Source organism: Bifidobacterium sp. ESL0827, assembly GCF_052606685.1.
This window is the reverse complement of record NZ_CP199597.1, coordinates 2,076,173-2,191,404: the sequence shown is the minus strand read 5'-3', so window position 1 is coordinate 2,191,404 and position 115,232 is coordinate 2,076,173. Positions and strand designations below refer to the sequence as shown.

The 115,232-nt window shown below is 60.1% G+C and carries 81 protein-coding genes, 2 tRNA genes and 2 pseudogenes (1 of these 85 cut by a window edge); 37 read left to right on the top strand and 48 right to left on the bottom strand.

All coding sequences use genetic code 11. The features are described from left to right. Positions 1–448 precede the first annotated feature (448 nt). From ACUIAI_RS08765 to ACUIAI_RS08740, 6 genes are all read left to right on the top strand, one after another. Complete coding sequence (locus ACUIAI_RS08765; RefSeq protein ID WP_445342207.1) at positions 449–1,204, top strand: Sir2 family NAD-dependent protein deacetylase; 756 nt, start codon at positions 449–451, stop codon at positions 1,202–1,204. 852 nt (positions 1,205–2,056) lie between these two features. Continuing rightward, a complete protein-coding gene (locus ACUIAI_RS08760; protein WP_445342206.1) occupies positions 2,057–2,710 on the top strand; it encodes a DUF1648 domain-containing protein in 654 nt (217 codons plus the stop codon). A gap of 47 nt (positions 2,711–2,757) precedes the next feature. Continuing rightward, on the top strand, positions 2,758–3,129 hold the full coding sequence (locus ACUIAI_RS08755) for an SdpI family protein (protein ID WP_445342205.1): 372 nt from the start codon (positions 2,758–2,760) through the stop codon (positions 3,127–3,129). Between the two features lie 569 nt (positions 3,130–3,698). Then, positions 3,699–4,136 carry a hypothetical protein gene (locus ACUIAI_RS08750; protein ID WP_445342204.1) on the top strand — a complete coding sequence of 146 codons (438 nt, stop codon included), beginning with the start codon at positions 3,699–3,701 and terminating at the stop codon, positions 4,134–4,136. A 418-nt stretch (positions 4,137–4,554) separates the two neighbouring features. Further along, positions 4,555–6,582 (top strand): bacteriocin-associated integral membrane family protein, encoded by a 2,028-nt coding sequence (locus ACUIAI_RS08745; RefSeq protein ID WP_445342203.1) that lies wholly within the window; start codon positions 4,555–4,557, stop codon positions 6,580–6,582. Between the two features lie 25 nt (positions 6,583–6,607). Continuing rightward, complete coding sequence (locus ACUIAI_RS08740) at positions 6,608–7,279, top strand: ATP-binding cassette domain-containing protein (RefSeq protein WP_445342202.1); 672 nt, start codon at positions 6,608–6,610, stop codon at positions 7,277–7,279. Between the two features lie 244 nt (positions 7,280–7,523). Here the strand turns inward: ACUIAI_RS08740 and ilvA are convergent, their stop codons facing one another. From ilvA to ACUIAI_RS08710, 6 genes are all read right to left on the bottom strand, one after another. Further along, the gene (gene ilvA, locus ACUIAI_RS08735) at positions 7,524–8,789 is read right to left on the bottom strand and encodes a threonine ammonia-lyase (RefSeq protein WP_445342201.1); all 1,266 of its coding nucleotides are present in this window, start codon (positions 8,787–8,789) and stop codon (positions 7,524–7,526) included. Positions 8,790–9,044: 255 nt separating this feature from the next. Then, complete coding sequence (gene otsB / locus ACUIAI_RS08730; RefSeq protein WP_445342200.1) at positions 9,045–11,510, bottom strand: trehalose-phosphatase; 2,466 nt, start codon at positions 11,508–11,510, stop codon at positions 9,045–9,047. A 162-nt stretch (positions 11,511–11,672) separates the two neighbouring features. Beyond that, positions 11,673–13,583 (bottom strand): glycoside hydrolase family 13 protein, encoded by a 1,911-nt coding sequence (locus ACUIAI_RS08725; protein WP_445342198.1) that lies wholly within the window; start codon positions 13,581–13,583, stop codon positions 11,673–11,675. 87 nt (positions 13,584–13,670) lie between these two features. Further along, a complete protein-coding gene (locus tag ACUIAI_RS08720) occupies positions 13,671–14,570 on the bottom strand; it encodes a carbohydrate ABC transporter permease (RefSeq protein ID WP_445342197.1) in 900 nt (299 codons plus the stop codon). A gap of 1 nt (position 14,571) precedes the next feature. Then, positions 14,572–15,510, bottom strand: coding sequence for a carbohydrate ABC transporter permease (locus ACUIAI_RS08715; protein WP_445342196.1), 939 nt, complete (start codon positions 15,508–15,510; stop codon positions 14,572–14,574). A gap of 20 nt (positions 15,511–15,530) precedes the next feature. Beyond that, the gene (locus tag ACUIAI_RS08710) at positions 15,531–16,829 is read right to left on the bottom strand and encodes an ABC transporter substrate-binding protein (RefSeq protein ID WP_445342195.1); all 1,299 of its coding nucleotides are present in this window, start codon (positions 16,827–16,829) and stop codon (positions 15,531–15,533) included. A gap of 165 nt (positions 16,830–16,994) precedes the next feature. Here ACUIAI_RS08710 and ACUIAI_RS08705 point away from each other — a divergent pair, with 165 nt between their 5' ends. Continuing rightward, a complete protein-coding gene (locus ACUIAI_RS08705; RefSeq protein WP_445342194.1) occupies positions 16,995–18,278 on the top strand; it encodes an ROK family transcriptional regulator in 1,284 nt (427 codons plus the stop codon). 22 nt (positions 18,279–18,300) lie between these two features. On the opposite strand, the pseudogene ACUIAI_RS08700 reads toward ACUIAI_RS08705, so the two are convergent. Together ACUIAI_RS08700 and ACUIAI_RS08695 are read right to left on the bottom strand one after the other, a co-directional pair. Then, positions 18,301–20,501 (bottom strand): annotated as a pseudogene (locus ACUIAI_RS08700) (alpha-galactosidase). Between the two features lie 176 nt (positions 20,502–20,677). Next, complete coding sequence (locus tag ACUIAI_RS08695) at positions 20,678–21,652, bottom strand: ketopantoate reductase family protein (RefSeq protein ID WP_154313705.1); 975 nt, start codon at positions 21,650–21,652, stop codon at positions 20,678–20,680. Positions 21,653–21,874: 222 nt separating this feature from the next. Here ACUIAI_RS08695 and ACUIAI_RS08690 point away from each other — a divergent pair, with 222 nt between their 5' ends. After that, positions 21,875–22,702: a sulfite exporter TauE/SafE family protein gene (locus ACUIAI_RS08690; protein WP_445342193.1), complete on the top strand. Its 828-nt coding sequence runs from the start codon at positions 21,875–21,877 to the stop codon at positions 22,700–22,702. 9 nt (positions 22,703–22,711) lie between these two features. Here the strand turns inward: ACUIAI_RS08690 and ACUIAI_RS08685 are convergent, their stop codons facing one another. Together ACUIAI_RS08685 and ACUIAI_RS08680 are read right to left on the bottom strand one after the other, a co-directional pair. Beyond that, positions 22,712–23,140 (bottom strand): nucleoside deaminase, encoded by a 429-nt coding sequence (locus ACUIAI_RS08685; RefSeq protein WP_445342858.1) that lies wholly within the window; start codon positions 23,138–23,140, stop codon positions 22,712–22,714. A gap of 59 nt (positions 23,141–23,199) precedes the next feature. Beyond that, complete coding sequence (locus tag ACUIAI_RS08680) at positions 23,200–25,986, bottom strand: cation-translocating P-type ATPase (RefSeq protein WP_445342192.1); 2,787 nt, start codon at positions 25,984–25,986, stop codon at positions 23,200–23,202. 522 nt (positions 25,987–26,508) lie between these two features. Between ACUIAI_RS08680 and ACUIAI_RS08675 the strand changes: the two genes are divergently transcribed. Continuing rightward, positions 26,509–28,740 (top strand): cation:proton antiporter domain-containing protein, encoded by a 2,232-nt coding sequence (locus tag ACUIAI_RS08675; RefSeq protein ID WP_445342191.1) that lies wholly within the window; start codon positions 26,509–26,511, stop codon positions 28,738–28,740. A 6-nt stretch (positions 28,741–28,746) separates the two neighbouring features. Here the strand turns inward: ACUIAI_RS08675 and ACUIAI_RS08670 are convergent, their stop codons facing one another. From ACUIAI_RS08670 to ACUIAI_RS08660, 3 genes are all read right to left on the bottom strand, one after another. Then, complete coding sequence (locus ACUIAI_RS08670) at positions 28,747–29,502, bottom strand: alpha/beta hydrolase (protein WP_445342190.1); 756 nt, start codon at positions 29,500–29,502, stop codon at positions 28,747–28,749. Positions 29,503–29,533: 31 nt separating this feature from the next. After that, positions 29,534–30,343, bottom strand: coding sequence for a hypothetical protein (locus tag ACUIAI_RS08665; protein WP_254478193.1), 810 nt, complete (start codon positions 30,341–30,343; stop codon positions 29,534–29,536). 203 nt (positions 30,344–30,546) lie between these two features. After that, positions 30,547–30,780 carry a DUF2188 domain-containing protein gene (locus ACUIAI_RS08660; RefSeq protein ID WP_045934889.1) on the bottom strand — a complete coding sequence of 78 codons (234 nt, stop codon included), beginning with the start codon at positions 30,778–30,780 and terminating at the stop codon, positions 30,547–30,549. A gap of 801 nt (positions 30,781–31,581) precedes the next feature. Between ACUIAI_RS08660 and ACUIAI_RS08655 the strand changes: the two genes are divergently transcribed. Beyond that, entirely contained in the window at positions 31,582–32,019 is a 438-nt protein-coding gene (locus tag ACUIAI_RS08655) for a hypothetical protein (protein ID WP_445342189.1), read from the top strand. Between the two features lie 221 nt (positions 32,020–32,240). On the opposite strand, the gene ACUIAI_RS08650 is transcribed toward ACUIAI_RS08655, so the two are convergent. After that, a tRNA-Gly gene (locus ACUIAI_RS08650) sits at positions 32,241–32,311 on the bottom strand. Positions 32,312–32,434: 123 nt separating this feature from the next. Continuing rightward, positions 32,435–33,553 carry an ROK family transcriptional regulator gene (locus tag ACUIAI_RS08645; RefSeq protein ID WP_445342188.1) on the bottom strand — a complete coding sequence of 373 codons (1,119 nt, stop codon included), beginning with the start codon at positions 33,551–33,553 and terminating at the stop codon, positions 32,435–32,437. Between the two features lie 298 nt (positions 33,554–33,851). Here ACUIAI_RS08645 and ACUIAI_RS08640 point away from each other — a divergent pair, with 298 nt between their 5' ends. Genes ACUIAI_RS08640 through nagA form a run of 4 tightly spaced genes read left to right on the top strand, consistent with a single transcriptional unit; the run spans position 33,852 to position 38,375 of the window. After that, on the top strand, positions 33,852–35,156 hold the full coding sequence (locus ACUIAI_RS08640; protein WP_445342187.1) for an AGE family epimerase/isomerase: 1,305 nt from the start codon (positions 33,852–33,854) through the stop codon (positions 35,154–35,156). 5 nt (positions 35,157–35,161) lie between these two features. Then, positions 35,162–36,268, top strand: a complete 1,107-nt coding sequence (locus tag ACUIAI_RS08635) for an ROK family protein (protein ID WP_445342186.1) — start codon at positions 35,162–35,164, stop codon at positions 36,266–36,268. Then, positions 36,265–37,053 carry a glucosamine-6-phosphate deaminase gene (gene nagB, locus ACUIAI_RS08630; protein ID WP_445342185.1) on the top strand — a complete coding sequence of 263 codons (789 nt, stop codon included), beginning with the start codon at positions 36,265–36,267 and terminating at the stop codon, positions 37,051–37,053. Before ACUIAI_RS08635 ends, nagB begins: the two co-directional genes overlap by 4 nt. A 14-nt stretch (positions 37,054–37,067) precedes the next feature. Next, positions 37,068–38,375, top strand: a complete 1,308-nt coding sequence (gene nagA, locus ACUIAI_RS08625) for an N-acetylglucosamine-6-phosphate deacetylase (RefSeq protein WP_445342184.1) — start codon at positions 37,068–37,070, stop codon at positions 38,373–38,375. A 20-nt stretch (positions 38,376–38,395) separates the two neighbouring features. On the opposite strand, the gene ACUIAI_RS08620 is transcribed toward nagA, so the two are convergent. From ACUIAI_RS08620 to ACUIAI_RS08575, 10 genes are all read right to left on the bottom strand, one after another. Further along, a complete protein-coding gene (locus ACUIAI_RS08620; RefSeq protein WP_445342183.1) occupies positions 38,396–39,238 on the bottom strand; it encodes an ABC transporter ATP-binding protein in 843 nt (280 codons plus the stop codon). A gap of 132 nt (positions 39,239–39,370) precedes the next feature. Then, positions 39,371–41,203 carry a hypothetical protein gene (locus tag ACUIAI_RS08615; RefSeq protein WP_445342182.1) on the bottom strand — a complete coding sequence of 611 codons (1,833 nt, stop codon included), beginning with the start codon at positions 41,201–41,203 and terminating at the stop codon, positions 39,371–39,373. Positions 41,204–41,452: 249 nt separating this feature from the next. After that, on the bottom strand, positions 41,453–42,562 hold the full coding sequence (locus tag ACUIAI_RS08610) for a sensor histidine kinase (protein ID WP_445342181.1): 1,110 nt from the start codon (positions 42,560–42,562) through the stop codon (positions 41,453–41,455). A 63-nt stretch (positions 42,563–42,625) separates the two neighbouring features. Beyond that, positions 42,626–43,285: a response regulator gene (locus tag ACUIAI_RS08605; RefSeq protein WP_181415028.1), complete on the bottom strand. Its 660-nt coding sequence runs from the start codon at positions 43,283–43,285 to the stop codon at positions 42,626–42,628. A 47-nt stretch (positions 43,286–43,332) separates the two neighbouring features. Next, positions 43,333–44,268, bottom strand: a complete 936-nt coding sequence (gene htpX / locus ACUIAI_RS08600; RefSeq protein ID WP_445342180.1) for a zinc metalloprotease HtpX — start codon at positions 44,266–44,268, stop codon at positions 43,333–43,335. An 81-nt stretch (positions 44,269–44,349) separates the two neighbouring features. Then, positions 44,350–44,943, bottom strand: coding sequence for a DUF4411 family protein (locus tag ACUIAI_RS08595; protein WP_445342179.1), 594 nt, complete (start codon positions 44,941–44,943; stop codon positions 44,350–44,352). Further along, positions 44,940–46,121, bottom strand: a complete 1,182-nt coding sequence (locus ACUIAI_RS08590; protein ID WP_445342178.1) for an ImmA/IrrE family metallo-endopeptidase — start codon at positions 46,119–46,121, stop codon at positions 44,940–44,942. The genes ACUIAI_RS08595 and ACUIAI_RS08590 overlap by 4 nt, the downstream gene beginning before the upstream one ends. Before the next feature lie 171 nt (positions 46,122–46,292). Beyond that, a complete protein-coding gene (locus tag ACUIAI_RS08585; RefSeq protein WP_445342857.1) occupies positions 46,293–47,759 on the bottom strand; it encodes an FAD-dependent oxidoreductase in 1,467 nt (488 codons plus the stop codon). A gap of 117 nt (positions 47,760–47,876) precedes the next feature. Then, positions 47,877–49,844 carry a heavy metal translocating P-type ATPase gene (locus ACUIAI_RS08580; RefSeq protein WP_445342177.1) on the bottom strand — a complete coding sequence of 656 codons (1,968 nt, stop codon included), beginning with the start codon at positions 49,842–49,844 and terminating at the stop codon, positions 47,877–47,879. Positions 49,845–50,017: 173 nt separating this feature from the next. Then, positions 50,018–51,904, bottom strand: a complete 1,887-nt coding sequence (locus ACUIAI_RS08575; RefSeq protein ID WP_445342176.1) for a trypsin-like peptidase domain-containing protein — start codon at positions 51,902–51,904, stop codon at positions 50,018–50,020. Positions 51,905–52,136: 232 nt separating this feature from the next. Between ACUIAI_RS08575 and tgt the strand changes: the two genes are divergently transcribed. Both tgt and ACUIAI_RS08565 read left to right on the top strand, forming a co-directional pair. Further along, complete coding sequence (gene tgt / locus ACUIAI_RS08570; protein WP_445342175.1) at positions 52,137–53,435, top strand: tRNA guanosine(34) transglycosylase Tgt; 1,299 nt, start codon at positions 52,137–52,139, stop codon at positions 53,433–53,435. Positions 53,436–53,491: 56 nt separating this feature from the next. Beyond that, positions 53,492–53,574 (top strand) — tRNA-Leu (locus ACUIAI_RS08565). A gap of 190 nt (positions 53,575–53,764) precedes the next feature. On the opposite strand, the gene ACUIAI_RS08560 is transcribed toward ACUIAI_RS08565, so the two are convergent. Then, positions 53,765–55,099: a dicarboxylate/amino acid:cation symporter gene (locus tag ACUIAI_RS08560; RefSeq protein WP_445342174.1), complete on the bottom strand. Its 1,335-nt coding sequence runs from the start codon at positions 55,097–55,099 to the stop codon at positions 53,765–53,767. A gap of 166 nt (positions 55,100–55,265) precedes the next feature. Beyond that, the gene (locus tag ACUIAI_RS08555; RefSeq protein WP_110412288.1) at positions 55,266–55,547 is read right to left on the bottom strand and encodes a metal-sensitive transcriptional regulator; all 282 of its coding nucleotides are present in this window, start codon (positions 55,545–55,547) and stop codon (positions 55,266–55,268) included. Between the two features lie 119 nt (positions 55,548–55,666). Here ACUIAI_RS08555 and ACUIAI_RS08550 point away from each other — a divergent pair, with 119 nt between their 5' ends. The 3 genes from ACUIAI_RS08550 to ACUIAI_RS08540 all read left to right on the top strand — a co-directional run bounded on the left by ACUIAI_RS08550 (position 55,667) and on the right by ACUIAI_RS08540 (position 60,470). Continuing rightward, positions 55,667–58,525 (top strand): heavy metal translocating P-type ATPase, encoded by a 2,859-nt coding sequence (locus ACUIAI_RS08550; RefSeq protein WP_445342173.1) that lies wholly within the window; start codon positions 55,667–55,669, stop codon positions 58,523–58,525. 63 nt (positions 58,526–58,588) lie between these two features. Continuing rightward, positions 58,589–59,857: an AAA family ATPase gene (locus tag ACUIAI_RS08545; RefSeq protein WP_445342856.1), complete on the top strand. Its 1,269-nt coding sequence runs from the start codon at positions 58,589–58,591 to the stop codon at positions 59,855–59,857. Then, positions 59,850–60,470: a hypothetical protein gene (locus ACUIAI_RS08540; protein WP_445342172.1), complete on the top strand. Its 621-nt coding sequence runs from the start codon at positions 59,850–59,852 to the stop codon at positions 60,468–60,470. The genes ACUIAI_RS08545 and ACUIAI_RS08540 overlap by 8 nt, the downstream gene beginning before the upstream one ends. Here ACUIAI_RS08540 and ACUIAI_RS08535 read toward each other — a convergent pair whose 3' ends face one another. The 5 genes from ACUIAI_RS08535 to ACUIAI_RS08515 all read right to left on the bottom strand — a co-directional run bounded on the left by ACUIAI_RS08535 (position 60,471) and on the right by ACUIAI_RS08515 (position 70,613). Then, complete coding sequence (locus ACUIAI_RS08535) at positions 60,471–61,562, bottom strand: alpha/beta fold hydrolase (RefSeq protein ID WP_445342171.1); 1,092 nt, start codon at positions 61,560–61,562, stop codon at positions 60,471–60,473. Between the two features lie 36 nt (positions 61,563–61,598). Next, entirely contained in the window at positions 61,599–63,929 is a 2,331-nt protein-coding gene (locus ACUIAI_RS08530) for a YhgE/Pip family protein (RefSeq protein ID WP_445342170.1), read from the bottom strand. Continuing rightward, positions 63,926–66,562 (bottom strand): YhgE/Pip family protein, encoded by a 2,637-nt coding sequence (locus tag ACUIAI_RS08525; RefSeq protein ID WP_445342169.1) that lies wholly within the window; start codon positions 66,560–66,562, stop codon positions 63,926–63,928. The genes ACUIAI_RS08530 and ACUIAI_RS08525 overlap by 4 nt, the downstream gene beginning before the upstream one ends. Before the next feature lie 277 nt (positions 66,563–66,839). Further along, entirely contained in the window at positions 66,840–68,147 is a 1,308-nt protein-coding gene (locus tag ACUIAI_RS08520; RefSeq protein WP_445342168.1) for a chloride channel protein, read from the bottom strand. Positions 68,148–68,204: 57 nt separating this feature from the next. Continuing rightward, complete coding sequence (locus ACUIAI_RS08515) at positions 68,205–70,613, bottom strand: S9 family peptidase (RefSeq protein WP_254478225.1); 2,409 nt, start codon at positions 70,611–70,613, stop codon at positions 68,205–68,207. Positions 70,614–70,955: 342 nt separating this feature from the next. On the opposite strand from ACUIAI_RS08515, the gene ACUIAI_RS08510 reads away from it, so the two are divergent. The 8 genes and pseudogenes from ACUIAI_RS08510 to pknB all read left to right on the top strand — a co-directional run bounded on the left by ACUIAI_RS08510 (position 70,956) and on the right by pknB (position 80,991). Continuing rightward, a complete protein-coding gene (locus ACUIAI_RS08510; protein ID WP_445342167.1) occupies positions 70,956–71,819 on the top strand; it encodes an InlB B-repeat-containing protein in 864 nt (287 codons plus the stop codon). A 209-nt stretch (positions 71,820–72,028) separates the two neighbouring features. Then, the gene (locus ACUIAI_RS08505; protein ID WP_015021121.1) at positions 72,029–72,733 is read left to right on the top strand and encodes an FhaA domain-containing protein; all 705 of its coding nucleotides are present in this window, start codon (positions 72,029–72,031) and stop codon (positions 72,731–72,733) included. Between the two features lie 33 nt (positions 72,734–72,766). Next, entirely contained in the window at positions 72,767–73,285 is a 519-nt protein-coding gene (locus ACUIAI_RS08500) for an FHA domain-containing protein FhaB/FipA (RefSeq protein WP_445342166.1), read from the top strand. Positions 73,286–73,291: 6 nt separating this feature from the next. After that, a complete protein-coding gene (locus ACUIAI_RS08495) occupies positions 73,292–74,860 on the top strand; it encodes a BofC C-terminal domain-containing protein (RefSeq protein WP_445342165.1) in 1,569 nt (522 codons plus the stop codon). A 2-nt stretch (positions 74,861–74,862) separates the two neighbouring features. Then, positions 74,863–76,386, top strand: coding sequence for an FtsW/RodA/SpoVE family cell cycle protein (locus ACUIAI_RS08490; RefSeq protein WP_445342164.1), 1,524 nt, complete (start codon positions 74,863–74,865; stop codon positions 76,384–76,386). Then, entirely contained in the window at positions 76,383–77,846 is a 1,464-nt protein-coding gene (locus ACUIAI_RS08485; protein ID WP_110412279.1) for a peptidoglycan D,D-transpeptidase FtsI family protein, read from the top strand. Before ACUIAI_RS08490 ends, ACUIAI_RS08485 begins: the two co-directional genes overlap by 4 nt. Further along, positions 77,843–78,673, top strand: a pseudogene (locus tag ACUIAI_RS08480) (serine/threonine-protein kinase); the annotation flags it as partial. The gene ACUIAI_RS08485 and the pseudogene ACUIAI_RS08480, both read left to right, overlap by 4 nt. Positions 78,674–78,831: 158 nt before the next feature. Then, a complete protein-coding gene (gene pknB / locus ACUIAI_RS08475) occupies positions 78,832–80,991 on the top strand; it encodes a Stk1 family PASTA domain-containing Ser/Thr kinase (RefSeq protein ID WP_445342163.1) in 2,160 nt (719 codons plus the stop codon). A 90-nt stretch (positions 80,992–81,081) separates the two neighbouring features. Here pknB and ACUIAI_RS08470 read toward each other — a convergent pair whose 3' ends face one another. The 6 genes from ACUIAI_RS08470 to ACUIAI_RS08445 form a co-directional block, all read right to left on the bottom strand. Further along, positions 81,082–82,284 (bottom strand): MFS transporter, encoded by a 1,203-nt coding sequence (locus tag ACUIAI_RS08470; RefSeq protein WP_445342162.1) that lies wholly within the window; start codon positions 82,282–82,284, stop codon positions 81,082–81,084. Further along, on the bottom strand, positions 82,274–83,293 hold the full coding sequence (locus ACUIAI_RS08465; protein WP_445342161.1) for an ADP-ribosylglycohydrolase family protein: 1,020 nt from the start codon (positions 83,291–83,293) through the stop codon (positions 82,274–82,276). Before ACUIAI_RS08465 ends, ACUIAI_RS08470 begins: the two co-directional genes overlap by 11 nt. A gap of 32 nt (positions 83,294–83,325) precedes the next feature. Beyond that, positions 83,326–84,261, bottom strand: coding sequence for a carbohydrate kinase family protein (locus ACUIAI_RS08460; protein WP_445342160.1), 936 nt, complete (start codon positions 84,259–84,261; stop codon positions 83,326–83,328). Between the two features lie 121 nt (positions 84,262–84,382). Continuing rightward, positions 84,383–85,381 carry a LacI family DNA-binding transcriptional regulator gene (locus ACUIAI_RS08455; RefSeq protein ID WP_445342159.1) on the bottom strand — a complete coding sequence of 333 codons (999 nt, stop codon included), beginning with the start codon at positions 85,379–85,381 and terminating at the stop codon, positions 84,383–84,385. A 336-nt stretch (positions 85,382–85,717) separates the two neighbouring features. Beyond that, the gene (locus ACUIAI_RS08450; protein ID WP_445342158.1) at positions 85,718–86,833 is read right to left on the bottom strand and encodes a class E sortase; all 1,116 of its coding nucleotides are present in this window, start codon (positions 86,831–86,833) and stop codon (positions 85,718–85,720) included. Continuing rightward, positions 86,834–87,589 (bottom strand): DUF881 domain-containing protein, encoded by a 756-nt coding sequence (locus tag ACUIAI_RS08445; protein WP_445342157.1) that lies wholly within the window; start codon positions 87,587–87,589, stop codon positions 86,834–86,836. Between the two features lie 90 nt (positions 87,590–87,679). Here ACUIAI_RS08445 and crgA point away from each other — a divergent pair, with 90 nt between their 5' ends. After that, positions 87,680–88,126 (top strand): cell division protein CrgA, encoded by a 447-nt coding sequence (gene crgA, locus ACUIAI_RS08440; RefSeq protein ID WP_254478233.1) that lies wholly within the window; start codon positions 87,680–87,682, stop codon positions 88,124–88,126. Positions 88,127–88,488: 362 nt separating this feature from the next. On the opposite strand, the gene ACUIAI_RS08435 is transcribed toward crgA, so the two are convergent. Then, the gene (locus tag ACUIAI_RS08435; RefSeq protein WP_445342156.1) at positions 88,489–89,250 is read right to left on the bottom strand and encodes a rhomboid family intramembrane serine protease; all 762 of its coding nucleotides are present in this window, start codon (positions 89,248–89,250) and stop codon (positions 88,489–88,491) included. 154 nt (positions 89,251–89,404) lie between these two features. Between ACUIAI_RS08435 and ACUIAI_RS08430 the strand changes: the two genes are divergently transcribed. Beyond that, on the top strand, positions 89,405–89,635 hold the full coding sequence (locus ACUIAI_RS08430; RefSeq protein WP_046322139.1) for a hypothetical protein: 231 nt from the start codon (positions 89,405–89,407) through the stop codon (positions 89,633–89,635). A 133-nt stretch (positions 89,636–89,768) separates the two neighbouring features. Next, positions 89,769–90,188, top strand: coding sequence for a sterol carrier family protein (locus ACUIAI_RS08425; RefSeq protein ID WP_445342155.1), 420 nt, complete (start codon positions 89,769–89,771; stop codon positions 90,186–90,188). A 27-nt stretch (positions 90,189–90,215) separates the two neighbouring features. Here the strand turns inward: ACUIAI_RS08425 and ACUIAI_RS08420 are convergent, their stop codons facing one another. Continuing rightward, a complete protein-coding gene (locus ACUIAI_RS08420) occupies positions 90,216–90,599 on the bottom strand; it encodes a DUF3073 domain-containing protein (RefSeq protein ID WP_445342154.1) in 384 nt (127 codons plus the stop codon). Positions 90,600–90,752: 153 nt separating this feature from the next. On the opposite strand from ACUIAI_RS08420, the gene trpS reads away from it, so the two are divergent. After that, positions 90,753–91,838, top strand: a complete 1,086-nt coding sequence (trpS, locus tag ACUIAI_RS08415; protein WP_445342153.1) for a tryptophan--tRNA ligase — start codon at positions 90,753–90,755, stop codon at positions 91,836–91,838. Here trpS and ACUIAI_RS08410 read toward each other — a convergent pair. Next, positions 91,835–93,601, bottom strand: coding sequence for a threonine/serine ThrE exporter family protein (locus ACUIAI_RS08410; protein ID WP_445342855.1), 1,767 nt, complete (start codon positions 93,599–93,601; stop codon positions 91,835–91,837). The genes trpS and ACUIAI_RS08410 overlap by 4 nt on opposite strands. Positions 93,602–93,907: 306 nt before the next feature. Between ACUIAI_RS08410 and ACUIAI_RS08405 the strand changes: the two genes are divergently transcribed. Then, the gene (locus ACUIAI_RS08405) at positions 93,908–96,667 is read left to right on the top strand and encodes a phosphoenolpyruvate carboxylase (protein WP_445342152.1); all 2,760 of its coding nucleotides are present in this window, start codon (positions 93,908–93,910) and stop codon (positions 96,665–96,667) included. 278 nt (positions 96,668–96,945) lie between these two features. Beyond that, positions 96,946–100,467 carry an RCC1 domain-containing protein gene (locus ACUIAI_RS08400; RefSeq protein ID WP_445342151.1) on the top strand — a complete coding sequence of 1,174 codons (3,522 nt, stop codon included), beginning with the start codon at positions 96,946–96,948 and terminating at the stop codon, positions 100,465–100,467. Between the two features lie 515 nt (positions 100,468–100,982). Here the strand turns inward: ACUIAI_RS08400 and ACUIAI_RS08395 are convergent. From ACUIAI_RS08395 to ACUIAI_RS08375, 5 genes are read right to left on the bottom strand one after another with little or no spacing between them, the layout of a single operon-like run. After that, positions 100,983–102,620: a glycoside hydrolase family 36 protein gene (locus tag ACUIAI_RS08395; RefSeq protein ID WP_445342150.1), complete on the bottom strand. Its 1,638-nt coding sequence runs from the start codon at positions 102,618–102,620 to the stop codon at positions 100,983–100,985. Positions 102,621–102,665: 45 nt separating this feature from the next. Next, complete coding sequence (locus tag ACUIAI_RS08390; protein WP_445342149.1) at positions 102,666–104,786, bottom strand: alpha-galactosidase; 2,121 nt, start codon at positions 104,784–104,786, stop codon at positions 102,666–102,668. 45 nt (positions 104,787–104,831) lie between these two features. After that, a complete protein-coding gene (locus tag ACUIAI_RS08385; protein WP_110412261.1) occupies positions 104,832–105,695 on the bottom strand; it encodes a carbohydrate ABC transporter permease in 864 nt (287 codons plus the stop codon). 1 nt (position 105,696) lies between these two features. Then, positions 105,697–106,680, bottom strand: a complete 984-nt coding sequence (locus ACUIAI_RS08380; protein ID WP_445342148.1) for a carbohydrate ABC transporter permease — start codon at positions 106,678–106,680, stop codon at positions 105,697–105,699. Between the two features lie 31 nt (positions 106,681–106,711). Next, positions 106,712–107,965, bottom strand: coding sequence for an ABC transporter substrate-binding protein (locus ACUIAI_RS08375; protein WP_445342147.1), 1,254 nt, complete (start codon positions 107,963–107,965; stop codon positions 106,712–106,714). Positions 107,966–108,274: 309 nt separating this feature from the next. On the opposite strand from ACUIAI_RS08375, the gene ACUIAI_RS08370 reads away from it, so the two are divergent. Continuing rightward, entirely contained in the window at positions 108,275–109,288 is a 1,014-nt protein-coding gene (locus ACUIAI_RS08370; protein ID WP_445342146.1) for a LacI family DNA-binding transcriptional regulator, read from the top strand. Between the two features lie 157 nt (positions 109,289–109,445). Here the strand turns inward: ACUIAI_RS08370 and ACUIAI_RS08365 are convergent, their stop codons facing one another. Both ACUIAI_RS08365 and ACUIAI_RS08360 read right to left on the bottom strand, forming a co-directional pair. After that, positions 109,446–111,197: an FAD-dependent oxidoreductase gene (locus ACUIAI_RS08365; protein WP_445342145.1), complete on the bottom strand. Its 1,752-nt coding sequence runs from the start codon at positions 111,195–111,197 to the stop codon at positions 109,446–109,448. Between the two features lie 120 nt (positions 111,198–111,317). Then, on the bottom strand, positions 111,318–111,881 hold the full coding sequence (locus tag ACUIAI_RS08360; protein ID WP_144178619.1) for a redoxin domain-containing protein: 564 nt from the start codon (positions 111,879–111,881) through the stop codon (positions 111,318–111,320). Between the two features lie 157 nt (positions 111,882–112,038). Here ACUIAI_RS08360 and ACUIAI_RS08355 point away from each other — a divergent pair, with 157 nt between their 5' ends. The 3 genes from ACUIAI_RS08355 to ACUIAI_RS08345 all read left to right on the top strand — a co-directional run. After that, positions 112,039–113,409, top strand: coding sequence for a hemolysin family protein (locus ACUIAI_RS08355; protein WP_445342144.1), 1,371 nt, complete (start codon positions 112,039–112,041; stop codon positions 113,407–113,409). 381 nt (positions 113,410–113,790) lie between these two features. Further along, positions 113,791–114,270: a Dps family protein gene (locus tag ACUIAI_RS08350; RefSeq protein WP_015021094.1), complete on the top strand. Its 480-nt coding sequence runs from the start codon at positions 113,791–113,793 to the stop codon at positions 114,268–114,270. Positions 114,271–114,496: 226 nt separating this feature from the next. Continuing rightward, a protein-coding gene (locus ACUIAI_RS08345; protein WP_445342143.1) for a Na+/H+ antiporter NhaA crosses the window boundary here: on the top strand, positions 114,497–115,232 show its start. 788 nt of this gene lie beyond the right edge of the window; 736 of the gene's 1,524 nt are visible here — the first part of the coding sequence; the start codon lies at positions 114,497–114,499; its stop codon lies beyond the right edge, outside the window.

Below are 115,232 nucleotides of genomic sequence, written 5' to 3'. Positions count from 1 at the left end.
AGCGTTCAGCTTCCTCTCGGAAGAAGAACCGCCGTGTTGAGCAGCAAGAGATAAAGTTACCACGAGCCGGCCAAAACGCAACCCGGCACCTCCGAAAAGACCCTCAAAACAAGCTATAACAAGCCCTCAGACGGCGTGTCGTTACATGTCCCTTTTTAACTTTAGACGTCGCGAAGATTGGACTTCAGCGCACTGCCACGGCTTCATGCACACATTTTATTCACAAAGTGACGATCGGGTCCCAGCGCCATTGGCGTGTCGGCATAGTCCCTTCATAGTCCTTTTGAACTCTGCTCATAGTCGGCTGTATCCAATGCGGAGTTCACCTTCCGTTCTCGACCGCCAGTCATCCACAGCCTACGAATATGAACGTTGATATAGATGTATGTTCGCGCACTATGTTGGTCTGCGAGTCATGGATTCTGTTGACGGATGGTAAGACGGGTGTATGAGCACAACAATTGCAGTACTGACCGGGGCGGGAATCTCGACTTCCGCCGGCATACCGGATTTTCGCGGGCCTGACGGGGTTTGGACCAAGCATCCCGATCAGATGAACGTTTATGACTTGGACCTGTTCATGAGTGACCGGAAGCAGCGGGAGTATTCATGGCGGTGGCAGAAGGAGTCACCAGTCTGGAAGGCCCAGCCCGGAGTAGCGCACAAGGCGCTGGCCAGGCTGGAGCAGGCAGGCATGCTGAACCTGCTGGCTACGCAGAACTTCGATGCCCTCCACGAGAAAGCCGGCAACTCCGAGGATGTCATCGTCAACCTTCACGGGACCATCGGCAGCTCCCATTGCATGAAGTGCGGTCAGGCATATCGGACGGCCGACATCATGGCCAAGCTTGATCAGGAACCCGATCCACACTGCCACAAGCCCATGCCCTACCAAGGCAACATGCCATGCAACGGCATCATCAAGACTGATGTGGTCTACTTCGGTCAAGCCCTGCCCGAAGGAGCCATGGAGAAGAGCATGAGGCTGGCCACTCAGGCCGATCAGTTCTGGGTGATTGGCTCCACCTTGGAAGTGTATCCAGCAGCTTCGCTGGTGCCGGTTGCGGCCCAGGCAGGCGTGCCAATCACCATCATGAACATGGGCTCGACCCAATACGATTCCCTGGCAACCCGACTCATCCACGAACCTATCGAAGAGGCACTGCCCAAACTCGTCGACAAAACCATCGCCGGACAAGGATGATTCCCCAACCGCTCCGTGCAATTACTGGAACAGATCTGCGATCTGCAGGTTTCTGATGGGCCCTGCAAGAACCTGCAGGGCCCACTATGGCAATCCTTGAGCCGTTTTCCGTCTCACTACAGACAGACTCCGCCTGTACCGGTCCCTGTCAGCGTCGTTTTGGAACCCCGGCACCCCTATCACGCGGATACTCTGCATCAGAAAGCGAACCTCTGCCCCAGAAGAAGGACAGCGAATCGACTCCGGAAGCCAAAGTCTTCCCGCCCGAGCAAAGTATGATGCCCTGGACATGCCCTTATCAGCACCGGCAGAGCCGATTCTTTGCTCCAAAACACCCATGGCCACGCCACAATGATCAGTGGGTACCCCGCTGGCTTCCAGCCATACATCCCAGCGGAGCCTTTTCATCCCCGATAGCATACTTTTAGTAGAGCCTAAGCCTGAAACGCCTTGTCCCAACAGAGCTCCGACGCTTCCAATATAGAATCTAAATCTCTGATAGTCACCAAGTAGATTAAACGTGTAATAGCCGAGCTGAAACTCGCCTGAAAGACAAGATCACGAGTCCAAATTCATCGGGGAAAGCACCGGCGCCTCTCGCCAGCGGAAAACGACCGATTATCGCTTGACAAGTACTACAATATTTGTCAATCGCATCACATTTTGCGATTGCATTTGATGAACGTATATCGACTAGGGGGTTGTTGATTATGGGTACTGTAACTAAGGAAAACGAAGAGTTAGTGGACGGAGTCTGTACCTTTATTTTGCGTTCCCGAAAGGGTGACGGTGGTTTAACGGTGTTGAATTGTGGACATCCATATTCCCAGTCATTAACGTGGAAGTTATGATATGAAAAAGTTGCTGTCGCCGTCCGTAATGTTTTCGTTCATTCTTGCTTTGGTGATGGCTATCGTACTTGGTAGTAACTATTATGCACTGCCTGATGTAGTGCCAACACACTGGAATGCTCTTGGGAAGGCTGATTCTTGGGGGGAAAAATATACCGTTCCGATTTTCCCTGCAGTCATTGTGTGTGCGGTGCTCATTGTTCTCATTGCTCGATCTGTACTCGTGATTAAACAAAGTGTTGGACGAGCGATTGACTCTATTGATGTTTATCTTCCTGTGGCCACTGCCGTTTCAGGGTGCGCTGCAATGGTGATGCTTAGTAGTTCAATGGAGCATCAATCACCAGCTTTTAGAAATCCAGTGAATCAATTTATTGTTGCTTTTTCGGTGCTTCTTGTACTGTCAGCCATCACAACAGTTCCATCAAAAAGGACCCTTCTGCAAGAACCCGGCAATGGAGATTGCTTTATGAAACTGTCAATTCGGACAGTAAAAATCATATGGGTTTCTGATCTTCTTTTTGTTGGAGTCGCAGGTCTTGTTGTCGCAGCATTGATATCGATGACTGGCTTCATGGCTCTTATGTTTGCCTTGATTGCCATCTTCTTATTGCTTATCGGTGTTGCAGCAGCGTTTGTCATATCCAACAATTAAAAATCGGATCCATTAGCAATAGTTTTCAAAAAAGAAAGCGAAATTCAATGGTAGCAGCACTTTGTGTATTGATGATGGTTTTGGCAATTTACTTTGTGTGGCTGTACCGAAAGGCGAAGCTGGGTAATTTACGCAGAAACGGGCAAGTCGGATTAAGGACTAAAGCCATAATGTCATCTGATGAAACCTGGGGGTATATTCACGCCAAGTATTCTTGGTTGTTCCTATTGGAAGCCGTAATTATGGCATTAATGTCGATAGACTTGGCGTTTAGTTGTATTTTCACTAAGGGTGTCAGCGCATTTGATCCCACTTGTTTGGTCATACTTTGGGTGTTGCTGGCAATAATGCTTGGAGCAACTGCTGTTATTGGAATTTATGCAAACAGTGATGCCAATAATTATAATAAGCGGGGATAGAGTTTCGGATATCTGAACTAGGCTATGTGTCGTAACAAGCAAAATAGTGGATTAATTCTGGCGTTCCGCTACTGATTACGATACGTAGCCTAGTTTATTTCTTATGTATCGTAAACGACCCAAAAACAGCCCACCACATCCATGCAATCACAGCCCACCAAACGTAACCACCCAAGCATCAGACCCACCAGCAATCACGAAACCGCCATCATCAACACACCCCAAGTGCATCAACCAGCGCAGACAGCAATCACGCCCAGACAAGCCACAATCAGGCCAAATCAAGAGAGGGACTTTGAATGCAGCAAAACCCTCTTAACCATACTCGCAGTGAGGCTAATGAGAGGTCCCCCTATATACTTATACAAGAAAACTTGAATTTTTGATTTTGACGGTGGATGACTTCGCTTCGCAGTCATTGGGGAGACGCTCATTGAGAAGCTGCGCGAACAGATTAAGAGCGTGGCCGGAGAACTGCAATCGCTGCCGGACGAAACGAGGAGACATGGACAAGAACCCGAACCAGAGCATCGAGGAGGGCCTGAGCGCGCAACTGCGCGAGACGAGGCATGGTACTCGAGGAGCTCGGGAACTACCAGGGCACGCAAATGCATCTCGCTACTAGCAGCCAGGTGAACCGCAAGGAGCAGTTGGAGGCGATAACCTCCACGACGGAACAGGCCAACCAGATGCTGTTGATCAGCTTGCAGCGATTAGAGGACTCAGGCGACAGGCAGAACGAAGCCTCAAGGAAGGTCATCCTCTCTGACTACAAGGCGTTCGAGGAAAGCGTGGAGCAAACGGCGAGCAGGAACGAAACACAGCTCAGAAAGATGCACGACGAGCAGCGGTACGTGAACGAGCGACTCTTGAGGCTGCAGAGCGAGCAGAAAAGCAGGCTCGACTCGCTCGCCCACGACGTCACACGACACCTAGACGAAGCACTGGTCTCACTCGATAGACAGGCCAGCGAGCGGATCAGACGAATGAGCAACCGGCTCGACTGACATCAGACCCGCAACTGGCTGACCGCCACGATCCCCACCAGTGTCATCACCAGCGACATTCCCTACATAATTCCGCATTACATCCACTAAAACATCCCATGCTCATGGTTTGAGTGTAACCAAGCAAACTGGTCGTGGGAGTGTTGTTCGAACTCCGGCAAGGGTATTGTTCCAGGAGTGGCCAGCGTCATCGTACCGGTTCGGATTCCACATCGGTATCAGTGGCATAAGAACGGTCTCTATATGTGAGAGGCCCGGATGAATCAGCTGTATTTATGGGGTAAAATAACCAGTGATGGAAGATTTTTCGCCATCATATTTGCCTTCAAAGGAGAAGACTATGAGGAAGTTTTGGTGAGGTGATTTGCGAATTCACTGGATTCAACGGTTGACGATTTGGGCTTCCTTGATTCTCACCATGGTGGTGACATTCGAGATGCTTATCACTATCGACCAGGAGCTTCCGGCAGGTACCGGTACCTCTTTCACCGTCGAGAGGGTTGATACCGCGACCAAGGCGGATGCTGTGCGTGCGATTGCCCAAGCTTCAAGAACTTTGGGGATCAATGTCTTCAAGATCCAACCTTCATTTCGTGACTCAATGAAGTCTCGTGTTCTCGTGGCCTTTGTGGGTGACCAAAAGTCTTTTCAACGAAATGGAGGGTACGATTATCCTTCCTTTTCAACGCGTGACCAGTCAACGAAGGTAGTTTCTTTTGAAGAGATTACCACCCAGGACTTGCGCGGAAGCTATGCGACCAATGCGGATAGGTCGCATATGGAACAGCTCGCCAAGGCTTTGTCACGTTCCCGGATAGTGGTTGACGAATCACAAAGCCTCTGGTCACGAGGCTTCTGGATAGCAGCGATGATATACGCGTTAGGGAAGGGTGGCCTTTGGGCGGGAGTCGTTATCATCGCCATCACATTGGTGGTTTCCACCGCGTATTCCCTGTCCAGGAACAGGAAGATACATGCGATCAAGGCGATGCACGGTTATACCAGCGGAAGGATACTCGTCGGCGAGCTGGTATCACTGCTCGCCACACTCGCCGTGGGATTGGTGACAATTACCTTAGTGGGATTACCTTTCCTCTGGTTTATCAATAACTTCCACCAGATTTGGCGACTCCTTCGAGCGCTGTTTGTCGCCGTGGCTGTATTGACAGCATATCTTGTCTTCCTGGCGTTGGCTTTAGGTGGTGCCAGTGCATTCCGCGATCGAATACCCGCCGTTCTCAACGGAGAGGGCAACGAACTCCGTGATGGCATCATCGCGGGTTTTGCCCAGTTCATGGTGGTGGCTGTTCTCTTTGGCACCATCAGCGGTTCTCTGAATAGAATCAGCGCGGTACAGAGCACCAGCCGGTCCTTGGCACAGTGGTCTCGCATCTCGGATCAATATGTCCTGAGGTTTTCAATCAACATCACACAGGAGGATATGCTCCGGGCAGCGCCTCCCCTGATGAAAGTGATCGAGGATCTTGACAGCAGAGGGAAGGCGATGTTGGTCGGGTATAACGGTGACTCCGTTCGTCCCGCTGATGGGAACAATGATCCTTACGAACCGGACGGATCCGATTCGATGATAGTGAGCCCGAACTATCTTGACAAACAACCCATTGCCGGACTTGATGGGAAACCGGTTAGAGTGGCTGGAAAAGAGATCGGGGCTTTCACACTCCTGGTGCCTTCATCATATAAAGGGGACCCCGGAGCCTTGTTGAAGAAATATGCCGAATATTTCAAGACACAGTGCCAACTGGGTGTTACCCAGAAACAGAAACCATATTCCTGCAACCCTCACGGCGTCTTGGTCCGCACACGTTCGGACCAAGACATATCCCTCTTCTCGGGGACCCAGTTCATGCCTGCAGAAGATCAGCAGAGGCTGTCTTTGAAAGATCCAGTGGTAGCCGTCACATCCCCATCGTCAGGGTTGATCAGCCCCATGGTATACCTGTCATACACATCAAGCGATAGTGTATTGTTCTCTGATCCGGAACTCTTGCAAAGCAAGCTGGACCATTATGGAATCTCTGGATACTTCCAGGGTATTGACAACGCCAAAGACTCGGTGGCGTATACGTTGTCATTATCCAGGAACGAGCAACGCGGGGACATTATAGCCATATCGTTCGGTCTGGCCGCTGCCATGATGGCCATCCTTGTGTGCTCGGCCGCGTATTGCGCAAGACGACGCAGGCTCTCCTTCGTCCAATTCATCCATGGATACGGGTTTTTCAGAAGACATGGAGGCTTCCTTATCATGCAGAACACCGGGGTGCTGCTGACCCTCATAGCAGTCGGCATGATCGGCTCGATGAACAAGGTTGCGGATCTGGTGGCTGGAACATTGCTCTTCGCCGGATCCAGCCTCATCATGGCCATTACCGTATCGGCATACGAATCAAGGTTCCGTGCCGACGACATCAAACGCCCGTGAATCCGCGGTGCGGAGGGAGATGCATATGACAGACGCAGGCATGCAGCCGACATTGAAAGTCGAAGGACTTACCAAGAGATTTGCAGAACACACGTTATGGTCGAGACTGTCCTTCGACGCTGGACCTGGTTCCATAATCGCAGCGAGCGGGCCGTCCGGTGCAGGCAAGACGACCCTGCTCAACTGCGTCGGCTTGTTGGAGGACTTCGATGAAGGCTCGGTCACTTACAACGAAGGGACATTCCGTTCCGGTTACTTACACAAGAGCAGGAAGGGACAGCGAGTGTGTCTTCGCGAAAACATAGGATTTCTATTCCAGAACTATGGTCTTGTCGAACAGTGGAACGTATCGCGTAACCTGCAGATTCCCCTCAAAATGAAGAAGCGCGAGCATCGCAAGGAACGGGACGAACGAATCGACAGCGTACTTGACATCGTCGGGATGAATGGCTCACAGAAGAAAAAGATTTACACCCTATCGGGCGGGGAACAACAAAGAATCGCCCTCGCAAGGCTCCTGCTCAAACAGCCGAGTGTCATTCTTGCAGACGAGCCGACATCTGCGCTGGATCAAGACAACGCTAACGTCGTAATACGTATACTGTGCGAACTTGCCCAACAAGGTGCCGCCGTCATCATCTCAACGCACAATGAAGAAATAAAGCAAATCTGTTCGTCGATTATCGAAATAGGCTGATATACCCACGTCCTCCACCCGCAGACCGTGACGACTCCGGGGAAGGGACTCCGCCTGTGATAAGACGCAAGCCAGCACAAGAATCGCCATAGATTGGCCCTTTAAGAACCAGCAAGTCCCATCAGCCAAGCCCAGCAAAGGCGTCGACCATTCTGACCGTTCTCTCGGCGATAATCATCGTCCATCATTGTCCCCGAACATCGGATGCCAGGCACAGGCACCGGATCCAATCGGAACATAGTGCTCAGTAGTTCTGATGGACCTGGAAGCCTCGACTGCGCAAGGTGTCCAGAATTTGGGTGATGTGATCGGGGCCGTTGGTCTCCACAGTTACCTCCAAGAGCACGCCGTTGTCATAGTGGCCAGAGGATTTGAACTGGTCGTGGTTCAGCTCGATCACATTGGCACGCAGGTCAGCCAGGACCGTGGCCACCTTGACCAGCTGGCCGGGAACATCGGGCAACTCCACGCCGAACTGCATGATGCGCCCGCGGGAGATCATCCCCCGTTGGATGACTGCACCCATGGTGACCGTATCGATATTGCCACCCGAGATGATGGGGACGATCACATGCGGACCCGGGGCCGATCGAAAGACATCGGATTGTAGATCCAGCTGACCCAGTGCTGCCAGGGAGACGGCGCCAGCTGCCTCGACCACCAGTTTGTGCTTCTCCAGCATGAATAGGATCATCTCGGAGATGTCGCTTTCAGTCACCTGGACCAGATCATCCATATAGCGGCTGAGCAGAGCATAGTTCAGATCGCCGGGACGTCTGACGGCTACGCCCTCGGCAGCCGTACGCATCTGATCTGCTGCGACCACATGACCAGCTGTCAGAGATTCACGCCAGGCCGGAGATCCGACCGGGGTGGCTCCGATGACTCTGACCTCAGGCTTGAAGGTCTTTACGGCGAGCGCCACGCCGGCGCCCATCCCGCCCCCACCCAGGGGAACCACGATATCGGTGACATCGGGCACGTCCTGAAGAATTTCCATGGCGATGGTCCCCTGACCGCAGACGACCTCGTAGTCATCAAAAGGCGGGACAAAGGTCATGCCGCGATCACGTGCCAGCCCCAGGGCGTAATCAGAGCTTTCATCGAAGACCTCACCCTGCAGGACAACCTCAGCACCATAGGCCCGAGTGGCATCGACCTTGAGCGGCGGCGTGATTCGGGGCATGACGATGGTGGCCTTCGCGCCCCGGCTGCGTGCGGCAAAAGCCACCCCCTGGGCATGATTGCCAGCGGAAGCGGTGACGATGCCGCGGTCCAGCTCGTCCTGATTCAGCGAGGCCACCTTGTTATAAGCTCCGCGAATCTTGAAGGATCCGGTCAGCTGCAGATTCTCCGGCTTGAGCAGAACGCGATGGCCTATCCGAGCACCCAGATCATCGGATTCCTCGATAAGGGTATGACGGGCCACACCTTCCAGACGTTGGGCGGCTTTGCGCAGATCAGCGGCATGATCGGACTCAAGACAGGCAGTGATTGTTGAAGTATCCATGCTCCAAGTATGGTCGGCCGGACCCGACCAATGGGGTCAGCCGTCAACATGGTGGACACCCAAACTTATCGAAAAACAAAAACATGTGGGTAATCAGACGTTTGGGCACCCAAAGACCGGACAAATATGAGAGCAAACCTGAAACAAGCAGACCGATAACCAAGCGAGCCACCAGCCCGCCCGTGAACTTGACGGACTTCACGAACAGTCACCGGTGATGGCTGGGGTCACCGGTGATGGCAGTGGTCGCCTGTCTTACTTGTCGTCAGTGAGCCGGGCATGCGCCTCGTCGACCACGGTATGGTCGTCGCGGAAGTCGTGGGAAGCCACGGGCTCATTGGAGTCACGGGCCACACCGGCGCCCAGGTCGGCCAGCAGCAAGGTGACCGCGGTCGGATCGTTGACCCGCAGCCGGGCCTTGGTCTGGCCGGGCCCGACCTTGATGGTCCAGCCCTTATCGGGCATGACCGCAAACATGGTCTCGTCGGTTTCATCGTCGCCCAGAGCCATCATGAAGTCGTAGTCATCGCTGTTGACGAAGGGCAGGATGGCCTGGCCCTTGCTGGTGGCTACGGGGGTGACCTCGACGACCTTGGAATTCTCCATGATCATCAGTCCTAGGCCGACTACTACGCCGCGCAGACGACGGAGCAGATCCTGACGCTCATGGTCGGCCACCTGGGCATCGCTCATCCGGTAGTGCCAGGCCACCGCATCGGACTTGCTTTCCACAAAGGAGTTGGGGACCCTGGTGGCCGATTCATCCATGATGGGCCGGATCACTTTCTGCCAGGTATCGGAGTCGGGCAGGCCTTTCGCCCGCTGCCACTCGTTCGAGTCGCTGCCGGGCAGGTTGCGGTTCCAGGCGCCATGCTCGGCAATCAGCCCCACCGGCAGGTCACCGAACCAGTCCTGCATGATCTGATGGCTGCGGCCGGAGACCAGCAGGAAGTCCACATCGGGATTGCTTCCCACCTGGGTCAGCAGGCGGCGAAGGGCCTGGGTGGGCTTGGCCCGCTCAGGACGGCGAACCAGCGGGGTCAGTGTCCCGTCATAGTCGCACAGGACCAGACGACGATGAGCGCCGTCCCACTGACGAACGATGGCGTTGTGGTGATCCATACGCAACCTCCTGTCTGTCATACCCGGAGCGGACACCTGCCGCAGGGAGTCGAGGAATGAGGTGCACCAGTTGGCTGCGGTGCGCACCTTGAGCCGGGCCTGCATGCGGATGTTGCGCCGCTTGGACTCCTCGGGGGTGATCTCCAGGGCGTTGTGCAGGGCCTCGCAGACCATGTCGATGTCGTAGGGATTGACGATGAAGGCATCGGTCAGCTCGTCGGCAGCCCCGCACATGTCCGACAGGACCAGGGTGCCGTCGCGTCCGTCATGGCAGGCCAGGTATTCCTTGGCCACCAGGTTCATCCCGTCACGCAGGGGGGTGACCAGGGCTACATCGCCAGCCGTGTAGATGCCGCAGACCGGCTTGATGGACAGGGATCGGGTGATGTAGTGGATGGGGGTCCAGGCCAGCAGGGAGTAGCGGCCATTGATTTCGCCCACCAGCTGGTCCACCTGGGCCTTGAGCCGCTGATAGGACTCGACGACCTCCCGCGAGGGGGTGGCCAGCAGGTAGTAGGTGACATGGCCCACCCACTCAGGGTACTTGTCCAGCATGCGGCCGAAGGCCTGTAGGCGCTCGGGCAGACCCTTGGTGTAGTCCAGACGGTCCACTGAAACAATGACCTTGTTTGACCGGCTACCCACCGAGGAGGCCGCCTGCTTGGCCAGCGTGGACTCGGGAATGTCCTCCTTCATGTAGTGGCTCCACCAGTTGGCGTCCGATGCGGCGGCTTCGTTGGCTGCTACCCCTTCAGCCGTCACCGAGGTGCGGTAGCGATGACGGGGGGACTTGCCGCAGACCTCGTCGATCCCTCGCCGCATGGCCCGAGCCAGGCTGGAGTGGGCGGTACGCCGGTAGAGGTTGTAATCGATGCCGATGGGGAAGGCGTCGATGGCTGCTCTGTGGCCGTCAGGCATCTCGACCACGCCGTCCTGGTTGACCGGCAGTTCGGGCAGCAGCCTGTGCAGCGAAGCCAGGAAGCTGGCGGAGAAGTCCACGGTATGGAAGCCGATCAGGTTGGCGCCCAGGACGCCCTCCAGGATCTCGCGGCTCCAGGGCAGGGAGCGGAAGATCTCGGCGCTGGGGAAGGGCACGTGCAGGAACCAGCCGATGGAGGCATCAGGATAGCGTTCGCGCAGCATCTTGGGCAGGAGCATCAGGTGGTAATCCTGGACCCAGATGGTGTCGCCCTTGCGGATGAGCGGCTCCACCACCTGTGCGAAACGCATGTTGACCTTGCGGTACATCTCCCAGTCCTCCTGGCGGAAGACGGCCTCATGCGAGAAGTCATGGAAGAGCGGCCAGAGGGTGTTGTTGGAGAACCCGGCGTAGTATCCGTTCAGCTCCTCCTTGCTCAGGAATATAGGAATGCACCGGCTCTCTCGGTAGGCCTGACGGATGCGGTCTAGCTCCTTTTCCGAGTACTTCTGAGGATCGATGCCGCTCCAGCCGATCCAGAGGCAGTCCTTATGGGAACGGTGATAGGGGCCGATGGCCGTGGCTAGTCCCCCCACGTTCTGGCGCAAAGTGTAAGAGCCGTCCTCCTGTGCCTGCAAGGACATGGGCAAACGGTTGGAGACGATGATCAGACGAGACATGCAACCCGCTTTCTTTTCCCGTCCGCGCCGGAATCGTCGGGATTGATCACAGCGCGAACCCATCGCCCCGGGACCCGCGGACCCGACCGGTCCGCACAGGCCCATCAGGGCATCGCTGACTTCCACTCTAGCCTGGAAAGCGTGCCGACGGCGGGGTTTTCCTCAGAGTCGGTAGACGAAGCCCTCCCAGGGGGAGAGACGGCCGGTCAGCAGGGAGCTGGCGGTTTGCTCCGGTCTGTAGGTTGATATGAGGATTCGATCGGGGTCCACCGCTCCGAGAGCCATGGAGGTGAATCCGGTTTGGTCCAGGCCCAGAAGTGCGGCGGTTTCAGGCGGCAGTGAGGCCGGGCGGCTGCTCAGATTGACCACAACCAGCAGGCGCTGACAGGGCAGGGCATCCAGCACGCTGGCAGCCTCGGGTCCCGACTTGGGCTCGGGCGCCTGGTCCAGGGAACGGGTGAATGAGTAAATCTGGTCCGCATCCGGATCCAGAAGGGTGAAGTCACCGGCCGCCACGACCGGATTGGTGTGCCGCAGGCGGATCAGCTCCCGGTAGAAGGCCAGGACCGAATCCGGATCACGCTGCTCAGTCTTGGCGTTGACCTTGTCCCTATTGGGGTTGACGGCCAACCAGGGCTCCTTGGGAGCGTATGGAGCCGTGAAGCCGGCGAACTTGGTGGAGTCCCACTGCATGGGGGTGCGGGCGTTGTCGCGGCTCATATAGGCCAGGGCGGCCATCATGGACTCCGGATCCTGCTCGTGCGCCTGATCGACCCGCTGATGGTAGAGGTTGATGGACTCCAGATCCTGGTACTGGTCGAGGCTGGTGAAGCCGGCATTGGTCATGCCCAGCTCCTCGCCCTGATAGATGTAGGGGGTCCCCCGGTGCATGTGCAGGAGGAGCCCCAGGGCCTTGGCCGAACGCGAGCGCAGCTCCTCGCTCGAGGTGTCGCCCCAACGGGAAACGATTCTGGGCTGGTCGTGGTTGTCGAAGTAGAGGCTGGCCCATCCGGCCTTGGCCACAGCCTGTTGCTGCTCGTCCATGGCCGCCTTGAGCCGGGGAACCCGGAAGGGGCGGATGTCCCACTTGCTGTCCCCGGTGTCAACCTCGGTCTGGGTGAAGAGGAAGAGCATGTCCAGCTCGTGGTTGGCCGGGTCGGTGATCTGCCCGCTGCGGGCAGGCGCCAGACTGGGAGCCTCCCCCACGGTCAGGTAACCCTGCCGACCCTGGAAGACCTGGCTGCGCATCTCTTGGAGGAACTCATCCAGCCTGGGGCCGTCCACGCAGAAGGGCACCGAGGACGAGTACCCCTCAGGCCCCACGGGACCATCAGCAATGGCCGATCCGTCCTCGCCGGGCAGGCGGCCCTCGGAGTCGACGGTCTTGGAGATCATGACGATCACATCCATGCGAAATCCGTCGATGCCCCGGTCCATCCACCAGTTCATCATGTCGAAGACGGCCTGCCGGACCTGGGGGTTCTCCCAGTTGAGGTCGGGCTGCTTCTTGGAAAACAGGTGCAGGTAATATTCGCCGCGCTGCGGATCGTACTGCCAGGCGGAGCCTCCAAAGTAGGACCCCCATTTGTTGGGCTCTGCGCCAGGGGTACCGGGTTCGTGGCCGGCCTTGGCGGGCCGCCACCAGTACCAGTCGGCGTGCGGGTCCTCCCTGTTGCGGGAGGCCTGGAACCAGGCGTGCTCATCCGAGGTGTGGTTGACCACCAGGTCCATGACCACCTTGATCCCCCGACGGTGGGCCTGGTCCAGAAGCTCGTCCATATCGTCCATGGTGCCGAAGATGGGGTCGATGTCCTGGTAATCGGCGATGTCGTAGCCGTTGTCGTCCTGGGGGGACTTGTAGACCGGACTGAGCCAGATCACGTCCACGCCCAGGTCGGCCAGGTAGTCCAGCCGTTGGGTGATGCCCGGCAGGTCGCCGTAGCCGTCGCCGTTGGTGTCCTGGAAGGACCGCGGATAGATCTGGTAGACCACCGCGTTGGCCCACCAGGGATTGGGGGTGGCTCCGTTGGTCCGTACCCGATCGGGCAGCTGCATGCGTTCTTCCTGGGTCATGGTCCTCCTCACGAAGATTGGGTTCCTGGGACTTCCTTGTTCTGTGACCTCCACTATAGGCTGACCTGACCGCCTGTCATGGCGGGGCTACTTGACAGCTCCTCTCATGACGCCGCTGATGACCCACTTCTGTGCGAACAGGTAGACGATCAGGATGGGCGCCAGGGCCATCAGGTAGCTGGAGAAGGCCATCGGGTAGTTGGTGGCGAACTGGGAGCTGAAGACATACTGCGCCAGAGGGATGGTCTGGCTGGTCTGATCCGTCAAAACGATCAGCGGCATGAGGAAATCGTTCCAGGCCCAGAGGGCCGTGGTGATGGCGATGGTCGCATTGATCGGACCCATCAGGGGGAAGATGATGGTCCAGAATATCCTCCAGGTGCCTGCGCCATCCAGGCGGGCGGCCTCCTCAAGAGCTGTGGGGATGGATCGGATGAACCCTGTGGCGATAAAGAGGTTGGTGCCCAGGCCCAACACCACGTAGAGCAGGATCAGGCCGGGCACGTTGTCCAAGTGCCAGCTGCCGAACTGCTTGGCGATGGGAAGCATGACCACGGGGAAGGGGACGAACATGGCCGCGATGAAGAAGTAGTAGAGGAAGCGGAAGAAGCGCTTGTCCATATTCCTGGCCACGGCATAGGCCACGAAGGTGTTGGTCAGCAGGGTGAGTGCCACTGCGCAGACCGTGACGATGGCCGAATTCAGCGCAGCCTTGGGATAGTTGACCTTGTTCCAGGCATCGGCGAAATTGTGCCACTGCCAGGAAGAGGGCAGGCTGAAGGTTCCGGCCTCCGCAGGGGTCTTCAGAGCCGTGACCACGGTGAAGTAGAGCGGCACAAGAATCGTCAGGGAGAGGACAGCCACGGTGGCCGTCAGCCACCAGTTGACCCTCTTGAGGCGCGACCCCGGGAATCCCAAATGCCGCCTTCCCCCTCTTTCTGATGATTGTGCCGGTGTCTGCGGGTGCATAAGCGCTGTCTGTGCCATCTCAGATCTTCTCCCCTCTTCTGGAAATGCCCAGCTGAATGAACGCGATCACAGCTAGGACGATGAAGAACATGACCGCATTGGCTGTCTGGTAGGCGTACTCGCCCCCGGTAAGGCCGCCCTTGTAGATGAGGTAGGTGACTGTTTCGGTCTTGGAATCTGGTCCTCCTGCGGTCAGAGCCACCACCTGATCGAAGGTGTTGAAGGCATTCTTCAGGGTCAGCACCAGATTGATGGTGAAGAATGGGCCGATCAAGGGGAAGGTGATCCTCCAGAATTTCTGCCACTCGTTGGCGCCATCGATGGATGCGGCCTCATAGACCTCCGAGTCGATGGTCTGCAGACCCGCCAGATAGATCAGGGTTGAATAAGCCACCGCCTGCCAGACCGAGAGGAAGACGATGGGGATCCATGCATAGTGCTCGCTGGTCAGCAGGGACTGGGAGAGCCAACCGATGCCCAGGGCCTTGCCCAGAGCCGGCAGGGGTGTCATGAAGATGTACTTGAAGACATAGCCGATGACCAGAACCGAGAGCGTGTAGGGAATGAAATAGATGACCCGGAACCCGTTCTTGAAGGCGATCCTTCCATTCAGCGCCACCGAGATGAACAGGGCGATGAAGTTGACCAGCAGGGTGATCAGGATAGCAATCAGCAGAGTGAACAGGTAAGCGTGGCCCACACGGCTGTCACGGAAAAGGGCGCCGTAATTCTTGAAGCCGATCCATGAATAGCGCCCGTATCCCTGGGAATTCGTGAAGGAGTAGGCCACACCTTGGAGGAAGGGCACATAGAGGAAGAGCGCGAAAATCAGGGAGGCCGGGACCGCCATCCAGTAGAAGGCGCGGTCCACCTTGCGATTGGAGAACCTTGAAGGCCGCTTTCTGGCCTTGGCTGTTGCGTCAGCAGTACGGATGCCGACGACCTTGGATTGTGCCATGTCTGAGTCCTGACCTTTCATCATTGGAAGTTCCTTGCTTGGACCTTGTCCCATTCGTTCTGCATGGAACCGATGAAGCCATCCACGTCCCCCTTGGTGACCATGGTCTGCAGATAGCCGCCGATATTGATGGAAGAGGGGATGTAATGGTCGCAGAAGTCGGCCAGTCGGTTCTGCTGGAAGAAGGGAAGAACCCCGTTCAGGGCCGGATCGCCTGCCTCCACCTTTCTGGTCGGTGTGAAGGCCGTCTGGGCCTTTGCATACGTGCGCAGCTGCTCGGGCTGCATCAGATAGCGGATCAGCCGCATGGCCTCCTTGGGATGCCTGGTGGTGGCGCCCATGGTCAGCATGACATCGTCGCCAGCCGTCAGTATCTGCCGGGAGGGGGAATCATTCGCCGGCATCTGGGCGAAGCCGAGGTCCACATCCGGATTGATCATCCTGATTTGCGGTATGGCGTAAGTTCCCAGGGGAAGAATCGCCACCTTGCCCTTGGCCATGTTCTGGGTGCCCTGCTGGTAAGTAACGCCCTTGTCGCCAGTGGAATGGCTGAAGAGCTCGACCTCGCGCCGAGCCGGCTGTGTCCACAGGGTCTTGAAATCGGTTTTCCCAGCCAGAAGATCCCTGTACTTGCTCTCAGGAACCAGGGTCCCCGCCAGCGATGCCAAGGGGGCCTGGGCGGTCCAGGAATCGGAGAGGGTGCCCTGCACAGGTTCGATGCCCTGGTCCTTGAACTTGTCCATGACGGCTGTGAACTCCGACCAGGTACGCGGCGGATTGTCAGGATCGACCCCTGCTTTTCGCCAAAGTGTCTTATTGTATATGTATCCGCTGGCGTTGCCGGCAAAGGGCAGGCCATACAGGCGCTTGGCCGAAGGATCCTTGGTCTGGACCAGATTCCTGGCTATCGACACCATGCCCGGATTGAGCTCCTTGACCAGGGGATCATCAGTGAAATCATGGAAGACCCCGGATGCCGCAAACATGCCGAAGCTGATATCACCGTTGAAGGTGATGACATCAGGCACCCGGTTTTTGACCAGACGGGTGCGCAAATCCGTCTGGGCGTCGGCCGAATTGTTGATGTTCACCCTGATATCGGGATTCTCCTTCTCGAATTGTGCCACCATGGCCTTGAACTGGTCGGCGGCCTCGAACTTGAACTGGAAGAAGTCCAGAGTGACCAGGCCTGAATCCGCGGAACCGCAGCCCGCCATAGCCACGACGGTCAACAGAGCCAGAAGTGAGGCGACTCCGCTGCGGACCCAGGCCGATACTCGGCCAAGCCCGGATCCTTCCCAACTGCCGATATTCTTCATATTTGGCTCCTTTACCATCCGCACGGGCAACAGTGACCTAGATGATTCTGCGGACCAGCATAGGGGACCGGGATATTTCATTCCCAGCCCCGGCGAGTTCCTTTCGTTAAGAAAGTAATTAGGATAGGCTGTTCAGTGTATGGGGTTTGTCCGTGAGGAGGCGCCGTGGCCGACAGAGACAACATGAGATCAAACCAACACGGGGATGATGACCGCTTAGGGGAAGCACGGCCATTCCCGGCCTGGTTCACGGCCTCCAAATACACCCACCGCATCGCCGTTGAGATCCTCCAGCACGGTCCGATCTCCAGAGTGGCTCTGGCGCGTCGATTCAACCTGACCCAGGGCGCAGTATCACGCATTACCAACGATCTGACCCACCGCGGGGTCATCAAAGAAGCAGGCACACTGCTGCAGACAGACAAGGACCCAGGAAGACAGGATGGCCGCAAGCATAGTTCCAGTAGCGTAGGCAGACCGCAGCAGGCCCTGGTCATCCGCCGGGAAGCCAAGACCTTCATTGGCATCAATCTTCACGGTGGCACTGCGCTGGCCACGGCGACGGACCTGACCTGCCGACCAGTCGGCCGGTCCCACAGTCATCACATTCGACAACGAGACCCGGACCAGGTCGTAAGGATGCTGTCAAACCTTACGCAGGATTGCATGTGCGAGATCAACCAGGCCGGACTGCCCAGCCCCTCCGGCCTGGCCATCTCCCTGGGTGGACGAGCGGAGGGAGACAGGGTCGTCACCTATGCCCCCTTCTTGCATTGGAGCGAACCCGTTAATCTTGCAAGCGAGATGGAGAACACATGTGATCTGCCTTGTCTGGTCTTCAATGATCTCGATGCCCTGGCCCTGTACGAAGGATGGTTTGGCGAGGGCATCGGGCTGGACCGGTTCGCTCTGATCACCATGGGATCCGGCATTGGCTATGCCTTAAGCGAGCGCGGCATGCCCGTTTCCTCGCCGGATGAGGGTTTTGGGCTGATCGGCCATCAGCTGGTGGATCCGGATGGGCCGGTCTGCTATCTGGGCCATCGTGGCTGCGCCCAGTGCCTGACTACAGGTTCCCTGGCTGAACAGTACTCGCATGCCATCGGGCAAGCCGCCGGCTTTGACAAGTTGGTCAAAGACCTGGAGGAGGACATGCCGCAGGCGGAGACCCTTCTCAATCTGACCGGTTATCGGCTAGGGGTGTTGATCGCCCTGGTGGCCAACGTGGCCCTGCCCGACAAGGTTCTGGTGGGTGGAGAGACCTCCTATCTGATGAAGAGATGCATCGAATCCGTACGCAAGGGCACGGCCTCATTCCGTCATAGCCAGATGGTCGAGGTCCCCGTGAAGATCATCGACGGCGACTGGCTCCGTTGGGCCCAAGCCCCCGCAGCCAGAGCAATCGCCCGGTATCTGCAGGGTCCCGAAGAGGCCGATAAGCCCGAATGAATCGGGAAACGGCTCGACGGATTCAGATACGGCTCGCCTCAAAGATCACTGCCTCCGCCGGGTGAATGACCGGCGGCCGGATTCCTTGAGCGCCCAAGGCCGCACCCGGGAGGACCGCCCCTTGGGGACGCCACCAGGCCAGAGGGCTTTGTCCGTTGCCAATCCGATCCAGGTCACGGCAGACATCCAAGGGCCTGATCCGGTAATCAGCACTGGGGTCCAGGCCGGGAAGCGCCAGGGGCTGCGGGGGGTAATTGGCCGAAGAAGTCAACTGGGTGAAGCGGTAGAGCGCCTGCGAGCCGTCGGCAGAGACCACCCCGTCCAAGCGGACTGCCGGGTCGGGTACGTCGCCATGTACCACATGACCGGTGTGCAGCATATGCCTCCACTGCTTATAAAGATTGATCCATTGCCTCAACTCATCCAGCTGATCCTGAGGCACGGCAAGCAAGTTCCATTCCACGCCCATATGGCCGAAGAAAGCCATGGCCGCACGCAGACCGAGCGAGGTGGTACGGCCGGTGGAGTGGGCCGGGGAATCACCCACATGTTCACCCATCATCTCCGGCGGCAGCAGCAGGGATGTGTACCGCTGGATGTCGGCCCGCTCGACCGGATCCACGCAGTCCGAGACCCAGACCCTGTCGGCATATTCCAATACGCCCAGATCGATACGGGCGCCCCCTGAAGCGCAGGACTCAATCTCCAAACCGGGATGCCTGGTTTTCAGGCCGCGCATGATTCCATAGACCGCCTCGGTCTGCGCATGCACGGCAGGACGTCCCGACCGGGGAGAGCAGGCCTCGGTCACATAGCGATTGTGATCCCACTTGATGTAGTCGATGCCCATAAGCGCAATGAGTGAGTCCATTGCCTCGAACACATAGGCATAGGCATCGGGGTTGGTCAGATCCATGACCTGCTGGTTGCGGCCCGCTACAGGCAACCGGGAAGCCCCGGGCGAAAGACATTTGAGTCCGGACAGATCATTTCGGGTTCGAACCAGAGGCCGAATTCCATTCCCAACTGATGCACCCTTGCGGCCAGGGCTTCCAGGCTCTTAGGCCCTTCAGGCCATACCTGCCGGTCGATGGACCAGTCCCCCAGCCCGGACTCATCCGAACGCCTGCCCTGGAACCATCCATCATCAACGACAAAGCGCTCCACACCTATACGGGCGGCCTGGTCGGCCAGGGCAGCCAGCTTGTCATAGGACTGGTCGAAGTAGACCGCCTCCCAGGTGTTCAGCGTTACGGGCCTGGGACGTGAGGCCAAGCCAGGATGCAGGGACCGCAGGAAAGCATGGTACCTGTGGGCCGCCTGGTCCAGACCTTTGCCCCGGGAACCATAGAGCCAGGGCGTCGAATATGCCTGCCGGCCGGAATGACCGTCAGCAGGAGGAAGCGTAACCTCCCCGGCCATCAGAATCTCGCCGCCGCCCAGCAATGCGGGAGCTGAAGGAATCCGCTCGGCGCTGAGCAGACCATTACCGCTCCAGCCCAGGTGGACCGCGTATACCTCATCATGCTCGAATCCGAACCCGGGTCGGCCCGCACACATGACTAGGGAGGAATCAAAATCCGGCCGGCCCACCAGGCTTGGACGCTCCAGAAGGCCTACGGTCAAGGGCTGGCGTTGCGGGCTGCGCTCGCGCAGGTGATGACCGGTGGTGGTCAGGATCTCGGTTGCCTCAGTCGGCAAGGGAAAAGCCAGCTCCAAGCCATTGACATCCAGATCTCTGGCCGTATCCAGGTTGAGCAGGTCTGCACGCTGTCTGACGAGACCGGACGAGAGCACTTGGCAATGCCAAGTCAGCCCCACGCCCTGGTCCCGGTCGCAGGCCTGAACCTTCAGCGTCGGAACAGCGGAGTCGTCAGGCCGAATCGGTTCTGTACCCAGATCGACCGATTCCACCTGGAAGCAGCAAAAGACCTCAACACCGCCGCGGCTGATGCGCAGTCGGTGTTGTCCGGTCCACGCCTCGGACTGGGTCGGAAGGATGCTGGGCCAGGCCGTCAGGTCCAGTCCTCCTGAGACCCGCTGCGGGGCCAGAGCGTCGTAGGTTCCCAGAAGGGCCTGAGGATCGGCCACCGGATCGCCCCAGTGAACTATTCGTGGCAGACCCTTCCCCGGCAAAAGGACAGCAAGGGACAGCCCGGACTGCTCCATGTAAACCAACCTGAGAGAGATCCCCAGATTCGATTTGCCTTGATAAGACCCCATCCTTGGGCCACCGCGATGATCCTCCATGACACCTCCGCCATAAGCCCGACGATGCCAGTCGCCGACACTGGATAATTAGGCTCCATGCTAGGGACCCACGGCTAACTTGTCTGGAGGGGCGTGTTTTTCTTACTTGGGAAAGTAATTCATGGAAATCAGCTCAGCGGCCTCTCGCATCACCCCTGATCGGCCTGCTCTTCGTGGTGGACACGGAAGGCCAGCTCGGCCAGATGGACGCCGTGGGTCAGGAACTCCTGGGTCCGGCAGACATAGTCATGCTCGCGGCCCAGGCGCGCCAGATAGCCGTTGATGTAATCCACCTCGGTCGGACGGCCCTTGGACATGTCCTGGTACATGGAGGGGTAGTGGAGCGGGTTGCCCACGCGGCTGACGTAATCCACCTCGTCCAGGGTCTCCTGACGTGTCTGAATCAGCTGCTTGCCGGCCCGCTCGCAGGCGTCATAAGCCTCGTCGATCAGCTGGCGGGACATATCCTTGGCGCCCGGGTAGGAGATGAACTGGCCCATGGTGATCTGATACATGGTGCAGATGGTGTTGACCACCGAGTTGAAGATGATCTTGGCCAGGCAGGTGCCCTCGAAGTTCTCGGTCAGGATGGGGTTGAGGTTGGCGGCCTTGAAGTCCTCGGCCATCCGGCGCTCCAGGTCGGTGGTCTGCTCGGTCATGGCGCACAGGTGCATGGAACCGGCCCCGGACTTACCGATGAAGTCCACGTCGCCCGGCCCGTTGAGGACAGTGCCGATCATGGCCGTGCCGCCGTAGATGCGCTCCTTGGGGAAGTACTTGAGCAGCTTGTCGAAGTGCCCCCAGCCGTTCATGGCCGAGAAGACCACCTGATGGTCGCGGAAGAGCGGTGCGCAACGCTCCAGGACAGCCTCCAGCTGCATCTGCTTGAGCATGACGATCCAGACATCGGGGTCGCCCTTGTAGTCCTCGGGGGTGTAAATGTTGACGGGCACCAAATGCCGATTCTCATGATCGCGGGAAACATAGACGCCCCCCTGGTCATGAACCTTGTCGATATTGGGCATCCAGGTATCCACGAAATCCACCTGCAGGCCGGCCTGCTCCTGTAGCAGCACGCCCAGACGATAGCCCATGGCTCCGGCACCGATGACCGTATAACGCATCGAAACACACCCTCTTTGTTCTCTTGATCAGACGACGCACCTCCGGGGACCGGCCCGGGGGATACCAAGCAGTATGCCGAGACGGCAGAAGGGAACCGAGGCAACGGTCGCATGGTGGACATAAGGACTGGAATACGCCCGGATCTCTGCACCTTGGAGGACTTGGCCGCATACGCGGACATCCTGCCATCCCGATGAAGACGTCGACCTAGGCTGGAACCCATGCAGAAAGAGCAGAGCGGAGCCGGAGGGATGGACCGGCGGACCCTGGCCATCCTGGTCCTGGTGGGCGTGATCAGCGGATTCCTGTCGGGGATGTTCGGCATCGGCGGCGGATCGATCATCGTGCCCGCCCTGGTGTGGACCGGACTGCAGCAACGGCAGGCCTCGGCCACCTCGCTGGCCTCCATGATCCCGATGTCGCTGGCCGGCGTGGCCTCCTACGCCCTGGGCGGGCATGTGGACTGGCTGGCCGCCCTGCTGCTGGCCGTGGGCACGGTCATTGGGGCGCAGATCGGCACCTGGCTGCTGGACCGGCTTCCTGAGGTGATACTCAGGTGGCTCTACGTGGGCTTCCTGATGGCCGTCATTGCCCAACAGTTGCTGTCCACACCCTCCAGGGAGAGCAGCATCCGGCTGAGCCCGGCGGTGGCCTTGATCATTCTGCTGGTCGGCATCCTGATCGGAACCCTGTCAGGGTTGCTGGGCGTTGGGGGCGGAGCCATTGCAGTACCGGCCCTGGCCCTGCTGGGCGCCAGCGATCTAATCGCCAGGGGAACCTCCCTGCTGGCCATCCTGCCCAGTTCATTGTCAGGGACGTTCACCAACCTGCGCCACCACCTGGTCCACGCCGGTCAGGGGCTGCTTCTGGGGATCGTGGCCGCTCTGACCACGCCGGTGGGCACCTGGGCGGCCTCAGGGGTCAGCGCACGGGTGGGCGCCAATCTGTTCGCCGCCTACCTCTGTCTGATTGTTTTGCGCTGCATCTGGGCGGCCCTCCAGGTCACCCCGGCCTTCCAGCGGTACAGGGCCAATCACAACCACAGCTGAAAACGGGACTCAGTCCTGGCGGTGCCGGGCGAAGAAGCCGGCAAGGATCCCGGCGCATGCCTGTTCGCACACACCGCCCAGCACCTCGACCTTCGTCCCGGTGTGCGGGTCACGGGGCAGATCCCAGACCGACCCGCAGGCTCCCATCTTGGGGTCCCAGGCGCCGAAGACCACCCTGCTGAAGTGGCAGGCCATCAGGGCTCCTGCACACATGGGGCAGGGCTCCAGGGTGACGACCATGGTGCACCCAGCCAAATCCCAGCCCGCGTCGGATTTCCCGATGGCCTCCATCTCGGCGTGGGCCAGGGGACGGCCCAGGGCCTGCCGCTGGTTAAAGCCCCGGCCGATGACCCGGTCCGAGGCATCCAAGACCAGGGCGCCCACGGGCACATCCCCCCGGTCTCCGGCTATGCCGGCCAGCCGCAGGGCCTCCTCCATGGGCGCCTTCCACCGTTCTTGCACGGGTTCAGTCTGACAGTCCAGCCCGACAGGTCGGTTCAGTTGATCATGCCCGCGATGCGGCGACGCACATGGCGCAGATGGCCCTTGGGCCGCCCCGACGTGTCGATGCCACGCTTGGCCAGGAAGGCACGGACCATCTTGTCGCCCTCGCTGAAGATCAGAACCGTCAGCCCGATCACCAGGCAGATGAGCCACTGGCTTGCGCTCAAGGGGGCCATGCCCAGTACGCCTGCAACCGGAGCCAGATACATGGCCCCCGCATGGATGCCCAGGGCCACGAACGAGGCCACCAGAAGGAAGGTGTTGTCCAAGGGGTTGAGCTGGAAGATCAGCCTGTTCTCGGACCGGGCCGACATGGCGACGAAGAAGTTGAAGAGGACCAGCAGGGTCAGGGCGATGGTCCGGGCGTGGGCCAGATCCATTCCCGCGTTGATGTTGAGGCGGAAGAGGACCAGGATGCAGGTGGCCATCCAGAGCCCGCAGACGGCCAGTCGCGCCCAGAGCACCCGCGAGAGCAGGCCCTCTCCGGACGAACGTGGGGGCGACTCCAGTTCATCTCCGTTGCCTGGTTCGAATCCCAGGGCGATGTCCTGGACACCGTTGGTCACGAAGTTGATCCAGAGCATCTGCAGGGGCAGGAAGAGCAGGGGCTCCTCGGAGATCACATTGACCCCGACGGCGATCATGGCGGCTGCAGCCGTGGACAGGAGGAAGTAGGCGGATCCGCGGATGGCCTTGAAGATAACCCTCCCCTGGCGCACGGCCTGGGTGATGGTGACGAAGTTGTCGTCGGTCAGGACCACATCGCTTGCCTCCCGGGCCACGTCGGTGCCGGAACGACCCATGGCGATGCCCACCGAGGCGGCCTTCAGGGCCGGGGCGTCGTTGACGCCGTCGCCGGTCACAGCCACCACATGGCCCTCATCCTGCAGGGCCTCCACAATGCGCAGCTTGTCCTGGGGGGAGACGCGGGCGGCGATGGAGGTCTCGCGCAGACGGGCCCGGAGGACCTCGTCGCTCATCTCCAGCATCTCGCTGCCGGTCAGCGCCTGGTCGGTATTCTCAAGGCCCAGTCGGCGGCCTATGGCGGCTGCGGTCACCGGGTGGTCGCCGGTGATCATGACCACACGGATGCCGGCCCCGGCGCAGTCGGCGATGGCCTCGCGCACGCCGGGTCGAGGCGGGTCGAGCATGCCCTCAAGCCCCAGGAATGTCAGATCGTCTGGCCGACGGCGGGAAGCGGGATCCTGGTCAGGGGAAAGGACCCTGCTGGCCACGCCTATGACGCGCAGCCCCTGGGAGCCCATGGCTTCGTAGGACTTGTGGACGGCCTGGGTGTCCAGGGGAACAACCTGGCCATCCGGGTCCAGCATGGTTCGGCTCATGGCCATGACCGCGTCCGGGGCGCCCTTGACGTATTGGGTCAGGGTGCCGTCAGGGCTGCGGCGGATGGTCATGGAGTGGAGCAGCTCCGGCTCGTAGGGGGTCTCCATGACGATAGGAGCCTCCAGGTCTTCGGTGGTCACGGCCCCGGTCTGGTCGGCCAGGCGGGCCATGGCCATATCGACCGCGTCGCCGCTGTATTCGATGCCGCCTTGTTCATTCGGCTGCCGGTGGGCCTCATTGGTCAGAGCCCCGGCCCGGGCAAGTGCGGCCAGACCACGCATACGGTCGTCGTCGGATACAGCCGCTTTGCCCAGGTCCAGGCCCTCGACCGGGACGGGCTGGCCGCCGCCCAGGGTGAACTGTTCCACGGTCATACTGTTCTGGGTCAGTGTGCCGGTCTTGTCCGAGCCGATGACGGTGATGGAACCCAGGGTTTCAACGGCCGGCAGAGAGCGGACGATGGCATGGTATTCGGCCATCCTCGAGACACCCAAGGCCATGGCCACGGTCAGCACGATGGGCAGGGCCTCTGGCATGGAGGCCACCACCAGGGAGACTGCAGACAGGAAGGCCCCGGTGGCGTCGCCATTGAGGATGGCTCCGCCGATGAAGACGAAGATGGCCACCAGGATGACGGCGACGGCGATGCCCACCTCGGTACGGTGGATGATCCGCTGCAGGGGCGTGCGGCCCTTGGCCACTTGGACCAGATCGTTGATTTCGCCCAGCTCGGTGTCCGAGCCGGTGGCCACCACCAGCCCCCGTCCACGGCCGCTGGTGACCATGGTGCCTGAGAAGGCCATGCAGTGCCTGTCGCCCAGGGCTGCATCGCGGTCCACGGGGTCCGTATTCTTCTTGGCATCCTCGCTCTCGCCCGTCAGCATGGCCTCGTCGATGCGCAGGTGGAGGGCTTCGATCAGCCTCAGGTCGGCGGGGATGCGGTCGCCGCTCTCCAGGAGGACCAGATCGCCCGGCACCAGCTGGTCGGCGTCAATCTGCTCCATCCGGCCCTGGCGCACCACCCGCGTGGTGGGGGTGGACAGGGTGGTCAGGGCCTCCACGGCCTTGTCGGCCTTGGACTCCTGCACATAGCCGATGATGGCATTGAGAAAAAGGACCAGGAATATGGCCGCAGCATCCACATAGTGCTGCAGAAAAATGGTGATGATGCCGCAAACCATCAGGACGGCGATCAGGGGGCCGGCGAACTGCTCCAGGAAGAGCTTCCAACGGGGTTTGGCCTGGGCCTCGGCCAGGCTGTTGGGCCCGAAGAGCTCCAGTCGACGTGCGCTCTCCTGCGTATCCAAACCCTGGTCCCCGGTGCGCAGGGTCTCCAGCACAGCCGAGGTCTCCAGGCTATGCCAATCGGTGTCGTCGAAACGCATGTCAGCCCCTGCCGCCGCAGCGTTCTGATTCTTAATGTTTGTAGATGTCATGGATGATGTCATCGGTCAACCTGGCCTTTCCAAACCGGATCGGTCATTTGTCCCCGCATGCGACCCTCTGCAGTCGTTCTTGCAATCTTCCTTCCGGACCGGGGGATGTCCAAAAGCATCGGGGAAACAATAGCGTGCACGCAAGTCCCCGGGGTCAAGAGATGGGGCTCCATGATCAACCGCCGCAAGCGGTGCACCTCTGGGAGGTTCGGAGCCTTCCCGGTTTTCACGAGTATACCGATTGAGCCGGCCTTTTATGCGCTTACGAGGGGTCCTCGGGCCGGATTTTCACAAATGTTCGCCTATCGCGAGCGCAGTCTGTCCACCGTTTTGGCTTGAGGTGTCAACTTAGCGCACATTGTCCATTAATGCTGTTCCTGGATATCCCCATTCCGTATACTGGACTGTGCGACGTCGATCCTCATGCGACCCTGCACTCGGAGATTCCTTCATTGGTCGAACGAACCCTGCTAGTCGGGCCTGCGGCAGCCCGCCCGGGATTGCGTGGCGGAAAGGAAGCCCGTGGAAACATTCATCCTCATTCTGTGCATACTTGCTGCCGTCCTCGTCTCTTCCTTCATCTCCAGGTTCATTCCCCGGATTTCCACCCCCCTGGTCCAGATCGTCCTGGGCGCAGTAATGGCCCTGCTGCCCATTTTCCCGCGGATGCGGCTGGATCCTGAGCTGTTCATGGTCCTGTTCATCGCGCCCCTGCTCTACTACGAGGCCCACACCATCAACAAGGTGGAGCTGCTCAAGGGACTACGATCCTCTCTTTCCCTGGCCATCGGACTGGCCGCCCTGACCATGATCATGGTGGGGGTTATCCTGCATGCCGCCTGGCCCATGTTCCCACTGGCCGCGGCCATGGCCCTGGGCGCCGCCCTGGGGCCCACCGATGCCGTGGCCGTCTCCTCACTAGGGGAGAGCGCCGACCTCACGCCAGACGAACATTCAATCCTTGCCGGCGAATCGCTCTTCAACGACGCCACCGGTGTCATCGGCTTCCAGTTCGCCATCCTGGCTACCGTGACCGGCTCCTTCTCCCTGCCCAAGGCCCTGGGCGAGTTCCTCCTCGAGTTCGTGGGTGGCATCGGCTTCGGCCTGATCATGGGCTTTGTGGTCAACTGGCTCTTTGAGTCGGCCCGCCGCCTGGGCTGGGAAACCACCACTACCCGGATCCTGCTGGAGCTCTTCCTGCCTTTCCTGATTTACATGGTCGGACAGGACATCCTGCATGTGTCCGGAGTCCTGGCCGTGGTCTCCACCGGACTGCTGATCCGCTTCGACCACACCGGAGTAGGACCCAATACCTCCAAGGCCAACATCGTCTCGTCCAGCGTCTGGAAGGTGCTCTCCTTCAGCCTCAACGGTGCGGTCTTCGTCCTTCTGGGCATGCTGCTGCCGGCGGCCATGGGCACCAGCTGGCGAGACCGGCGGGTCAGCAACTGGATGCTGGTAGCCACCATCATCGTGGTCTGCCTGACCGTGATCGTGCTGCGCTTCCTCTGGACAGCCAGCGTCCTGATCTTCACCAAGGATCGTGGAACCGGCAGCAGGCCACGGATCACATCCAAGCTCCTGAGATCGGCAGCCGTCATGACCTTCGGCGGCCCCAAGGGAACCATCACCCTCTCCCTGGCCCTGACCATCCCCTATATGACCGATGACGGTTCTGCCTTCCCCATGCGCAGCGAGCTGATCTTCGTGGCCGCCGGGGTCATCATCGTCACCCTGGTGCTTGCCAACTTCGCCCTGCCCCTGCTGGCTCCCTCACAGAGCAGCGAGGTGCCGGCCCAACAGGTCGAAAAATCCATCAAGGTGCTCAGGGGCACGGTCCGTGAGCTCTCCAGCAGGATTACAGACGAGAACCGGCTGGCCATCCAGCAGGTGATCAAGCAGTACAACCACCGCATCGCCAAGCTCAAGTCGCAGATCGGCCAGTACTCCCCCAAGGACTTCCAGGACCTGCAGGTGCAGACCATGGAGTGGGAGCAGGACTACATGGAGGAGCGGCTCAGCCGGATCGAAGAGGCCCAGGATCAGCTGGAGGAGCGGCTCAGGAACGAGGACGCGGGCATAGAACAGGCACCTGCATCAACGCAGTCTGCCACCGGGGACGAGACCGAGGCCGGGACCAGCACCGAGGCCGAGACCGTAGCCGACAGGGATGCCGACGCCCAGCTGATCGACCGGCGCAGCGAGCGCGGAGACGACCAGGACGAATTGCTGAATCTGCGCAGCCAGGAACAGGCCGCCCGCAGGATCCTGTCCACCATATCCGGGTCCCTCTTCCACCTGGACAGGGGCGGTGAGCTCCGCTGGAGGGCCTACACGGCTCGCAGACGACTCAGGGGCCTGCTGCACAGCCAGTTCCACCGACTGAAGCACCTGGCCCAGCCGATCGACAAGGACCGGGTCTACGTGGCAGGACGCCATCTGCAGGCGGAGATGAACCACTTCCTGATCGAAAAGCTCTACTCCGAGCTGGGCAAGGGCCGTTTCAAGACCGAGGACCTGCTGAACACCATCATCAACCACCAGATGATTGAATCCTCGGCGGAGGGAAAGGCCGAATACGCGGGGATACCTGCCGTCAGGGATCAGGTGGAGGAGGCCAAGCGCGAGGGCTACGCCATCGAGCTGAGCCAGATCCAGGACATGGTCGAATCCGGGGAGATCTCACGCACGACGGCCAGGAAGATGCGCCGCAACGTCTACGTCATGCAGGTCGACTCCGACTCGGCCCTCTGAGCCGATCTACATAAGGCCCGAGGTCACATCGATCTCGCCCAGCCACTGACGAAGGTCGTTCATCTCGCGCATGTCGACGGCATGTTCCAGGTGATCGTACTCGGTGGTGTGTAGCCATACGTGCTCATCCAGCCAGGCGGCCAGGGCGCGGAATTCGTACTTGGGCACCGTGGTGTCATCCGAACCGAAGCCCAGAAAGACCGGCTTGTTCAAGCCCGCCAGGCGTTCATCCGCAGGAGCGGTGCCGGGCACCAGGCCCGGGGCCAGGAACCCGGACAGGCATATGGAGGCCCGGTAGCGCTCTGGGTTGACCCGAAGCAGATGAACAGCCAGCATGGCCCCCTGGGAGAAGCCCATGGCCACCACAGGTCGGTCCTCGGGGATGTTGGCTGAAACCCATGCGTCCACAGCCCGGGCCGCTGCATAGCCATCCCGATCCAGGTCCTCCTGCTCGGGACGCATATCGTGAAACCAGGTGTAGCCGGGGCCGAACATGCCGCGCTCGCTGCCTGGCACCACCATGGGCGCCCGCAGGGATGCGTAGTCGTTGTAGGGGGCCACGTAACGCATCAGGTCGGCCATGTCCTCCTCGTTGGAGCCCCAGCCGTGCATGAGTACAAAAATGGGCCGCGAGGGATTGCCCGTGCCCTGCTTGCGGGACCAACGGACCTGCTCGACTTTGAGCTCCTGCCCAAAGCGTCCGGGCACCACCGGAGAGGGCCGACCCACCAATCCGCCGTTATCCTTTTGTGCTTGATTCATATCTGCCACGATAGTCGACCGGCCCGGCCATTCAATGCTGACTTATGAGTGGCTCGGCCTGGCCACCCCACTGGCTCTGCAGTCCGGTCACCTGGGCCTTGCTGCCCACCACCATCCAACGCTTGCCGGTCAGCAACCATAGATCCTGGGGCTGCAACCCGCCTCCATAGCGGGAGATCAGGTCAGGCACGCGAGCGCGGATAGGCCCTTTGGCCAAGGAGGCCGCTGAATCGTTGTCAAAGACCACGTAGGCCATGGTCGTATCCGTGCAATACCGGGCTTGGGAGATGCCCACATACCCGTCCAAGCCGATGTCATGCCAACCTGAAGCGCACTGGCCAGCAGCCTTATCAATACCGTTGGTCATGGCCTGAGGCGAGCTGATGGGCGCTTCGTCACGCGCAGGAGCCTTGATGATGCCCTTGGGGGAAGAATTGGCAATAAGCAGGCCTGCCACTGTCAAGAGCATTCCGCAAATCAAAAGAATAATGCCCGCCGAGCCTACCGATGGCCGGTTCGGGACTGGTCCGGAGTGACGGGCTATGACGACCAGGATTATGGTCAACAGTGCAAAGGCGACAGAGACACCCACCCAGGCCGAAATGCCCACCTGACCTATGACCCCCAGCCTGGAGGGGGCTATGGCATGGGCCAACAAGGCCGCGCCCGCAAGAGCTGAGACCAGTCCTGTGACTGCCGCAAACCGACTCCAGATGTTGGCATGGGCTATCTGAATAGGACGCTCGTCCATACCGGGGTGGGGAGGGTAGGAGGCTGGCAGACCCTCGTCATACCCGCTGTCCGCCAGCCGCTGATCCAGCTGGTTGAATCCATCGGCCATCGACTTCGCCACCTTTCACGGTTGGTTTCAGTCTATGGGGGCGGACACATACAGACCAGCGACGGCGACCAATGCTTCACCATCCCAACATCCTGCCGGGATGATAGATGGGCATATTGGAAGCACATCGTTGCTTATCACCGCGACATTCGGCACGTGCACGGGCCCGATTACGGTGAAAGGTCACAGAGCCCAGTTGGAGCTCAGCCCTTGATGTCTCGAGGATCCTTCTTGCCTATAGTGCGCTTGTCGCGGATTTTGTTGCCGCCCTTGTTATGGATGTTGACCTCGCCGCCGCCGGACCGGTCCGCAAAGACCTTGGCCTGCTTGGTGGCCTCCGCCTTGGTGGCGAAGGTGCGGGAGACGCGTGAGGCCCCGGCCCGCTTGACTGTCCAAAGATCGCGATCCCCGTCGTATTGCACGTGATAATCAGCCATGATGGCCGTCCTTTCCATACTTCCCTGTACCCCCTCATCTTCCACTGCCCGATCTAAGGCACCGTGCTTCGACACTCCAGAATTTCCAGGAATATTGTTCATCAATGATGGCGCTAAGAGAGGCTTTCCGCACTGTTGCCGGGCTTGCAACTTTTAGATCAGGTATTGAAGATTCGATTATGGGCAAGAGAATAAAAATGACCAGAGCAAATTACTACGAGGTGATTTAAGTGGAACGAAACTACTGATGTTGAGTTACCTACTTGGATACAGGATCTGGGTTGGATGCATATTCAGGCAAGGTGGACACATCTCCATTAACCTTGAGATTCTAGAGGTTTGAGCAGAGTCCTGTTTGCAACGATAGGCGCGATTGGTTCGCCGATGCGGAAAGCAGCGTGCCCAGGAGCCACCAAGTGTTGGTAATAGCTTCGAGGAAGCGCTCCATCAGCTGGTCAGTAGGCGTCACGTCGGCATAGTCGCGGATTGAGTTGACTGGCACCACGTCCTTAATCTCATGTCAACAAGCCAAGCTGCGATATAACTTCCTCACATTGGATGTGGCGAGCAAAAGCCCGCGCATACGCCTCAATCAGACGTGGAAACACAAACAAGGCCACGCCATGATTCGTGCCGTCTTTTGCTATAGTCGCCCACCTTGCAGATCGCACGGTTAAACCTTTCACAGATGAGAAACTCTTCAGTGAAAACTGGTGGTCAAGCGGAACAGGATTAACAGGGAATGTGAGGAAGCGTCCGCAAGTGGCTCTTCATACCTACAGATGCTGTAGCCTTGCCGCTATGGCATGCAGGGGGCGGAAAGCGGATACAACAGGCGAGGATACGGAGAAGACCGACCTTCGCCGCACGGTCCACGTACCCGCTCATGCCGACCTTGTCCTATGGTTTCTAGGCCTGGTTCTGTTGCTGCCAATGAGCTGGGGCTGGTATAGCAAAATTCCCATTCAGTTCTTTATGGCATTCCCGTATGCCGTTGATTTTGCCTCGGACACTTGGGTGAACAGGATAATTGCGACCACCATTGTGGGGCTTGTCTGCTGGCTGATAAGCGGCATTGTCCATATAGTTGCCTTGTATAAACGGAAGTCGCGCAAAGCCCGGAAATGGTGGAATGTCGTCACAAAAATCCTGCTTGTCTTAGTGACGTTGATCGTCTTGCTGCATAGTCTGGCTGGGGTACTGTTCCTCTCGATAGACGTCAGCGATATTCCCCTGTGAGTAAACGCTGATGCTGACGCTCGCTCACCGCCTATAGGCCGACCAGTTTCATTTAACGATATGGATGCGCAAAGAACGCGGCATATGCTCAGTTGGGGTATCTGCTTTATCCTCGTTAAGCTGCTAGTCAGTACCAGATGCGCACAAGAGTTTATCCTCGCCAAAGCTGATATCTTCCCAAACCCAGATGTCAGTGCCATTAGCGATTTTCTGAGAAGGAGAGCGGGCGACGGGAATCGGACCCGCCTCTGAAGCTTGGGAAGCTTCCATTCTACCAATGAACTACGCCCGCAAATGCGACTACCGGACTCAGACCTCGGCCAACCGCATGCGAGTCACCATGGTAGCAGGTCTCGGCGATGTGCGCGAATCACCAGCTCTGGGCACAGTTGCGAGATAGGTATTCAATCCACTTTCAGACAGTGCCGTCGGGCTCGATCAGATCGGCCACCACTGTGGAGCAGGCTCCAAGCAAGGCTGCATCCTCACCCAGGGCCGAACGGTCAACTACCAAAGGCCGACGGAAATCAGTGGCCAGGGCATCGTTCATGGTCTTCTCCATGGCGCTCAGGAAGATGCGGTTGACCACTCTGGAGTCGCCCAAGACAGCCACGCGAGGAATGTCCATAAGGCCGGCAGGCATGGTCAGAACACGACCAAGCAGTTCGCCAGCACGGCGCAAAATGCTGGCCAGATTGTCGGGATCCCGGTCCATCGCAGCAGTCAGCTTGGGAACGCTAATCAGCGATTCCAGGCAACCGCGCTTACCGCAACGGCACTGAGGACCGGTGGGATCCACCACCACATGGCCGATCTCGCCGGCCGCACGATTGCAGCCGGTCACAAGCTCGCCGGAAACCAGCAACCCTGCCCCAACTCCGTCGCCCAGATGGACCAGCAATAGGTCGGACTGGCCTGAGCCAAACTGCTGCTCGGCCAGTACCTCGTTGTTGGCGTCGTTGTTGACCGTCACCTCCAGGCCTGTCTTCTCATGCAGATAGCCGCGAAGGTCGGTCTGAACCCAGCCCAGGTTGGTGGCATCATCCACCACGCCTTCGGCACTGACGATGCCGGGACTGGATACGCCGATACCCATGATGGGATGGGCTGCACGTTGCATCAATGAATCGGTCAGCTCTCCCACCAGGTCCAGGGGGATCTTGCCGTCAGCAGTCAGCGGGATCTCCTCACGCCCCACCACCTGCCCGGTCAGGTTGAGCACCGCTCCCCTGAAAACGTAGGGCGTGGAAAGGTCCAGGGCCAAGATACTGCGCCCGTCAGGATTGATGCGCAGCAGCCGTCCCCGCTTGCCCGGCCCAGTGGATTTGCTATAACCCACCTCCATGATCAGATGCTCGCCCAGCAGCTCGGCCACGATGTCTGATATGGCGACCCTGGTCAACCCTGAGGCGCGGGCCAGATCAGCTCTGGTCATACTGACATCGGGGTAGAGCAGCCTGAGCAGGACGGCTCGGTTGTGATGCCGCACCGACTTGGGCAGCGCCTTGGACAGGTTGCCGGTATTGCTGGTCATGATTCGCCTGACGATAGATAATGCGGGAACGGGGACCCGCCATGGGGATTGGGCCTTGAACCCCGTAATCATGCCCATCCATACTTGCTCCTTGTATTGTAAACTTCCTTGCTCGGTCAGGTCCAGACCTCGTCATTGCGGCACCAAAGTCGTTTGATTTCATGATTGAGCACTAGCATCGCGAACAAGACCATTGGGGCAACCAGTAAAAAGTTCAGTTTCCTAACAATTACGTGTTAGGCTATGAACAGATACCAGAAACAGCTGCATCCCCTCGCTGAGCAAAGGAGCGATCGCCATGACCACGACACCGAACCATTCGGGAGTATCATCGTCCGCCATAAATCCCCGATACCTGCTGGGCAACGAAGCTAACCGTATCTTCATGGCCTCACAAACTTATGGCTTCCTGGACTTCGGGCGCGGGTTCCCCACCGAGCAGGGCGGCGCCGGCTGGCTCAATGACGACGGCAGCATCGATCCCGAGCAGGGAATCCAGACCTGGATCACCTGCCGGATGACCCACGTCTACGCCATCGGCAGCCTCCTGGGCTACCCGGGAGCATCGGAGCTGGTCCACCGCGGCGTCCAGGCCCTTCAAGGCAACCTGCACGATAACGAACACGGCGGCTGGTACCCCTCGGTCTCCTGGCAGGGCCAGCCCGAGAGCGGCAAGACCTGCTACACCCACGCCTTCGTGGTCCTGGCTGCCTCCTCGGCCATGCTGGCCGGCGACTCCGATGGACAAGCCCTGCTGGATCAGGCGCTGGAGATCTTCAACCGCTACTTCTGGGATGACGATAAGGGCCTGGCCGTCGACACATGGGACAGCGGCTTCACCCGGTTGGACCCCTACCGGGGGCTCAACGCCAACATGCACAGCACCGAGGCCTTCCTGGCTGTGGCCGATGCCACTGGTAAAGAGAACTACCGCGAACGCGCCGGCCGCATCATCGACCAGGTCATCGGCTGGGCAAAGAACAACCAGTGGCGTATACCTGAGCATTTCAACAGCGACTGGCAGGCCGACCTGGACTACAACCAGGACAACAAGGCCGACCAGTTCAAGCCTTACGGGGCAACGCCGGGCCATGGAATCGAATGGTCCAGGCTGATCACTCAGTACGCCCTAAGCAGGTTCGATCAGGAGGCCGACCGTCGCCCCTACATCGAGGCAGCCGAGCACCTGTTCGCCAGGGCTGTGGAAGATGGCTGGGCCGCTGACGGGGCCGAGGGCCTGGTTTACACCACGGACTGGCAAGGCCGCCCGGTAGTCCACGACCGCATGCACTGGACCCTGGCCGAGGCCCTGAACACCTCGTCCACCCTCTACGCAGCCACCGGCAAGGCCACCTACGCTGACTGGTACGCCACCTTCTGCAGCTACGTAGACCACTACCTGATTGACCACAAGGGCGGATCCTGGTGGCATCAGCTGGATGCCGACAACCATGTCATCGGCACGGTCTGGCCCGGCAAGTCCGACCTCTATCACGCCTTCCAATCCACTCTGATTCCCTACAACGACCCGGCGGTCTCCATCACTACGGCCATCAAGAAGGCCTGCGGACAGGGACGGGCGGACCAGGACCAGGCCCGCTGAAATCCATGACAGCATCGACCCCGCATCCCGAGGCGGATACAGATAGCGCCCAGGCCGGTCCGATCAGCCTAGGAATTGACATCGGCGGCACCAAGATCGAGGGCGTGGCCATGGACGGCGGCAAGCACCTGCTGGCCTGCCATCGAATCCCTACGCGCGAGGGCAACCAAGCGGTTCATGACGACACGGTGACACTTATCCGGCACCTGCTGGATCGAGTGGGCCCGAACCAGGGTCCGGCCACCATAGGTCTGGGCATCCCGGGGCGGGTGGATGCCAACCGGGGAATAGTGGATGACGCAGTCAACCTGGGCATCCGCCACATGGCTCTGGGCCCTGCCGTTGCCAAGACGACCGGCCTGCCCGTCCGCGTCGAGAACGATGTCAACATCGCTGCCCTGGGGGCCGCCTCGCAGGATGGCGACACCCTGGTGGCCCCTGGGACCACACCCCACTCCGTGGCCGCCCGGAACCAGGCACGACGCCCTGCATCAGAGCCTGGGCGTGACGGACCCAGGGCCCTGCCCGACCAGGACGACCACGTAGTGGCCTTCATCAACCTAGGCACTGGTCTGGCTGCGGGCATCATCCGTGAGGGTCGGATCGAACATGGAGCCAGCGGGGCAATCGGCGAAATTGGCCACATCGCAGTGGATGCCCACCAGTTCCCCTGCAAGTGCGGCCAGTGTGGCTGTCTGGAGACCGTGGCCTCAGGTTCGGCAGTGGAAGCCCTTTGGCCGGGAATCGCCCACCCCCTGCCTGACCTGATTGCCCAGGCAAGCAAGGGGAACCAGCACGCCCAGGAAGTCCAGGACATCATCGGCCATGGCATTGCCTTGGCTGTCCAGATCGTGGCGCTGACTATCGATCCCGCTGTCATCATCTTGGGCGGCGGCATGAGCAAAACCGGCCAGCCCCTGCTGGATCTGGTCACCGAGCATCTGAATAAAAGCGCGGCTTGCAGCCACTTCATCGCCTCGCTGAGTCTGCCTGACCGGCTGCGTCTGGCCCCAACCGACCTGCCCATCGCAGCCATCGGCGCCGCCCTGGCAGGACGCATGGCCGCTGGTAGTCACTCATCTGACTTTATAGGAAAGGAAATCGCATCATGACCGAAATCATCATCGTCAAGTCTCAAGAGGAAGCCGGCGAAATCTATGCCCGCTGCACAGCCGACCTGATCCGGCGCAAGCCTGACTGCGTGCTGGGTCTGGCCACGGGGTCCAGCCCTCTGGCAGCATACAAGGCGCTAGCCGATCTGGTCCACAAGGAGGGGATCGACGTCTCACAGGTGCGTGGCTTCGCCCTGGATGAGTACGCGGGGCTGGATCCGGCCCACCCCCAGTCCTACCGTTCCACCATCGACCGGACCGTGGTCGAGCCTCTGGGCCTGGACCCCGCCAAGGTGAGAGTGCCCAATGGGAACCTGGACACCATCAAGGACGCTGGCCGCGTGTACGACCAGGCAATCAAGGATGCCGGCGGCGTCGACCTGCAGATCCTGGGCATCGGCACCGACGGACACATCGGCTTCAACGAGCCTGGATCCTCCCTGGCTTCGGGCACCCGCATCAAGACACTGACCGAGCAGACCCGCATCGACAATGCCCGATTCTTCGATAATGACATGGATCAGGTGCCCACCCACTGCATCACCCAGGGCATCGGGACCATCCTCAAAGCACGCCAGCTGGTCCTCCTGGCCTTCGGTGCCGGTAAGGCAGAAGCCGTGGCCGAGAGCGTAGAGGGCGGCATATCGTCCTTCTGCCCGGCCTCCGCCCTCCAGATGCACCCCCACGCCACTGTGATCGTGGACGAGGCCGCCGCCTCCCGCCTGCGCAACCGCGACTACTACAAGTGGGCATACGCCAACAAGCCTGACTGGCAGTCCATCTAGAAGGCAAACCAAACATGTCCAAGGAAGCATACGAGTCGGCGGGGCTCGCGGTCGAGTCATCCCTCCATGGGCCGGCCCATCCCCTTGTTCTGACCGGCGCAAGGCTGATAGATGCCCGAGGAATCAGGGAAGACAGCTGGATTTTGACCTTAGAGGGCAGGATTGAGCAGGTCGGGCAAGGCAGGAAGAGCTTGGAATCCGCTCTGAGGGCCGCTGGTCTGTCCAGCCTGCCCCCCTCCTTCCAGCCTGGATCCGATAGCCATGACGTGAATGCAAACGACGTGGAGTTCATCGATGCAACCGGCTTCATCCTCACCCCCGGATTCATCGACATCCACTCCCACGGGGGCTGGGTTCACTCATTTGACGACGGGGATGAGGCCATTCGCACTGCCAGAGCCTGCCATATGGTCCATGGAACCACCAGGCAGGTGCTCAGCCTGATCACCAACCCGGTCGACACGATGTGCACCAACCTACGTTCGGTCAGACGTGTCATGGACTCCAGACCCGACGTACTGGGCGCCCACTTGGAGGGGCCCTTCATCGCCCTCTCCCGTAAGGGGGCGCACGATCCCAAGTGCCTGCGCGACCCCGAACCGGCGGTTCTCGACAGCCTCCTGGAGGCCGCCGACGGTTGCATACGCCAAGTGACTCTGGCCCCCGAGCGCGACCATGGCTACGAGGCCATATCCCGCCTGGCCGAGTCCGGTGTGATGCCTGCGGTCGGCCATTGCGATGCCGACTATGACCATACTCGCCGCGCGTTCGATGCCGGCGCGCGCATACTCACTCATGTTTTCAACGCCATGAACGGCATTCACCACCGTCAGCCAGGACCTATTCCGGCCGCTGTGGAGGACCCCCGGGTCACGGCTGAGATGATCAATGACGGTTTCCATGTGCAGGACCCCTGCGTCGACCTGGCCTTCAGGCTCTTCCCCCATCGAATAGCCCTGGTCACCGATGCTATGGAGGCTACCGGCTGCGAGGACGGCGCCTACAAGCTGGGTTCCCTGGACGTAACAGTGAAGGGCGGCCACGCCCGCTTGACCTCCAACGGGGCCATCGCCGGCTCAACCCTGACCCTGGATGTGGCAGTCGGCAGAGCTATCCAGGCCATCGGCCTGCCAGCCCCCCAGGCCGTGGAAGCCGCCACGCTGACACCTGCCCGGGCCCTGGGACTGGACCGCTCCAACCCGATCACCGGTGCTCCGCTGGGTCTGCTGGCACCCGGCTATGCGGCCGACCTCCTCCTCCTGAACCCGGCTGACTGGTCCGTCAAAACCGTGGTCTGTAACGGGCACAGAATTCAGCTTTGAATCGACCTCAGCGGCTCCTCCTACTCCGACCCGGACAGAAGGAGCCGCTCTATATCCTCTTGATCCATATGGGGATAGGAACCGCAAATCCTCCCATCCTGCATATACAGAATTCTGTCGGCCCTGGAAGCCACCCTGGCATCATGGGTGACCAGAAGGCTGGCCTTGAGTCCCGCACTCATGGCTGCTTGGATGGCATCAAGGGTGTCCTCACGGGCTCTGGGATCCAGATTGCCGGTGGGCTCATCCGCGAAGAGAACCTGCGCATCCATGATCATGGCCCGAGCGATGGCCACCCGCTGCTGTTGACCTCCTGACAGCTCGCCCACCTTTCGCCTCATTACACCGGTCGGCAGGTCCACACAGGCCAGAGCCCGACGTACAGCACCATCATCGGTGGCTGAACCATTCAAGGACCGCGGCAGGATGATATTCTCGGCGACCGTCAAAGAATCGACCAGCATGTAATCCTGAAAAATGAAGGCGAATTCGGTCCTGCGAAGCCTTGCCCGGCGAAAATCCGGCTGCCGAGCAATATCCCGATGCTCATACCAGATCTGACCTCGCAAGGGGGTCAGGATGCCGGCAAGCAGCTTGAGCACAGTGGACTTCCCGCATCCCGAGGGTCCAATCAGGGCCGTAATACAGCCATCTTGCAGTTCTATATTGACTGGCCCGATTTGAGATGCCGGCCCATTCCTGTCATACGACTTTCCCAGCAGACGATGCCTGCGTCGTCCATTTTCCGAGTAGTCGTAGCAAACGGACCTGGCCCGCAAGACCGTACCGCCACCATCCGGGCCCACACCCTGGGCAGTTACCTGAGATTTTCTTGCATCCCATCCATCATGTCCTGTTTCCATACATCCCTCCTTCTCACGCCCAGCCTTCTTACACGCAATTTTCAAAACATCCGCTCACAACCGCCGAATGTAAGACTCCGTCTCATTTCATGGCGCTCTCACTTATTTCCAGTCCACCACAGGCTGCTTTGCTCATCCCTGACAGACCAGACGAACATAGGAAATCATGTGGGCGACCAGGGCCACCAGCCCCATCGCCAGGACCACCGCCAGAAGCAGACCCAGCTGCCCAGCGGGACAGTAAAAGGAGATACCTCCATAGAGTTCGACTGACTGCGGGTGAGAGCAGAGGTTGACAACCAGGAGCGAACCGGCGCAGGCCAGCAGGAAGGCCGGCAAGACTTCGCTCAGGTACCTTAACGTCCCACTGCATCCGTACCGCCAGACTCCCAAATCAAGAAGGACGGCCACGGCCCTGGTCCTACGCCTCTCCTCAACCATGGTGAAGATCAGCGACAGGACGCCCACGGCACATATGACCAAGACCGGGTAGACGATGACGGCCATTTCCTTCATCCCCTCCCCTCCGGTCTGTGCATAGATCTTGCCAGTCGGCAGATTCGCCACCCATGCTTCAGCCGTCTGGTCAACGACCCCTGTCGGCACCTCCCGGCCACCCACCTGTGACGAAACCAGAGCCAGGGGAGTGCGCCCGCCCCAACGTTCATATCCGGTCTTCCATGCATTTCGGGAGGTAGAAGTAGATAGATGCGAGGGGATGAAGTACTGACCCATTCCACCCGGCAGGTCAGCTATAGCCGCAATCCGACTCCGTCGAGCTGGTCCGTTCCCATCATCAATACAGACCGGCGCGCCGAGGGACAGACCCGCACCCACCTCCGGACTGGAAGCCACCACCCCATCGAGCCCGTCCAATCCTGTACTATCCCGCGCAGGATGCAGGGCTGCCGACGGAAAAATCCGACTCAAATCGCCATCTATTTGAAGGCGTGAGGCACCACGATAGTAGGAGGCGGCCCGGCGTATTTGCCGGTCGCATCCCGCACCGTCCTTTGCCATAGGCACTACGGTGGCAGGAGCCAGAATAAGAGGATCAGTATCGCGCGACCGAACATAGGCAGCCCAATGATCCAGGGCCCCTCGGTCACTGCCGACCGGGCTGATCACAGACCCTCCTGCCAGAGCCGTGGTCAGAGAGGCGCGCGCATTGGCATCGCTGTATCCCAAGAAGCCGAAAAGTCCGCAGGCAACTGCGGTGGCGACGACCACCATCGTGAAGAGCGAGGCCGCCCTAGTGGTCTCCTGATTGCGCAAAGCCAAGGTGACCACAGGACCTTTTGGGTAACCCGCCATGATGACCCCCGCTGCTCGGTTCAATAGGGGTCTGCCCACTCTTATCAAGGCCCATGCCAAGAGAGGAATCAAAAAGATGCCCATACCGCCGGCGGCCGCTCCAGTCCCCTTTAGGTAGATCATCATGCAAGTCGCAAGGACCACCAGGAGCATGGCAGCAGTAGACAGGGCGCGGTACCGTCTCCCGGAAGAGCGGGGCATGGACTGCAAATCGGGCCGAGCTCGGATGACCCTCACTGCAGCCAATATGGCGCCCAGACATTGGCACAAAACGGAAAGCAGGACCGTCATAAGAATGGAGGAGAGGTTTGGCAGGATGCCATGCTCCGGCAAAAGCATGTCCAGCCGTGCCATGGCAGGCCTTGCCAGAGGCTTCATCAGCTCGCCCAGAGCCACGCCAATGAGGCCTGAGAAGGCAGCCATGAGACCTTGGACGGCCAGTATCGAGCCCAGGAGCCGACAGGGGGAGGCGCCCAGCAGACGGATGCGCATGAGCCTGTCCCATTGAGCAGTGAAGGCATGGTCGCTGATGGTCTTGGAAACGGAAGCTGAAGACGTCAGAAAGATGGCTACCATGACTACCGGAGTGGTCGAATCGGCACCCTCTCCTCCCCGGACCATAGCCTCAAGAACCAGGAGAATCAAGGCCATGGGACAGGCTCCAGCCAGAATGTTCAGGATTTGCAGGCCGCGGTTTCCCCTCCACAAGGAATTCACCAGGCGGATGTACCCGATCCTAATACTCCGCCCCTCAGCCCCTTCCGTTCCGGGTCCTTTCCTTTCACCGCCTATTGCTGCCCATTGCATAGGGCCAAGCTATATCGACGGATAGTGGAGATGCTACCGACAGATGTCACCATCAGGAGGACAAATGTCACTGCGTCCGCTGCACTGCAGAAGTTACCTGCAAGAATCCGCGGTCAATGGAAGGGAGAGTATTACCCGGGTACCTCGGGAAGACTCCGCTGTCTCTGCCGGTCCTACCTGCAAGAAGCCGCCCAGGTCCTTTACCCTCTGCTCAAGGGAGGACAGGCCGAAGCCCGGCACAAACCGACCAGACCCTTTGCCAGGACCCACCCCGTCGTCCGTCACACACAGGCGAAGGGTTCTCGGTGCCAGATCAATAACAATTGAGGCGGAGGAGGCATGGGCGTGACGGACCACGTTGGTCAAAGTCTCCTGCAAGGCCCGGTAGATAAGGACCTTATTCTGCGATGACAGGCCCTCCAGGCTCCCATTCACCGTAGCGGTCACATGCAGACCTGTGGATTCAAAGGAGTCTGCCAGACCGACAATCGACTCCTTGGTCAGCTCCCCGCCAAAGGCAGCCGGGTTCAAAGCCCTGGCCTGCTGACGTACCTGAGCCAGTGCCTTCTTATCGATGTCTTCGGCCTTGATCACATGGGTGAGGGCCCGGTCGATGGATGAACCCTTGTGCAGGGTCCTTTGCGCCGCCTCAAGCTCCATGTGCATGGCCGATAGGTACTGACCAATCGAATCATGCATCTGCGAGGCCATCTCTGCCCGCTCCTTAGCTAGGGCCAGGCTCTCTATTGTGAGCGACTGCCTGGCGAGCTGCCGGTTCTTTTCAATGAGCAGACGGCTGGCCCGTGCGTAAAAGAGGAAAGCCACCGCGAAGAAGACGATCAGAGCCAGGTTCAGGACCGTATCGCCCCAGGAGTCCCGTCGCCATTCTCCCCTCCATGCCATATGCAGAATGTAGACCCCTATTTCCCCTCCTACTGCAACCCAGGTCCAGATCTCCGGAAAGGCGAAGAGAACATCCACGGTCACGATGGTGGTGAGAAACATCTGCGGCGGATTGTCGAAGAGAGTGGCTGCCAGACAAACCGCGATGAGAAGGCCCCCACAAATGAGGGCAGGAATACGTCGCCGAATCAGCCTATAACCCAGCCAGGCCGACACCATGACCGTCTGGAAGAGGAAGAAGTTGAGAGGATTGCCATATTTTGACCACAGGAAGGAGCAGCAGAACGAAGCGACCTCCACCAGGCCCACGTATGGGAAGGGACCCTGGTTTCCGCTCCTGAGACGACTCAGTTTCTGACGGGCTCATGACCGCCTTGAGGTCATGGCCAACTCGGTGCGATTGCGCACGCCGGTTTTGTCGAAAATGCTACTGACGCGGTTTCTGACCGTGCCCAGGGATAGGCAGAGATGATCGGCAATCTCCCTGTTGGTTAAACCAGCCACAATCATGTCGATGATCTGACGGTCAGTCCGATCGAAGTCGTCGGCTACGTCGACTCCTCCCGCTGCTTTGACAGGCTGCGACGGTTCGCCTTCCCTGCTGATGAGGTCCATCAGCCTACCCGACTCTGCAGTCCCGAGGACGCGTTCACCCCTATAGACCCTATGCACGGTGCCGATGATCTCCTCTGCATCGGCGTCTTTGAGCAGGTGCCCATATGCTCCAGCCTTGATGCTTCCCACAAGGTTCTCATCCTCGTCGAATGCCGTCAGTGCGATGCATCGGGCTTTCAGTCCTCTCTTACGCAAGATGTCGATGAGGCGAATCCCGTCAATGTCAGGCATACGGCAGTCAACCAGGGCCACATCGACATCTCTCAGGCGAGGGTGCTCCAGAAGCTCCCGGGCACTGGCTGCATCCGCGACAATGTTGATATCGTCCTCATCAGCCAGTATCGAGACCAGTCCTGCTCTGACCAGCTCCTGATCGTCGACGATGGCCAGATTGATGGTCTCCGTCATCCCAGGCATCATCTCCTATCGACAGGGACGCAAAACTGCTCGACCTCTCAGTACCCCACCTGAGCTCCATGCCCGGAATTCACCTGGGTCTGCCCCATCTCCTGACTCATCTGCATCAGGCGGGCGATGCGCTCATCGGTGGGCGGATGAGTGGAGAAGAGCCTGCTGAATCCTTTGACCGAGAAGGGGTTCTCGATCATCATGGCGGCGGCGCTCTGGGTACCGGCGGTCTGCGGCATAGGCGCAGCCTGAGACCCATAGGATATTTTATTCAGCGCCGACGCCAGAGCCGCCGGATCCCCAGTCAGCCGGCTGCCGTCCTCGTCGGCGTCATACTCACGGGTGCGCGAAATGGCCATCTGGATCAGGGAAGCACCCAGAGGGGCCAGAATCGAGCTGATCAGCACGCCCAGGAGGCCGAAGACGCCGGAATCACTATCCCTGTCCCGGCTGTCACCGCCGAAATACATGAGGGAGTAACCCAGGTAGGTGATGACCGTAGCCATGGCCGAAGCCACAGCAGAGGTCAGGATGTCATGGTTGTAGACGTGCATGAGCTCGTGGCCCAGCACCCCGCGAATCTCCCGCTCGTTGAGGATACGCAGAATCCCCTGGGTGCAGCAGACGGCGGCATGGCGCTCGTTACGGCCTGTGGCAAAAGCGTTGGGAGAGTCAGTGGGGGCGATGTAGATGCGGGGCATGGGCTTGCCGGCCCTCCCCGACAGTTCCCGGACGATCCGGTAGAGGTCGGGGGCCTCCTGCTCGCTGACCGGCCGGGCATGCATGGAGGCGATCGCCACCTTGTTGGAGAACCAGTAGGACCCGAAAGTGGTGGCCAGGCCTATGAGGATATAGATGCCCAGCGTCCCCTGGCGACCGCCAGTCAGCCACCAGATGAGCATAATAACGGCCCACATAAGGGCGAACAAAAGCGTCGTTTTAAGGCCGTTGAAATGTCCGTGAACCTTCAGCTTGCCATTCATGGGTTCCATGGTAGACAATGCCGCTGAATTTTTGCTGAACGACCGCTGAAAAGATGAAGCTGCCAATGCCCCCCTCTTTATTCAGAACAATACGATTGGATCTCCGCTCTTCTTGTCACGAGGTTTAGGAACATATTGGGCCTTCTTCAACCTCCCGTTGGCATCGAAGAACCGGCGAAGATTCATGGTCTTCACCCCAAACTGGTCTGCGATGTTAGGAATCCTGGGCTCTTTCTTCATGTGCTGTCCCTGTTGTAGCGGAACCCGGGCCTCATCCGTCACAATGACCGCCCCCTCGACCTTGGCCACGGCAATCAGCCAGGGATCCGCCTTGCCCTCTGACTCCCAGTATTGGCGCGAGCCTTCCGTATACTGCCCGCAGGTGACCAGATAATCCTGGATTTTCGCATATACCTGCGCATACCTGTCGTCCTTGTGGCTTATTTGGCGGCCTTTGAACACTGCACGCACCCAAAGATCCAACATATCGGGATCGGCAGCCTGCTCGTTGACCAGCTCGTCGTAGACGACATCCACCATGGCAATCGACCTGTCCTCAGCCAGTTTTTCCATCCATCGCCAGAAGGGGTGGAACTCCTTGTAGTCGAAAGGATGGTTGAGCCGGTAGGAGGCGATGAAGATGTTGGAATCAGGCAGGTAGAGAGTAGCAGTCATATCAGCTTCTTTTCACGAATCAAACCCTGATAAGACTGCGGAGAACGCACACCCACCAGGTCGAAGCCCTCAGTCGGAGCCAGTCTGCCCCCGTCCATGGCGGCATTGACCAAGCGGACGAAACCGGTATCAACCCTGGAGGCATTGGTCCTGTTGCCATTACCATGGGTTTCCTGCTCCTGATGATGAGCGGCCTTGCCCTGAAGATACCGATCCATTCGTGCCCGCAGTTCCTCGAGTGTATCCTCGTCAGTCAAGCCGAACTGATGGGCCTGTATCCCCATGGCCGAGGCACTCAGATGGAAGTCGTCAGCTATAGACTCCGCAGCGTCGGCCGGCACCTTGCCCGCGTCCAACTTCTCCTGCCAGAGCCGCCGGAAGCGCTCATCGTCAATCACGGCCTTTACCACTGCGCGATTTATCGCGCGCTCCGTGGCCTTGCGGTCCCCTTGTCCGCCAATACCGTCGAAGAGCTCCTGAGTGCCCAGCAGTACGTGTCCCACCTCGTGAATCAAGGTGAAGATCATGCCGTCAAAAGAATCGTTTCTGTTGATGAACACCAGCGGGGCCATGTCGTCGATCAACACGAATCCCCGGAACTCCTGAAGATCCAGCTTGCGGGATCTGGTAGACCCCACCTGGGAGTTGAGCATGATCATGATGCCCGCATCAGAGGCGCGTTCCTTGAGCTGACGGAAGCGATCGCTGGAATTGCCGCCCTCCCAAGCAGAGCGCCCATCCAACCCAAGGGTGGAGCGGAGCGCATCAGCCAGGGCATCGTCATGCTCGGCATCGCGCACCGAACCGACCAGTGGGTTGGCATCCAGGCCAGACTCAAGCAATTCATCCCTGGCCCACTCCTGCCTGAATCGCATCTGGTCTATGGTGTCCTGCAGGTTTTTGCTGGGCTGCACAGACGTATTGCCTACGGTCCGGTACTGGACCAGAGGCTCAGAACGACGCTGGGGCACAACCGACCTGACCAAGGCACCGAAGGGCACATGCAGGGCCCTGCTGAGCTGCTCTACCTTGTTGAAGGATACAGACACGGGTTCCTTGGATTCCAGCCAATCCGGTAACTGGCCAAGCCCTCGGCGCTGAGACAGGGCCACTGGATCGGCATCACCCTCCTCAACGGCCCACTGGAGGGTGGCCGGATAGAGAGTCAGATTAGCCATGTCACGCTCCTTCGATTCCGTGATGGGCTCTAATGACAATGATAGCTACGCGAGGCCCATCCGTCTGCAGTAAGCACCCAGTATTGAATACTAAGAAAATAGGACCCGGGTGAGGATTCATGAGCCTCATCCAAGTCCTGTCACTGTCAACACAGGCCTAAGAGCGATCGCCTACTCGCCGTGCGCTAGCTGGCGGAGCTGGTCGGGGTCGATGACCTTGATATGCTCGCGGCCGGCCTTGGCGCCCTCGGCACGCTCGTAGGCATCCACCCGCTTCCAGCCGGCGAAGTCGATGGGCTGGATGCCCTTGTCTGCCAAGAAACGGTCAATCGAATCGTCGTCGCGGTCCTTGGCGAAGCGGCCACGAGTCGGGCTGGCGGCCAGGTCATCCAGCATGTTGCCGATGGTCTCCAGGGCATCGGATTTGGTGGATCCGATCAGACCTACAGGTCCCCTCTTGGCCCAACCAGTGGCGTAGAGACGGTCGATGGGTCGGCCGTCCTGCCCCTCGGGAGCAGTGGTCACACGACCGTGGACGTTGGAGAGCGTATAGCCGGCGAAATCGTAGGGAATGCCGGGAACTTCGGCAGGCTTGTAGCCGATGGCATGGTAGACGGCCTGAACCGGGTACTCCTCGTACTGGCTGGTCTCCTCCATGGTGCCCTCGGGCGTGACCTTGGTCTTCTCCACGCGAATGCCGGTCACCTTGCCGTCCTGGCCGATGATTGCGGCAGGCATCCGGTAGAAGTGCATATAGAAATGGCGGTCGGCAGGATTGCCTTCGAAGTCGACGCCGCCGTCCTCAGCCATGTCCTCGGCCATCTCCCTGATGGTGTAAAGCTCCTCCAGCATCTGCCGGGTCAGCTTGTCGGCACCGGCTCGATCAATGGTCTCCTGATCCAGGTCGAAGTCCTCCTCGTCAATGACGATTTGCACTCCAGGCAACTTCTCCAGCTCACGCAGCTCCTGGACCGAGAACTTGGCCTGGGCCGGGCCACGACGGATGAACATGTGCAGCTCGCGGGCCTGGTTGCCCTGAATCCCCTGGTAGACGTTATCGGGAATGTCGGTGCCCAGCAGGTCGTCGGCCCGCCGCATCAGGATTCTGGAGACATCCATGGCCACGTTCCCGCCTCCGATGACGGCCACCTGCTTGGCATCCAGGGGCCAGTCCTGGTCAGCGTCGGGATAGCCGTCATACCATTCGACGAAGTGGGCGGCCCCGTGAACGCCATCAAGCTCGTGGCCGGCGATCTCCAAGGGGCGGTCGTCCACGGCACCGGTGGCGAAGAGCACCACATCGTAGCGCTGAAGCAGATCATCCAAGTTGACGTCCTTGCCGAACTCCACATCCGCATAGAGATGGATCTCGGGGTTGTCCAGGGTCTTCTCCAAGGCGCCGGCGATGTACTTGATGCTGGGATGATCCGGGGCCACGCCGTAACGGACCAGACCGAAGGGAACGGGCAGCTTCTCGAACAAATCGATCCGGGCCCGGTCGCCCAGACCCAGGTCTGCTCCCTTTTCCCGAAGCTGGCGCAGCAGGATGTCAGAGGCGTAGACCCCTGCAGGCCCCGCGCCTATGACGGCCACGCGCAGGGGTGAGTCGGCTTCCTCGCCGCGGGCCGGTGCGGGCATGGTGGAATCATTAACATTAATATCGCTCATGCTTGTCAGCCTAACGCAAAGCGACGGTCGGAAACAGAGCTAGTCGGGCTCCATCCCCGGGACTTTCACCAAGCGTCGTGAATGGCCTCAGTCCCGGTCTATCAGTGCAGTCAGGGCCCAGAGAATGGAAACCACATCGATGGCCTCCTGCGTAAAGGCGCCGACAACCACCGGAATCAGGTCGAAGGCGGCACAGAGCATGCCCACTGTGGCCAGGGTCAGCCCCAGCATGACCGCCTGGAGCATGACCCTCTTGGTCCTGCGGGCGATGGCGATCGACCTGGGCAGACAGGCGATGTCGTCATTCATGATTACGGCCTGGGCGGACTCGGAGGCGGCCGTGGTGGTTCCGTCGGTGATGGCCATGCCCACGTCGGCAGCGGCCAGGACCGGAGCATCGTTGACCCCGTCCCCCACCATCAGGGTGATGGATTTGGTCACTGACTCACCAAGGAATTTGGACAGCCAGATGTCCCAGAATGGCTGCCGATTGGGCTCCTCCCTGGAAGCCTTGGCGATCAGATTGGCCTTGTCCTCGGGGAAGAGGCCGGCATGCACGTCGGTGATGCCCACCTGGTCGGCGATGATCCGGGCCGAGTCCTCCTTGTCGCCGGTGACCATGGAAAGACGGGTAATGCCCAACTCCCGTAGCTGGGTGATGGTCTGAGCGGCATCCGACCTGGGCACGTCCTTCATGACGACCCTGGCGGCCAAGACCCCATCAATAGAGACGTAGGAGGCCATCTCGTCAGGAGCCAGGGGGCCGAATAAATCACTTGAATGCCCGTCTGCCACGAACTGGGCCCTGCCCACCTTGACCTGGTGGCCGTCGACCTGGCCCTGTACCCCATTGCCGGAGTCCTCCTGAACCTCCCGCGCATGCAGATGGGCCTCTCCCTTGCCCTGTGCCCGCAGTCGCTCCTGGGCGGCGGCCCCGGCCTCGGCTATTCCATTGGCCAGGATGTGGACCGAGTAGGACTCCACAGCACCCGCCATGGCCAGAATCCGGTCCGTATCCACCTTCTGCTTCCCACCGTCTGGCAGGTCAATCTTGGACACCTGGGGACGTTTTACGGTCAACGTGCCGGTTTTGTCGAAAAAGATGTGCGAGACCCGGCCCAGATTCTCGATCACATCCTGGGTCTTGATCAGCAGCCCCGCCTTGGCCAGCCTTCCCGTCCCGGCCATGTAGGCCACAGGGGCGGCAATCAGCAGAGGGCAGGGGGTTGCCAGGACCAGAACCTGGGCGAACCGGGTCGGCACGCCGGAGATGATCCAGGCCACGCAGGCGATGATGAAGGCCACCACGGTGAAGGGGACCGCCATCAGGTCGGCTGTTCTGACGACTGCAGCCCGGGAGTTCTGGGCGGAGCGCACCAGGCTGAGGATTCGCTGGTACTGGGAGTCCCGCGCCAGCTGCCGGGCACGCATCAGGAAGGTGCCCGAACCGTTGACCGCTCCGGACATGACCTGGGCGTCCTGGTAGAGCCTGCGGGGCATGGGCTCGCCGTTGATGGTGGACATGTCCAGGGTGGCGGTCGGGCTGATCAGCTCACCATCAACGGGCACGGTCTCGCCGGGCTTGACCACCAGGAGGTCGTTCAGACGGACCTTATCGACATCCACCGTGCTCCAGTCGCTCTCCTTGGGAAGGACATGCTCCCCCTCCGGCAGCTCTGCCTGAACCACATGGGCCACCTGAGGGGCGGCCTGGACCAGGACGGTCAGGTTGTTCTGCGCCTTGTTCCCGGCGTACTGCTCGATGGCGTCTCCCGAGTAGAGCATGAGGACCACAGCCCAGCTGGCCCAGTACTGCTGGACGGCGAGGGTGGAGAGGATGGCGACCACGGCCAGGATGTCCACGCCCACGTGGCCCTGGCGCACGTCATCGATCATCCCCTTGAGGGTGTCCACCAATGAGACGGCCACCAGGACGGCGACCAGCCATTGGGCAGCCTGGCGATAGGGGTGCCAGAGCAGACCCATGACCAGCCCGCAGACCAGAACCACCCAAAGCATGGGGACTTTCTTGGCGAAACTCAGGACTTTTGACATGACCACTTCCCCGCTCCGGACTTGTCTACCTGACAGCCGTAGCCGGATCACGGCTCTCTTCTGCTCTTGACATTTCAAGCCTATACCGCGCCAGGACCAGCGATGGCCGGCGAGTATGACAAGGGGCCGCACCCGCCAAACTGACGGATGCGGCCCCTGGGTTCAGTCCTGGATCACTGCCCGAAGAAGAAGCGGAAGGGATCCATGGAATCATCGTCGTCGCCCGAACCGCCCTGGTCGGAGTCGCCGTCCTGGCCACTGCCGCCCGAGTTCTTCCTGTTGGTCCTGGGCTTGCCCTGAACGTTCTGCTCCTCGCTATCCAAGGTGGCGTTCACCTCGGCGGTCTTGCCGTCGCGTACCACGGTGATCTTGACCGAGTCGCCGAAGGCTGCAGCCCGGACGAAGCCCAGCAGGGAGTAGTTGTTGTTGACAGCATGGCCATTGAAGGCCACGATGGTGTCCCCAACCTTGATGCCAGCCTTGTCAGCCGGGGAGCCCGAAACCACATTGGTGACCTTGGCGCCGCCGCGGGTGACCCCGTCGGCCTGGGCCGTGCTGCTCTGGATGGTGACGCCCAGGGAGACGTGCTTGGCCTTGCCGTCCTTGATGATCTCATCGGCGATCCGCTTGACCAGGTTGGATGGGATGGCGAATCCGATGCCGATGGACCCCGCCTCCGACTTGGAGGATGCCATGGAGGCGATGGAGGAGTTGATTCCGATGACCTCGCCAGCCGCATTGAAGGTGGGGCCGCCCGAGTTGCCGGGGTTGATGGCCGCATCCAGCTGGACCGCGTTGGTCACGATGGGGTTGTTGTTGCTCTCGTCCATGACCGAGACCGGGCGGTTCAGAGCCGAGACGATGCCGGTGGTGGCCGTGTTCTCGTAGCCCAAGGGGTTGCCGATGGCCATGACGTTCTCGCCCACGGCCAGCTTTTCGGAGTCGGCGAATTTCACAGGCTTCAGGTCGGAGGGTGCCTGATCCAGGCTGAGGATGGCCAGATCGGCTGTGGTGTCGGTGCCGACCACCTTGGCCGTGTACATCTGTCCGTTGGAGAGGGTGACGTGGATCTCCTGGGCGCCATCGACCACGTGGTTGTTGGTGACCACATGGCCCTGGGTGTCGAAGACCGCGCCTGATCCGGCACCCACCCCGCTCTTGGTCTGCACCTGGATGGAGACCACGGACTCGGAGACCTGCTTGCTGATGCCCTGCCAGTCAGGAGCCTGTCCGCCCTCGACCTTGGCTGTGCCCTGGCCCGAGGAGTTGGAGGAGACTCCGCTCAGCGAGGAGGACGAGGGCAAGGTGATCCATCCGTTGGACAGAGCCGCCCAGCCCAGGCCCAGCATGAGAGCCGCAGCCACCAGGGCAGCCACCACGGCGGTGAAGACGTACTTGCCCGTGCCGCTCATGTTGCTGCTGGCGTTGTGGGCGGGACCAGGCCGACCGTTGAGGCCGCCGGATCCGAAAGGCACATAGGGGCCCTGGCCGGAAGGCTGGCCGCCCTGGGGGTTCTGGCCGGCGTTCTGACGTGGCTGGCCGTTCTGACCGAACTGGCCTGGCTGTCCGTATTGCCCGAAGAAGCCCTGCTGAGGACCTGAGCCATATCCCTGGTTAGGCTGCTGGTTGGGCTGCTGATTGGGTTGTTGCTGACCCTGATTGTTGGCAGGCGGACGCGAGCCTGCTGGCGCGTATGCTCCATACTCAGGCGCAGGCCGATAATAAGGCTGCTGCTGCGTCGGCGCATCCTGCCCCGCGGCCGAGCCACTGGAGGCGGAGGCTGAAGCCCCGGTGCCGCTATCGCCATTCGACCCGTTTTCCGTAGTCGCGGGTCGTGCATCACCGCCAGGCATGGCAATAGGGGTCGTGGGCCTCTGGTCCCAAGCCTGAGTCTGCTGATCCCCTTCTTCTGGCGCGGGGACTTGAGCAGAGTCGGTCTGGTCCGCAGAAGCTCCCGCCTCTTGCTCTTGACTGGTGGCCCCGCGCTCGATGTGGCTTGGCTGCCAGGACTGATCGTCATCGCCGCCCCTCCAAGGGTCGGCCTTGTGCTCTTCAGCCATTTCTGCTCCTTTGGATCGATGCCGCTGCCTGCTATTCGGTCACGCTTGTCAATCTACCCCGTCGCCCGCGCTTTTTGCTGTTTCCGGCTGACAGGCGAAGCGGGTCCTTGCATGCATTGCTTCCAAGTCTAGAGCCGAGATACTGAATGTTGTCTGGACATTGTATGAAAGTCACATCGACTGTACACAGGGCAGCAGGGGGACGGTTGGATGTCTTGGATACAGTGGAGCCATGAGCCTGATCACCAACCCGCTGGGAGCCACGCCGGGCCGCCCCGGCGACCGCACCGTATTCTCCTTCGAGACCCTGAACCGCCTGCCTGACAGCCCGGAAGGCCTGGGACGCGGTGGCCGCCGCTATGGCCGCACCGGCATCATCCACACTCCTCACGGAGACATCCGCACCCCCGCTTTCATCCCCGTGGCCACCCAGGCGGCCATGAAGGCCGTCCTGCCCGAGCAGATGCGGCAGCTGGGCGCCCAGGTCCTTCTGGCCAACGCCTTCCACCTGTTCGAACGCCCCGGCCCCGAAATTCTGGACCAAGCCGGAGGTCTGGCCAGGTTCATGAACTGGGACGGTCCCACCTACACCGATTCGGGCGGCTTCCAGGTGCTCTCGCTGGGTGCTGGTTTCAAGAAGACACTGGCCATGGACGTGACCGGCATGAAGTCGGACCAGGTGATCGCCGAAGGCAAGGAGCGCCTGGCCTTCGTGGACGAGGACGGGGTCACCTTCAAGTCCCCGCTCAACGGCGACCGGCACCGCTTCTCGGCTGAAATCTCCATGGGCATCCAGCACCGCATCGGCGCCGACATCATGTTCTCCTTTGACGAGCTGACCACCCTGATGAACACCCGCACCTACCAGGAGCAGTCAGTGGAGCGCACCTTCCGTTGGGCCAAACGCTGCGTGGATGAGCATCAGAGGCTGACCCAGGCACGGACCGGCAAGCCCTACCAGGCCCTGTTCGGCGTGGTGCAGGGGGCCAACTATGAGGATCTGCGCCGACGTGCCGCCCGCCAGATCGCATCCCTGGACTTCGACGGCGTGGGCATCGGGGGCGCCATAGAGAAACGGCTGCTGGGGCAGACCTGCGCCTGGATCTGCGACGAAATGCCCGAATCTCGGCCCAGACACGTGCTGGGCATCGCCGCTGTGGACGACATCTTTGCTGGCGTGGAGAACGGCGGAGACACCTTCGACTGCGTATCCCCCGCCCGTTGCGGCCGCAACGGAGCCGTCTTCACCCGTGACGGTCGCTGGAACATCAAGCGCGCCCAGTTCAAGACTGATTTCAGACCCATCGAAGAAGACTGCGACTGCTACACCTGCACCCACTACTCCCGGGCCTACATCGACCATCTGCTTCGCGCTCATGAGCTCAACGGCTACACCCTGGCCACCATCCACAACGAACGCTTCTTCGTCAGGCTGCTGGACGAAATCCGCCAGTCCATCGACGGCGGCTACTTTGACGAGTACAAGAAGGAGACGCTGGCCAGGTTCTACGCTCACGGATCCAAGGGCTGAACCAACACGCCATTATTGCGCTGCATAGACAAACGTGCTAGCCTTTCCAGTTGTCTGCGAACGTGGCGGAATGGTAGACGCGCTGTCTTCAGGTGGCAGTGAGCTGATGCTCGTGAGGGTTCAACTCCCTCCGTTCGCACGAAGAAATGAAAATGTCTTCGGCTGACTGATGTCGGTCGAAGACATTTTTTATTGGTCCGATGGCAACCGTGGCTGTTCGGACTACTCGATATCCCGACAGCTACAGGTCGGGACAGGATGGTTCATCCTCTTGCCGCCTGCCGCCCGACCATACGGCTTGCAATGTTATAGAGACCAGTCATTCGATGTCATTCAATATCCTGGTCGTCGAAGACCTCGCGACCCTTGTAGAGGTCAAGGTCCAGTTCATTCTCGGTCCTGGCCACAATGACAGCCGTATTAGCTGCACCAGCCACGTTCACCAATGTGCGGCCCATATCCACAATCTGAGAAATAGGCTGCATGATAGCGATGAAGGGTACGGGCAGGCCAGCCGCCGTGAAGAGGGAGGTGGCGGTGATCGTGGCTGTGCCTGGCACACCCACCGTTCCCACGGAAACCACCAGAGCAAAGACGATCAGGAGGGCAAAACGCAGGGGGGAGTAAGGAATTCCCTGAGCATTGATGGCGAAGACCGCCAAGAGAACAGGCCAGAGTCCGGCGCATCCGGGCATGCCTAGATTGGCTCCCAGACTGGCCACGAAGGAAGCCGTCTCTTCGGGAACGCCGGCAGAGCGCAGCTGACGGACCGTAACAGGAATGGTGCCGATGCTGCTCTCGGAGGTGAAGGCCACCACGCCCGCCGGCCAAAGGGAGCGGAAGAAGGGCAGAGGATTGACCCGGCCGACCAAGGCCAGGATCAGGGGTTGAACCAGGAAGAGCTGAATGGCCAGACCCAGGTAGGCCACCAAGAGAACCGCCAACAAGGGCAGAAGGCTCTTCAGGTTGCTACGACCGATGGCGGCGGCGATCAGGGACAGGACCGCATAGGGGGTGAAGCCGACCACGATTTGGGTGGCCTTGGACAGGACCACATTGCCGGCTTCCACGAAAGTCTTGAAGGGGGCCACGCTCTGTTCGCCACGCGGTGTCGAGGCGGCCTTGTTCAGAGAGACTGCCAGGAGGATGGCGAAGATAACGACAGGAATGACCTGGTTCTGGGCCCAGTTTTCCGCCAGATTCGAAGGGAAGAGGCCGATCAGGGTATCGAGCACTCCCGGCACCTCGTGAGGCTTGGCCCCCTTGGGCAGGGCCTGGTTGAATCCCTTGCCGACCTGGAAGAGCAGCCCCAGAACCAGGGCGATCACGGCGGCTGTGAAGGTGTTGACCATGAGCAGAACGATGGTCTTCACACTGATGTTCTTCAACCGACCTGACCCGCCGATGCGGCTGATGCTGGCGATGATGCTGAAGAGCAGGAGGGGCACCACGAGGGCCGATATGACCTCGGACCAGACGTTACCGAATGCCCCCACATAGGTCGTGTGACCTGAGAAGCCCACACCCACCAGGATTCCCAGCACTGTCGCTATGATGACCCGCCAACTGAAATTGACCTTGGTCCTCCTGCTCAGCAGGGCCAGCCCTGCAAAGAGAATGACGACCACTATCAGGGCCGCCCAATCCCAACCTGTTTCCGACATTGCCTCTCCCTCATCGAGCTCTCCTCCCCAGGGCCAAACGGCCTAGGGTTGGGGTTCAATCTAACAGGAGAAAAGCAGAAATCCAGCGATTCCCGAAAAAATGCCTATACCCGTTGCTTATGGACTGCTATTCCCGGGCGGATTAGGCCTGGCTGACGGGGGGGGGCTAGGAACGAACCAGGCGGGCAATGGCATCGGAAGCCTCCTGCATCTTCTCGTCGGCCTCCTCGCCTCCCTTTTCGGCAGCCTCACGGACGCAGTGGTTCATGTGGTCGTCCAACAGGGTCAGAGCCACCGACTTCAGGGCGCTGGTCGAGGCTGCGATCTGGGTGAGGATGTCGATGCAGTAGGTGTCCGACTCGACCATCTGCTCAATGGCCCTGACCTGGCCCTCGACACGCCGGAGTCTGGTGATGGTCCGCTTTTTGTCCTTGGCATATCCGGGCAAGGTTTACTCCATTCCTGTTCGCTCCATGGCCTTCATGGCGGAGCCGGGACCGACCCGTTCCCATGAAACCCATCTCGAAATTCACTATCAGTATACCCCTGGGGGGTATAGTGAGGCACATGAGCAGCATCCTGGTCCTCATCGCAGCCCTGGCCATCACGGCGGGCATCATCTGGTACTTCTTCGCGCCCAGAAAGGCCACCCAAGCCAAGGACGAGGGCGGCGTCCAAACCGTCCACATCACAGTCAAGGGCGGATACAGCCCTCAGCTGATCCAGGTCCAGGCCGGACGACCGGTCAAACTGGTCTTCGACCGCCAGGAGAGCGGGGAATGCTCCTCGCACGTGGTCTTCAACGACTTCAATATTGACAAGACCCTGCCCGCCTTCCAGACCTCGACCGTCCAGCTGACCCCGCCCAAGGCCGGCGACTACCCCTTCGCCTGCGGGATGAACATGCTCCACGGAATGCTCCGGGCCACCGATGGACCTACGACCGGCAGCGCACAGGCACAATCCAAACAGGCACAGGGCAACCAGCCACAAAGCAAGCGCACACAAGCCGAACCCACCGAATCCGCCAAACCCACTCAGACCACTGGCGGCAGCGACCAGGACGAGGCGGATCAGGAGCGCACGGCAGAAATCCGTGACCTGACCAGGCGATTCATCGTGGCCCTGGTCTTCACGCTCCCGGTCTTCATCCCGGCCATGTTCGGCATGTTCCTGTCCATGCCCCACATTCTGATGAACCCCTGGGTCCAGCTGGTCCTGATCCTGCCGGTGATGTTCTACTCTGGCTGGCCCATCCACCGCACCGGATGGCTGGCTCTGGCACACCGGGCACCGGAGATGAACTCCTTGGTCGCCCTGGGCACTGCCACGGCCTTCCTCTATTCACTGGTGGTCACCGTGGCCCCGCAACTCCTGCCTGAAGGAAGCCGTGAACCCTACTATGAGGCCGTGGGGACCATCATCACCCTGATGATTCTCGGCCAGATCCTGGAGGCACGGGCCCGGCGCGGCACCGGCGATGCCATCCGCGCCCTTATCGGACTGAGGCCCAAGACTGCCACCGTAGTGAGGACCGGCCAGGACGGCAGGGAGGCCACCCAGGAGATCGCCGTCGACGATGTGGCTGTTGGAGACGTGATTCAGGTCCATCCAGGCGAGAAGTTGCCGGTGGACGGTCAGGTTATCTCCGGTTCATCCTCAGTGGACGAATCCATGGTGACCGGCGAGCCTATACCCGTCCTCAAGCAGGAGGGTGATTCCCTGGTCGGAGCCACCGTCAATGGCACAGGCTCCCTGCGCTACAGGGCCACCCAGGTAGGGCAGGACACGGTTCTGGCCCAGATCATCCGCCTGGTCAAGACGGCCCAGACATCCAAAGCACCCATCCAGAAACTGGCCGACCGGATATCGTCAATCTTCATCCCCGGAGTCATCCTGGTAGCGCTTTGGACCTTCGTAGCCTGGTGGGTGTTCGGCCCCATGCCCCGCGGAGTATACGGAATCGTGGCGGCGGTCTCCGTCCTGGTCATCGCCTGCCCCTGCGCTTTGGGCCTGGCCACCCCCCTGTCCGTGACGATTGGCACCGGACGCGGCGCCCGTGCCGGCGTACTCTACCGGTCGGCGGAGGCCCTACAGGGAGCACATGACGTCGACACCATCGTCCTTGACAAGACCGGCACCATCACTCAGGGCCGGCCTGAACTAGCCGATGCCCTGAGCGTGCAGGGAATGGATGAGGACCTGCTTATAAGAGCGGCCGCGAGCGCCGAGAACAATTCCGAGCACCCCCTGGCCCAGGCCATCGTCCAGGCCGCCAAGGACCGCAATCTGGAGCTGGTCCCAGCCAAAGACTTCGACTCGGTCACCGGCGCCGGTATCGATGCGACCTTCCCCTCTGGATCTTTCAAAGGAAGCAAGGGCACTTCGCATGTCCTTGTCGGCAACCGCAGACTACTCGAGGGCAAGGGAATCGAACTGGAGAACGAAACAGCGAACCAGGCAGGTGCGCAATCCCTCTTCGACACCGTCCGCAGCTGGGAGGATCAGGGCCGCACGACCATCTTCGTAGCCATCGACGGCAGGCTTGCCGGGGTCCTGGCCGTGACCGACCAGGTCAAGTCCGGGTCCAAGCAGGCCATCCACGACATGAACGAACGCGGCATCCAGACCATCATGCTGACCGGTGACAACCAAGGCACCGCCGAGCAGGTCGGCAGCCAGGTCGGAGTCACCCGGGTGGTGGCACAGATCCATCCCGAGGACAAGGCGAGCATCGTCAAGGCCCTCCAGGCCCAGGGGCACAAGGTGGCCATGATCGGCGACGGCATCAACGACGCCCCGGCCCTGGCCCAGGCCGACCTGGGCATGGCCATCGGCACCGGAACGGACGTGGCCATCGAGTCCGCCGACGTGACCCTGGTCTCAGGTGATCTGAACGCGGCCGTCAAGGCCATCGACCTGTCTGCCGCAACCATGCGCAACATCCACCAGAATCTCTGGTTCGCCTTCGGGTACAACGGCCTGGGCATCCCCATCGCCGCCGGCGTGCTCTACCCCTTCATCGGCCTCCTGCTCAACCCCATGATCGCCGGCGCAGCCATGGCCTTCTCCTCCCTGTCTGTGGTGCTCAATGCCAACCGGCTGCGGCACACGCCCCTGAAGGCCAGGCCGATCAAGGAGGCCAGGCCAATCGACATGGATGCCCTGACCAGGGACCTCAGTATTTCCACCCACCAAGAACACAACCAAGAGAAAGGAAACGAGATGGGACTCTTCCATCATCATGACGACATGCAGCAGGATCAGGCAACAACGGGCAAGGTCACCGACCCGGTCTGCGGCATGACCATCGACCCCAACACAGCCGCAGCCAAGCGCGACTACCAGGGCAAGACCTACTACTTCTGCTCGCAGAACTGCGTCGATACCTTCGACGCTGATCCTCAAAAGGTGCTCAACAAGTAGGATTGCAGGCGTATCATATTCCTGTAGACACTTTTTATGTCTACAGGAATATTGGTGACTATCATGCGTCTGCTCAGAATGGTCGTCGAGGGCCTTGAACCCTTTGAAAACCAGACCCTGGCCCTGGATCTTTACGCCCGCGACCAGGTCCGCTCGAAAACCCCTGGCAACGGACTGACTTATCTGGAGAACAGTCCAGGCAGTCACATTTACGCGCAGAACGTGCTGTGCCTTACAGGCATCAATGCATCTGGCAAAACCACGGCACTCAACGCCCTGGCTCTGGCTGTCAGCATTCTGAGCAGGGATGCCAGCCCTATGCTGTCCTCCGTCAGGTCCCTCAGCGCTTTCGGGCCCAGCCTGCAGATCTCTTTGATATTCGAGTCCAATCAGCAGTTCTATCTGCTCAAATCACAGCTGGATGCGGTCCGGAACGACAACGCCGATGAAAGCACGGACCCGCTAGTAGATAGCACTTATCAGTTTTCTCAGGAACAGCTTTGGAAGTATCCACGCAAGTCCCTGCCCAAGTCCGTGCTTCGCAATACAGACGCTTTCCAACAACGCTCGGAACTGATCAAGGTCCGGCGTCCGGCAGCCCAATCCTCAGGCGATGCATCCACCGACACCTATCTGACCAAGGAGGCTTTCGACTACCTCTCGCCTCACTCCAGCATCGTTCTGCCAAAAACCAAGACGGATCTGACTCAGGTCATCGCCCGCATCGGACCAGAAACGTACTTCCCCATCGTCCCAGTCGGCACCATTGCCGATCCCGTGCTGCACGTCTTCGATGACAGCATCGATTACTTCCACATCGACCAGGAACACCACGCCCATCTGAGATTCGCTGGCACCTCTCAAGAGGTGGTCATGCCCAACATAGACACGGCCGGACTGCTCTCCCTGGGCACAGTCCGTGGATCCCGAATCATCAAAGCGGCCATCCGGGTTTTGCGCACAGGTGGCTATCTGCTGATCGATGAAATTGAGAACAGTATCAACAAGGAGCTGGTGCGCATGATCATCAACCTCTTCATGTCTACGACCAGCAACCCTCACGGCGCCACACTGGTGTTCACGACCCACTATGCAGAGCTGCTCGATCTGATCCAGCGCAAGGACAACATTTACTTCCTCAGACGCGGCGAGGACGCGCGCAAGGGCATTCAGGCAATCAACTACTCAGAGGCAGTCAGGCGCGGGGAGCTTAAGCACAGCGAAGTCTTCCTATCCAACTACATCGGAGGCACCGCTCCCAAGGCAGCCGAACTCAAGGCCATGCGCCAATACGTAGCTGGCCAGGTAGCCAGGCAAGAACATCATGCATAGTAGGCGCGAGGAGCTTGCAAGGGCCATCGGGGACGACGCAGTGCTCTTCTCCTGCGAAGGCGTGGCCGAGCAGGTCATCGTCGACAAGCTGGTCACCAAGCACCTGACCTTCATCGATCGGGATCGCATCATCACCGATCCCTACAACGACGATGCCTGGTCAACCCGCGACAGAAGCGGTGAGAGCCTGGCTCGGGACTTCCTGACCCAGGACTACGGGCGAAACGTGACCATCCTCTGCATACAGGACCAGCTGGGCCACCGCACCTTGCTGCGCCAGCCTTACGCCAAACATGCCCGGACCATCAACGTCACCACGCATCCCGAGATTGAGATGCTGATCGTCTGTCGCGAGGGCAGGCTGGACGAGTACAACAGTTGGAAATCACACCATCGCGGCACAAAGAACAGCAAACTGAAGCCCAGTCTCTTCTGCAAGGAGGAGCTGGGCAAGGACGACCACGACTTCCGCAATGTCAAGAAATATCCTTTTCTGAGCCAATACTGGGATGATGCGGATGCGCTCGTCAGAGCATTAGAACTGTACAGGGAACTAGCCTCGGCAAAAAAGCAGGGTGGCGACTTTCTGCTGGCCGATTTGCTCGACGTTTGATCAGCGGTCGTCAGCGAGCTGCCAGGGCTGGTCAAGAAAGTCGAAGATGCGCTCCAAGTAAGGCCTCAGAACCTTGTCGGGCATCTGGTAGAGCTCGTGCATGCTGCCCGGGACACGCACCAGCGTAGCCTGGCAGCCACCCTGCTGGACCTGGTCGACAAAACGGTTCTGGGGTATCGGCAGTACAAATCGGTCAGGCTGTGCTTGGAAAAGCAGCAGAGGGGTCTCCACCCGACTGCACCTGTCGGGTCGCAGTATGGCCCGGCTCATCTCCAGGCTCTCCCTGACCCAGCCGAAGGTGGCGGCGCTGGTCTGGTAGTGCAGCTCCTTGGCTCGCAACTTATGGGTCCAGGCCACCCGAGCCTGGCTGCCGTTGGGGTACTTGCCCATGTCCAATTCGGGACGAAACGGTCCGAATCCCGGGACCATGCTGCGAGAGCGGCCCATCATGCAGGCTGCATTGGCTGCAGTCCAGGCCACCGAGGGCATGAATCCGGTCCGCGGTGCAATCATCGCCGATGACAGGACCGCCTTATCAATAAGAGAGGGGAAGGTTTCCAGCATCCTCGCAGCTATACCGCCGCCCATGGAATGGGCATAGAGCACCATGGGCTTGTCCTGGGCATATTGCTGGCCCACCTGCGAGCAGAAGGCAGCTAGATCCGCCACATACCGCTGCCAATGATCCACCCAGATCAGGCTGGGATCGTTCACGCCCCGGCCGGAGAAACCGTGTCCCCAATGTTCGGGAATGCAGACGGAATACCCCTGCATAAGGAAGTACCAGGCCATCTCCTGATACTTGTCGGCGAATTCCGAAAAACCGAAAGAGATGATTACAGCCCCGCGCACGCGCGCTGAGCCGGACTCCACTGCACCCTGGCGAAACAGCGTCCTGTCATAACAAACGTAATGCAGAAGCCGGGAAGGATCCACGCCACTGAGATGGGCCTTGTCCAACAAGGTTCCCCCGTCCTCGCCGCCGTCATGGGAGATCATCCATCCGTCACTGCGACAGGAGGCCAGGTCAGGAAGGATGCGATCCTCCATGATTTGGTCGTAGCGGCGCTCCTCAACCAGTTGGACGCTCATGCTCTCACCCTATACCACCTTCTGTTGGACTCGGCCCTACATGAGCCGGGTACTCTCAAGGTTTCTGACGATCCAGTCATTGAGGCGGATGACAGGCTTGCGCAGGACAAGCCCCAACAACAACGAAGGCACAAGGAAGAGAGCCAGGATAGCCATCTCCCGCCAGAACTCCATACCGTAGGCTCCGGCAACAGCGGACTGCATGGCCCCGATGGCGTGGACGAAAGGCAGGAAGGGATAGACCCCTTGGAAGAAGCCGGGCAGAGTCTCCATGGGGAAGGTGCCGCCCGAGCCGGCCACCTGCATGACCAGGAGGATGACAGCAATAGCCTTGCCGATGTCACCGAAGGAGACGACCAAGGTGTAGATCAGATTCATGAAGACGAATGAGGCGAATACCGCCACCAGCACGAACATCAGCGGATGGACGCACTGGACTTTCAAATAGAAGAGATCTCCCAGGGCGATCAGGCAGCCCTGGAGGATGGCCAGCAAGGCGAAGACCGCGAATCTGCCGAAGTACTCCTGGTAGAGCTGCAGGCCAAAGCGACGGGCATTGCCCGGTGACTCGGGGCGGAAAGCTCCCCAGGAGCGGCGGCCCTCGGAATCCTCATCCAAGTCATCGGCCCTCTTCCAGGCATCCTGTAGGGAGTCCAAGTGCAGGACGAAGGCCTTCTTCTTGTCTGACAGGGCCACCTTCATCATGGCTGCCAGAATGGTGGCACCCACCCAGATGGAAAGGATGGTGTAGAAGGGGGTCATCGCCGACCCGTAGTTCATGACGGGGAAGACCGCATGCCGATGGATGCCGACCGGCGAGGACAGAAGTGCGGCCAGGGTTTCGGAATCCCCACTCAGCAGGGATTTGGCCTCCTGGGTGTCTTTGCCCTGCGAAGCCTGGGTCAAGTGTCCCCCCAGGTCATTCAGCCGCTTGGATGCCTGGTCCAGACGCTGAGAGATCTCACCCAGTTGGTCCTTGGCCTGGCTGATGTCATTGGTCATAGGTCCCGTCAGCCCAGAGGCGCCCTTGACGGTCCCATCCAGGCCCGTCAGCAGCCGATCGGTCGAGGTGACCACGGTGTCCATGGAGGAAGCCAGATCGTCCAGGCGAGGCTTCAGATCCTTACGGTATTGGTTGCGGACCTGATCCACCGAGGCGCGGGCCTGGGCGATTCTGTTCTTCAGATCCTGCCGCTGCCCGCCCAGCTTGTCCTTGCCTTCCTTAGCTGTCTGAGAGGCCTGGCTGATCCGGTCTGCCAGGTCGCGCTGGGCTGCCTGGGCTGCGCGCATTCCGGCCTGGGCCTGATCGATGGCGGTCAGAAGAGCCTGGCGCTGCTCCGTTGTCAGATTGGAGTCGGATTCCACAGTGCTGCGCAAATCCTCCAGGCTGGCGATCATCCGGTCGTAGTCGGCCGCCGAGTCTCTGATCCGTTGGCTCAGATCGCTCAGCTGACTGCTGACGGCATCGCTCTGCTGGCCCACCTTGTCGAAGGCGTCGTCGATCTTGGAACCGATGGTGTCATAGGCGCCCGAGGCCTGATCAAGGGCAGCGTCGACCGCCTGGGCCGACCCGGAGAGGGACTTGCCCAGATCCTTGGACCCCTTGGTTCCCTGGTTCAGGGCCTTCCTGGCATCGGCCATGGCGGAGTCGGATCGGCCCAGGATCCTGCCGGTGGAGTCAATCATCTTTCCGGAGGAGTCCAGAAGGCCCGCATAGGCATTCACCTGGCTGGAGGCGGTGGTCAGCCGCTGTGACATCTGGTCGATGTGGCTGGTCGTCCTGGCCAGATAATCCTGAACCTGGGAGCTCTGGGAGTAGGTGAAGACCTGGCTGGCCAGGTCAATCCCCACCTGACCCACGGTCTTGACGAAGGTCTTGTCGATGGTCGTGGCCACAGTGTCGGCCCCTTGTTCGGTGACATGGGGAGCAATGGCGTTCTTCTTCTCATTCAGGTAGTACTCAAGGTTGGCGTGCTTCACATCCTGCGAGAAGAGGGTCATCATGTCCGCACTGAAATCCTTGGGGATGACGATGGCAGCGTAGTACTCGCCTGAGCGCACCCCGTCCAGGGCCTGGTCGCGGTTGACGAACCTCCAATCCAGCTGGTCGTTGGCCCGCAGAGTACTGGTGACCGTCTCTCCCACGTTGATTTTGATCGGGATCAGGTCGGACTTGTACCCCTTGTCGGTGTTGGCCACGGCCACCTTGATGGCCTTGGTGTTCTTGTAAGGGTCCCAGCTGGCGGCGATGTTGAACCAGGCATAGAGGGCCGGGACGATGATCAGTCCCATCAGGACGATGATGGCGATGACGTTGCTGGTGGCATCAGCCAGGTCCTTGCGCAGGATCCTCCAGATGTTCCTCATCGGCGGTCACCATCCTCGGGAGCGTCCTCCTCATCGCGATTCAGGACTGATTCGCGCACGGCCGTAGTCAACCTGGTCATGGCCGAAGGACCCTGCCTGCGCGGACGAATCAGGTTATGGAAGTCCATGCCGGGACGTTCGGTCAGGCCCAACTGCTGCACATAGCTGTCGCAGATGTACTCAACGATGATTAGATAGGCGTCGATCAGAATGATGGAGGCGATGCAGGCGATCAGCATGACGATCTTGGCCTCGGTGCTGAAGAGCAGGATAAGGAAGAGGACCGGCAGCAGGACCAAGGCCAGACCAGCCCGGATCAGCGTTGGATAGAGGGCCAGGAAGCGATGCGCCCGCCGCCTTATGACGGCACGGTAGTCGCCCTCGCCCAGGATGGAGCGGGCCAGGCTGTCCAGGCTCAGACGACGGTCAGCAGAATGGTTCTGCTCGGTCAGCATCAGATCGGTTGCACCGAGCCGCCGGTCGAAGAGGGCATTCAGGTTGAGCAGGTACCGCCGCACCACCAGTCCGATCAGCAAGGCCGCCGGCAGGTACCAGAAAACGTGGAGCATGTCCTGCCAATAGTGGTTGCCGTACATGCCCCCGATGGTCTCACGCATGGCATTGATTCCGTAGGTGAAGGGCAGCCAGGGGTTCAGATTGCGGAAGAAGTCAGGCATCATCTCGATGGGATACATGCCCGAGGACCCAGGTATCTGCAGGATGACCAGAACCACGGCCAGTGCCTTGCCGATGTGTCTGAAGGAGGCGGCCAGGGCATAGATGATGTTGATGTAGACGAAGGAGGCGAAGACCCCGGCCAGGACGAACAGGGCCGGCTGATGGCATTGGATGCCCAGCATCAGGTCGCCCACTGTCGCGATCAGCGCCTGGAAGAAGCCGACGAAGACCAGCAGAAGCCAGCGGCCCAGGTAGGCCTGGGTGGCGGTGCACTTGCGGATGCCCTCCTTGTCGACCTCCAGCTTGTAGATGGCTATCAGGATGAATCCGCCAACCCAGAGGGCCAGATTGGTATAGAAGGGCGCCACGGATGACCCATAGTTGCTGACCGGGTAGACCGTGTGTGAGGCCAGCTCCACCGGCGAGGCCATGGCCTTCCCGAAGGATTCCGGGCTCAATCCCAGGGTCTGGGACATCCGGTTCCAGGCGGCCGAGGATCCCAGAGCGGCCACATCGGTCCGAACCCCCTCCAGGTCGGATCTGACTGAGACCAGAGAGGTCCTGGTGGTGGACAGGGTCGACTGGGCCTGGCCAATGGTGGAATCCAGCTGATCCAGCAGGGTGTCGGTCTGGGCGGCTGTGGTGGACAGACTACTCAGGGCGCCCTGAAGCGAGCCATTGGAGGCGTTGAGGTTGTCCAGCCCGGTAAGGAGGTTGGGCATGGTGGCCCCCGTCAGGCTTTGGCTGGCCGCAGTTAGGGCCTTGATGCCTGTGTCGCCGGTGTCGGTCATGGCCGAGCTCAGGTCCGATGCGGCCTGCTTGCCCGAATTCAGGGCCGTCGAGGAGTTCTTCTTGAAAGCATCCAGGGATGCCTTCTGCTGCTGGTTGGTCTTTTTCAGATCGTCGATCTGCCGCTGGATGATCTCGTAGGCCGGATCCCCGGGATGCAGCCCGGACTGATCCAGACCAGACTGGAGCCGGTCCACGGCCTTCCCGTTGGCGTCGACCAGCTGGCCCAGGCCGGAATTGACCCGGTCCACCTTGTCCTGGGTGGCGTTCAGATCGGCGGTGATCCCGCCCGCCACCGTATTCACATCAGTGGCCGCACTGGACAGTCGCACTGACCCGTCCGCCAGGGCCTGGTTCAGGGCAGAGGAGAAGCGAAGGCTGTCGTCGCGGGTCCTGGTCATATGATCCTGGGCCTTGCTCAGGGTGGCCTGGGTGGCAGAAATCTGACTCTGCAGGTTCTTGATGTCTTTTTTGGAGCCGGCCACAGTCTGCCGAGCCTGGCCCATGGTGGAACCGATTCGGCCAAGCTGGCTGTCCGTACGATCCAGCTGGCCGATGATGTCCCCCAGGTCGCCCACCACCTGGCTGCGGTTCTGCTCGGCTGCACCCTGGGCATCGCCGGCAGTCTGCAAAACCTTCCCTGCCAGCGCGTCACTGACGGCCGAAACGAAGACCGTGTTGATCTCCTGGTCGATGGTGGAAGCGCCGGTGTCAGTCACCTTGGGTGCGATGGCGTTCTTCTTCTCATTGACGTAATAGTTCAGAGCAGGCCTGTTCCCGGTTCCCTCGACGATGCCGACCAGGTCGGCGCTGAACCGTTCAGGGATGATAATGGCCGCATAGCACTGACCCGAGTGGACCTCGTCGATGGCTCTCTGGTCATCATCCATGAACCTCCAGCCCAGGCTTTTGTTGGCGCGCAGCTCCTGGATGACCGATTTGCCGGCGTTGATCCTGCCGGTTTCTGCGGATTGTGCCCCTCGGTCCATGCTGACGACAGCCACGGGAAGATTCTTGGCATTGCTGTAGGGGTCCCAGAGGGCCATGATGTTGAACCAGGCATAGAGGGAGGGCAGCACGGCCACGCCGATGGTCACGACCAGAGCTACGGGATTGCGCAGTATCCGCCAGAGATCTCGCCTGAAGATGGCCAACACGGTCTTCACCGCCAGGCACCTCCTTCTTGTCTGTCCGGGGGATCACGGCACTGGCCTGCTCCACTCGGATTGGCTGCATCCTCCCGGGACCTACGTCCGGCCCGAGTATAGCCACCCTTCCTTACTGGCCCAGACCGGTCAGCTGATCGTGAATGCCCATGCAAGCCTGGAGGCAGTAGAGCAGACATACGACCAATAGTGGTTTCATCGTATATGAGTAAGATCAGAATCTTTCGGCATCACGCAAGGCCGGACTGTCAGGACGACAAGGGCTCTCGACGACGGTTTATGCCTTGACCACGAACAGGTGTGAGACCGCCATCGACAGGGCAACGGCAAGACCTATGGGCATGAAGGCCATGACCGGCAGGTGGCATACCTCCATCAGCATGGCCATGGCCATGAGCGGAGCTTGCTGGGAGGCGGCCAGCAGGGAGGCGGCGCCAATAACGGCACACTGCCAGACCGGCAGGCCAGGCAGAAGGTAAGCCAGCGATAGGCCCAATACAGCGCCCGTAGCGGATCCCAAAGCTATGGAAGGTGTCAGAGTACCGCCGAAGGCCCCGGCACGGATGGTGGCTGTGGTCAGCAGAGCCTTGACCAGAGCGAAGAGGACCAAGAGGGCTAGTGACTGAGCCAGCTGGAGCCCAGAGAATCCGGCAGGCAGGCGTTGATCCATGCCCATCTGGGCCAGAGCCCGGCCATTGCCCATCACCTGTGGGACGACCAAGGCGACCAGGCCAGTCAGCAGGGCTACCCCCGTCAGCTGCCAAATGGCGGCAGGGCCAGTGGTTCTATGGGCCTCTGCCCAGGAGGTCATCCGCCGGAATCCAGCCCCCAGCAGTCCCATGACCGGTCCGATCAGCAAGACTACCGCCATAAGCCAAGGCCGGAAGGGCTCGGAGCCGACCTTATAGTAAGGGGCAAACCCCTTGATGGATCCTCCGACCAGAGTAGCCAGAGCCGACATGGCCAGATTGACCGTCACCACTTCGGCATCCACCCGCCGCAGCAGCACCTCAATGCCGAAGAAGGCACCAGTCAGAGGCGCAATGTAAATGCCGGCGAATCCCGCACCAGCAGCCGAAGCGATCAGCAGCGGACCGTCCTGGTCACGTAGCCCCAGCCGCCGTCCCATCCTGGTCCAGAGACCGCCCAGTAGAGCCCCGGCCTCGCGAGGGGCCACCTCCCTGCCGATGGAGCCCCCAGCAGCCACAAAGAAAATCTGGGTGAGCACATGAACCACGGTCTGCCCTGGGGGCATAGGCGCGCCCTTGACGGCCTGGCCGACCGATGGAATCAGCCTGGTCCTCGTCCGCAGCCAGGCCCAGACCAGACCAGCCACCAGTCCGGCGAGGGTCACCGAGGCCAGCCTTCTGATCGGCGGCACCGCCTCAGCCGTGGGTGCCCCTGGAGTCTCAGCGAAATCTAACAGGCCGACCTGGGTCAGCTCAAAAAATCTAGCCAGCAACCCCGAAGAAAGTCCGACCAGCAGGCCCAGGCAGAGCACCGAGACCGCCAGACCCCAGCTGCGGGAAAGCTGGAATCCGCGGTTGGGCCCTGGAGCCTGGTCAGGCTTTCGTTGGATATGCACAACCCCAATCTAGCGGAAGCAACCGCCAGTAGAGCGTTAGCCCAAGCAGCCTATCTGTCAGTCAGTCTTGTTCTTGAGAGCGTCCCGCAGGAAGTCCCGCTGTAGAATAAGCAGGTTCTCGGCCACGGTCTCATCGTTGGTCATGTGGGTGATGCCGGTCAGCGGCAGGACCGTATGGGGGCGTCCAGCCGCCATCAGAGCGCCGGAGAGCCTCAGGGTGTTGGCCACGGAGACGTTGTCATCGGCGAACCCATGGATCAGCATCAGCGGACGACGTAGCGAGGGGGCATCATCGATGATCCCGTTACGGCGGTAGACGGCCGGATCCATGCCCAGATAGCGCTCGGTGTAGTGGGTGTCGTAAAGAGTCCAGTCCGTGGGCGGGGCACCCGCGCAGGCCGCATGGATTCGGTCGGGAGCCCGCAGAACCGATAGGGCCGACAGGAAGCCGCCATAGGACCAGCCGATCATGGCCACATGCCCCAGGTCGGCCTCAGGAGCGAAGTCCGGCAGGGCCTCCAGAGCCTCGAGTTGGTCGTCCAGCGTCACCTGGGCCATGTCCTCAAAAATGGCCCGATCCCAGGCAGGACCACGACCAGGCGTGCCACGGCCGTCGGCGGTCAGGACCAGGAAGCCCTGATCGGCCCACCACTGGGACTCCCAGTAGTAGGACTGGTTGAAGACCACCTGCTGGGCACCTGGCCCGCCGTAGGGCTTGAGCAGGACGGGCAGGCTGTCAGCGCTGGCGTAGGGGCTGGATTCAGAGGGTCTGACGATGGCTGCGAACAGCTCGTGCTGCCCCATGCGCACGAAGTCCACGTTGGGGGTGAACCCGGGATCGCTGCTGGTGTCGGCCAGGACAGCGCTCATAGCCCCCTGGCTATTGATATGACCTGTATCCACGGCCCGACGATCAGGACGATCCTGATGCTCCGGCCGTACGGGTTCGCCAGTCTGCCTAGCGCTGCTGTCCGGGCGAGCTTCGCCCACCAGACCCAGTCCTTCAGCACCCAGGCGGTCCAGATCCCCATCAGCCCCCAGATAGCAGTGGCGCACCTGTCCCTGCGCCGAAGCCATGGTCCGGCCGCTGACTACAATGCCGTGTCCGGCTCGCGAGGCGGACCACACTCCGGGCAGACGGTTGAGCACATGGATGGAACCGTCATAGCTCAGGCGCATCAGATCGAAGCTGCGGGGATCGGTGGAGACCACCGCCAGCACATCGCGATCCTCCACAGACAGCACCTGCCGAACCTGGCAGCCCGCTGGAGAGAAGACCTTTCCATCAAGACGCAGCCGCGTGGTGTCGGTTTCTGTGTCGATAAAGGCATCCACCAGCCCGCCCTGGGGCTGGTAAGCCGGCAGCCCGGGCACCAGGTCGATCCACTGGTCGTTGTCATGCTTTTGCAGCACCCTGGTGGCCACCTTGGGTGCCGCCTCGGGATCAAGCAAGGTCATATTCTGCCCCGGCTCCAAACCCTGACGGGCATCCGGCACCTGCACATCCAGGATTCTGTCCTCAGTCTGTCGACGGTTCTGAACCAGCAGCAGGGGCCGATGCCCCTCCTGCCAGCGGACCACGGCCAGGTACTCGAAGGCCCGATGGTCCCAGTCCACCTCGCCCACCCAGGGGTCGGCGTCATCCTGGCCCAGGAGGACCAGGCTCAGCCCGACGCGGGCATTGGCAGTCAGAGCCTGGGGATACCGCCGGGCGCGCGGTCCGACCTGGGGATTGGCCGGATCGCTGATGTACCAGATCGGCTCATCGGAGGAATCAGTGTGCTCGACCAGCAGGGCCCGGGAATCCGGCGACCACCAGAACCCCTGGTAACGGTCCATCTCCTCGCCGGCCACGAACTCGGCCAGCCCCAGCTTCATCCGATCATCAGTGCCAGGGCGCAGGGCGAGAACAGCCCGTTCTCGGTCTTGTCCTGCATCCTGCCCAATGGAGACCACCATTAGCCGGTCGCCAGTCGTATAGGCCACCATAGTACCGTCCGGGCTGATGGCGGGATTAAGCGCAACCGAATCACCGTCTTCCAAGCTCAGGGCCCGTGTGGAGGCGGTGAGACCATCAGTGGCTATCAGCGACAGCCAGAGCCGGCCACCCAAGGCAAAGACCACCCGGTCCCCGGCAGCATCCACGCTGTAATCAACAATGCCCTCGCCGCCTTCTCGCGAGCGCTCCCTGCGAGCCAGCTCGGCGGCTGGCACCTGTTCCTGATCCGCATCCTCCAGCAGAGTCCTAGGGTCAGCCAGGAGCACCTCATGGTGTCGGCCTTCCTGGTCAAAGACAGACAACCAGAGCCCAGTCACCAGGTCCTCAGGCCCGTCGGAGCGCAGGAAGACGGCTCGTGAACCGTCCCCCACCGCCAGGGCCGACCGTGGCGCACCCAACGTAAACCGCAGGGTCCGGGCCTTGGCCCGCGGATATGCCTCCATCGCCCGATCCACCTCTTCGGCCATGCTCGCTCCTCGAATATCTCTGACATGATCCCCATGACCATGCGTCTGCCACGATGATAAGCGCCCAAGCGCCAAAGGGGAATTCGATTAGTCTCAACTACTGCTGCTGTTCCAACGAGCTTCAACCACTGATTATTCTTATACAGCAATATTTTATCCTACTTAATAACTTGATTTTTGAACGATTATCAGTCAATGACTATTTCTTGCGATAAAGTTTTACTGTGTCATCGCCAAAGGCTTGGCCGATGACGCCAGTTCCTCGTAGTGAGGTGTGTCAAGGCAGGACGCTTCGAGCTGTTACCCGAGGAACAAAAACAACAGAGAAAATAGAGGTAACCAATGAATATCATGGTTCGTTTTAAACGCGCATGCGCAGTGCTCGCCGCTGGCGCCACACTGGCAGGAGGATTGGCATTGCTGCCAACCGTGGCCCAGGCTGTGGAAGGTAACAAAGAGTCGGAGACCAAGGCCGCTCCCTACACAATCACATTCGTTAGCGATTGGACTTCGACCACAGGAGAGACACGACAGACCGACGCAAACGGCAAGTTGGATTCCGAGTCAATCCCCAAGGCAGTACTGCCTGACTACATGAAAGAGTTGCAGACTGAAGAGAAGCCTTGGGAGGCTGCCGGATGGACCTATACCGCTATGGCCTCCGACGAAGTGGACTTCAACAAACCTTTCACCGCCGACACCACTGTCTACGCGCGTTGGGACCAGCCAAACATCGTCACTTTCCTTAGCAAGGATCCACGTGACGACAACAGCAAGCCTGTTGCGCAGAAGCTGCAGACGGAAGATGGCCACAAGCTGGTTGCACAGCCTGGTAACCCAGCCATCTACCCCGGCTACACTTTTGATGGATGGTTTGCTGCTGAAGGCGGCAAAGCTTTCGACCCCGCGACCACCTTTTCCGAAGATACTACTTTCGTAGCCAGGTACACTAAGGCGGCTGCTCCCACCCAGCCTGTTAAGCCTGGTCAGACCACTCCGGTTGACGACACCAAGAAGCCTGCCAAGGACAATGACAAGGCTCCCGCCAAGGATCCAGCCAAGGATCCTGCCAAGAAGAACACCGAGAGCGACAACAACAATCTGGCCAAGACCGGCGCTGACACCGTGGCTCCTCTGGCCATCGCCGCTGGGCTCTGCTTGGCTGCCGGCATCACTCTGGGACTGCGTCGCAAGCTGGCTCTGTGAGTCGGCAGGCTTCGGCCTGACCCATTGATGATCGAAGTTCAAAGGCCCCTGGTCCATTGTGGCCACGGGCCTTATTCATACTTGCTCATACCTTGCAGTCGCGGGTCGTTCGAACCTCTTCATTGGAGAAATTGCAAGCATCCGACCGCTCATTACCCCCTTCCGGCAGGGTCACGTACTATGAAAGGGTTATATGGAAAGGGATGACTATGAGCGTTCTCGATCGTTTCGAGAAGAGCGTGGAAGGCGCCGTTAACGGTGTCTTCTCGAAGTTCGGCTCCAAGGACCTACAGCCCGTCGACCTGTCGAGCGCCCTCGAGCGTGAGATAGACTCACAGGCCATGCCCGTCGGTCGCGACCGCACCGTGGCGCCCAACGAGTATCGATTCAGACTATCCACACCAGACTTTGACCGCATCGAGCAGTGGGGTTCGGAGGCTCTGGCCAACGAGCTGGCAGACAACCTGACCAAGTACGCCGAAAGCCAGCACTATGCCTTCGTCGGCCCGGTCGTGGTCATCTTCGAGGAGGACCTCAACCTGAACAAGGGTGACTTCCACCTGTCTGCCGAGTCGGTCCAGGGCAACGCGGCGCCCGTCACCACTCCCGAAGAGTCCAAGGACTGCCCGGTGCTGGAGATCAACGGCCGCCAGTACCTGCTGACCGCCCCCATCACCACCATCGGCCGCGGATCCTCCTGCGACATCGTCATCGACGATGCAGGCATCTCCCGCCGACATCTCCAGATCGAGATCACCGACAAGGGCGTGGTAGCCCGCGATCTGGGGTCCACCAACGGCACCTATGTAGAGGGACATCAGGTTCCCGCGGCCACTCTGCTGGACGGCAATACCATCACCATCGGCCGTACCCGCATCCTCTACTGGGCATCGTCGCAGGAACAGGATTCGTAAGTCGCCCAGACCTTGAAGTAAGGTCGAATCATTATGCTGACTGAACTGACATTCGCCATCCTCAAATACGGATTCCTGGCTCTGCTATGGGTATTCGTGTGGCTGGCTATCCGTTCACTCCGCAAAGACATCGAGACCTTCAGCCCCAAGACTTCTCATACCCGTCGACGCAGTGAACGCGCAGCCCAGCGCAAGCTGCCGGCGGCCGCCAAATCCGTGCCTATCCCCCCAGTCAGCAAGACAAAGCCTGCAAACGACGATCCCTCCCTGCTTGTGGTCATCGACGGACCTCTGGCCGGCTCCTCCACTCCGCTGTCCGGACGTCCCATCACTCTGGGCCGCTCCTCCTCGAACACCTTGGTGCTGGACGACGAGTTCGTCTCCGGCCATCATGCGCGGGTCTACCAGGACCCTGCATCGGGGCGATGGGCCATCGAAGATCTTGGGTCCACCAACGGCACCGTCGTCTCGGGGCAGAAAATCACAGCGCCGACAATCCTACCGGCGGAGGTTCCTGTACGCATCGGAGCCACCACCTTCGAGTTGAGGTAGCCGCCCATGACCAGGAACGATGCGAGCCAAAAGCTGTTCCTCTACTCCACGGCGGTTTCAGACGTGGGGTACGTGCGCAGCAACAACCAGGATTCCGCCTTCGCAGGCGAGCGCTTGGTGGCCATGTGCGACGGCATGGGCGGCCACGCAGGCGGGGACACGGCCTCGACCATAGCCATCCGATCCCTGGCCCACATTGAACGTGACGACCGGGAACAGGACGTGCAATCCCTAGCTCGGATGATGGAGACCTCAGTCATCGCAGCCCATGACGCCATCGTGGGCAAGGCCAAGCGCGAACACCGGCTCTCAGGCATGGGCACCACGGTCACCGCCCTGGCTCTGGCCGACGACTCCTGGGTGCTGGCCCATATCGGGGACTCCCGGGGCTACCTCCTGCGGGAGGGCAAGCTGATCCGGATGACCCAGGACCACTCCTACGTGCAGCACCTGATCGACACCGGCCGCATCTCCCCGGCCGAGGCCCGCAACCATCCTCAGCGCAACGTGGTCATGCGGGTCCTGGGAGACTTCGACATCGACCCCCGCCCGGACATCTCCATTTCCAAGGCCCTGCCCGCAGACCGTTGGATGATCTGCTCGGACGGTCTCTGCGGCGTTCTGGAGGACTCGACCATCGCCGAGGTGCTGTCCTCGGTCTCGGACCAGGCGGAGTGCGCCCAGCAGCTGGTCACCTTCGCCCTCAAGGCTGGCAGCACCGACAACGTGACCGTGGTCATCGCCGACGCCACACTGGCCCTGGACGCCGATGCCTTCGACCTGCCCCATCAGACTCCTCTGATCGGTGGCGCGGCCAGCTCCAACCTGGAGGCCCTGGCCGACATCCTGGATGAGCCCGTAGCAGCTGCACCGCGCTTGCGCGACGAGTCCCGGGAGTCTCCCGCCAAGCGGGCCGCCGACCTGGCTCAGGATCGGGATGCCAGCAAGCAGGAGGACGAGGATGACGACGGCCGCACCGCCCAGCCCTCGGCTGCCCGCGAGGAGAGCGGTGAACGGCATGTGCCCGACACCAGCGAGATCCCCATCGTCCACAAGAAGGACGGCTCAGACTCTGCCGATCCCTACGATCCAGACGTGGCCGATGCCATCCACAAGGAGCACCTGGAGCAGCGCAAGCGCCAGCGCTCCCGGCATCGGCGGATTCGGCTGATCCTGGCCGGCATCATCACCCTGGTAATTCTTGCCCTGGCCGGAGGCACGGCGGCTGCCTACCGCTGGAGCCAGGAACAGTACTACCTGGGCACGGACCAGGGCCGTGTGGTTATCTTCCAGGGCGTGCCCACCAAGGCTTTCGCCCTTTCGCTGTCCCACCCGGTGCAGACCACGGACATCGCCGTCAAGGGGCTTCCCCAGTCCTGGCGTGACCAACTGGAAGAGGGCATCACCGTCTCCAGCATGGACGACGCCAAGGAGCACGCCCGTCTGATCCGGAAGGAGGCCGGCGACCTCAAACGCGAGCAGGCCAAGGAAGCCAAGGACGAGTCCGGCCAGGCGACGACTTCCCCCTCAGCCTCGCCCTCACCGTCGAAAACCGACCAGAGCGGGCGGCAGTAATCATGATCATCACCCGTCTGCGCCGCATAGGCCTTCTGCTCTTCTCCCTGCTGGTGGGGTTCATCGGATTCTTCCAGATGTTCGCCCGTGCGGCGGGCCGCTTCCCCGGTGACTACGCAGCCCTGCTGGCAGTCACCGCCGCCCTCTTCATCGCCCTCTGGGTCCTGCTGGAGATTTTCCTGCCTTACGGTAGCCAGGCCATCCTGCCCAGCATCGTCATCCTGAGTTCCCTGGGCATCACCCTGATCACCCGCATAGATTTGCGCAACGCCCGGATCGGCCAGCCCACACGAGTGGGCTTCACCCAGCTAATCTGGCTGTGTCTGGCCCTGGTCCTGTGCGGGCTGCTGGTGGTGCTGCTCAGGGACTATAGGCTGCTGCGCCGCTTCTCCTATGTGAGCATGGTGATGGGCCTGGTCCTGCTCCTATCGCCCATGCTTCCCGGCATCGGCCGCGAGATCGGCGGCGCCCGCATCTGGATAGGCATAGGGTCACACACCCTGCAACCCGGCGAATTCGCCAAGCTCTTCCTGGCCTTCTTCTTCGCCGCTTACCTGTTCGACCACCGAGACCAGCTGGCCGTGGGCGGCAAGAAGTTCCTGGGCATGCGGATGCCACGAATCAAGGACTTTGGCCCCATCATCATTGTCTGGCTGATTTCGCTGGCCGTCCTGGTCATCCAGCATGACCTGGGCACCTCGTTGATGTACTTCGCCATGTTCGTCTCCATGCTCTATGTGGCCACCGGCCGCACCAGCTGGATCGCCATCGGCTCGGTCTTCTTCGTCATTGGAGCCGTGGCCGCCTCTATGATCTTCGCACATGTGGGTGCCCGTGTGGATGCCTGGCTGCACCCCTTCAGCGACGCTGAGTTCGGCAAGGCCTTCGGCGGGTCCGGCCAGCTGGTGCGCGGCATCTTCGGTCTGGCTGCCGGCGGACTGACCGGCACCGGCCTGGGCCAGGGACGCCCCTGGATCACTCCCCTGGCCAACTCCGATTTCATCTATACGTCGGTGGGCGAGGAGCTGGGGCTGAGCGGCCTGCTTGTGGTCCTGGCCCTCTACCTGGTCATCGTGGCCTCGGGCATGATCACGGCGATGAAGATTAAAGACGGCTTCGGCAAGCTCCTGGCCTCCGGTCTGGTCTTCACCATGGCCTTCCAGGTCTTCACCGTGGTGGGCGGCATCACCCTGGTCATCCCCCTGACCGGACTGACCATGCCCTACATGGCGGCAGGCGGCTCCAGTCTGGTGGCCAACTGCATCCTGGCAGTCCTGCTGATCATCATCTCCAACGCGGCCAACAAGCCTGCGCCGGAGGTCAGCTCGGACACCTTCAAATACGAGGCCCTGGCCGTCCTGCGCCAGCAGGAAACCAGCAAGCGCAACGGACAGGACGACTCGGACTCTGAAGAGTCCCACAGTCGTCATGCCGAGCCGGACGAGCCGACCGATCAGGATGAGGAGACCGACCTGCCAGCCACCGGCCGCATCCCCGTCCGCCAGGTCCGAGGAGGTGGACAGTGAACAAGGCCCTGCGCCAACTCTTCAACGCCGTCATCGTCCTCTTCGTCATCCTGGGGCTTTCCAGCTCCATCATCATGGTGATCAGGGCAGGGAGCCTTAACTCGGACTCCCGCAATCTGCGCGCCCTCTACCATGAGTACGCGGCACCCAGGGGGGCCATCCTGACCTCGGACGGCGCCGTCATGGCCCAGTCCGACCCCATCAACGACTCCTTCCAGTACCAACGGCACTACCACAAGGGTGCCGTCTACTCGCCCATCACCGGTTACTACTCCATCACAAGCCCAGCAGACCGGGGAATCGAGGCTTCACGCGACCGTCTGCTGAGCGGCCAATCGGACAGCCTGTGGATGGACCGGCTCAAGTCCCTCTTCACTGGAACCCAGAACAAGGGTGCCTCCATCGAGACCTCCATCAATCCAAAGATGCAAGAGGCCGCCTACGACATGCTGGGCAACCTGTCCGGATCGGTGGTGGCTATCGAGCCCTCCACCGGCCGCATCCTGACCATGGTCAGCACGCCAAGCTACAACCCCGACGACCTGACCGCCCACGACAGCGGTGATGCCTCCCAGGCCTACCAGAAGCTGGCCTCCCGTTCTGACAACCCCATGCTCAACCGGGCCACCTCACAACTGTATCCGCCCGGATCCACCTTCAAGGTGGTCGTGGCAGCGGCCGCCCTAGAGTCCGGCCAATACCACCCCGACAGCCAGTTACCGGCCGGGGCCTCATACACCCTGCCCGGCACCAACTACAACCTGACCAACGCCACAACCACGGGCAACGGAGCCAACGGCCGGATCAGCTTGGAAAATGCCCTAGCATACTCCTCCAATACAGCCTTCGCCCAGCTGGGAGTTAGCCTGGGCGGCAAGACGCTAGCCGAGCAGGCACGCAAATTCGGCTACGGCTCCACCATCACCCTGGATGGAACCAACTCCACAGGCCGACCCATGAAGGCTGTGGCCTCCAAGTTCCCCGAGGACCAGTCCCAGGACCGGCTCGCTCTGGCCTCCATCGGCCAGGGAGACACCCTGTCCACCCCCATGCAGGCGGCCATGACCGCCGCCGCCGTGGCCAACGGTGGCAAGCTCATGCAGCCGACCCTGGTTGATCGGGTGCGCTCCAGCGATCTGAGCGTCATCAGCGAGACCACGCCCTCGGTTTACTCGCAGGCCTTCTCCTCGGACACCGCCAAGGCCCTAACCACCATGATGGAAGCAGTGACCACCAAGAGCTACCCCAATCTGGCTATCCCCGGCATGCAGGTGGCGGCCAAGTCCGGCACAGCTCAGATCGGTGCAGGCAATACGGCAAATGACGGGTGGATGGTAGGATTCGCCCCGGCCGATAACCCCAAGGTGGCTGTTGCCGTCGTGGTGCATGGCGTCTCCTCCTATGGCATGGAGATTGCCGGGCCGATCATGAAACGCGTCATGCAGGAGGCTGCCAAGTGAAACTAGTACAGGGACAGCTCATCCATCGACGGTACCGTCTGGACCGTCGCCTGGCCCAAGGGGGCATGGGCGAGGTCTGGAAGGGCTACGACATCGAATTGGGCCGCGTGGTGGCCATCAAGGCCCTACGCGAGGACCTGACCAACGAGGAGTCCAAGTTGCTGCGGCTACGGGCCGAGGCACACAATTCCGCCAACCTGGCCCACCCCAACATCGCCGCCCTCTTCGAGTACTACGAGCACGATGGCATCGGATTCCTGATCATGGAGTACGTGCCAAGCCAATCCCTGGCGGACATCTACCGGGAACGGGGCGCCCTGGACCCCATCGAGCTGCTGCCCATCCTGATACAGACGGCCCGGGGGCTCTACGTAGCCCACTCGCACGGGGTCATCCACCGGGACGTAAAGCCGGCCAACATCATGGTCTCCGACACCGGCGAGGTCAAGATCACCGACTTCGGGGTCTCCTACTCCACCAACCAGGGGCAGATCACCCAGGATGGCATGGTGGTAGGCACGGCCCAGTACATCTCGCCCGAGCAGGCCCAGGGCCTCCAGGCCACGCCCCAGTCCGACATCTACTCCCTGGGCGTGGTGGCCTACGAGGGGCTCTGCGGGCACCGACCCTTCACCGGCGCCACCCCGGTGGACATCGCTGCAGCACACGTCAACGACCCTGTGCCGCCGCTGCCCGACTCGGTGGACAATCAACTCATGAACTTCGTCATGTCCATGCTGGCCAAGGACCCGCGAGACCGTCCGGCGAATGCCCTGGTGGTCTCGCACACGCTGGCCAAAATCGAGCAGCGGCTGCTGGACCAGCAGCTGGGCGAGACGGAGGTCATCAATCCGCGCGCACCCATGCCTCGACGCATCGTGAGCAGGCCATACGCGGTAAAAGACATCTTCAGGCCCTTCTGGGGGCACTATGGAGAAGGAAGCGCACAGCGCGGCCTTGAAGCGACGAACGGAGGGGATACCCTATGAGCATCACACTGCCGCCGTCCCTAGCGGACGGACGCTACCGTCTGGGACAGCTGATCGGACGCGGTGGCATGGCCGAGGTCCACAAGGCTGTGGACACGCGTCTGGGAAGGACGGTCGCGGTCAAGATCATGCGGTCCGATCTGGCCAACGACGAAGTCTTCCTATCGCGGTTCCGGCGGGAAGCCCACTCGGTCGCGCTGCTCAACAACCCCAACATCGTCTCCATCTATGACTCGGGCGAGGAGATACTGACCGACGACCAAGGCAACCATGAGCGGGTGCCCTACCTGGTCATGGAGTACGTCAAAGGCCAGACCCTGCGGTCCATCCTCAAGGAGAACGGCGCCCTGAGCCAGCGCGACAGCGAGCAGGTCATGCTTGGCATGCTGAGCGCCTTGGACTACTCCCACCACATGGGGGTCATCCACCGGGACATCAAGCCCGGCAACATCATGATCTCGGAGCAGGGCATCGTCAAGGTCATGGACTTCGGCATCGCCCGGGCCATGGACGATTCGGCCGCCACGATGACCCAGTCCCAGGGCGTGGTGGGCACGGCCCAGTACCTGAGCCCTGAGCAGGCCCGCGGCGAGAGCGTGGACATGCGCTCCGACCTCTACTCGGCCGGCTGTGTCCTCTACGAGATGCTGACCGGGCGGCCGCCCTTCAACGGGGATTCAGCCGTAGCCATCGCCTATCAGCACGTCACCGAGGTGGCCACCCCACCTAGCACCATCGTGCCCGGCCTGCCGAAGATGTGGGATTCCATCTGTGCCAAGGCCATGGCCAAGGACCGCCAGAACCGGTATGCCACGGCTTCAGCCTTCAAGAGCGACATCCTGGCCTTCATGAATGGCGGAACCCCGGTGGCTGCCGCATTCAACCCGCTGACCGACCTGGCCAACGTCAAGGCCCGCAAGGATGCCGAGCAGGGCACCGAAACGGCCACCATGCCGCTGACCGAAGAGGAGACGGCCGCCACCCAGGCCTTCAACCCTGTTCAGGACCCACTCAGTCCGGCCGCTGCCACCGATCTTGCCACAGCTGAGCGCACGGCCACCAAGGCGGCTCAGCAGAAGTCCAAACGGCGCAAGAAGATCATCATCAGCGCCATCGTGGCGGCCTTGCTTCTGGTGGCCGCCGGACTTGGCGTGACCTACATGAGCCGAAACCGCCATCAGATGGCCGAGGTACCCACCATCAATGCTCAGATGTCGCGAATTCTCGCCCGTGAGAAGGTCACCGCCGCAGGCTTCAATTACCAGGAGAAGGAGGACCATGACTCGGCCGAGCCCAAGGGGACCTTCACCAAGCAGAGCCCCAAGGGCGGAAGCATGGCTCCCAAAGGCTCCACAGTGACCGTCTGGTTCTCCTCCGGGCCCAAGGACACGGCCATTCCCGACGTCAAGGGCATGAATCAGCAGGAGGCTCGCAGAACCCTGGAGAAGGCCGGATTCAAGGCCTCTCCCGCCGCCTCGGTAGAAGACAGCCAAGACGTGCCCAAGGACCATGTGACCCGCACGGATCCCGCCGCCGGCCAGAGCGTGGCCAAAGGAACCAGCATCCTGCTCTACATCTCCTCGGGCATGACCAAGGTGCCTGACCTGTCTGGCAAGAGCAAGGACGACGCGACCAAGACCCTGCAGAGTCTGCACTTCAACATCACCATCCACGAGCAGGCCTCCAACACCGTGGCCAAGGACGTGGTCATCAGCACCGACCCGGCTGCCGGATCCTCCATCCAGCAGGGAGCCATGATTATAGTCACCGTCAGCACCGGTATGAAGCTGGGCAACTACATCGACATGACCCTGGGCGAAGCCAAGCGCAACCTCGGCCAGGGGGTCAACATCAAGGTCAACGGCCCCAACAACGACAACGCCGTGGTCACCGGCCAGGATCCCACCTCAGGCGCCTCCTTCGACAAGTCCAAGGACACCATCACCCTGACCACGGCCATCAGCGTCCCAGTCATCGCCCCGGGCGAGACCTTGGGCAGCTACCGGCAGAAGCTGACCAACAGTGGTGTCAGCGCCGACAGGATCACTTCAGTCGGCAAGGACACGGACAAGGTGACCGCTGTAAGTCCCGGAGCCGGCAGCAAGGTGGACGACAACACCCCCATCACGGTGACCACCGTCAGCTCCACAAACTGACCCGAAGATGAAATCATGATGGGGTCCCTTCCCAAAGGAGAAGGGACCCCATCGCTTTCCAAACTGCAGTTGGGAAATGACTTCTGAATCTCAGACTGATGCTCTACGCCGGTGATGGGCCAACAGGTAGAAAAATGCAAAACCAATTGACACTGCTGCCAATAAGAATGCTCCTACCGTTATTGGCAGACGTAGGGATTCAGTGTGGAACAGCACCGCAACCAGCAGAAGGAAATAATGCGGCAGGTATCCACCTAACCCACCTAGAACAACTTGGAATCCAGATACGAGTGCCGCATTCTCATTGTTTGCACAGTCAGCTATTTTCATGTAGAAGGACGACGACATAGTACCCAGCCCGATTCCAACAACTACAGCGCTGGCATACATCAAGGGCAAAGTATGTGCCAGGGATATGAGCAAGGTTCCTACGGCTAGCGCGCCTGTGCAGAATGTGATTGTATAATCTTTCAATACCTTCTGAATAAATCCAAAGGATAGAGCTGCAAACATAGCCGTGAATGTAGCAGTTGATAGCACTGTCGCTGCTGTAGCGGCGTTCCCTAGGTGTTCAGTGACGATAATGCTTGACAAATTCAACTGGTAAACCGTTTGGACAATCATGCAAATGCAATAAAAAATCACAAATACATATAACCTATTGGGAAGATTTTTGATAGCGATCCGCAGAGGCGTTTGCTCTTGAATCGGCTTGGTTTTGGGCTCAGGCAAGAACAAAAGCAAGAGAGCAAAACTGAGCAATATCAGCAGATATGCGCCCCAGCTGATGCGGACAGAAACCCCCACAAGAAGACCGACGATCATCTGCAACAAAATAAGTGCCACATTCTTCACAACTTCCCCTACACCAAACATATAGGCTCGGCGCTCGCTAGGGAATAAATCAATAATCAACGCATTGCCCAGCGGGAACAGCAGACCTAAACCGAAGCCGAGAAACATGCGGGCTATGATCATGGCATTAAAAGACAGGAGAAACATAGGTGCAATTCCCGAACAAACAATCAGCATAAAAGAAACTGATAAAACCTGGCGATACTTGAAACGGCGCCCTGTCAGCAGTCCTGAAAAAATCGAGGCTGGAATAGACCATAGATTAGGTATGGTGATGAGCGAAGCTATTCTTTCGTGCGATATACCTGGATACAAGGTCTGTAGATCATGCAGAGCCGGGTCCATCACATTCGCTGCGATACAAGCAAAATAGATCTGCAAAACTCCTATGGCAATGGCGATGGTCCTCGCCCTACCAGAAAACTTATCAACTAGCATGAGATGCCTTCCGAGTCTCTTTGATCAATTCAGCCATACGACGAGCAAGATCGTCAAAGTCAATATCGTTGGCTGCTATAAGGGTTTGTTGGTCGACCTGTGCCAGGTCAAAATGATTGGCCCCGCAGATAGCACCGCAGATAGCACCAATCGTGTCTGTGTCGCCACCGATATTAGCCGCAATATGCACGCATGGCTTCAACTTTCCAGAGCATTTTCGGACAATAGCCAATACCGCCGGGACCGTTTCAATAGTCTGCATGCCTGTACCCATGAAGCTGTATAAACAATCCAGGAAGCGATCTTCGTTTTCTTCTTGGGCCAGTCGCCAACCAAAATGTATGCGAGCCATCAAATCAGGACCCGGACGAGGAACACCGAAAGCTTCTGCAGCGGCAGCCGCCTGCCTTATCAGCTCATAGAGCTCATCCCAATCGATCACCGGATGATCAAAACAGTAACTAACCGTTGCAGCGATAACCGAAGCCCCTTGTATAGCAATTTGGGTATTATGCGTGGGCATACAGATTTCTGCAACCTGTTGAACCATATCGTCCAAATCCAGATAGGAGTGGACCAAACCGATTGGCGCAATTTTCATTGCTGCTCCATTGGTGGTTCCAGTAGTACCAGCCTCAGTTATCGATACACCGCTTTCGATAGCCTTTAGCGCCCGTACAGTACTGGGGCCTACGACATATTGACTCTTGTCATCATGCTCCAACCAGCGCATCAACCGTTGAACAAAATCTTTTGCCTGCACTCGTCCATGACCCAGCAAAAGGGACTCGCAAACAAACACCGTGTGTTGAGTATCGTCAGTTACTTCACCTGCTGCTAGCCGCCGGTATATAGCTGCCTCGTCAACAGGACTTGGCAGAAATGTAGTCACTCTGCCAAATTGGCGGGCGATGCCTTTACGTGTGTAATTTTCGGTTGGCATACCCATGGCATCGCCATAAGCGACAGCCAGCAGAGTATGCTTGGTTCTTTCAAAAATGGAATCCATAGACCCACGTCTTTCAAAGTCACTCGCTTGCATTACTGCCTGTGCTTCTCCATGAAACCGTGCAACTGTTCGGCAGTAGGGGATGCCTGCGCACCGAAATCCATGCAGGTATAGGCTGCACACGCAGTCGAGTACTGTAAGGATTCCAGTAAGGGTTGCTGGTGAATCAAATAGGCCACCATAAAAGAACCGATGAAAGAGTCCCCGGCTCCAGTAGTATCGGAAGCATCAATAGAGAGAGCTGGAACGATTATTTTCTTATCATCCTGATCCCAGGCAACCAAGCCGTCACTACCCAAGGTCAGGATGATGAGACCGTGGAAATATTGCCTTATATAGGCTGCCTGATCATCTACATTACCGCTGCCGCTCAGTGCTTTAATCGCTTCTTGACAAGGGGCGAACACTGTAACATATTGCAGGATTTCAGTCAAAAAAGTCCTGTCGACACCACGGGAAAGAATACTGTCCAAATCTTCCTGATAGTTCAGCACAACTTTTTTGTCTGCTTTATATGCCTCCCGAGCCGCAGTCATGCTCATAGGCGCTGGGTTAAGGTCCAGATATACAATATCTGCCTCTTCTATCAGCGATAGGTTTGCTTGCCCCTCAGTCAATGCAGGAAGACGTTTTTCAGCAGAGACTACCAGCATCTTTTCACCGTGAGGGTCAACATATATTAGGCAAGAAGGCGCTTCATATTGCCCATCCTTCCTGTAAACACCCCTGCTATCAATACCGCAACGATGTAAATTATCCATAATCCAATCGCTATCGGCATCCTTGGCGATCTGCGTGACTACCCCTGTAGCAGCACCAAGCTTGGCCGCTTGTACGAGCACATTTGTACCGCTCCCACCTTGCATACGTTCAGATTTGGTTACAGTACAGAAGCTGTCACGAATAGGTAGATGATCCACATGCGCAATCGTGTCAACGGCAATACTACAAATTCCGAGAATATTCATTTTTCTATTCCTAGCTATATTGAGCCTCATAAAAGGCATTAATCCATCAACGAAGTTTTAAAAAACATGAATATGCTCCCCCGATGGCGCATGTTTAGACAACTGTCGTTAGAGAAAATACTCAGCGATTTATAACGCTGATAGATTCACGATCTATAAACTTTGCATCCACAAAGGCACTGTTAACTGACGTACCTTTCATTCGTTTTAGCAGCATCTTTACCGCCATCGAGCCAAGCTCGTGCTCATCCTGACGAATAACCGAAATGCGAGGAGAAAAAGCCCTGAACACTTTTGAATCGTCAAAAGATACCAATGAAAGGTCAACACCGACGCGAACGTGCATTTCCCGGCTTTGTTCCAATATAGTGACTGCATCATCAGCGTCACCACACAGAACAGCTGTTACACCTACTCTGAGCATCCTCTTAATTACCGGCGCGCAAGCGGTCTGATTAAAACCTGTTGACTCAACGAACAGATTATCATCGCCCACTATTGGACCAGCAATCTTACGGAAAAGCTGTTCTCTTTCCTGAAGAGGATGGGAGCGCAGTATCTCTCCCGAAATATAGCCGATCTGACGATGGCCACGCTCGTACAACGTTTTTACAGCGGTCTCCATGGCTGATCTAACATTGACCCGTGCCATAGCGACATCTTGCCGCCAAGGATATTTCCCGATGAATACAAGAGGAAAATCCTTATCGATCATACGTTCGATGACTTCAGATCGCTCCATGCTCGGAACAACCAAAGCACCATCGAAACGCTGCTGCAGCATACTTTGCAAGTATGCATTGAGGTTTTGTTTGTCCCTCGAAAAACTCCCAATAAACGTTGAGTACCCAGAAGCCAGGAATTCATTCTGGACGAAATAAACCAGATTAGCATAAAAAGGGTTACGTATATCATGCACGATGAGCCCTACCACATTCGAATCAACAGCACGAATTGATCTCGCTCTCGAATCGGGAACATAATCTAATTCTTTAATTGAACGTTGAACTTGGTCATACGTCTGATGAGACACTGGACCTGTCCCGTTCAGAGCTCTAGACACCGTGGAAACGGATACGCCGGCTCTCGCCGCTACATCGCGTATCGTCACGAAACCCATGCCAACCCCTGTCAGTCGCCACAGAACCCTTGTTTTCTGCTTACTCATTATTTATGTCATCGTAGACACCTGCCTCACCTAAGTAATAGTAAAAACGTTACCAGCCAATGATAAAGCGCCATTCATTTTTATTTGTGGTAACGATTCCTTACATTAATAACACGCTTTCTTCGTGTCAAATCATTATTGAGCCAGATGCCGGCCTCGCATTTATTAGCTGGCTTTCAACGGAATCAGAGAAACCTTCTCATGATCTCTGTTAGGCAACAAATAAGCGGCGGGACCGCAGGATCACGTCGGATTCTGCAGCCCCGCCGCTTCTCCATGCCAACTAGGTCAGAAGGTGGAGTAGTTGGACATCTGTCTGAGCAAGGGTACGTTGCTGGCCAGCCATGGGAAGCCCCATTCCATCAAGGCGCAGGCCAGAGCCAGAAGGAGCAGAATCAGCAGAAGCCAGCGAATCGGAGCTATGCCGGACTGGTGCCGCAGTAGCCAGCCATAGAGGCTGATCATGGGCTGGGGCTTCTCGCCCTTGCGAATCTGCCGCAACAAGGGGTAACGCCATGCAACCAGGGCCGCCAGGTAGATGATCAGATAGGCTGCTACCAAAACCAAGAGGACCGGCTGCAGGGAACCCAGCCTGGCCATAACTGAGCCCTTGTCGTCTGCAAAGGCCACATTGCTGCCTCGGTCGCCAAGCAGTTCCTTAGGCACTCCGTCGGACACCTTGGCCCAGTAGCCGAATTCGCCCCAGCTGATCCAGCGGTGGGTGGCCGTGGTGTACTTGGGCTCGCAAGTGGTCAGTGTAATCATGCGCCGATCAGGAGCCTCATTGGGCGAATAAGGGTTGGGGGCGATAACGTTGACCTCGGTGGGAGCGACAATCTTGTAGCGGGTGTAGTGGTAGACGTACCAGTAATCCTTGGTGCGCAAAACGATGGCATCGCCCACTCGCAGCTGGTCCACATGGCCCAGCGGCTCACCATAGCCAGCGCGGTGTCCGGCAATAGCCACGTTGCCCAGCTCGCCAGGCATCTGCGTATTGGGGTAGTGTCCCAGTCCCGCGTAGGCCAGCTCTCGGGGCGACGTGCCCTGAACCACGTTGCGCTCCCAATGCTGCCCAAAACGAGGAATGTAGATCTGGGCCATCAGATCGCCCTCGGAGGCGTGTTCGGGCTGTACCGGCGGCATTCCGCTCTGAGGCTTGGCCACCTTTCGGGTATCTCCCGATCCCGGGTCGCTCCAAGCGGTCGAGGTCCGGGTCTCCAGCTGCTGATGCTCGGACTGCACGCCGGTCCACCAGAGCTGCCAAACCACGTAGAGGGCACAGATGACGGCCAGCGTAATCAGCAGCTCCCCCACGATTTCCGCTATGCCAGCCGGCCAGTTTCGTCGCTTATCGGCAGGTTTATCAACCGATGTCCTGTCGTTCTCCGAGTCTTCTGTCGTCATTTACCGTGCCTTCTCATCTAGAGATGCATACTGGAGTGGCTGCAGGACAGCCGTCGTCTCGGGGAATCTCAGATTGCCCGAAGACTCGACATTCCATCCCAGACCTACCGTATTCACGTACTCCTTGTAAATCCGGATGGATGGCGAAGCATTCAGGGACTTGGTCATCCGATCGACTGGTCCTATGGCCGAAATCTTATATGGCGGCGAGTACTTTCGACCGTGCAGCAGCAGCACATTGCCCACGCATCGCACGGCCGTGGTGGGCAGAACACGCTGGTCCTGGATCCTCATGGACTCGGCTCCCCCGGCCCAGAGGGCGTTGACCACACTCTCCACATCCTGCTGATGGATGACGTAATCGTTGATGTTGGCCGTTGACCCGTCGGACCCTACCTTCTGCTGCCAGAGCGGGGAATCATCGAGGGTTACCGTCAGTCCCGGCCCCTGGACGGCCTTGAGCACCGTGCCCGATCCAGGGTCCTCACGGGCCTGGTTCGAGTTGCCCTTGTCGTCGTCGGTGAGGGTCTTCAACGCGTTGATCTCTGAGCTCATGTCATTGATGTCCTTGCGCAGCTCAGCAGCCTTGTTCTCGCGCTCTTCCACCAGCCCGGCCGTATCCGAGGTGACCGTGACCGTCCTATTGACACGGATGTTGGTGGTCAGCATGTACCCGACCAAGGCAAGGACCACAGCCACGGACAATGTGCCGACCAGGGACCTGCGCGCTCCGTGCCGTCCCGTCCGTCTGGTCATAGGCATACCTTCATCCTCGTCTGCGATAGTATTACGTTCGAGTCTAACCGCTACTATGGCTTAGTAGATCTAATGAAGGAGAATAACCTCATGGCAGAGCATCAACTCCATGATGACGAGGACGAGGCGGTGGACGAGGCCAAGAAGACCGAGGCCGAGGCCGAGAACAAGACCGCTGGCACTGGCGAGGATGCAGAGGACGAGGAGTACGGCCTGTCCATGGACAAGGTGGAGGCCGTGCTCAACCAGAGCGTTGACAAAAAGCACATGACTCCGCAGATGCGCCGCATTGTTCAGCGCCAGGAAGAAAACACCCGCCGCGTGGAAGACACCATCAAGAGCACCAAGGCCAATCCGCGCTGGTTTGTGCCCCTCTTCGTCACGCTGATGGTAGTGGGCCTGATCTGGATCGTGGTCTACTACATCGCATCCACCAGGGGCAATGTCTTCCCAATCCCCGGCATCGGCAACTGGAACCTGGCCGTAGGCTTCGGCATCCTGCTGCTCGGCTTCCTCATGACCATGTGGTGGCACTGATCCAGCTGTTGTATTCTTCAGGAACCCTGCAACCGTCCAGGCACGGATGTGGGGTTCTTTGCATACCCATCCACACCTGAGCGTCAGACATGTATGGATTCAATTCCCCAGCTCCACCTATTTCATCCACCGTTTCTAGACTCAAACCACAGTTATCCACAATCGCCCGAATTCATCGTGAACAGTCTGAGACGCCTGTCCACAACCCTACTGCTGATTGGGTTCCGCGTTTACTTGTCCACTTTTTACCGATATATATGCACCAGTTCTAGTTACTTATTCCCAGGTTATCCACACGATTGTCAACAAATGTGGATAGGTGACATCCATGTCATTTGACCAGAGCAGACAGCTATTGATTGTCAGCGCATGGGGTTGAACATGTTACAGCCCAGAGCCAGCAGGACCAGGACCACCAGGAAGATCAGCGTAGGCAGCAACCAGGAGAGCAGGCCATGCACCCGCGAGCCGTGCCGGCCCACGTGCAGCAGGGCCAGCATGAAGAGGCCGCCGACTATGAAACCGCCAACATGGTCCTGCCAGGCAATGCCGGGCACGAACAGCGGCATGCAGAAGTTGATGGCCATCCAGACCACCATGGAGATGATGTCGATCCCCAAACGACGATAGACCACTAGAATGGCGGCGAAGAGCCCGAAGAGCGCACCCGAGGCCCCGATGGCCGATGTGCCCCAGCCATTGTGCGCCAGGACCGCATAGACCATCAGCCCCAGGTCTCCGCCCAGGCCGCTGATCATATAGAGTGCCAGGAAACGCACATGTCCTATCAGATTTTCCAGCACCGGCCCCACAACCCAGAGGGTGATCATATTGAAGAGGATATGCGAGACATTGGTGGCGTGCAGAAATATGTTGGTCACAAACATCCAGGGCTCATGAACGGCTGTAATCGGCACGAAGGCCCAGTAGCCCAGCAAAAGCCGCTGGTAGCGAAGCGGAGCCAGCAGATACAGGGCCATCTGGATGACCCAGGCCACTATGCAGATCAGGGTCATGGCTATGGTTACCACCGGAGCCTGGTCGCCCCAGTGCCGCCGGATCCATCCCAGCGGTCCCCGACCGTTCCCTCCGCCTGTGAAACTGGTGCCCTTGCCATTGACCATGAACCATACCTTACCTGACCGTCCGGCCCGGGGTGTGCGGTTTCCGTGCCGCAATGGCACCGATGCGCCCCACAGTTCACCGCTTTCTACTAGGATGTTGACTAGGTCGGTCGAAGTGGGCAGGACCGACGAAAGTCGTCGAAAGGAGCCAAACATGGAGAATTCATCTTCAAACGGCTGGAAGTTCTTTGCTCTGCTCTTCGGCACGCTGCTGGCCGGCGTTGTCGCTCTGTTCGTATACAAGCAGCAGAACCCGGATTACGATCCCTGGGAGGAGCCCTGGGAGAACAGCTCATCGCCAGTCGACCTGGGCCTGGCCAAGGATGAGGAGGACAAGGGGTCTGAGGATCCCGAGGCCCCTCTGCAAGCGGGCGCACAGGCCTGACCGTTCCGGTCGGGAAGGGATCCGACCCAGCGTCAAGGACGTGAGGGCAACGGATTCCTTTTTTCATGCCTGAATTAGGGCTGACCACAATCTGCTGGACACGCCTGTTGGGGCGGCGCGTCACAATGGAGCTATGAGTGCCATACGGGAAGCAGACATGGAGGAAGGCCGCCGGGATTTTCTGGCCTGGCGCGATGCGGCCAAGAAGGCCGCAGGCAATCTAGGCCCGGAGGGCAACCGCCTGACAGTGGCCCCGCAAACCGATAGGCGCAGCAAGGCCATGGCTGTCCGCTATTCCCTGCACATGCTGGAGATCAAGGCCCCCGGCCCCGGCGTGGAGGTTAGGGTGGCCCCTTGGGGAGCCATCAAGATTCTGGACGGGCCGGCATCCGACCCACATAACCTGACTCCGCCCGACGTAATCGAACTGGACCCGGATGTCTGGCTGCGGCTGGCCGCTGGCATCACCAACTGGAGTGAAGAAGCCGCCGCCGGGCATATCAGCGCCGTGGGCGAGCGCGACGATCTGCACGAACTGCTGCCACTGGTATGACCAATAGTCGGCTACCTCTGCGGCCGGCTACTTGCTCGCGGACCCCTTGGCTGCTGTCTTCTGATCCTTATGGTGTTTGAGCGCGCTGGGCACGGGAATGGGTATGCGCTTGTGCGGCTTGGGCGTAGCCGGCATCTCCCCAGAGGTGGCTTTGGCAGCAGCCTCGGCGGCCCACCGGGCGTAATCGTCCAGATCATCGTCCGGGGAATCCTCGGGGTCCTGGCCCCCCGATTTGCGCGAATCCGGTTTGGAGTACTCCTCTTCAACCATTTTGAAGGGATCTTTGCCCCTGGTTCCGGGTTCCTTGCTGCTGAGCTCTTTGGCCAGCTCGTCGTAATCCGTGTCCGTTGTCAGATATTTGAGCTTCCGGGCTATTTTCGTCTGCTTAGCCTTCTGACGTCCGCGGCCCATCCGACCCCCTTCGCCAGGTAACGTGCACTTAGGCAACTTGAATGTGAATTTGCATCATTTATGAGAGTACCACCTACACATCTTGTCGGCTCGGACTTTTACCATAAAAGCAATTCCCAGAAGGACATTCGGCACGACGACGAGGGTGGGACCATGCAGGAAGAAGTCACAGCGGCAGGCAACGAGATCAGCGACAGCTTCAGAGCCGCCAAGCATCGGTCTGACCAGGTGCTGACTGAACTGGACAAGAATCCTAGCCGCTACACCATGCTGACCGGCGACCGTCCGACCGGCAGGCTTCACCTGGGCCATTATTTCGGCTCCATCCGCGAGCGCGTCCAAATGCAGAATCGCGGCGTGCACACCAACATCGTCATTGCTGACTACCAGGTCATCACCGACCGGGACACCACCGAGCACATCCGCGACAACGTGCTCAACCTGGTGCTCGACTATCTGGCTGCGGGCATCGACCCCAAGAAGACCATGATCTTCACCCATTCGTCCACCCCTGCAGAGAATCAGCTGCTGCTGCCCTTCCTCTCCCTGGTGACCGAGGCCGAGCTCCACCGCAACCCCACCGTCAAGGCCGAGATGGAGGCCAGCGGCCACGCTCTGACCGGTCTGTTGCTGACATACCCGGTCCACCAGGCCTGCGACATACTCTTCTGCAAGGCCAACGTGGTTCCTATTGGCAAGGACAACCTGCCGCACGTGGAGCTGACCCGGACCATCGCCCGTCGCTTCGACGAGCGCTACCCCGGCCAAGCTCCGGTCTTCCCAGAACCTGATGCCATCCTGTCTGACACCCCTGAGATTCCTGGTCTGGACGGACGCAAGATGAGCAAGTCCTATGGCAACTCCATCATGCTGAGCGCCACCGCCGAGGAGACGGCCAAGCTGATCCGAAAGTCGCCCACCGACTCCGAGCGCAAAATCACCTTCGATCCTGTGAACCGCCCCCAGGTCTCGGCCCTGCTGACCACGGCCGGCCTGGTGACAGACCGGAAGCCCGAGGACATCGCCGAGGAGATCGGCGATGCCGGCTCGGGCGCCCTCAAGGCCTACGTGACCAAGTCCGTCAACGAGTTCCTGGCACCCCACCGTGAGCGCCGTGCCGAGCTGGCCAAGGACATGGACACCGTGCGCGACATCCTGGTCGAGGGCAACAAGCGCGCCAACCAGATAGCCGAGGAGACCCTTGATCAGGTCCGTTCGGCCATGGGCATGCGCTACTAGACGTCGTACCGCCAGGAGCGGTCGGTCAGCACCCGGGCCGTGACCAGGCCGATGGGCAGGCAGATGATGACCATGAAGGCCCGGAAGGCCCAGTCCAGGGCGTTGAGCGTATTGAACTGCCCCAGGTAGAACATGGCCCGGTACATATACAGGCCGGGCACCATGATGACGATGGAGGGCACGGTCAGGCTGATTCGTGGGTAGCCCAGGTGGGGCGGCAGCAGGCCGTGACGGACCGAGGAGCGCCAGACCGTGGCCAGCATGCCGGCCAGGAAGGCACCTAGGAAGGCGGCCATCTCCGGAGGGACATGGAGCAGGTCCTGCATCTCCAGGCGCATAGTGTCGGTCAGGGCGCCAATGACGGCGGCCACCAGGGCCATGCGCTGGGGCGAGTTGAAGAGGACCGAGAAGCCCCAGACCCCGCAGAAGGCTGCGATCATACGCAGTCCGGCCATCAGCCAGGGACTCAGATTCATCGGTTCAAAGCCCTGGGGGTTGAGCATGACCATCCGCGCCACGGCCCAGCCACCCAGTGTGGCCACCAGGATGATCGAGAAGGCGTAGGTGATGCGCTGCACCCCCGAGGGAAAGTCCAGCTTGGCGATGTCCAGGCCGCCGGTGACCAGGGGGAAGCCGGGAATGACGAAGAGGATGGCGCCGATATAAGCCGTGTCGTGCTTGAGAGCCACCGGGTCGAAGATACCCACCAGTCTCAGCGTGCCGACGCAGGCCAGTGCGGCGATGATGACCGCCACCCCGGTAGCGAAGAACTGGTTGATCCTCCTGCCCAGCATCTGTCGACGCACCCACTGGCCTATGCCAGCGCCGACAAAAGCCCCGGCCATGTCATAGGGACCGCCGCCCAGCAGGAAGACGAAGGCTGCGCAGGCCACAGCCGAGGCGAAACCCGAAAAGAGGGGCGAATAGAGGGGTTTGCGTCGTTCGATCAGGTCCAGGCGTTCATGCGCCTGCCGGACTGTGATGCCACCCGCTGCCTGCGGCTCTGGGTACGCGGACTTGTCAGAGGAGGCAGGCCGCCCAGCCTCAGAGCCGCGGCCTTGGCTGGTTGCAGACGGTCCAGCGGCGGCAGAACCGGCGGCGCTCGAATCCGAATCCTTGGCCACGCCGTCGGCAGACGCGGAAGCAGAGACAGAAGCAGCCTTGGAGCCTTTGGAATCCTCCGGCCGAGGCGTGGAGCCTACAGTGCCCAGACCGGCGGCCGTCCTGGTGTCCATGGCCGCCGCATCGATCCGGTTCTGGCTGATCTCGTCCTCGTTGTGTACGGCGGTGGCCACCGCATCCTTGAGCGCCTCGGCAGCATCCTGGTCCTGGGCCAGCACCTCCTTGACCGCCTTGCGGGCCGCCGCGTAGACATTCGGCTCGTCCAGGTTGTCCACCAGCTCCCGGGAGACCACCGTCACGGCGTGGTAGGTCCCCGCCTGCCCGCACTTGACGCTGAGCCAGTCCGCGAAATGCTCCAGTAGCCAGATCCGCTCGGTGTTGACCCCGGTGGTGGGCAGGTCCACCACCTCGGTGATGCGGGACACGCCATCCGTGCAGGTGGCTTCGATGTCGGTCAGGTTCACGTCGGCCCGCACATGCACGCCCATGGGGTAGGCAATCCTGTGCATCATCTCGCGCACGCGGAAGCTTCCTGTGCCGGCCCCCAGCTCCAGCATGCCCACCCGCACAATCAGGCTGGTCTTGGCCGCTATGCAGGCCTCGACGATGGGCTTGTCGTAATCACGTTCAATGTCCTCCATGTCCAGCGGAATGGAGTGGGTGTGGTACTTGCTGACCCGTCTGACCTCGGCTGCGGTCCTGCCGCGATAGCCGTCCTTGGAACTCCTGCTCTTGAATTTCACACCCACATTCATACTCCACCCGGGTCACGTGCCCTTGCACCGCCGCATGGGACCATGAAACGTATTCGACCCGAAAGCGTCCTAGAATGGGCCGCGAGCCATCGAACCGAAGGCTGTGGGCCTGCAACGCCGACCACCAATAACCGCGGAGGAGCCGTGGAATGGTCGAAGACCGGGCAACCTGCGATTCGACAAGGAGGACTGATGACAGATAGTAATCAGCAAATCACGGCTGCCGATGCGACCCTGGTCACATCCGGCACCGGAACCAAGGGCCCGGAGGAACGCAAGCTGCCTCAATCGTTGGATGAGGACATGGCCTTGTGCCTGCGGCTGCTCAGGGATGTGTTGGGGGAATTCGATCAACAGCTGCTCAAGCGCTTCGACTCCCTGCGCGAGGACGTGATGACGGCCAGCGCCGAGCACTTCAACCGCCACCCCTCGGACCCCGTGCCCGACGAGGACGGCCTATCCAAGGCCGTGGCCCTGATCGACGACACCTCAGTCAAGGATTCCCAGCTGCTGGCCCGCGCCCTGACCACCTACTTCCACCTGGCCAACCTCTGCGAGGAGAACTACCGGGTGAAGGTCCTGCATGAGCGCGAGGGCAAGGTGGACCTGAAGGTCAAGGGCACCGACCCCATCAACGAGATGACCAGCGCTTACAGCCAGCTCCTTCAAGAGATGGGCCCGGCCAAGGCCTCGGAGCTGCTGGAGAAGCTGGAGTTCCACCCCGTCTTCACCGCCCACCCCACCGAGGCGCGGCGCAAGGCCGTGGAGGGCAAGATCCGGCGCATCGCCAACCTGCTGGCCGTTCGCCGCGGCCTGGGCGGTTCCGAGCTGGAGGAGAACGAGCGTCTGCTGCACAACGAGATCGACGCCCTCTTCCGCACATCGCCCATCGCAGCCAAGAAGCCGACGCCCGTCGAAGAAGCCAACACCATTCTGGACATCTTCGACGCCACGCTCTTCGAGACCATTCCCAAGGTCTACCGCCGCTTCGACGACTGGATGCTGGGCAAGAAGGCCGGCATGGTCAAGCCCGTCTGCCCCGCCTTCTTCCACCCGGGCAGCTGGATCGGCTCCGACCGCGACGGCAACCCCAATGTGACCGCCAAGGTCTCGCGCAAGGTGGCGCGCAAGTTCTCGGACCACATGCTCAAGGCCCTGGTCAAGGCCACCACCACCGTGGGCCGCAACATGACCATGGAGGTGACCACCACGCCCCCCAGCCCTGAGCTGAGGAGCCTGTGGAGCCACCAGAAGGAGATGAGCGAGCGCCTGACCGATCGGGCCACCACCATCTCGCACAACGAGCTGCACCGGGCCGTGGTCCTGGTCATCGCCGACCGCCTGCAGGCCACCATCCAGCGTGACGCCGACCTTATGTATGCCGACTGCGACGACTTCATCGCCGACCTGCGCGTGGTCCAGGACTCCCTGGCCAAGGCGGGCGCGGCCCGTCAGGCCTACGGACCCCTGCAGGATCTGATCTGGCAGGCCCAGACCTTCGGCTTCCACATGGTCGAGATGGAGTTCCGCCAGCACTCCCTGGTCCACGCCCGCGCCCTGGAGGACATCCGCGAGCACGGCCTGCACGGCGAGCGCGGCGAGCTGCAGCCCATGACCCACGAGGTGCTCGACACCTTCCGCGCCCTGGGTGCCATCCAGAAGCGCAACGGCCAGAAGGCCGCCCGCCGCTACATCATCTCCTTCACCAAGTCGGCGCAGAACGTCAAGGACGTCTACGAGCTCAACCGGCTGGCCTTCGAGCATGCCGAGGACGTGCCGGTCATCGACGTGATCCCCCTGTTCGAACAGCTGGAGGATCTGCAGAATTCGGTGGACGTGCTGGAGGAGATCATCAAGATCCCCGAGGTCCAGGCCCGACTCAAGGAGACCGGCAACAAGATGGAGGTCATGCTGGGTTACTCCGACTCCTCCAAGGACGCCGGCCCCGTCTCGGCGACCCTGGCCCTGCACTCCGCCCAGGAGCGCATCGCCAAGTGGGCCGAGAGCCATGACATCGACCTGACCCTCTTCCACGGACGCGGCGGCGCCGTAGGCCGTGGCGGCGGCCCTGCCAACCGGGCCGTGCTGGCCCAGCCTGTGGGCTCGGTCAACTGCCGGTTCAAGCTGACCGAACAGGGCGAGGTCATCTTCGCCCGCTACGGCAACCCGGTCCTGGCCATCCGCCACATCGAGTCCGTGGCGGCGGCCACCCTGCTCCAGTCCGCGCCCAGCGTGGAGGAGCGCAACACCACCATGACCGAGAAGTACGCGGATATGGCCAACAAACTGGACCAGGCCGCCCACGAGCGCTTCCTGGACCTGCTACACACGCCGGACTTCGCCCCCTGGTTCTCCATCGTGACGCCTCTGAACGAGATCGGCCTGCTGCCCATAGGCTCTCGGCCGGCCAAGCGCGGTCTGGGCGCCAAGTCCTTGGACGATCTGCGGACCATACCCTGGGTCTTCTCTTGGGCACAGGCACGAATCAACCTGGCCGCCTGGTACGGCCTGGGCACCGCCTGCGAGAAGTTCGGCGACCTGGAGACCCTGCGTCAGGCCTACGAGGAGTGGCCACTCTTCAGCACCTTCATCGACAACATCGAGATGAGCCTGGCCAAGACCGACGAGCGCATCGCCAAGATGTACCTCTCCTTGGGCGACAGGGACGACCTGAGCCAGAAGGTCCTCTCGGAGATGGAGCTGACCCGCAAGTGGGTTCTGCAGATTGTGGGCGACGAGTGGCCCCTGCAGCATCGTCACGTGCTGGGCCAGGCCATCCGGATCCGCTCTCCATATGTGGATGCTTTGTCGGTGACCCAGGTGCGCGCCCTGCGGGCCCTGCGTCGTCGCAACGACAAGGAGGAGCTCAGCAAGAGCCAACAGGCCGACTTCATCTACCTGATTCTCTGCACCGTTTCGGGTGTCGCCGCCGGCCTGCAGAACACCGGCTGATCCCCGCTTGGCAAGTTTAAGGGTCCCGCCTCCCGCAGATAGCAGGAGGCGGGACCCTGCAGTATTCGAGTGCCCCTGATGCGGCTGTATGTCATTTGTTGGCTGGGTGGTAGGGTGAGAGACAGGGGGCGCCGGGAGGACTGCTGGCTTCCGCCACGGTTCCTGTAATCCAGAGCAGGGCCAGCGTTGGCAGGTAGAAGGGCTTTCCGATAGGAAGAACCTTGTCTAGGCAAGCGGCGTTTGCTCTACTTGGTGTTTGGTGAAGGGGTTTTGGTTTCATGCGTCTGGTTTCCCGGCTGCGTCGCATCATGGCAATGATGATCGTCCTGCTGGGCCTGCTGGCAGGCTTGGGTATCGCATCCGCCCAAGACGACGCTCCTATCCTTGATCGTCAGACCCCTAGCGTAGCTGAGCAGTCCCCCGCCACTCTTCCCAGCAGCGCAACAGACACTCCCCTTTCCTCGCCCTCGCCGATACAAGCCGCCACGCCATTAAGCCCCACGCCCAGCACCCCGTCATCGACGACGGGCACACCCGACAGCGCAGGCACCGCTACAGCCAAGTCGGCCGACAAGACGGAAGATCAGGCTTCGCACATGGTGCGTTTCGACCCGGCCGACGGCAGCAAACCCACACAAACAACCGTGAAAACCGGCACCCTCGCCGCTGCCCCGCAAGAGAATCCTCAGCGTCAAGGCTTCCGGTTCGACGGGTGGACTCATGACGGCCGGCCCTTCGACTTGCAGACTCCCATCCTCCAGGACACGACCCTGAAAGCCCGGTGGTCGAAGACCACGGACTGGACGCTGAGCCCGGAGCACGGGCCCGCCTCCGGCGCCCGCCTGGCCATCAGCCCGCCCGACAGGCAGGAGCCCTGCTACGTCAGCATCCAAACCGCAGGCGGCCAGACTATTGGCCTGACCGGCGACGGCCGCCTCCACGCCTGGACGCAGGAGGGCACGCCCAAGCAGGTTCCCGCCCCTGTTCAGGCTCCTGAAGGGTTCCGCTACCTGCAGGCCGCAGCCGGCAGCCACCTGCAGGCCGCCTTGGGATCCGACCAGCACATCTACACCTGGAACAGCCAGCAGTCGACGCCCACGATCCTCGACACCGGCCAGGACACCAGGTTCACCAGCATCAGCATCAACGACGACCGGCTGCTGGCCGTGGACCAGCATGGACAAGCCCACGCCTTCCAAGCCAACCCCAACCCACTCAAGAGCCAGGATCCAAAGCTCTCAGAACAGGCCGTGACGAGCCTGCCCGGGCAAGCGCAGGCCGTCACTGCTACCGCCTCCGGCAGCCGGATCCTCATCGTGGACGCGGACGGGCAGGCCTGGACATGGGATGCGAGCAGCATTGGAAAAGCGGAACCTTCACGCGCCGAGCAGGACCCGGGCACGCGCACCGTCCAGGCCCAAGCCCTCAGCCAGGGGTTCCTCCTCCTGGACGCGGACGGGCAAACCCGGTACCTGGCCGATGGCAAGAACAGCCCCACAGCGGTCAGCCTGCCGGAAAGCATGAAAGCCGACTCGATCACAGCCAATGATAGCCAGGCCGTCATCACTGATACGGACGGCCACGTATGGGCATGGCAGCCCGGCGAAACACCCACCCGGACGGACGACGGAAGCCGGCCGTACACGCAGGCCGTCAAAGCCGGCAGCAGCATCACCGCCATCAGCAGGCAAGGCAGCCTATACCGCTGGAGCCTGGACGGGCAGGGCCGGCCCGGCAAGCCAGCCAGGCTCGACGCCACACAGGCGCCCACACTGGAATCAGCCAGCATGGACGGCCAAGCATTGACGCTCAGCAAGAACAACGACGCCTGGCAGACGGACATGCCCGCCCGCCAGCCGGGACCAGCCATCATCACCATCGCCGGCAGGCAGGACGGCCAGCCCTTCACCAAAAACCTCAACTACACCATCGACCAGACCCTGACCAGAAACGACCAACAAGACACCACCCACCAGGTCACATTCAATACAGCCAAGGGAAGCCGGGCACCCGAACCCCAACAGGTATCCTACCCGTACGGCAGGGTGAAGCGGCCCTCCCCCGACCCGGTGCGAGAAGGCTACCTGTTCGACGGATGGTTCACCGGGGAAATCGCCTACGACTTCAGCAAGCCCGTCACCCAGAACCTCACCCTCACCGCCAAATGGACGCCCAAAAACCGGAACAACACGTGGAGCATAAGCCCCAGCCAGGGCAGCCAGCTGGGCGGCAACTCCACCACCATCACCCCGCCAAACACCAGCCGAGGCATAAGATTCAGCCAAGTCAGCGGATCAACATACGACGGTAGTACCATGTACTTTTCTTTGGCGGTGGGCAGCGACGGCAACGCCTACGCCTGGGGAGACAACACGTTTGGCGAACTCGGCGACGGAACAAACACTCACCGGTATACGCCGGTCATGGTCAGGAAGCCTGCAGACGCGCCCGCGGACTTCACCTACATGCAGGTCAGCGGCGGAAGCTATCAGTCCCTGGCCCTGGGCAGCGACGGCAACGCCTACGGCTGGGGAGACAACTCCTATGGCGAACTCGGCGACGGGACATACGAGCAAAGGACTACGCCGGTCAAGGCGAGGAAACCTGCAGACGCGCCCGCGGACTTCACCTACGTGCAAGTCAGCACCGGAAGTCGGCATTCGCTGGCCCTGGGCAGCGACGGCAACGCCTACGCATGGGGAAGCGGCGGCAGTGGCCAGCTCGGCGACGGGAAGTACACCTCCTTTTATCAGAATACGCCGGTCAAGGTGAAGAGACCTGCAGACGCGCCCGCAGACATCACCTACGTGCAGGTCAGCACCGGAAACCTGCATTCGCTGGCCGTGGGCAGCGACGGCAACGCCTACGCATGGGGAGACAACGGCAGTGGCCAGCTCGGCGACGGGACGGAAACTAAGAAGAATACGCCGGTCAAGGTGAAGAAACCTGCAGACGCGCCCGCGGACTTCACCTACACACAGGTCAGCGCCGGAGGCTATCATTCCCTGGCCGTGGGCAGCGACGGCAACGCCTACGCATGGGGAGACAACGGCAGTGGCCAGCTCGGCGACGGGACGGAAACTAAGAAGAATACGCCGGTCAAGGTGAAGAAACCTGCAGACGCGCCCGCGGACTTCACCTACGTGCAAGTCAACGCCGGAGGCTATCATTCCCTGGCCGTGGGCAGCGACGGATACGCCTACGCCTGGGGAGACAACACCTCTGGTCAGCTCGGCAACGATGGTACGAGCAATCTTTCTTCCCCTGTGCGGGTGTTCGCCTCTGCGCAATCCACGAGCTCAAGCGGCCCCTGGCTGAAGGCTGTACAGGTCAGCTGCGGAGCCAATCATTCACTGGCAGCGGGCAGCGACGGAAACGTCCACGTCTGGGGAGGCAACACCGATGGTCAGCTCGGCAACGACAGCATCTCCACATGGGGTTATAGTCCTGTTCCTGTACCGCCGGTGTTCAGTCAGCGACCGGTGATCACCGGCGTCAGATTCGACACCAGTTCCAGCACAAACCTGATCCCTCGTTATGGCAACACTGTCACCGTATTCGCACCTGCACACGTGCCGGGCACGATCACGGTCAGCGTGGACTACACGATGGGCAACGCACCCCAGCAGCCGGACACCTCCCTCCGGTACGAGTACACGCCTGCAGGCGTGCTCCCCAAAGCCGGCGGGGAGGGCATCCTGCTGACCCTGGCCACCGGCATGACGGGCATGGGCGGGGTCCTGGCATCCCGCCGCCACCGGAGGGAAACACATAGTCTGTCATACGCTTCGCACGAGTAAGACCGGACAGGGGCGTATCAATCCCCCCGCCCCAGGCCCTGACAGGGGGAGCAGGGAGGCCAGTGTCATTTATGGCTCAATCCCCACCAAGGGAGCCGACACTCCTCCCGCGCCCCTACCACACTTCTTCAGGCAGAATCACGAGGGCAGGCGTGCACGCCCCGTCCCGCCTGGGAGGGGAGGGAAACACGGCTGGACCAACCACAGGCAGAAACCCACAGCCAGCCCAGCCGTTGTTTTACTCATCCCGTCAACCATGAGTTCCGCCAACACCGGATCAGGCTGTCATAGTCATTGCGCGATGATAAGGTTGTATCACTGTACAAAGACGCGGAAACGAAAGAGATGCACCGTCTGCTGGGGAGACAGTCGGTAGAGTTCTTGGGAGGCTCTGTAAATGGTGTTATCGAATATTCCCCACTGTACTTCGCACGAGTAAGGTCGGGTTCCCATCACTGCAATCCGGCGAATTGGCGGCTGTGCCCATCCCAACCGAGCACGGCCGTCATCTACTTCTAAATGGCGGAAAGATACCCGTCGTAGCGCTCGGGCATGTCCGAGAACTCCAGGCCAGCAGGCTGATACCAGGAGTATCGGCAGGTGCCGCCATCATCAGTCCAGATCTCAGGGCAGTCGTTGACCAGCCAATCCGAGGGAACGGCATGGAAGCCGCCGGTCGAGGCCAAGGCCAAGGCCTGCCTGAGCTGGTCCTCCTGGTCGGCGCTCAGGCTGCCGGGGCGGGCCGAAAAGAAGAGCGGGGTGCCGGTCCGCGCCAAGAGGTCCATCCACTGACGGTTGAGCTCCCAATCGATTGAATCGGATATACCCACGCAGTCAGCGTCGGTGGCGTAGAAGCTCCCGTTCTGGGGTAGGCGGAAGGCCAGGGTGTTGACACCGATCTGCCTGGTCCGCTCCCACTGCCGGCCGCTGGTGTCGTCGCCGGTCCGGTTAATCTGCATAAAGCCGACGCCCAGGTGGCCGACCACGTTGCACCCCTGGACCAGCATTCCAGCCTCGGTGGCCTGCTCGAAGATGGCCCGGTAGAGCTGCTTGACCACCTGGGCGCTGGTCAGGCTCCGGTCGTAGAAGTGCCAGCCGTCCGGGCTGGGCCAGGGGTTCATCTGGAAGCCCCACCTGCCCAGCAGGTCGAAGGTGCTGAAATCATGCTTGACCAGCTGGTAGCCCCACTCCCCCAGCTGGGCGATGTCCTGGCGGATGTAGTCCAGGGCCTGCGGGTTCGAGGGGTCCAGGCATCCGTTGTGCGGGAGCCTGAACTGGTCGGTAATGGCCTCATCCTCGTTGAGGAGCGGACGGTACCAGATGCCGGGCTTGATGCCCATGGCCTTGATCTGGTCGGCCAGGGCGCCCATGTCGCCGAATTTCTCGTTGCCATGCCGCCAGGGGCCGCCGTTGTAGTCCTCAAGTCGGTGGTGGGCCTGCCAGCCGTCGTCCACAACCATGGTAGGGCGGTGAGCATTGCCCTGGGTCAGGTCGGCCAGATACTCGGCATCGGCAAGGATGCGGGATCGGCTGGAGTCCCCGTAGGCGTAGTACCAGTTGTTGCTCCCGTAGACCGGTTCGGGGGGCATAAGGCCGTTCCGGCTAATCCGCGAGCAGAAGTCACTGGCCACGGCAAAGACCAGGCCGCCAGCCCGCTCCTGGAGCGGATATTGCAGGCAAACGATGGTGGCCGCTTCAAGCTCTCGCCCGGCCAGCACCAGGCCACTGCCGCCGTTGCGCAGGTCCAGGAAGAGGGTGATGCCGGCCGTATCGACCTGCCAGAAGCAGAAAGCGTTTGCCCCGGTGGCCACCCCGTATCCCTCGGCCTGCTCCTGACCTGCCGCCAAGAAGTACCAGGGCATGAACCGGTTGGCACGCATGGTCTGAAAACCCATCCGTCCGTAGCCACGCTCCCAGGCATCGCCCAGGTAGAGGTCGTCGGAGGACATGGGCCTGGTCCAGCGCAGGGCCAGGGACCGGATGGGGGTGGAGCCGGCAGTCAGGCTGACCGTCAGCGCAGATCCGCCCTTGAGGCTGACCTTCGCATCGGGGGCTGTGCTAAAGGGCCTTCCTGCGGGCACGGTCTCCCTGTCGGCATCGGTGGTCAGCGTGATCCAGTCCGACTCTCCCAGGCTAAGGCTGGTTGGGTTCATGATTCAGTGCTCCTTCATCCCTGTGGTGTGGCTGATGGCGGCGGGTCAGACCCGGACCAGGTCGATCAGGCGGATGGTCTCGGGCTGGCAGCGGGGTATGCGGATGCCCACGCGCTCCAGATAGGTGCCGGTGACCTCGGCGGTGCCCAGCGGACCCGTCGGATCCAGGTGCTCCAGCGATGCCCTGGGCTTGGCAGGGCCGGTCCAGGCCAGCCGATATCGGGCCTTGGGGTCCAGGCCGGGTATGCGTAGATAAACACCACGATTATGCAGGGATTCGTCCAACTGGACGTGGGCCAGGATGGCCCGGCTGCGGTCGGGGGCCACCACGCCATGGGCAAGTACCGAGGGGTCGGCCAGGTCCAGGCGAACCACACGGCCGGAATGGAGGAAGCCCCGGTTGGCCTTGTACCAGGTGATCCATTCCTTGAGCCGCTCCAGATCTTTCTCGCTGGCCTGGCGGATGTCCCACTCGATGCCCATGGAACCAAAGACGGCCGTGGCGGCCCGGAAATCCAGGCTGTAGGTTCTGCCGGTCTGCTGGGATGAGGGCTGGGAGATATGGGCGCCGATGTACTCAGGGGCCACGGTCTGCTCGGTCCAGCGCTGGATCAGCTGCCTGCTCAGGGCATCGGTCATGTCGGAGTTCCAGAAGCGGCGGATCTTCTCGATCACGCCCAGGTCGATGCGGCCGCCGCCCGAGGCGCAGGACTCCCACTCCACCTTGGGGAAGCGAGCGCGGAGGGTATCCAGCAGGCGGTAGTAGGCCAGGGTCTGTTCATGGATGGCCGGCGCGCCACCATGTGCCTGGGAGCCGGCCTCAAGAAGGTCGCGGTTGTGGTCCCACTTGACGTAGTCGATTTGGCAGGACTCCAGAACCTTTGTCATGGCCTCCAGCACATGATTGAAGGCCTGGGGATTGGTCAGGTCCAGGACCAGCTGGTTGCGCTGCAGCTCCGGGTTTCTGGAGGATGCCCTCATGACCCACTCAGGATTGTCGCGGAAGGCGTCCGAATTCGGGTTGATCATCTCCGGCTCGAACCAGAGGCCGAACTGCATCCCCAATTTATGGACATAATTAGCTAAAGGCTTCAGGCCCTGTGGCCAAACCGCAGGGTCCACCCACCAGTCGCCCAGACCTGCCGTGTCGTCCCGGCGCAGGTGGAACCAGCCGTCGTCCAGAACAAGGCGTTCCACCCCGATGCGGGCGGCGCGGTCGGCCAAGTCGCGCAGGGTGTCGAAGTCGTGGTTGAAGGTGATGGCCTCCCAGACGTTCAGGATGACCGGCTGCTCACGGGGATGCTCGGGTAGGGTTCGCTCCCAGGCATGCAGGCTGTTCATGATCGGATCCATGCCATGGTCGGAGGCCGTGGCCACAATCCAGGGCGTGCTGTACTCCTGGCCCTGGCTCAAAACCACCTCGCCGGGCAGGAGGAGTTCGCCAGCGCTGACACCGGCCGGGGTGGCGCTGTTCCGGTCCACCCGGAGCACGGTGTTCCCGCTCCAGGCCGGCTGGACGCAGAGCACCCTGCCGTGATGGAAGTTGAACCCTGGGGTGCCCACCATGACCACGGGCCCCTCGAAACCGGTACGGCCCCAGCGGAACTCACGCACCCAGGCCCCGTCGGCCAGGTCATGGCGCTGGGGACTGCGCTCACGTTCGTGTCTGCCGGCGAAGTCCAGAATCTGGGTCTGCTGGTCGTCCAGGGGCAGGCGGACCTCCAGACCCTCCAGCAGGAAAGAATCGGCACCCAGGTTGCGCAGGGTGTGGCGAATCCGCAGGGAACCGCCGGCCATGGCCTCCACCCTGGTCTCCAGCGCAAGCTGGGCATCCTCGTCACGGGCCTTGATGGTTAGCGAGTCGTCTGTCTGCTCAGGCTGGCCCTCGACCAGGAATCGAGGCGACCAGGAGCGCCCGGCCTGGATGCCCTCGGGGCCCTGGGCGATCCGATGCCCGGTCAGGCCCGGATGCAGGTAAACGCCTGTAGCGTGCTCGAGCAGGAGGGAGGTATTGAGGTTGGTCGCCTCAGCGCTCCCGCAACTGTCGAAACATGATGCAACCTGCACACCCAGTACCTTCGGCAGATCTCCGCCAGACTGTGGGGAGGCCAGCGCCAGACGGGTGGTTTCGGGCCCACCGAGGTCATTCCCCGGAAAGACAATCATGGGTGTCACCAACTCCTTTATTGCTTGATCGGTTTTCTACCTCAATTACTTAACCGAACCCGCGACCATGCCTGCAATGAAGTACTTCTGCAGGAACATGTACGCCACCACCATGGGCGCCGCGGCAATTAAAGCGGCTGCAGCAGCAATACCAAGGTTATTGGTATTCACAGAGAAGAAGGAAGCAACACGAGGAGCGATGGTCTGAGATTGAGGGTCAGTCAGAATATAGCTCGACAGTGCAAATTCATTCCAAACAGCCGAACCGGTCATGATGACGACAGTAGCCGTCACAGGCTTAAGCATTGGCAGTATTAGTCTGTTAAACACCTGAAGATGATTGGCTCCATCAAGCGCACCAGCTTCGTCAATAGCAGGGGGGATAGCCTTGATAAAGGCCGTATAGAGGAAGACCGAAAGAGGCAGTTTTTCAGCTGTTAACACTATTACGATGCCCCAATAATTATTGATTCCCCCAATCTGCACCAAGAAAGTGTACAAGGGCACAAGAATGCTCATGGGCGGAATCATCATCATGGACAGAATAAAAGCTGAAATGAACTTATTCCACTTAGTCATTCTACGAGCCAGAGGATAAGCAGCAGCTGCTCCAAGCACGCAGACCAGGAAAGTCGAACACACAGTCACAACTGCACTGTTGAACACCGCCTTCAGAATTCCTCCCTCATTGACAGCCTGGGTCCAGTTGCTCCATGCCAGATCATGCGTCCTCATCACCAGAGATGGAGACATGTCGTCAGAGGGCTTCAACGACGTCGTGATTGCTAGATAGAACGGAAGCAGCTGGCAGATACAGACAATAATCAGAAAGAGATAAATCGCCCATCTCCCACGCTGGTAGTCCGAAGGGCTATATGACATCTGCTTCGTTTGCTTGCCTCTTGCCATATCAGGCCTCCCAATCGAGCTTGGCCAAGCCTTTATTGACCAGCCAGGTCACCAGCGCAATCAAGACGAACAGGAATACGCCGATTGCAGAGGCATACCCAGCTGTCTGATTATCGAAGTACATGGTTCCTATGTACGTTGATATGGAGTTGGTTGCATAACCTGGGCCCCCACCCGTCAAAACCTTGACAAGGTCATAGAGCTTCAATCCTCCAATTAGATTCAGAACGACGCTCGTCGTAAAGGAGGGAGCCAAAAGAGGCAGAGTGATGTTCCAGAACTTCTTCCATCCATATGCACCGTCGACCTCTGCAGCTTCGACCACTTCCTGATCCATGGTCTGCAGACCAGCCAAATAGATAATCATCGAAATACCGACGTATTGCATCGAATTAACGAAAACTACAATGGCTACTGCAAAAGCGGCATTATTGAACCAGGGTATCTTCTGTATGCCGAATATACCCAGTATGGCGTTTAATGCCCCCTGCTGATACTGGAAGACAAAGTAGTACATGATGCCCATGATCACCGATGCAACCAGTGCGGGAAGATAGATGATAGCCCGCATCAGGGTACGACCCTTAATCCTGGTATTCAGCAACAGCGCTAGGCCCAAACCCAGAATCTGCTGAATTACTGTAGATCCAATACCGTAAATAAAGGTATTGATGATGATCTGCATAAAATTCGTATCCGTGAACATTGACTTGTAATTTGCCAAGCCAACGAAGGATTTCGCTTCGTTATAGCCATCCCAGTTCGTTAACGAGAGGCCAATACCCGAAATCAATGGATAGATGATGAATACTACCAGCAGGATTACAGCCGGCAGATAGAACAGGTTGATTGAAGAACCCTTGAACCTTCTGCGCTTATGGACCACCGTCTGCGCATTTCCTCTCGTACTTTCGCCACCAGCCGGGTCAAGCAAACGATCCGGCTGGCTGCGCAACGCGTTTATTTCAGCTTTATCGGTCATCATCAAGCTCCCGAAGAAACTCTTGTGGTAGCGACTATTTCTTGGTCTTCAGATTTTCAAAGGCCGTCTTTGCCTGATCGGCAGCATCCTTGGGAGTCAATTGACCTGTGATAATGCCGTCGGTGGACTTGGACATGGTGCTGTACATGCCGGGCAGGTATTTGCGGTCGAAGAAGGGAACCGTAGCTGTCTTCTTATCTTTCATCCAGTAGTCATAAGAGGTCTGGAACTGTCCCAAAGCAGATTTGACACCAGTCAAAGCCGAATTGTTCATGCTGACATTGACCAGCTGTTGAAGATTCTCGGGCTCTGCAAGAAAGTCGATGAACTTCAAGGCCGCTTCCTTGTTCTTGCTCGTCTTGGAGACTCCGAAGGTCAGCATGTCCTCGCCTGTTGAGAAGTAAGGCTTGCCAGTAGCGGAAGGAATGGGCATCATACCTAATTTGACATTGGGATTGTATGACTCTATCAACTGTGCGTTCCCGTTCGAACGGAAGTAGAAACCAGCCTTATCGGAAGCCATGAGACGCGCGATGTCATCTGGGGTCGCGGAGGTATAGTCAACATTAAAGTAACCGTTCTTAGTCCACTGGCTGACCATTTCGGCATACTTCTGGTAGATGGAAGGATCGAATTTTCCGCCCTTGAGTTCCTTGAGCTGAGCGTCGGTATACATGCCGGGAAGGATATAGTCTGCAATATCGCCGACGGCACCCATGTCCTTTGGGGTACTGACTATAGGCGTCATGCCAGCTGCCTTCAGTTTTTCGCAGGCATCCTTGAACGCATCCCAGGAATCGATGCTCTTGGTATCAATACCGGCCTTCGTCATAACCGTCTCGTTGTACATAATTCCAGAAACCTGTATATCCGCAGGCAGGGCATAGAATTTGCCATCAGAAGTCTTGTAGACTTCATTGCCTAACGGCTTCAACCTCTTTGCCCAGGGACGATTCTGCATCGGCTCGAGGAAGTTGCCATAACGATCCCTCGACCATCCATGGGTGGCCCAGATATCCGGCGGGTTGTGCCCAGCCAAACGCACTCTTATGTCGTTCTGATTATTATTTGTTCCCGGGTTCGCCTTAATGGTGATACCGGGGTTGGCTTTTTCAAACTTTTTGGTAAGCTTTTGAATGACCTTAAGTTGTGGCGTGCCCGTAGACTGCATGGTCATGAACTCCAAGGTCTTTGTACCACCCGAGGATGAAGATGATCCGCATGCCCCCAAAGGTGCGAGGGCCAAGACGCAACTGATACCCAAAGCAATTACTTTGCCGTTCTTCATCAACCACTCCTTTGTAGGTTGTCATCTACCCGAATCACTTAAAGCAAATCCTCGCAATAGGTGTTCCGGTAATCTCTCAGTATATTCGAGTAGATTCTCTTGTCAAATGATCTAGGTTTTATCCGATAATCATGACTGCTCAAATAACGCACAACCCTTGTTTTAAAAGCATTGAGCAGACACCTGCCATGCCATGCGGGGCCTCTTCCCGGCCTCTGGGCACCGTTGCTGATTGGAATATACTCGAGTAACATAAGAATTGAATACACTGTAATTTAAAGTGTTTTCATGCTTAAAAAGGGGCGGGCAATGGCAGAGGTTCCTACGCACGAACAACGTCGAAAGCGAGCCACCAGGGCTGATGTGGCACAGCTAGCGGGAGTTTCGACTGCTGTGGTCAGCTATGTCTTCAACAACGGGCCAAGAAGGGTTGCGCCGGCAACCTCAGAAAAGGTGCGGCGCGCGGCCAAGCTGCTTGATTACCGCCCCAACACCACTGCCCGCGCACTGCGTACCGGGTTTTCAAAGATGATGGCCGTCATCGTCCCGGACTCCTCCAACCCTTTCAGCGCCGGCATTTACAACGAGCTGCAATCAGCCGCATCCCGCCACGGGTATTCCTTGATGTTCATGAACGTCAAAGGTGATCCGAAACTGGAGGAGGACGCAATCAGCAAACTGATCGAACGCAATGTTGATGCCATTTTCCTCTCAACCTCGCGCACCTATGACCAGATCAGCATGGCGCCCCTTGACCAGAGCCGATTCATCTTTATGGATCAGCCTCGGAGGGTCATGAACGCCAAGAGCGTTTCTACTGACTTCTATTCCTCCGCCATGACCGCCACCGAACACCTGATAGGGCATAAGTTCCACAGCGTGGACATGCTCTACGGCGGCCCGGAGGAGGACCGGACAGATGATCGCGTGCGGGGCTGGTATGCCGCCCATCAGAACAACAATCTGCCCGCCGGCCGCATCATTCGGTCCTACTTCACTCGCGAGGGAGGGTATAGGGCGACGCTCAGGCTTCTGGACAGCGACCACCAGCCCGAGGCCATTTTCGCCGGTTCCGACATGGAGGCCATGGGTGCTCTTCGGGCTCTTCATGAGCGCGGGCTGCGCATTCCCGAGGACGTGGCCATCGTCTCCTTCGACGGTACCGTCGACTCCCTCTACACCTGGCCGCAGCTGACCACCATGCAGCAGGACACCCAGAAAATCGCCGCCTGTGCCATGAATGCGGCCTTGGATCCGGACCAGGTCCCTGACGTGCAACTGATCAAGGCGGATCTGGTCATCCGTCACTCCTGCGGCTGCTGATACGGCAACCTAATCAAACCGTATAAGTTCCGGATAATATCCATAGTTTTTCACCAATGCAGACCTGCAACATATATCAGAAAAGGCGCTGGTGTCACTGCCAGAAAAGCAGTGACACCAGCGCCTTCTCAGACTCTGCTCAGGCTCGGACCCAGGGTCAGGCTCCGATCAGGTCCAGCATTTCAGGAACGGACTTCTTGCCGAACTCCACGGTCTCCTGGCCATCCTTGCGGATCACGATGCAGGGGACGCTCATGACCTGGTACTGGTCCTTGAGCTCCGGGAAGTGGGCCAGGTCGTAGGCCTCAGCCCGCACCTTGCCGTTCTGGGCCGCCACCCGCTGGGCGGACAGGACCGTCGTCGGACACATGGTGCAGGTCAGGGAGACCAGCATCATCACGTCCACCTGGTCCTTGATGGCATCGATACGGTCCGAGGTGGGCTGATCTACCTGCTGGCCGGGGCCCGCCGCATTGTAGAGGGCCAGGACGAAGGAGTTGAACTCGTGGCCGCTGGGCACGCCATGGAAGGCCAACCCGGTCGGCTGGGAGACGCCCTGGTCGTCCACGCGGCAGATGCGCACGCTGGGGCGGGCATCGGGCAGGTCGCCGGCGGGATCGTAATCCTTACCATCTTCGTCCGTGCGGGAGTCCACCCTGGAGGTCAGCTTGCCGTCGGAGAGCCCGACCAGCTCGCCCACGAAGGCCTCCAACTCCTTGGAGACCTGGCTGCCGTCCAGATCCAGGGCCAGCTCCAGCTTTCCGGTCATCTTGCCGAAGACCATGTCCAGCTGCTTGCGGATGTCCGGCCCGAAGAAGCCGGAGGTCTTGGCCGGGGCCTGGTCGTGCTCCTGGGCCACAGGCGCGGGCGAAGTGCCCGAGGCCAGGGCGGAGTTCTCGGCCTGCCGCTCGGAGCGGGCGTAGGGGGAATCCTCGGGACGCGGCGGCACCAGGCCGGTCTTGTCCGACATATTGGAGGCGTAGCGCTCCAGCTCCACGGCGGCCACAGCACCATCGGCGGTGGCGGTGATGACCTGGCGCAGGTTCTTGACCCGCAGATCCCCGGCGGCGTAGATGCCGGGCACCGAGGTCTCCAGGTAGCCGTGGGTCAGCACGTAGCCGTGGTCGTCCAGATCCACCACGCCCTTGAGCATGCCGGTCTGGGGCACGTAGCCGGCGAAGACGAAGACGCCGAAGGTGCCGCCGTCCTGGGGCTTCCAGGTGGTGGTCTGCCCGCTCTTGCGGTCCAAAATGGTGGCCTCGACCAGCCCGCCGGGGCCAGCGGAGACCCCCTTGAGCTCGGTGGAGTAGTGAATCTCGATCTTGTCGTTGTCCCGGGCCTCGTCAGCCACGGCGGCATCACAGGTGAAGTCCTCCTCGCGCACCAGCAGGGTCACCTTGGTGGCGTACTTGGTCAGGAAGACCGACTCCTCAGCGGCCGCGAACCCGCCGCCGACCACCAGGACCTCGCGCCCGGTGAAGAACTCGCCGTCGCAGGTGGCGCAGTAGGCCACACCGCGGCCCGCATACTCCTGCTCGCCCTGGAAGCCGATCTTGCGGGGGCTGGCGCCGGTGGCGATCAGGATGCCGAAGGTGCGCAGATCGCCCCGGGAGGTGTGGACCACCTTGATGTCGCCCTGGGCCTCGATGCCTGTGGCCTCGGCGCTCATGAACTCGGCTCCGAAGTTCTGGGCCTGCTGGCGCATGGTCTCGGTCAGCTTGCGGCCGTCAGTGCTGGCCACGCCCGGGTAGTTGACCACGTCGGCCGTAATGGTGATCTGGCCGCCGAAGTCGTCCTTCTCCAGGATCAGGGTGCGATACCGCGCCCGAGCCAGGTAGAGTCCTGCGCTCAGGCCTGCAGGGCCGCCACCGATGATGACCACGTCATAAAGATTCTTGTCTTCCGTCATGAATGCCTCTTCCGAAGGAATGCACGGATGTGCTGTTTTGGATGCTGGTCGTGAATACAGAAAAGGGAACCCGCCCTGGTCGCTTCCGATCGGCGAGTTCCCGATGTTGGCAGCTGCGGATCAGAGCTGGCCGACCAGATCCAGGCTGGGCTCGATGGTGTCCTCGCCGGGCTCCCACTTGGCAGGGCAGACCTGATCGCCGTGCTCATAAACGAACTGGGAGGCCTGGACGCGGCGCAGCAGCTCGTCGGCGTTGCGACCCACGTTGGAGGAGATGACCTCGTAGGCCACGACCTTGCCCTCAGGGGTCAGAATGAAGTCGCCGCGCTCGGCCTTGCCCTCGGCCTCGTTGTAGGTCTGCAGGTCCTTGGCCAGGGTTGCGGTCGGATCGGCCAGCATGGGGTACTGGACCTTGGCGATCTTCTCGTTGGCCTCGTGCCAGGCCTTGTGGACGAACTCGGTGTCGCAGGAGACGGAGTAGATCTCGCAGCCGATCTTCTTGAAGTCCTCGTACTTGCTGGCCAGATCCTCCAGCTCGGTGGGGCAGACGAAGCTGAAGTCCGCAGGGTAGAAAAAGAGCAGGGACCAGTGGCCCAGCAGATCCTTCTTGGAGACCGGGAAGGTCTTGTTATCCTGATAGGCCTGCGTGGTGAACTCAACCAATTCGTGCTGAAGCTGTGACATGAAAAAATCCTTTCGGGAGCATTGGGAACGTCGGCCTGAAGCCGAACCTGTCTCCGTATTTCATGCTAGTCAGGTAGCGCTGTATGGGGAAGACGGAGGTTCGCCGCTGGGGTGTGACATAGGGCACATGGGGCGCCCATACCCTAGCATTGGAGGCATGGCATTATGGCTGAACATCCTGCTCATTCTCTTCTTCCTCCTGCTCGGTTCCGTCTTCTCGGGGACTGAACTGGCGCTGGTCTCCCTGCGAGGCTCGCAGCTGGAGCAGATGGAGCAGCAGGACGCGCGCGGCGCCCGGGTGGCCCGCATTGCCCGCGACCCCAACACCTTTCTTTCGGCCGTGCAGATCGGCGTGACGCTGACGGGCTTCCTCTCGGCCTCCTTCGGCGCATCATCCATCGCCCCATACGTGGTGCCCGTCCTGACCGGGTGGGGCGTGCACGAGGGTCTGGCCAGCACCTTGACCACAGTGATTCTGACCCTGATCATCTCCTACTGCTCCATCGTCATCTCCGAGCTGGTGCCCAAGCGGATCGCCATGCAGCGCACCGAGGCCATAGCCAGGGCCGTCGTTCCGGCCATCGACGTCTTCACCACCCTGTGCAGACCGCTGATCTGGCTGATCGGCAAGAACACCGACCTCATCGTGCGCATCCTGGGCTTCGACCCCCAACAGACCGACACCGAGGTCAGCGACGACGAGCTGCGGATGCTGGTCTCCTCCAACACCAACCTGAGCAAGGACGAGCGGATGATCCTGGGCGATGTCTTCGATGCCTCCGAGACCAGCGTGGCCGAGGTCATGCGCCCCAGGGCCGATGTGGTCTTCATCGCCGGGGACATGCCCCTGCAGGAGGCGGTCGAATTCGTGCACGACGAGCCCTACTCGCGCTACCCGGTGACCGGACGCGACTTCGACGACGTGTTGGGCTTCGTCCATGTGCGCGACCTGATGGACGTGCGCAATCCCCAGGCCAAGACCGTGGCCGACGTGACCAGGCCCGGCATCGCCCTGCCCGGCACCTCCAAGCTCCTGCCCAGCCTGGAGAAACTGCGCAAGAAGGGCATCCACCTGGCCGTGGTCATCGACGAGTACGGGGGCACCGACGGCATCGTCACCCTGGAGGACATGACCGAGGAGCTGGTGGGCGACATCCGCGACGAGTACGACCTGCCCGAGGAGCAGAACCCGGCCCATCCCCAGGCAACCGCCTTCGTCAACGGCGTGGCCACGGTCGACGGCGGCATGACCATCGAGGACTTCGCAGATCTCACCGGGATCGAGCTGGAGGATGGCCCCTACGAGACTCTGGCCGGCTACTTCCTGGCCCAGACCGGGCGCATGGGGCAGGTTGGCGATGTGATCCACTCCGACGACGGGTATGACATGGTGGTGACCAAGGTAGACGGGCGGCGCATCGAGACCATCGAGGTCAGGCGGCGGCAGGAGGCCGAGGCCGACGAGGATGATGAGGGTGAGAACAGGAAGGATGAAGACAGGTCGAATTCCGAAGCAGGAGCGGACTGAGGATAACCGGACCAGATCTAATCTGAGCGAGACTGACTTGACCGAGGATAGCTTTGCTGGCTCTAACCTGACCGAGGTTGGTCGAAGCTAAGAAGGAAGACGACAATCCAAGGCGGGCCGAGACGATACTGCGACCAGAGCCTAGCTATCGTCTAACCGAATCCCTTCTATCATCTAGCCAGTGCTGGGCTGGTAGTCAGCCGGTGACCGCTCTGACGCCAGTCAAGGAAAAATGACTGTCAGCGTAGCCGATGGTCCGTGAATGATTTCACTGGTTGATTCCCGCAAAATCCAAGCGTTTCCTTGCTTTTTCCTCTAGTCTGGAGATACAAGGTCGGGCTGACCCGACCGCAGGCATAATTTCATATTTAAGGAGCGATTATGGCATTGAACTTTACCGTACCGGGACTCGACGAAGCGACCAGCGAAAAGGTCATCGCCATCCTGCAGAGCCGTCTGAGCCAGGAACAGGAGACTGCCCTGATCCTCAAGCACGCCCATTGGAACATGAAGGGCAAGGAATTCATCGGCATTCACGAGATGATGGACCCCGAGGTCGATTCGGTGCTGAACATGGCCGACGAGACCGCCGAGCGCATCGCCACTTTGGGCGGCTCCCCCGCCGGACGGCCCGACGACATCATGAAGAACCGCGACTGGGATGGCATCACCATGACCGGCCGCCAGGATGCCCTGGACTACCTGAAGGCCCTGGACACCTACTACACCACCTTCATCAAGCGCGACCGTGAGGCCATCAAGGAGCTGGACGACCTGGACATCGTCAGCTCCAACATTCTGCAGGACCACGTGCAGGAGCTGGAGCACTTCCAGTGGTTCATGCGCAGCCACCTGTTCTGAGTTACTGAGTTACTGAGCACTGAGAGCTCATTGCCGCCCCCGATAGGTGGTATGCCGGTGGCCCTGCATCGTGAAGGTGCGGGGCCGCCGGCATTTTCTCTGACCGAGATAGACTGCAGGAATTCAGGATAGAATTGGCACTTGGGAGACAGCCGGGCGCTGCCTCACGCCGGGAAGACTGGTCGGCCATGGAAGACCGAACCCTACCCGCCCGACCAGGAGTATCATGCCGCCCACGCCTACATTCCCAACATTCCAAGTCAATTCGCATCGTCAGGATTGCGACGATTCGAATTCGCAGCGGAATCCTAAACTGTTCAATCCAAGGCGGTCGGGCCTCCAACCCTCAGACCCCCAACTGAATTCCGGACAATCGGATTCCAAGCCATCGAACGCCCAACCATCAAGTCCTCAGCGTGGGCAGAGCGGATCTGACAGGGATCGGCACAAACGACTCCATCTTTCAAACTTCTTCACCGCCCTGTCGTCGCTGGCTGAAAACGACCGGATCACCGGGCTATTTATGATGGCCTGCGCCTTGGCCGGGCTGATCCTGGCCAATCTGCCAGAGACCGGGCCGGGGCTGAACGCTCTCGCCGCTTGGATTCCTCTGGACCTGCCCGGTGGACTGAACCTGTCTCTCAAGGACTGGATACAGGACGGGCTGCTGACCATATTCTTCCTGACCATGGGTCTTGACCTACGCCAGGAGGCTGCCACGGGCACTCTGCGCGACCACAAGCAGGTCCTGCTGCCCATGCTGGCCGCTTTGGGCGGCGTAGCCGTTCCGATTCTGATCTACTGCCTACTCAACCTGGGCTCCCCCGCCGGATTGCGTGGCTGGGCTGTCCCAACGGCCACCGATGTAGCTTTCTCCCTGGCGGCTTTGCAACTGCTCCTGCCCAAGGCCGGACCCGCCCTGCAGGCCTTTTTGATGACTCTGGCCATCTTCGACGACCTGG

What these genes read in the sequence shown, in the direction of transcription:
- ACUIAI_RS08765 (WP_445342207.1), top strand. Translation starts at nt 449, where the DNA reads ATGAGCACAACAATTGCAGTACTGACCGGGGCGGGAATCTCGACTTCC.
- ACUIAI_RS08760 (WP_445342206.1), top strand. Translation starts at nt 2,057, where the DNA reads ATGAAAAAGTTGCTGTCGCCGTCCGTAATGTTTTCGTTCATTCTTGCT.
- ACUIAI_RS08755 (WP_445342205.1), top strand. Translation starts at nt 2,758, where the DNA reads ATGGTAGCAGCACTTTGTGTATTGATGATGGTTTTGGCAATTTACTTT.
- ACUIAI_RS08750 (WP_445342204.1), top strand. Translation starts at nt 3,699, where the DNA reads ATGGTACTCGAGGAGCTCGGGAACTACCAGGGCACGCAAATGCATCTC.
- ACUIAI_RS08745 (WP_445342203.1), top strand. Translation starts at nt 4,555, where the DNA reads ATGGTGGTGACATTCGAGATGCTTATCACTATCGACCAGGAGCTTCCG.
- ACUIAI_RS08740 (WP_445342202.1), top strand. Translation starts at nt 6,608, where the DNA reads ATGACAGACGCAGGCATGCAGCCGACATTGAAAGTCGAAGGACTTACC.
- ilvA (WP_445342201.1), bottom strand. Translation starts at nt 8,789, where the DNA reads ATGGATACTTCAACAATCACTGCCTGTCTTGAGTCCGATCATGCCGCT.
- otsB (WP_445342200.1), bottom strand. Translation starts at nt 11,510, where the DNA reads ATGTCTCGTCTGATCATCGTCTCCAACCGTTTGCCCATGTCCTTGCAG.
- ACUIAI_RS08725 (WP_445342198.1), bottom strand. Translation starts at nt 13,583, where the DNA reads ATGACCCAGGAAGAACGCATGCAGCTGCCCGATCGGGTACGGACCAAC.
- ACUIAI_RS08720 (WP_445342197.1), bottom strand. Translation starts at nt 14,570, where the DNA reads ATGGCACAGACAGCGCTTATGCACCCGCAGACACCGGCACAATCATCA.
- ACUIAI_RS08715 (WP_445342196.1), bottom strand. Translation starts at nt 15,510, where the DNA reads ATGGCACAATCCAAGGTCGTCGGCATCCGTACTGCTGACGCAACAGCC.
- ACUIAI_RS08710 (WP_445342195.1), bottom strand. Translation starts at nt 16,829, where the DNA reads ATGAAGAATATCGGCAGTTGGGAAGGATCCGGGCTTGGCCGAGTATCG.
- ACUIAI_RS08695 (WP_154313705.1), bottom strand. Translation starts at nt 21,652, where the DNA reads ATGCGTTATACGGTCATCGGTGCCGGAGCCATGGGCTATCGTCTGGGC.
- ACUIAI_RS08690 (WP_445342193.1), top strand. Translation starts at nt 21,875, where the DNA reads ATGCAGAAAGAGCAGAGCGGAGCCGGAGGGATGGACCGGCGGACCCTG.
- ACUIAI_RS08685 (WP_445342858.1), bottom strand. Translation starts at nt 23,140, where the DNA reads ATGGAGGAGGCCCTGCGGCTGGCCGGCATAGCCGGAGACCGGGGGGAT.
- ACUIAI_RS08680 (WP_445342192.1), bottom strand. Translation starts at nt 25,986, where the DNA reads ATGACATCTACAAACATTAAGAATCAGAACGCTGCGGCGGCAGGGGCT.
- ACUIAI_RS08670 (WP_445342190.1), bottom strand. Translation starts at nt 29,502, where the DNA reads ATGAATCAAGCACAAAAGGATAACGGCGGATTGGTGGGTCGGCCCTCT.
- ACUIAI_RS08665 (WP_254478193.1), bottom strand. Translation starts at nt 30,343, where the DNA reads ATGGCCGATGGATTCAACCAGCTGGATCAGCGGCTGGCGGACAGCGGG.
- ACUIAI_RS08660 (WP_045934889.1), bottom strand. Translation starts at nt 30,780, where the DNA reads ATGGCTGATTATCACGTGCAATACGACGGGGATCGCGATCTTTGGACA.
- ACUIAI_RS08655 (WP_445342189.1), top strand. Translation starts at nt 31,582, where the DNA reads ATGGCATGCAGGGGGCGGAAAGCGGATACAACAGGCGAGGATACGGAG.
- ACUIAI_RS08645 (WP_445342188.1), bottom strand. Translation starts at nt 33,553, where the DNA reads ATGACCAGCAATACCGGCAACCTGTCCAAGGCGCTGCCCAAGTCGGTG.
- ACUIAI_RS08640 (WP_445342187.1), top strand. Translation starts at nt 33,852, where the DNA reads ATGACCACGACACCGAACCATTCGGGAGTATCATCGTCCGCCATAAAT.
- ACUIAI_RS08635 (WP_445342186.1), top strand. Translation starts at nt 35,162, where the DNA reads ATGACAGCATCGACCCCGCATCCCGAGGCGGATACAGATAGCGCCCAG.
- nagB (WP_445342185.1), top strand. Translation starts at nt 36,265, where the DNA reads ATGACCGAAATCATCATCGTCAAGTCTCAAGAGGAAGCCGGCGAAATC.
- nagA (WP_445342184.1), top strand. Translation starts at nt 37,068, where the DNA reads ATGTCCAAGGAAGCATACGAGTCGGCGGGGCTCGCGGTCGAGTCATCC.
- ACUIAI_RS08620 (WP_445342183.1), bottom strand. Translation starts at nt 39,238, where the DNA reads ATGGAAACAGGACATGATGGATGGGATGCAAGAAAATCTCAGGTAACT.
- ACUIAI_RS08615 (WP_445342182.1), bottom strand. Translation starts at nt 41,203, where the DNA reads ATGGCCTTGATTCTCCTGGTTCTTGAGGCTATGGTCCGGGGAGGAGAG.
- ACUIAI_RS08605 (WP_181415028.1), bottom strand. Translation starts at nt 43,285, where the DNA reads ATGACGGAGACCATCAATCTGGCCATCGTCGACGATCAGGAGCTGGTC.
- htpX (WP_445342180.1), bottom strand. Translation starts at nt 44,268, where the DNA reads ATGAATGGCAAGCTGAAGGTTCACGGACATTTCAACGGCCTTAAAACG.
- ACUIAI_RS08595 (WP_445342179.1), bottom strand. Translation starts at nt 44,943, where the DNA reads ATGACTGCTACTCTCTACCTGCCTGATTCCAACATCTTCATCGCCTCC.
- ACUIAI_RS08590 (WP_445342178.1), bottom strand. Translation starts at nt 46,121, where the DNA reads ATGGCTAATCTGACTCTCTATCCGGCCACCCTCCAGTGGGCCGTTGAG.
- ACUIAI_RS08585 (WP_445342857.1), bottom strand. Translation starts at nt 47,759, where the DNA reads ATGCCCGCACCGGCCCGCGGCGAGGAAGCCGACTCACCCCTGCGCGTG.
- ACUIAI_RS08580 (WP_445342177.1), bottom strand. Translation starts at nt 49,844, where the DNA reads ATGTCAAAAGTCCTGAGTTTCGCCAAGAAAGTCCCCATGCTTTGGGTG.
- ACUIAI_RS08575 (WP_445342176.1), bottom strand. Translation starts at nt 51,904, where the DNA reads ATGGCTGAAGAGCACAAGGCCGACCCTTGGAGGGGCGGCGATGACGAT.
- tgt (WP_445342175.1), top strand. Translation starts at nt 52,137, where the DNA reads ATGAGCCTGATCACCAACCCGCTGGGAGCCACGCCGGGCCGCCCCGGC.
- ACUIAI_RS08560 (WP_445342174.1), bottom strand. Translation starts at nt 55,099, where the DNA reads ATGTCGGAAACAGGTTGGGATTGGGCGGCCCTGATAGTGGTCGTCATT.
- ACUIAI_RS08550 (WP_445342173.1), top strand. Translation starts at nt 55,667, where the DNA reads ATGAGCAGCATCCTGGTCCTCATCGCAGCCCTGGCCATCACGGCGGGC.
- ACUIAI_RS08545 (WP_445342856.1), top strand. Translation starts at nt 58,589, where the DNA reads ATGCGTCTGCTCAGAATGGTCGTCGAGGGCCTTGAACCCTTTGAAAAC.
- ACUIAI_RS08540 (WP_445342172.1), top strand. Translation starts at nt 59,850, where the DNA reads ATGCATAGTAGGCGCGAGGAGCTTGCAAGGGCCATCGGGGACGACGCA.
- ACUIAI_RS08535 (WP_445342171.1), bottom strand. Translation starts at nt 61,562, where the DNA reads ATGAGCGTCCAACTGGTTGAGGAGCGCCGCTACGACCAAATCATGGAG.
- ACUIAI_RS08530 (WP_445342170.1), bottom strand. Translation starts at nt 63,929, where the DNA reads ATGAGGAACATCTGGAGGATCCTGCGCAAGGACCTGGCTGATGCCACC.
- ACUIAI_RS08515 (WP_254478225.1), bottom strand. Translation starts at nt 70,613, where the DNA reads ATGGCCGAAGAGGTGGATCGGGCGATGGAGGCATATCCGCGGGCCAAG.
- ACUIAI_RS08510 (WP_445342167.1), top strand. Translation starts at nt 70,956, where the DNA reads ATGAATATCATGGTTCGTTTTAAACGCGCATGCGCAGTGCTCGCCGCT.
- ACUIAI_RS08505 (WP_015021121.1), top strand. Translation starts at nt 72,029, where the DNA reads ATGAGCGTTCTCGATCGTTTCGAGAAGAGCGTGGAAGGCGCCGTTAAC.
- ACUIAI_RS08500 (WP_445342166.1), top strand. Translation starts at nt 72,767, where the DNA reads ATGCTGACTGAACTGACATTCGCCATCCTCAAATACGGATTCCTGGCT.
- ACUIAI_RS08495 (WP_445342165.1), top strand. Translation starts at nt 73,292, where the DNA reads ATGACCAGGAACGATGCGAGCCAAAAGCTGTTCCTCTACTCCACGGCG.
- ACUIAI_RS08490 (WP_445342164.1), top strand. Translation starts at nt 74,863, where the DNA reads ATGATCATCACCCGTCTGCGCCGCATAGGCCTTCTGCTCTTCTCCCTG.
- pknB (WP_445342163.1), top strand. Translation starts at nt 78,832, where the DNA reads ATGAGCATCACACTGCCGCCGTCCCTAGCGGACGGACGCTACCGTCTG.
- ACUIAI_RS08470 (WP_445342162.1), bottom strand. Translation starts at nt 82,284, where the DNA reads ATGCTAGTTGATAAGTTTTCTGGTAGGGCGAGGACCATCGCCATTGCC.
- ACUIAI_RS08465 (WP_445342161.1), bottom strand. Translation starts at nt 83,293, where the DNA reads ATGGATTCCATTTTTGAAAGAACCAAGCATACTCTGCTGGCTGTCGCT.
- ACUIAI_RS08460 (WP_445342160.1), bottom strand. Translation starts at nt 84,261, where the DNA reads ATGAATATTCTCGGAATTTGTAGTATTGCCGTTGACACGATTGCGCAT.
- ACUIAI_RS08455 (WP_445342159.1), bottom strand. Translation starts at nt 85,381, where the DNA reads ATGGGTTTCGTGACGATACGCGATGTAGCGGCGAGAGCCGGCGTATCC.
- ACUIAI_RS08450 (WP_445342158.1), bottom strand. Translation starts at nt 86,833, where the DNA reads ATGACGACAGAAGACTCGGAGAACGACAGGACATCGGTTGATAAACCT.
- ACUIAI_RS08445 (WP_445342157.1), bottom strand. Translation starts at nt 87,589, where the DNA reads ATGACCAGACGGACGGGACGGCACGGAGCGCGCAGGTCCCTGGTCGGC.
- crgA (WP_254478233.1), top strand. Translation starts at nt 87,680, where the DNA reads ATGGCAGAGCATCAACTCCATGATGACGAGGACGAGGCGGTGGACGAG.
- ACUIAI_RS08435 (WP_445342156.1), bottom strand. Translation starts at nt 89,250, where the DNA reads ATGGTCAATGGCAAGGGCACCAGTTTCACAGGCGGAGGGAACGGTCGG.
- ACUIAI_RS08430 (WP_046322139.1), top strand. Translation starts at nt 89,405, where the DNA reads ATGGAGAATTCATCTTCAAACGGCTGGAAGTTCTTTGCTCTGCTCTTC.
- ACUIAI_RS08425 (WP_445342155.1), top strand. Translation starts at nt 89,769, where the DNA reads ATGAGTGCCATACGGGAAGCAGACATGGAGGAAGGCCGCCGGGATTTT.
- ACUIAI_RS08420 (WP_445342154.1), bottom strand. Translation starts at nt 90,599, where the DNA reads ATGGGCCGCGGACGTCAGAAGGCTAAGCAGACGAAAATAGCCCGGAAG.
- trpS (WP_445342153.1), top strand. Translation starts at nt 90,753, where the DNA reads ATGCAGGAAGAAGTCACAGCGGCAGGCAACGAGATCAGCGACAGCTTC.
- ACUIAI_RS08410 (WP_445342855.1), bottom strand. Translation starts at nt 93,601, where the DNA reads ATGGAGGACATTGAACGTGATTACGACAAGCCCATCGTCGAGGCCTGC.
- ACUIAI_RS08405 (WP_445342152.1), top strand. Translation starts at nt 93,908, where the DNA reads ATGACAGATAGTAATCAGCAAATCACGGCTGCCGATGCGACCCTGGTC.
- ACUIAI_RS08400 (WP_445342151.1), top strand. Translation starts at nt 96,946, where the DNA reads ATGCGTCTGGTTTCCCGGCTGCGTCGCATCATGGCAATGATGATCGTC.
- ACUIAI_RS08395 (WP_445342150.1), bottom strand. Translation starts at nt 102,620, where the DNA reads ATGAACCCAACCAGCCTTAGCCTGGGAGAGTCGGACTGGATCACGCTG.
- ACUIAI_RS08390 (WP_445342149.1), bottom strand. Translation starts at nt 104,786, where the DNA reads ATGATTGTCTTTCCGGGGAATGACCTCGGTGGGCCCGAAACCACCCGT.
- ACUIAI_RS08385 (WP_110412261.1), bottom strand. Translation starts at nt 105,695, where the DNA reads ATGGCAAGAGGCAAGCAAACGAAGCAGATGTCATATAGCCCTTCGGAC.
- ACUIAI_RS08380 (WP_445342148.1), bottom strand. Translation starts at nt 106,680, where the DNA reads ATGATGACCGATAAAGCTGAAATAAACGCGTTGCGCAGCCAGCCGGAT.
- ACUIAI_RS08375 (WP_445342147.1), bottom strand. Translation starts at nt 107,965, where the DNA reads ATGAAGAACGGCAAAGTAATTGCTTTGGGTATCAGTTGCGTCTTGGCC.
- ACUIAI_RS08370 (WP_445342146.1), top strand. Translation starts at nt 108,275, where the DNA reads ATGGCAGAGGTTCCTACGCACGAACAACGTCGAAAGCGAGCCACCAGG.
- ACUIAI_RS08365 (WP_445342145.1), bottom strand. Translation starts at nt 111,197, where the DNA reads ATGACGGAAGACAAGAATCTTTATGACGTGGTCATCATCGGTGGCGGC.
- ACUIAI_RS08360 (WP_144178619.1), bottom strand. Translation starts at nt 111,881, where the DNA reads ATGTCACAGCTTCAGCACGAATTGGTTGAGTTCACCACGCAGGCCTAT.
- ACUIAI_RS08355 (WP_445342144.1), top strand. Translation starts at nt 112,039, where the DNA reads ATGGCATTATGGCTGAACATCCTGCTCATTCTCTTCTTCCTCCTGCTC.
- ACUIAI_RS08350 (WP_015021094.1), top strand. Translation starts at nt 113,791, where the DNA reads ATGGCATTGAACTTTACCGTACCGGGACTCGACGAAGCGACCAGCGAA.